This is a genomic window from Sphingomonas endophytica, from assembly GCF_014199415.1.
GTDB lineage: Bacteria > Pseudomonadota > Alphaproteobacteria > Sphingomonadales > Sphingomonadaceae > Sphingomonas > Sphingomonas endophytica.
Genome location: NZ_JACIJN010000005.1, coordinates 114982 through 225488, shown reverse-complemented (window position 1 = coordinate 225488; position 110507 = coordinate 114982). Strand labels below are relative to the sequence as shown.

Genomic DNA, 110507 nt, shown 5'->3' with positions numbered 1-110507 from the left:
GCCATCTCGTCGGTGTCGACGCGCTCGCCGACGAACAGCGGCGCGGCGCCTTGCGTCTGCGTATTGGTCAGGCGGATGCTGCGCGCATCCTCGAAGCTGCGCATCTGCTCAGCCAGCGCCACGCCGTCGCGGCCGCCGAGATCGAACAACAGCCGCTCGAAATTGCTCGATACCTGAATGTCCATCGACGGCGTCGGGGTCGGGACGACGGTGCGGCTGGAGTAGTCGCCGCTGGACAGCGCGCGGGCGAGGATGTCGTTGACGTTGGTGGCGACCACCAGCTTCGCGACCGGCAGCCCCATCTTCGCCGCGACATAGCCCGCGAAGACGTCGCCGAAATTGCCGGTCGGGACGCTGAACGCGACCGGCTTCGCCGGCGCGCCGAGCCGGACCGCGGCGTAGAAATAATAGACCACCTGCGCCATCAACCGCGCCCAGTTGATCGAATTGACTGCCGACAGCCGGAAGCGGCCGGCGAAGGACGTGTCGTTGAACATCGCCTTCACCAAAGCCTGCGCGGTGTCGAAGTCGCCGCGGATCGCGATATTGTGGACGTTGGGCGCGCCGACGGTGGTCATCTGGCGGCGCTGCACCTCGCTCACCCGGCCTTCGGGGTGGAGCATGAAGATGTCGACGCCGCTGCGCCCCGCCACCGCGTCGATCGCCGCCGAGCCGGTATCGCCGCTGGTCGCGCCGACGATCGTCAGATGCTGGTCGGTGCCCTTCAGGAACCGCTCGAACAAATGCCCGAGCAATTGCAGCGCGACGTCCTTGAACGCCAGCGTCGGGCCGTGAAACAGCTCGAGCAGCCATTGGTCGTGGTCGAGTTGCACCAGCGGGGTCACGGCGTCGTGGCTGAACGCGCCATAGGCCGCTTCGCACAGCCCGCGCAGTTCCGCGCGGGTCAGCGTGCCCTCGACGAACGGCGCCATCACCGCCACCGCAGTGTCGACATAGGACAGCCCCTTGAGCGCGCCGATTTCGTCGGGCGACAGGGTCGGCCAGCTTTCAGGCACGTACAGCCCGCCATCGGAGGCGAGGCCGGCGAGCGTGACGCCCGCGAAGTCGAGCGCGGGCGCGTTCCCGCGGGTGCTGACGTAGCGCATGGGAGGCTGCCTAGATGCCGCGCTACCCGCACGCAATGCCTCGCCGGTTGCGTCGCGCCCAACGACAGGTTTAGCAGGCGGTCATGGCATTGATCGACGTTTTCCTCCGCCGCGCCATCCAGCGCGGCCGCCTCACCCTCACCAAGCCCGACGGATCGGTCTCGACCTTCGGGCAGGACGATCCCGCGCTGAAGCCGGTGTCGTTCCGCATCACCGACACCAAGGTCTATCGCGAGATCGCCGCCGACCCGGCGCTGGGCGTCGCCGAGGCGTTCATGGACGGGCGGTTGATCGTCGAGGAGGGCGATATCCTCGACCTGCTGATGCTCGCTACCAGCAACAGCCGTTGGGAGAACGGCAGCAACAAGCTCGCCGCCAGCCCGCTGCGGCGACTCGGCGGGCAGATTCGCCATCGCTTCCTGACCGCGAACAAGGCGCTGCAATCCAAGCGCAACGTCGCGCACCATTACGACCTGTCGGACCGGCTCTACGACCTCTTCCTCGACGTCGATAAGCAGTACAGCTGCGCCTATTACACCGATCCGGCCAACCCGCTGGAGCAGGCACAGGCCGACAAGAAGGCGCATATCGTCGCCAAGCTGGCGATCAAGCCGGGGATGCGCGTGCTCGATATCGGCTGCGGCTGGGGCGGGATGGCGCTGTATATTCACGCCAAGACCGGCGCCGAGGTGCTGGGGATCACCTTGTCGGAGGAGCAGCTCAAGGTCGCGAAGCGCCGTGCCGAGGAAGCCGGGGTCGCCGACAAGGTGCGCTTCGAGCTGATCGATTATCGCGCGCTGGAGGGGCCGTTCGACCGGATCGTCTCGGTCGGCATGTTCGAGCATGTCGGGGTGCGCAACTTCCGCACCTATCTCAACAAGTGTCGCGACCTGCTGACGCCCGAGGGCGTGATGCTGCTCCACACGATCGGCCGCGGCGACGGACCGAACTTCACCGACAAGTTCACCGACAAGTATATCTTCCCGGGCGGCTATATCCCGGCGCTGTCGGAGGTGCTCAAGGCCAACGAATATATCCGCTGGTTCGTCACCGACATCGAAGTGCTGCGGATGCATTATGCGATGACGCTGCGCGACTGGTACGTTCGGACGGTGGCGGCGCACGACCAGATCGTCGCGCTGTACGACGAGCGCTTCTTCCGGATGTGGACCTATTATCTGGCCGGCGCGATCGTGTCGTTTACCAACGGGCCGCTGGTCAATTACCAGATCCAGTTCAGCCGCGACCGCCTCGCGCTGCCGCTGACGCGCGATTACATGTTCGAGGAAGAGCGGCGGCTGCGGGAGGGGTGAGTCCGGCCGTCATTGCGAGCGTAGCGAAGCGATGACGAAAGGGGCGGGCTTACCGCTTCGGTGCGGCCTTGCCCTGTGCTGCACCCTTGGCGGCCGCGCGGGCGCGGGCGGCTTCGGTGGCGTCGACCTTGCCGTCGCGGTTGGTGTCATAGGCGCTGAACACCGCGCCCATCAGCGCTGCCGACTCGGCCTTGCTGACCTTGCCGTCCTTGTTGGTGTCGGCGCGCGCCAGGAACAGCGCCGCGACGCGCTTCGCGTGGGTGGGGTCGAGCGTCTTGCCCGCGCCGACCTTCATCTTGCGCATCCGCGCCTCGATCTCGGCGGGCGATAGGAAGCCGTCCTTGTTCGCATCCGAGGCGCCGAATTCCTTGTCGAGCTTGGCGGTGGCGGAGGCGCGCGTTTCCTGCCCCAGCGCGGTGACGGTCAGCGCCGGGAGCGACAGCAGGGCGACGAGCGCGGCGGCAAGGGTGACATGGTGCTTCATCCCGCCGCCGTGCGGCACGCCGCTTTTACGCCGGCTGAACGGGTCGCCGGAGGGCGGCAAGACGGTTGCCCTCGCGCGCACGAGCGCGTAGCGGCGCGCGCAAGAAGGAGCCTTGCCCATGACCGATCAGATCAAGCGCGTCGTACTAGCTTACTCGGGGGGGCTGGATACCAGCGTGATCCTGAAATGGCTCCAGACCGAATATGGCTGCGAGGTCGTCACCTTCACCGCCGATCTGGGGCAGGGCGAGGAGCTGGAGCCGGCGCGCGCCAAGGCCGAGCTGATGGGGATCAAGCCCGAGCACATCTTCATCGACGACCTGCGCGAGGAGTTCGTCAGGGATTACGTCTTTCCGATGATGCGCGCCAACGCATTGTACGAGGGGCTGTATCTGCTCGGCACCTCGATCGCGCGCCCGCTGATCGCCAAGCGCCAGATCGAGATCGCCAAATTGGTCAACGCCGATGCGGTCAGCCACGGCGCGACCGGCAAGGGCAACGATCAGGTGCGCTTCGAGCTGGGCTATTATGCGCTCAACCCCGACATCAAGGTGATCGCGCCGTGGCGCGAATGGGATTTGACCAGCCGCACCCGGCTGATCGAATTCGCCGAATCGCACCAGATTCCGGTCAGCAAGGACAAGCGCGGCGAGGCGCCGTTCTCGACCGACGCAAACCTGCTCCACACCTCTTCGGAGGGCAAGGTGCTCGAGGACCCGTGGGACGAGGTGCCCGAATATGTCTTCTCGCGCACCGTCAGCCCGGAGGATGCCCCCGATCAGGCGGAGACGATCACGATCGATTTCGAGCGCGGCGACGGCGTCGCGGTCAACGGCGAGGCGCTCTCGCCGGCCGCGCTGCTCGCCAAGCTCAATGAGCTGGGGCGCAAGCACGGCATCGGCCGGCTCGATCTGGTCGAGAACCGCTTCGTCGGCATGAAGAGCCGCGGCATGTACGAAACGCCGGGCGGGACGATCTACGCGCTTGCGCACCGCGCGATCGAGCAGCTGACGCTCGACCGCGGTGCCGCGCACCTCAAGGACGAACTCGCGCCGCGTTATGCCGAGCTGGTCTATAACGGCTTCTGGTTCTCGCCCGAGCGCGAGATGCTGCAGGCAGCGGTCGATCATTCGCAGGAGAAGGTGGCGGGGACCGTCCGGCTCAAGCTCTACAAGGGTGCGGCGCATGTTACGGGGCGCAAGTCGCCGAACTCGCTCTATTCGGAAAAGGTCGTGACGTTCGAGGACGATCAGGGCGCCTACGACCAGCGCGACGCGGCGGGCTTCATCAAGCTCAACGCGCTGCGGCTGCGATTGTTGGGGCGGCGGGACAGGTAAGGTGCTCTAATCCCACGACTGTACTTCCTGTTTATTATCGGGGCTGGCTCGTAAACATAAAGGGCCGGCCCTTATTATTGAATTTTTCCACCATGTTCCATATATGTTCTCACACAAGCGTGGGGGCGAAGCATGATGAACCTCGTCACTAGCGTCGACCATCGACGCGACTTCTCGGTGTGGCTCCGGACGGGGCGACGTCCGACACGAACCGCGGACGGCATCGAGCTCAAGTTCAATCCGTATCACGATCCGCGAAATGGGCAGTTCACCTCAGGGCCGGGCGGGGCTGCTTTACCGGATCGAGGTTCAACAGCGAGTCGCGTTGCAGCGCCGGCTTCGCGGCAACTCTCTAAGAGCGAGTGGCATGACGCTTCGGTCGAGCAATCGGCTGATGCCAAGAACCAAGAAGCGGTCATCGATGCGATCTATCGCCAGATCGTGACGCCGGTGCTTTCCGGAACGTACAATACGTACCTCCGAGAGGGCCAGTCCGCAGCAACAGTCGCGCTTTTGAAGACCCGATGACGCTGGAACAGACGTTTCCCGGTCTGCGCGACGCACCCGGCGGCGCGGTCATCTCGCTGCTGGATAATGCGTTTGGTATCACCGCGCCCGCAAACGAGGACATGGCTAAGACGACGCAGGAGCGAAGCGCGTATCTCATTTCGCAGATCAAGGCGCTCGATCCCCATTGGACGTTTCAGTCGCTTGGTTTCCCAACGACATGGGAAGGGCAGAAAAATCAACTGAATGATTTGCGCATGCAGCGCGCTGCAGCTTTTTCTAGGATTGAAGGCGATCTGCGGCCCATGCAAGTCGAGACAATGCGTGCAATGCAAGGTTTGGCGGACAAAGCGTACAGCAAGGCGGTCCGCCTCTACGACGCTGGCGCACTGAGAGGGCATTTATCAAAGGAACAGGCGATTGGCCGCTTCGTCGACAATGAGGTTCGAAGGGGATTAAGATCTATATATGAGGATTACAAGATAAAAGAGGTGAGTAAGCAGGTGCGGGTAAACCGCCGAGAGTATGGTACATCAGCGCCCGAATCCTCATATAGGATCCCCGATGCCAGAGTTGGCGATGTCGCCTACGATGTGACCCTTTCTCCTAAGTCGCTAAAAAGCCCTCAAATACGCGGCTTCTTCAATGCGGACTTCCGTCCACAGCTTGTTGTCGTTGTCAGGCCTCGGCAGTTGGGGCGAGGAAGCAGTTACATCATTAATAGGCCGGAGGCAGGAAAATGAATAGCTATAAGCCGTACGTCCCCGAAACCCTGAGCGAGCTTATGGATCAGGTCGTGCCGATGATGGGAGATGCGCCAAACTTCAAAGATGACACAGGATACTTTCCTCGAAAAAGTATTGATTCTGAATTCTACGCGCTGATCGAGGGATTTGGGAAGGTCCGGGACAAGATCGGGGAAGATCGGTACGCCAGGGCACTCGATATCGCGGCCCGCATGAAAGCGATCTTTCTCGAGGCCGAGGACGAGAACGACCCCAAGACGATGCAAGGCATTTATCTGATCCACGAACTCATGGACATCATCGACGAGGTGCGGGCACGGCGTGTGGCGTCGAAGCTCAAGGATGACGAGGGGCGCGTGACGGGGGACTGATCTCGCCACCCCCCGTGACGGTAGGCCGAGATACTTCCGCCAGCACGGCATGGCGAGGCGCGCACCGCTTCGCTCATGGCTGATGAAGGCTCCCTGTTCGCTCCGGTCAAGATCGATGCACATGCAGGCTCATCCGTCACCGGTCGATCGAACGTACCGGCAAGTCGGAACTTGCGTCGCGTGGCACGAAGGACGGCGACCTATGAAACCTGCCCTGCCGCGCCGCGGCGGGAAGGATGTTACTCCTTGCGCGCCGATGCGACGGCGATCTTCACCCAATCGTCCGGCGCATCGTGTAGCTTGAGGTACAAGGCATCGCCAGCGGGTCGTGGCGCCGTCAGCGACGTGCCGACAAACCCGACCGGCACCACCACCGCGCCGACGCCCTCGGCGCTGCCCGCTACCGCAGAGATCAGGAACAGATCGTCGCCCTCAATCGCGCACTCCTTGTCGCCGCACGTCACCTTCGTCAGCACCGGCAGGCGGACGACGCGCGCCAGCGGCTGCCACTCGCCGAGCGTCTCGCCCTGCACCAGCCGCATCCTGAGCGCGCCGACCGCCGCCGCGCCGAGCGCCTGTCGCGGCGCGAACGTGCCGACCGCGACGTCGCCGCCCAAAGATTGCAGCTTGCCCGAGGCGACCGTCAGCTTGGTCGTCGCCTCGTCGTCGGTGGTCGCGACCTCGATCGCATCGTCGTTGGTCAGCCGCGTGCCGACCGCGCGCACCGAGAAGGTCAGCGTCGCGTCGGGCGCGAGCAGTCCCGTGGGAAGCACTAGCGGCACCTTCGCCGCGGCGGCGGGCGCGTCGACATGGGCACCGACCAGCTCAAGGCGCGGGCGCGGCGGGGTGATCGTCGCGCGCACCGTCGTGGTACGCCCGTCCTTGAGCGTTACCTTCGCGTCGCTCGCACCCTGCGCCAACGTCTCGGTGTTCGCCTCGGTGGTCAGCGCCAGCCGGTCGCCGCCGCCCGGATCGCGGGTCAGCGCGCCGGCGACGAAGGTCACGCCGGCGACCTCCAGCTTCGCGACCTGATCGAGCCGCGCGCCGACCAGCCGGCCTTCCCTGTCGCCGGTATAGAGCGTGAAGCCCTCCAGCCGGCTCGCCTCGGTCTGTCCCTTGAGCGTCAGCTGCGCGGGCTGCGCGCCGCCATATTGCGCGACCAGCAGCGTCAGCTCGCCGGGGCGGGTGCGCGCGAGCGGCAGCGTGGCGGTGATCTCGTCGGGCGCGCTCGCCTTCCACTCGACCGGCCGGGTCGCGCCAGCGCGGTCGCGTAGCGCGACCTGCTCGACGCACGACGACGCGCCGCCCTGCAACGTCAGCGGCGCGTCGCGGCCGATCACCACCGCGTCGTCGGGCTTGGGCTGCCATGCGGTCGGCGCGCCGTTCTGGACCGCGAAGCGCGGGCCGGTGAAGGTGTCGAAGCCCCAGCGCCCGACCAGCGCCGCGTCGCTGATCCCAGTCTTTCCCAGCTTCTGCGCGTCGGCGACGACCAGCCCGCCGCGCTCGGCATCGGCGGTCAGCGGCAATTCGACGCTGCGGCCGTCCTGCAAGCCCAGCTTCAGCCGCAGGTCGCGCGCATAATCGGTCGCGAACAGCAGCGGCGCGTCGTCGAGCCGCAGCACCAGACCCGGCTGCGCGAGGCACACCGCGTCCTTGGCGGCAGCGCGCAACGGCGGCGGCGCGGCATTGCCGATCGGCGGCAGCGGCGCGACCAGCACGGTCTGCGGATTCTGGAATGACGGCGGATTGTTGAGCTGCAGGCGCAGCCGCTCGCCCGATCCGACCGCCAGCGCGGGGGCATATTGGTAGCTGGCGCTGCGGAACACACCGAACAGCCGCGCGAAGTCGCGCGCCAGCGAGATATAGGGGCTGTAGATGCCCGCGCCGCCCTCCTTGGTGGCGGCAAGGCTGTAGGCGAATTGCGTCGTCGTGCCGCCCAAGACCTCGGCCAGGGTCGTGCCGCCGCCGGTCTGGAGCACCATGCCGTCGCGATTCTGCGTCAGGCACGACGCCTGCAACGAACGCGCGCGCGACAGGCAATCGGCGTTGAGCTTGATCGCCAGCGTGCCGGCGAGCGCGGTCGACACCGGCACCAGCCGTTCGGGCGCGCTTTCCTCGACGCGCGCGACGCCGTTGACGAACGTCTCCAGCCGCGCGCGATCGAGCGACGCCTGGAACAGATCCTGCGCGGCGCGCACGAACACGCCCGGCCGCCCGCGCACCGCCTTGACCAAGGCGTTGTAGCCGCCGCCGGTATCGGGGGCCATGAAGGCGATCGCCTGTCCGGCGCCCTCGGGCACGGTCATGTTCAGCCCCGATTTCTTGGGGTTCTTGTCCCAGGTCTCGGCCTTGAAGAACCAGTCCTTGGGCGGCGGATTGGTCGCGCCGCGCAGGAAGGCGACGACCAGCACGTAACGCGCCGACTGATCCTCGGGCAGATCGGCGCGCACTTCCAGCCTGTCGCCGGCGCGGATGCCCGGCACCTGCCCGGCGGGGAGCGTCACGCCGCCGCGCGTCACCCGCATCGTCAGCGTCGGGCCGGCCAGATCGAAGGTGGTGCTCTGCGCCGCCGCCGCAACGGGCAGCGTCAGCGAAACCGCGGCCGCCAGGGCCAGCACGGGAGGGAGAAGGGCGCGCATCCGGCGGGCTATAGAACAGGAGCGCGGGGGTGTGCCACCTTCCGGCGTTAACCAGGCCTCAACCAGTTTCTTTCATAGCCTTCTCATTCACTTGAGCGGAACGGGCACGATGGCGAAGTCAGGCATGACGGTTGACGTAGCGATCATCGGCGCGGGCCCGGCGGGGCTGACCGCCGGCTATCTGCTCACCAAGGCCGGCTATTCGGTTGCGATCCTCGAAAAGGACGCCGTGTACGTCGGCGGTATCAGCCGCACCGTCGAGCATGAGGGATTCCGCTTCGACATCGGCGGGCACCGCTTCTTTTCGCGCTCGAAGGAGGTCGTCGGCCTCTGGAACGAGCTGCTGCCGGACGATTTCATCGAACGCCCGCGCATGAGCCGCATCTATTACGAGGGCAAGTTCTACAGCTATCCGCTGCGCGCGTTCGAGGCGCTCGGCAACCTCGGCGTGGTGCGCTCGGCCTTGTGCATGGCGAGCTTCGCCAAGGCGAAGCTGTTCCCAAAGCGCGACGTGAAGAGCTTCGAGGACTGGACCGTCAACGCCTTCGGGCGGAAGCTCTATTCGATCTTCTTCAAGACCTATACCGAGAAGGTTTGGGGGATGCCCTGCGACCGGATGAGCGCGGACTGGGCTGCGCAGCGGATCAAGGGGCTGTCGCTGTGGGGCGCAGTGGTCGACGGGGTCAAGCGCTCGCTGGGGCTCAACCGGCGGCCGAACGACGGCGTCGGTCAGGCCAAGACGCTGCTGGAAAACTTCCGCTATCCGCGGCTCGGGCCGGGGATGATGTGGGATGCGGCGCGCGACCGGATCGTCGAGCGTGGCGGACAGGTGTTGATGGGCCATGCGCTCCACCAATTGCGGTTGAGCGAGGCGACCGGGCGCTGGACGGTCACCGCGAACGGTGCCGACGGTCTGGTCGCGCTGAACGCCGCGCAGGTCATTTCCTCGGCGCCGATGCGTGAGCTGGCGAGCCGCATCCACCCGCTGCCGGCGTCGCTGCCCGAGGCGTCGAACCTGAAATATCGCGACTTCCTGACCGTCGCGCTGATGATCCGTTCGCCCGAGCTGTTCCCGGACAATTGGATCTACATCCACGATCCCAAGGTGAAGGTCGGCCGCATCCAGAACTTCCGCTCGTGGTCGCCCGAGATGGTGCCCGATCCCGCGATCGCCTGCGTCGGGCTCGAATATTTCTGCTTCGAGGGCGACGGGCTGTGGACCTCGAGTGACCAGCAGCTGATCGCGCTGGCGACCGCCGAGATGGCGACGCTGGGACTGTGCGATCCGGCGCAGGTCACCGGCGGCGTCGTGGTGCGGCAGGAAAAGGCCTATCCCGTCTATGACGAGGATTATGCGCAGAACGTCGACATGCTCCGCCGCGAGATCGAGGGCCGCTATGCGACGCTGCACTGCGTCGGGCGCAACGGGATGCATCGCTACAACAATCAGGATCATGCGATGATGACCGCGATGCTGACGGTCCGCAACATCCAGGCCGGCGCGCGCGTCTACGACGTCTGGGCGGTCAACGAGGACGCCGAATATCACGAGAGCGGCAACGAGGGCGACCGGGCGGGCGAGGCCGCCGCGCTCGCCAGCCTGCGGCAGGTGCCGACCGCGCTGAAGGCGGCGTAAGCTGTCGCCCGATCGTCGTCATGCCGCGGTCGTGCTCGGCGGCTGGGCGCTGGCGGCACTGGTGCTGCTGGTCGCGGGCTGGAGCGCGATCGTCGCGCGCGTGCTGCCCGACGCCGATGATTCGATGCGGCTGCTCGAGGTCCGCGACTGGCTGGCGGGGCAGGGCTGGTTCGATGTCGCGCAGCATCGACTGAACGCCGGCGACTTTCCGATGCACTGGTCGCGGCTGGTCGACCTGCCGCTCGCGGCGGCGATCGTGCTGCTGCGGCCGCTGCTGGGCGGGGCGTCCGCGGAGCATGTCGCCGTGGTGGTCGTGCCGTTGCTGACGCTGCTGGCGGCGCTGGCCCTGATCGCGTCGATCGCGCGGCGGCTGGGAGGCGAACCATTGGTGGTGCCGGCGCTGCTGATGGCGGCGCTCTCGGTGCCGCTCACCTTTCAGCTGTCACCGCTGCGCATCGATCATCATGGCTGGCAGATCGTGCTGGCGCTGGCCGCGACACGCGGGTTGCTCGCGCCGGCTAGCGCGCGCAGCGGCGTGCTTACCGGCGGATCGCTCGCGACCTTGCTGACGATCTCGCTGGAGGGACTGCCGATCGCCGCGGCAATCACCGGGGTGGCGGCACTCGCGTGGGTCGTCGCGCCGGTGCGGGGAACGATGCTGCGCTGCACGATGCTGACGCTGACGGGGGGAGCGCTTCTGCTCCACGCCGCGACGCGCGGACCGGGCTTCTGGTTGCCCGCCTGCGACTCGGTCGCGCCGGCGTGGCTGGCGGTGCTCGGCGTCGCAACCCTCGGCCTCGTCGCGGCGGGCGCGATCGCGCGCTTCGGCCCGGTCGCGCGGCTGGCCGCGCTCGGCGTCGTAGCGGCGGCGGCGGGCGCGACGCTCGTGCTGCTCGCGCCGGTTTGCCTCGCGGGGCCGTTCGGCACGCTGCCGCCGCTCGTCTATCAGGTCTGGTATCTGCCGGTGCTGGAGGGGCGCCCGCTCTGGGAGCAGCAACCGGTCTGGGTGGCGGCGGCGATGGCGCTGCCGGTCGCCGGGCTGATCGGGGCAGCACGCGCGTGGCGCGCGTCGGCGGGGGAGGCGCGCGCGTGCTGGGCGATGCTCGGCCTGCTGCTGCTCGCCGCCACCCTGACCGCGGCGGCGGTCAGCCGCGCCGGTGCGACCGCCAATGCGCTAGCCGCGCCGGCCGCAGCGGTGTGGCTCGCGCAATTGCTCGCTCGCGCCCGTGCGATAAACCGGCCGGTGCCGCGCGTCGCGGCGACGCTCGCCACGCTGGCGCTGGCCGCGCCGGGGACGCTCGCCGCCGCGGCGCTGAACGCCGTACCGCGCCGTGCCGCACCGGCGGTCCAGCTCAGCCACCGCCCGCCGTGCCACGACACCAGCGACATGCGGGTGCTCGGCACGCTGCCGCCCGGCATCGTCTTCGCGCCGATCGACCTCACCCCCGCGGTGCTGCTCGACACACCGCATCGCGCGGTCGCCGGCGGTTATCATCGCGGCGCGGGGGCGATCGCGCGCGTCATCACCGGCTTCACCGCCGATCCCGCGACCGCGCGCGCCGCGATCCGCGCCGCGCACGCCGATTATCTCGCGGTCTGTCCGGGCATGCAGGAGATGGTCGCCTATCGCGACCGCGCGCCGGATGGCCTCTGGGCGCGGCTGGAACGGGGTGAGCGGTTCGACTGGCTCCGTCCGGTCCCCGTCCGTGGCCCGGCAATGGTCTGGCAGGTCATCCAGCCCTTGCGGGAAGGCGGGTCGGCCCGCTAACGCGCGGCGATGCAGGATGACCGGCTTCACTGGTGGCAGACGCGATGGTTCGTGATCGCGGCGGTGCTGGCGGCGGCGATCCCGCTGTTATGGCCCGATATTCCGCCGATCGTCGACCTGCCCGGGCATATGGGGCGCTACCGCGTCCAGCTCGATCGCGGCGCGCATCCATGGCTGGCCGATTGGTATTCCTTCAAATGGGCGCTGATCGGCAATCTCGGGGTCGATTTGCTGATCGAACCGCTCGCGCCGCTGGTCGGGCTGGAGACGGCGGTCAAGCTGATCGTCATTGCGATCCCGGTGCTGACCGTCGCGGGGCTCCTGTGGATCGCGCGCGAGGTGCATGGCCGCATCCCCGCGACCGCGCTGTTCGCGCTGCCGCTCGCCTATGGCTATCCGGTCCAGTTCGGCTTCGTGAACTTCGCGCTGTCGATGGGGCTGGCCTTGTGCCTGTTCGCCTTGTGGCTGCGGATGGCGCGGCTCGGCCGGATCTGGCTGCGGGTCGCGGTCTTCGTGCCGCTGTCGTGCCTCCTGTGGGTGGTGCACACCTTTGGCTGGGGCGTGCTGGGCGTGCTGGCTTTCTCCAGCGAGCTGATCCGCCAGCATGACCGGCGCAAGGACGCGGGTAGCGGGCATTGGTTCGAAAGCCTGATCCGCGCCGGGCTGGGCTGCGCGCCGCTCGCGCTGCCGATGTTGTTGATGATCGCGTGGCGATCGGGCGCGGACGTCACCGGGCAGACCGCCGACTTCTTCTACTGGCGCACCAAGATCGCGTGGATCGTAATGGCGCTGCGCGACCGCTGGCTGTGGTTCGACATCGGCAGCATGGCGGTGATCTACCTCGTGCTGTTCAAGGCGCTGCGCGATCCGCGGATCGGCTATTCGCGGCACCTGGGACTGTCGGCACTGTTCATGCTGGCGGTCTATATCGTGCTGCCGCGGATCGTGTTCGGCTCCGCCTATGCCGATATGCGGATGGCGCCGTACATGATCGCGGTGGCGGTGATCGCGATCCGGCCGAAGCCGGGGACGACCTTCCGCCACGCCGCGGTGCTGGCGGCGCTGGGGCTCGCCTTTTTCGTCGTGCGGCTGGCGGGGACGACGATCAGCTATCTCGAATTCGATCGCGATTACGACCAGGAACTGGCGGCGCTGCCGCACGTCCCGGTCGGCGCGCGGCTGATCAGCTTCGTCGGGCACAATTGCCACAATGCTTGGCGGATGTCGCGGCTGGAGCATCTGCCCGCGATCGCGCTGGTGCGGCGGCTGGCGTACACCGACGACCAATGGTCGATGGCGGGCGCGCAATTGCTGACCTCGCGCTACACCGCCGCCGGCCCGTATGCGCACGACCCGACGCAGATCGTGACGTCGGTGAAATGCCCGGCGGAATGGTGGCGGCCCGCGAATTACGCGCTCGCCCGCTTCCCGCGCGAGGCGTTCGATTATGTCTGGCTGATTCGGCCGCCGGTCTACAATCCGCGCTTCACGGTCGGGCTGGTGCCGATCTGGCGCTCGCCGACCAGCAATTCGGTGCTGTTCCGCATCGACCATGACGTCGTCGTCCCTGAGGCGAGCGACGAGGAACTGGGCGTGCCGCGCTGGCTGATCGAGCGGATCAAGCGGCGGCGCGAACGACTGGAGGCGTTGCGCGAGCGGCGTGAACGCGAGGAAGAGCGGCTGGAGCGGTTGCGGGTCGAGCAGGCGCGCTAGCCGCGCCTGAACGGCGTCAGCTCACCCAGAAACGCCTGTTCGCCCTCGACCGCGACCCGCTCCTGTTCGAGGAAGTCGGCGACGGCGCGACGGAAGTTCGGGTCTGGGATGTAATGCGCCGACCAGGTCGATACCGGGACGTAGCCGCGCGCCAGTTTATGCTCGCCCTGCGCTCCGGCCTCGACCCGCGCCAAGCCGCGTTCGATCGCGGCGTCGATCGCCTGATAATAGCATAGCTCGAAATGGAGGAACGGCACCTCCTCGGTCGCGCCCCAGTAACGACCGTAGAGGGCATCGTCGCCGATCAGGTTGAGCGCCCCCGCGATCGGCACGCCGTCGCGCTCGGCGAGGATCAGCAGCACGCGCTCGCCCAGCGCCTCACCCAGCAGCGGAAAGAAGCTGCGCGTCAGATACGGCTGCCCCCATTTGCGGCTGCCGGTGTCCTGATAAAATTGCCAGAAGGCGTCCCACTCGCGCTCGCCGATCGAGGCGCCGGTCAGGTGGCGGATCGTCAGCCCCGCGACCGCGGCGGCGCGTTCCTTGCGGATCGCCTTGCGCTTGCGGCTGGCGAGCGCGGCGAGGAAGTCGTCGAACGTCGCATAGCCGTCATTCTGCCAGTGGAATTGCGTCCCCTCGCGCACCAGCCAGCCCGCCGCCGCGAACAGCGGCAGTTGCTCGGGGGTGACGAAGGTCGCGTGCGCCGAGGACAATTCGTGCTGCGCCACCACCGCCTGGATCGCGCCGATCAGCGCCGCGGCGGCGTCCGGGTCGCGCAGCAGCAGCCGCGGGCCGGGAACGGGAGTGAAGGGCGCGGCGACCTGCAGCTTGGGGTAATAGCGGCCACCGGCACGCTCCCACGCATCGGCCCAGCCGTGATCGAACACATATTCGCCCTGGCTATGCCCCTTGGCATAAGCGGGCGCGATCGCAACCGGGGCGCCGTCCGCGCCGTCGACGACGATCGGCACCGGTTGCCAGCCGCTGCGCCCGCCGACGCTGCCCGATTCCTCGAGCGCCGTCAGGAAGGCGTAGCCGACGAACGGGTTGGCAGAGCCGGCGCACGCATCCCATTGTTCGGCGGGGATGGCGGAAACGCCGGGCACCAGGCGCGCGGTAAGCGAGGTCATCGCGCGCGAGATAGGATCGCGGGGGTTGCGATCAAAGGGCCGAGGCGACTTCCACGATCGCATCGACCTCGACCGCCGCGCCGAGCGGCAGCGCCGCGACGCCCACCGCCGAGCGCGCATGCTTGCCCGAGTCGCCGAACAGCTTGGCCATCAGTTCCGACGCGCCGTTCGCGACCTTGGGCTGGTCGGTGAAATCGGGAGTCGAATTGACGAACACGCCCAGCTTCACGATCCGCGTCACGCGCTGGAGGTTGCCGCAATGCGCCTTGATCTGCGCGACGAGCATCAGCGCGCAGCGCTGCGCCGCGTCCTGCCCGTCCTCCAGCGACACGCCATCGCCGAGCCGCCCGGTCACCACCGCGCCGTCCCTGAACGGCAACTGGCCCGAGATGTGGAGCAGCCCGCCCGCCTCGACGACGGGGACATAGGCGGCGACGGGGGCGGCCGCCTGCGGCAGCGTGAGGCCCAGCTCTGCGAGAGCGCGATCGATGCGGTCGGTCATGCGCGCTGCTTGCCGCCTGCGCCCCGCCGCGGTCAAGCCTCCGCCGGCCTGCCCTCGTCGAAGCGCGCCGCGATCCAGGCCTGCGCGGTCGCCCAGTCGTCGATCCGCGCATGGGCGTGCGGGGAGGGCGGGACGCCGGGGGCGAGCTGCGGCTCCGACACCATATGCAGCCGCCACACGCCCGGCGCATGCTCCGCGACCGATTCGTGGTGATGCGGCAGATCGTCGACGAACACCGTGACCGGGTTGCCATATTCCGCGACCAGCCGCGCGACCGGCGCGCCCTTGCCGCCCTGGTTGCACTCGACACGGTGCGCGATCCCGTGCCCGGCGAGCTGGTCGATGCGGTGCGGGCGGCAATGATCCTCGAGATTGGTGAGGATTACGATATCGGCGCGCTCGGCGAGCATCGCCAGCGCCGCGCCGGCGCCGGGCACCAGCGTCTGGCGGTGCATTTCGTCGGGGAAGAAGCCGCCGAGATAGCCGAACATCTCCTCGCGCGTCATCGGCGTGTCGCTGCCGCGCCGCTTCATGCTCTTGGCGAGCTCCCAAGTGCCGATCGTGAAGTCGACCTCGTGCACCGTCCCGAGCCAGTCGGCGAAATGCCGGACCATGTGCAGCAGCACCTCGTCGCAGTCGGAGATCAGCAGCGGTCGGGTCATCGCGTCTGCTCCAGCACCCGCCGTGCTGCTACCAGCGATTCGGGGCTGTGCCCGGTCGATTCGGCGCAGGCGATCAGATCGGGTTCATGGGCTTCGAGGAAAGTGAGCGTTGCGGCGAGCGTCGATGGATCTGTAAGGTATTTCCGCAGGTTGTCTGCCGTAAGCCCCGTTGTGTCGAGAAAACGCCCGGCGCGTAACGGATCGTTAAGGATGAAGGTCAAGGCATCGAGTGCGCGTGCCACGGCATCATCCGGATTTGTGTCGTTGCGCACCATTATCTTTCGTCGCCCTGTGGGAGTGGTCGTCGCGTGGCAAAAAGGGTGCTCGTTGTCGAGGACAACGAACTCAATCTGAAGCTGTTCAGCGACCTCTTGCGGGCGCACGGCTTCCTCGTGGAGCCGGTGCGCGACGGGCGCGAGGCGGTGGAGCGCGCGCGCGCCTTTGCGCCCGATCTGGTCGTCATGGACATCCAGATGCCGCACGTCACCGGCTATGAGCTGATCCTGCAACTGAAGGCCGATGCGGCCCTGCGCCACATCCCGGTGATGGCGGTGACGGCCTATGCCGGGCGCGAGGACGAGGAACGGCTGCGCGCTGCGGGCGCGGACGCTTATGTGTCGAAGCCGATCACGCTGGCGCGGTTCATGGCCGCTGTCACCGAGTTGACCTGACCGGCCGCGTCACGCAGAAAAGCCGCCGGCGTCGGGCGCAGGCGGCTTTCGGGAAGCAAGCAACAGACGAATCGCGTGCGGCTCGGGATCCCGGCCGCGGCCGGGATGATCGAACGACCGCTACGCGACTCGCTCGATCACTTGATCTTGGCTTCCTTGAACTCGACGTGCTTGCGCACGACGGGGTCGTACTTGTTGAAGCTGAGCTTCTCGGTCTTGGTGCGCGGGTTCTTCTTGGTGACGTAGAAGAAGCCGGTGTCGGCCGAGCTGACGAGCTTGATCTTGACGGTGGTCGGCTTTGCCATGACCAGTTCCTAGCGAATGAAAACGAAAAAATGCGGCGAAGGCTTCTCCGCCGCGTCAGGCTGGGGCGCTTGGCGTATGTGGCGCGTGAAGTCAAGCCGCGGCGCGATTAAGCATCCGGTAACAGCCCGCCCGCTACAAGGAGAACAAGAGGAGATAGCCGTCATGAACAACGACGATGTCATCACCGCCCGCGCCGAACTGACGCGCCGGATCGCCGCCATCGAATGGCGCGCCGGCCCTTCGCGACTCGCGCCGGATATCGACCGAATCCACGAACTGGCCCGCCACCATCATCTGCCCGCCGCGATGGATGTCGCGAATCAGCTCCGGCTCGCGCTGGCCCGCGGCGAGCGGGGCGTGCCGGTGCATCGCTGGCTCCAGCTGCTCGGTCAGGCGGTTACGGTCGATCAGGCGGAGGCGACGCGCCGCGCCGCCTGAGCGGGGGCGATTGGCCGGGAGCCAAACCCATCCGTGATCGTTTCGCTGCCGACACCTGATCCGTACGGAGCGAAACGTGACCGACACCAATCCTGCCCTCGAAACGCCGACCGATCTGGCGCGTAACGACACGCGCACGGTGGCCGATGCGCTGAACGCGGCGCTGGCGGACAGCTATGCGCTGTACCTGAAGACCAAGAACTTCCACTGGCACGTCAGCGGGCCGCATTTCCGCGACTATCACCTGCTGCTCGACGACCAGGCCGCGCAGATCCTCGGCGTGACCGACGCGATCGCTGAGCGCGTCCGCAAGACCGGCAACACCACGCTGCGCTCGATCGGCGACATCTCGCGCCGGCAGTCGATCAAGGACAATGACCGCGACTTCGTCGCCGCCGACGAGATGCTCGCCGAGCTGCGCGACGACAATCTCACCCTGGTCGAGCGTTTCCGCGACGTGAAGCAGGCGTCCGAAGAAGCCGGCGACAATGCCACCAGCGGGATCGTCGACGACTGGACCGATCAGGCCGAGGAGCGCGCCTGGTTCCTGTTCGAAGCCAGCCGCAAGGGCTGAGTCCTTTCTCGATCGACACGGAGACCCGTCATGCTGAAACTCGCCGTCATCTTCCTTATCGCCGGGCTCGTGCTCGGAGCGCTCGGATTCGGCGGGATCGGCGGCGCGTTCGTCGGCATCGCCAAGATCCTGTTCTTCATCGCGCTCGCATTGTTCCTGATCTTCCTCGTGCTCGGAGTGGTCGCGGGGAAGAAGGTGAAAGACTCGGTCTGATATCCCGGGAAACAGGGCAGCCATCTTGCCCCAACCTGCGCGCGGGTGCATCACCGCGCGCAGGTTACGTTCCCGAGGAGTTCCGATGCGTCTGCCCTTCGCCGCCGTCCTGTTGACCGCGATGACGACCTCTGCTGCCGTGCCGATCGCCGCGGCGGCGCAAACCGCTGCGCCCCTGCCGGCCAGCAACCCCTTCGCCAAGCCGAGCACGCTGCCGTTCGAGGCACCGCCGTTCGACCGCATCAAGGATGCTGATTATCAGCCGGCGCTCGAGGCCGGGATGGCCGAGCAGCTCGCCGAGGTGAACAACATCGTCCGCGTGCGTTCGATGCCGACGTTCGACAATACGATCGCCGCGCTGGAGCGTTCGGGCCGGTTGCTGGAGCGCGCCGCGCTCGCCTTCTACGGCGTCAACGGCGCGAACACCAACGACGTGCTCCAGAAGACGCAGGAAGTGCTCGCGCCCAAGTTCGCGGCGCATCAGGACGCGATCCAGCTCAACCCGCAGCTCTTCGCGCGCGTCCGCACGCTGTACGACGCGCGCCAGACGCTGAAGCTGACGCCCGAGCAATTGCAGGTGCTGACGCTGACCTATGAGAATATGGTCCGTGCCGGCGCCAAGCTGTCGCCCGCCGACAAGACCAAGCTGAGTGCGCTGAACGCGCAGCTTTCGACGCTGGAGACCGCGTTCCAGCAAAAGCTGCTCGCCGCCGCCAAGGCCGGCGCGCTGGTCGTCGACGACCGCGCCAAGCTGGCCGGTCTGTCGGAGGCGGAGATCGCCGCCGCCGCCGATGCCGCCAAGGAGCGCGGGCTGACCGGCAAATATGTCCTCAAGCTCCAGAACACGACCGAGCAGCCGGCGCTGGCCGCGCTGACCGACCGGTCCACGCGCGAGGCGCTGTTCAACGCGAGCTGGACGCGCGCCGAAAAGGGTGACGCCAACGACACGCGCGCGACGATCAGCCAGCTCGCCGAGCTGCGCGCGCAAAAGGCCAAGCTGCTCGGCTTCGCGACCTGGGCCGATTACGTGCTGTCCGACCAGATGGCGACGAACCCGACCACCGCGCTCGGCTTCATGCAGCAGCTCGGCAAGCCGGTCGGCGCCGAGCAGCGCCGTGAGGCGGCCGAGTTGCAGCAGCAGATCAAGGCAGAGGGCGGCGATTTCCAGCTCAAGCCATGGGACTGGGATCTCTATTCGGAGAAGCTGCGCAAGGCGAAATACGACCTGAACCAGGACGAGCTGAAGCCGTATTTCGAGATCAACAAGGTGCTGACCGACGGCGTCTTCTACGCCGCCAACCAGCTGTACGGCATCACCTTCAAGCGCCGCACCGACATCCCCGTCTATCAGCCTGACGTGATGGTCTATGAGGTGTCGGAGGAGAATGGCACGCCGATCGGGCTGATGTATTTCGATTACTGGAAGCGCGACAACAAGAACGGTGGCGCGTGGATGTCGAACTTCGTCAACCAGTCGAAGCTGCTCGGCACCAAGCCGGTGATCTACAACGTCGGCAATTTCACCAAGCCGGCGGCGGGCCAGCCCGCGCTCATCACCTTCGATGACGTCACGACGATGTTCCACGAGTTCGGCCACGCGCTGCACGGTCTGTTCGCGAACCAGACCTATCCGTCGGTGTCGGGCACCAACACCGCGCGCGACTTCGTCGAATTCCCGTCGCAGTTCAACGAGCATTGGGCGCTCGATCCCAAGGTGCTGCCGCATTATGCGGTCAACCGTCAGGGTCAGGTGATCCCGCCCGCGTTGGTCGCCAAGATCAAGCGCGCCGCGACCTTCAACACCGGCAGCAGCTTCGGGCAGGCGCTGGCGGCGGCGGAGCTCGACATGAGCTGGCACTCGCTGCCCGCGAGCGCGGGGCGGCAGGACGTCAACGTATTCGAGCCGAAGGCGCTCGCCGCGACCGGGCTCGACACCGACGACGTGCCGCCGCGCTATCGGTCGAGCTATTTCCTCCACATTTGGGGGAATGGTTATTCGGCGGGCTATTACGCGTATCAGTGGACCAAGATGCTCGACGCCAATGCCTATGCGTGGTTCGAGAATCATGGCGGGCTGACGCGCGCCAACGGTCAGCGTTTCCGCGACATGATCCTGTCGAAGGGCCACACCGAGGATTACGCGCCGATGTTCCGCGCCTTCAACGGCAAGGACCCGGAAGTCGGGCCGCTGCTCCACGACCTCGGGCTGAACGCCGACGGGAGCCGTGTGGCGGTGAAGTAGATTCCGTGTCCGTCGCCCCGGACTTGATCCGGGGCGCCGCTTCTTTCTGGTGAGCGAGGAAGAAGCGGGATCCCGGATCAAGTCCGGGATGACGGAAGGTCAAGCCAGCAAGTCGCGCGTCTCGGGATGTTTCTCGATATAGGCCCGCACGAACGGGCATTGCGGCACCACCTTCAGCCCGCGATCGCGCACGATGTCGAGCGCGCCGCGGATCAGCTTGGTGCCGACCCCGCGTCCCTCGATCTCGGGTGGCACGACGGTGTGCGTGAAGACGATCGTCGTGCCCTCCAACTGATAGGCGGCGACCGCGCGGTGGCCGTCCACCTCTAGTGCGAACTCCTGTTCGGAGCGCTGGTCCGTAACGCGGTCCACGCTCATCGAGCGGCGGCCGGTAGTTCGGGCGGCGCGTCGACCCCCTTGGCGGCGGGCGCGATCGGGCGCGGCTTGTCGGCCTGACTCTCGGTCTGCGGCGCGCGCCGCTCGCACGCCGACAGCGCGGTCGCCGCCGCGAAGGTGAACAGGGCAAGATTGGGGCGCACGCGCATCGCGGTCTTTCGCAGGTCAGTGACCCGCGCACTACGCGTCAGCGCCGCCCGCCGTTCCCGCCGCGGTTGCGGAAGCCGCCCCGCGCGCCTAGGTGCGCCCCTGCACATGGCGCGCGATCCGCTTCCCGACCTTCACCGCATCTTCGGCTTCCCGGCATTCCGCGGCGTGCAGGAGCAGGTGGTGACGCGCGTGCTCGCCGGCGAGCGGACGCTCGCGGTGATGCCGACCGGCGCGGGCAAGTCGCTCTGCTATCAATTGCCCTCGGCGATGCTGGAGGGGACGTGTATCGTCGTCAGCCCGCTGATCGCGCTGATGCACGACCAGTTGCGCGCCGCGACCGCAGTGGGCCTGCGCGCCGCGACGCTGACCAGTGTCGACGAGAACAAGGCCGAGACGCGCGGGCGCTATCTCGATGGCGAGCTGGACCTGCTGTACGTCGCGCCCGAGCGCGCCTCGACCGCCGACTTCCGCGATCTGCTGACGCGCGGCCGCCCGGCGCTGTTCGCGATCGACGAGGCGCATTGCGTCAGTGAATGGGGGCACGACTTCCGCCCCGACTACCGGCTGCTGCGCCCGCTGCTCGACACGTTCGCGGATGTGCCGCGGCTCGCGCTGACCGCCACCGCCGACGCGCATACCCGCGCCGACATCCTCGAACAGCTCGGCATCCCGCACGAGGGGATGATCGTCGCCGGATTCGACCGGCCGAACATCCGCTATACGATCCGCCCCAAGGACAACAGCACGCGGCAGATCGCCGACGTGGTGCGCGACACGCCCGGCCCCGGGATCGTCTATGTCCAGACCCGCGCCGCGACCGAGAAGATGGCCGCGCAGCTGACCCAGATCACCGGCCGCCCGGTGCGCGCGTACCACGCCGGGCTCGATCCGGCGGTGCGCGCGCGGAACCAGGCCGATTTCGTCGCGTCCGAGGATATGGTGATGTGCGCGACGGTCGCGTTCGGGATGGGGATCGACAAGCCCGACGTCCGCTTCGTCGCGCATGCCGGACTGCCCAAGTCGATCGAGGCCTATTATCAGGAGACCGGCCGCGCCGGGCGCGACGGCGATCCGGCGGTCGCGCACCTGTTCTGGGGCGCGGAGGATTTCGCGCGCGCCCGCCAGCGGATCGGCGAGGTCGAGGAACATCGCCAGCCCGGCGAGCGGCAGCGGCTCGCGGCGCTCGGCGCGTTGGTCGAGACCGCCGGCTGCCGCCGCGCGATCCTGCTGCGGCACTTCGGCGAACATCCGCCCGAGACCTGCGGCAATTGCGACAATTGCCTGTCGCCGCCCGCGGCGATCGACGCGACCGAGACGGCGCGCAAATATCTGTCGGCGGTGTTCCGCACCGGGCAGATGTTCGGCGCGACCTATATCGAGGAAGTGCTGACCGGAAAGTCGAGCGAACGCAGCCTGATGAACAAGCATGAGGCGCTGTCGGTGTGGAACATCGTCGATGGCACCGAGATCGCGCTGCTCAAGCCGGTCGGGCGCGCCTTGCTGCTCAAGGACGCGCTGCGCACCAACCTGCATGGCGGGCTGGAGTTCGGCCCGGCGGCGCGCGCGCTGCTGAAGGGCGAGGCGACGCTGGCGCTGGTCGAACCGCCCAAGCGCGAGCGGCGCCGGCGCGGGGCCGGGGCGACGGACAATCCGGTCGACGATCCGGTGTTCGAGGCGCTGCGCGCCACCCGCCGCGAACTGGCGAAGGAGGCCGGCGTGCCGCCCTATGTCATCTTCCACGATTCGGCGCTGCGCGAGATGGCGGCGCTGCGCCCGACCTCGCTCGCGGCGCTCGGGCGGATCGCCGGGGTCGGGCAGCGCAAGCTCGACGCCTACGGGCAGGCGTTCCTCGGTACGTTGCGTGCGCACGGCTGACGTTTCGGGCTGACGACGCGCGCGCGTTTCGCTACGGAGGCGCGATGCTTCGCCCTCTCGATCCGACGATCGCGGTCGCCCCGCAGATCACCCCCGACGATGTTCCAGCGATCGCCGCCGCCGGCTATGTCGCGATCGTCAACAACCGTCCCGACGGCGAGGAGCCCGGCCAGCCCGAGGGCGACGCGATCCGCGTCGCCGCCGAGGCCGCGGGGCTTGCCTATACCGCGATCCCGATCACGCATGCCGGCTTCTCGCGCCCGCAGGTCGATGCGATGCGCGACGCGTTGGCGGCGGCGAACGGGCCGGTGCTGGCGTATTGCCGCTCGGGCACGCGCTCGTGCAATCTCTGGGCGCTCGCCCGCGCGGCGCAGGGAGACGATGCCGACGCCTTGACCGCCAAGGCGGCGGGGGCCGGTTACGACCTGCGTGGTCTGCGCCCCGCGCTGGACGCGGTGGCGCACGCGGGCTGACGTCGGTGCGACTGGGGGGGCTGCTCGGCTTCGGTCGGGGCGAGCGGCTGATTCATACCGTCGACGAAGCGATCGAGGCGGTGGCGGAGGCGCTGCCCGGGTTCGCGGCCTTCGACGCCGCGATCGGTGACGACGGTCGCGCGGCGCTGACGATCGACGGGGAAGGGCGGCTCGCGCTGGTCGTGGCGCGCGGGTCGCGGGTGCGCGCGCGGCGCGTGCAATGGCCGATGCTGCGGCTGATCGACGGCGGCGTGCTGATCGAGACGCGCGACCGGCGCCTCGGCGCGGTGGTGCTCAACCGGTTGACCGCGGTGGACATGCGCCGCCTGGGCATGCCCCCGCTACCACAACGCGAAACCGCCGAGATCGTGTACGAGCCCAAGGCGGCGTAGCGGCAATCCTGTCGTCATTCCCGCGCAGGCGGGAATCCAGAACCTCTAACGTCGCGGCTCTTGCGAGCACCTGCGCGTCTGGATCCCCGCCTGCGCGGGGATGACGGTGGTGGCCAGGGCCGACGGCAAAACCTACTTCGCCGCCGCCACCTCGCGCGCGGCCTGGCGGTCGCGGTAGAATTGCTGGACCACCGCCCAGCCTTCCGCCGCGCTCTCGACGTAGCGGAAGATGCCGAGGTCGCGCTCCGACACCACGCCTTCCTCGACCAGCGCCTCGAAATTGATGACGCGCTCCCAGAATTCGCGCCCGAACAGCAGCACCGGGATCGGCTCGACCTTGCCGGTCTGGATCAGCGTCAGCAGCTCGAACAATTCGTCGAAGGTCCCGAACCCGCCCGGGAACGCCGCCAGCGCACGCGCATGGAGCAGGAAGTGCATCTTGCGCAGCGCGAAATAGTGGAATTGCGTCGACAGCGTCGGGGTGACGTAGGGGTTGGGCGCCTGTTCGTGCGGCAGGACGATGTTCAGCCCGATCGACTCGGCATGGACGTCCGCCGCGCCACGGTTGGCCGCCTCCATGATCGACGGACCGCCGCCCGAACAGACCACGAAGTGTCGCTTCCCCGCCTCGTCGCGGGGGAAGTTCGAGCAGAGCTGCGCCAGCTCGCGCGCCATGTCGTAATATTTGCTCTTGTCGACCAGCCGCTGCGCGATCTTGCGACTCTTCTCGTCGGTGGCGAGGTCGAGCAGCGCCTGCGCCTTGGCGGGCTCGGGAATCCGCGCCGAGCCGTAGAAGACGAAGGTCGAGCCGATATGCGCTTCCTCGAAGATCAGCTGCGTCTTGAGCAGCTCGAGCTGGAAGCGGACCGGACGGAGATCCTCGCGCAGCAGGAAGTCCATGTCCTGAAAGGCGAGGCGGTAGGCCGGGCTCTCGGTCTGCGGGGTGGAGACGTTGGTCTTGGCGACCTCGGCATCCTGCTTGGCACGCGGGAAGACGCGGCTCGGTACTCGGGTATCACTCATCCATCGCGGGATAGAACGGCAATGTTACGCCCGCAAGCTCGGGGGCCGTACCCGGTCGCGTACCGACCATTAGCGGCAGAAGCGCGCATGGTCGTCCTCCAGATGCAGGTGATCGCGGTGCACCGCATTATAGTCCGGGGAAAGTACCGTCCCGAACCGCCGGCACGCCGAGGTATGGACGACCCGCAGGAACTGTCGCACCGCCGGATCGGTGGAATTCCAGTCGCGGAGGATCGAGATGCGTCGCCCGTCCTTCAGCTCGAACGCGCCGATATCGATCGCGTTGGCGGTCGCATGGCCCGAGCGGCGCGCCGGCCCCCGGGTGCCGACGGTGTTGCGGCAGGCGTAGCTGCCCATGCTGACGACCCGCGACAGCTCCGAGCCGAGGATCTGGTACGCCGCGGGCGCGACCCCGTTGCGCGCCCAGGCGGCATAGGCGCGCGCCTCGCCGCAGCGCACCGCGCCGAGGTTGGCGGTCGGCACGCCGATGTCGAGCAGCTTCACCGTTCCGACCAGCGCGCAGCCGCCACCATTGTCCTTGTCGGGCAGCGGCTGGAAATCGACGCCGAGCGCGCGCAGGTCGGCGAAACACTGCCGCGTCTCGCGCGCCGACGGCAACTCGACCCGCGCGCGCTGCGTCGGCGGTGCCGGACGCTCGGTGCGGCCGCACGCGGCGAGCGCGAGGAGAAGAAGCAGCGCCGGAAGCCGGTCACGCGGTGAAATCATTACTTGGGAATACAGCGTCGGATCGCGCGGCCAAGGCTTCGCGTTGGCGGGCGGACAGCCGTGCGATGACGCGGGTCGCCAGCAGGCTGAATAGAGCGCCGGTCACAATCGCGAGCACGTTGATCTCGAAAAATGCGCCGATCACGAACGGCGGCACCCAGCCGCCGCGATGCATGTGCAGCGCGATCGTCTCGCAACACCGATAGCCAAGCCACAAGCCCCAGAGCCAGCGCAACTGCCGCGGAGCCGCGACGCCGGCCGGCGCTTCGGGCAGCATCGTGATTCTCCAGACGTCGGCCAGCCCCTGATAGGGCTTGAACCAGGACGCGACCGGGACGAAAAACCATGCGACCGATCCAGCCGGAGTAAGTCGCAGACCCGACCCCAGCGCGTGTGCGTTGCGGTTGGTGACGTAGATCCAGCGGAGCAGCGCCAGCGCCGCCGCGGCATGGACGAACCCGGACAGCGGCGAGCGCGGCCCGGCGAGCTGGAGCGCATGGTCGAGCCGCGCGGCCGAAGCCGCGCTGCCGTCAAGCGCCAGCGCGATCAACGCGGCCCCGCCGCAGCGGAAAAACAGCGCGAGCCAGACCATGGCGATCGCGCATCGTCCCCACCAGACGGGATTATCCGCCGGGCGGTTCAAGCTCTCGCGCGGGCGATCGGCGCGTGCCATGCGTCAGCCCGTCGTCGCGCCGTGCGCCAGCGCGCGTTGCAGCGCCGACAGCCGGTGGATCAGCCAGCAGAAGGTCAGCGCCGTCGCGGCCTCTGCCGGGAAGACGCAAACGTCGAACCAGTGCGCCAGCAACTGTTGATCGGGGCGCACCGCCACCCGCGCCAAATTGCCCTCGACGCACAGAAGCGCGTTGCAGAGCAGCCACGACGCCCACCACCACCGCATCGGCGAGGGGGTCGGGACGTCCTGCGGCGCCGACGGCGACACGCTGATCCGCCAAATCTGCGCAACCGCCTGGAACGGCTTGAACAGATTGGCGGCAGGCACCACGAACCACAGGATCGTCATGGGTGGCGACACCGCGGCGTCCGGGCGAAGGCAATGCGCGTTGCGGCTCGTCAGATAGAACCAGCACGCGCCGACAAGGACCGCGAAGATCGACACGGGATCCAGTATCGGGAAGAAGACCGCGCGGTCGAGCTCGTCGAGGTGCTGAAGAACCGCCCCGGGCGGGGTGGCGCCCGCCCTTGCCAGGGGACCGGCGGCGCGCAGGAAGATGAACAGTTGCGCGGCCCGGCACACCGTCCACGCCACGACCGTTCCGATCGCGACCCGGCCCAGGCGGGTCGGATCCCGCAGCGGGCCGTCGGTCGTCATCGCGGCCGCCACCACTTACGCCTCGCTCAGTGCCGCGCGTTGTACCGCCGAGAGCCGGAGGATCATGATCGTCAGCACGATCGTAAGCGGCAGGTCGATCAGCACCTTCGCGAACAGCACGTAATCGGCGCCGATCAGGTCGCCGGGCACCTGGCCGCTGTCATGGAGCGTCGACGCGATCCTGCCGACCAAGATGTTGGCCAGCCACAGCCCCCACCACCAGCGGAGCAGCGCGGGCACCTTGACCGTCTCGTACGCCTCCGGTGCGGCGGAAACCCGCCATGTCGCGCTGAACACGCTGAACGGGCGGATCAGGGTCGCGACCGGCACGAAGAACCACGCCACCGACCAGAATGGAGTGGTATGCGGCCCCCAGTTCACCGCATCGCTCAGCGCATGGGCGTTGCGGTTGGTCACATAGATCCAGCGCAGCACCGTGACCCCCGCGATCGCCAGACCGATGTTGCTGAGCACCACCAACGCCGCGGTCGCATTGTCGGTGCGGACCAGCGCGGCATGGTCCGCGATCACCCCGCCGAATCCGCCCAGCACGCTGATCTCGCCGAGCCGCCCCAGCCCCTCGGCCGCTGCCGCGGCAAACCAGATCCATATGCCCGCGATCGCAAGCCGCCCTGCGCGCGTCGGGTCGCGCAGCCGGTCGTCGTCTTTCGTCATGTCGCCCTCGTTCGAGTTCCCCTTGATCCATTTTAGACGATCTGGCGGGTTGCCAGCGCGGCGGCGCGTCTGTAGCGCGGTCGACGGGCCACGCGGTCCCAACGCCGCGCGTGCTCTCTGTAAGGAGAGACAGACATGACTGATTCGACTGCCGCCGACGCCACCCTCGCGCCGACGAAGCCCGCCACCAAGCCGGCGCGTCCGCATTTCTCGTCCGGCCCGTGCGCCAAGCCCCCCGGCTATGATCCCGCCAAGCTCGCGACCGAGGTCCTCGGACGTTCGCACCGCTCGAAGCTCGGCAAGCAGCGGCTGCAATATTGCATCGACCTGATGCGCGAGCTTCTGAACCTGCCCGACACGCACCGCATCGGCATCGTCCCCGGTTCCGACACCGGCGCGTTCGAGATGGCGATGTGGACGATGCTGGGCGCGCGCCCGGTCACCGCGCTGGCGTGGGAAAGCTTCGGCGAGGGCTGGGTGACCGACGCGGTCAAGCAGTTGAAGATCGACCCGACCGTGATCCGCGCCGATTACGGCCAGCTTCCCGACCTGCAGCAGATCGACTGGTCGAACGACGTGCTGTTCACCTGGAACGGCACCACCAGCGGCGTGCGCGTGCCCAACGGCGACTGGATCCCCGACGATCGCGCCGGGCTGAGCTTCGCCGACGCGACCAGCGGCGTGTTCGCCTACGATCTGCCGTGGGACAAGATCGACGTCGCGACGTTCAGCTGGCAGAAGGTGCTGGGCGGCGAGGGCGCGCATGGCGTGCTGATCCTCGGGCCGCGCGCGGTCGAGCGGCTGGAGACCTACACGCCGGCGTGGCCGCTGCCGAAGGTGTTCCGCCTCGTCTCCAAAGGCAAGCTCGCCGAGGGCGTGTTCAAGGGCGAGACGATCAACACACCGTCGATGCTGGCGGTCGAGGACGCGATCTGGGCGCTCGAATGGGCCAAGGGGCTCGGCAAGGGCGGACTGATCGCGCGCTCCGACGCCAATGCCGCCGCGCTCGACCGGATCGTCGCCGAGCGCGACTGGCTGGGGCATCTCGCCGAGGACGAAGCCTCGCGGTCGAAGACCAGCGTGTGCCTGACCGTCGAGGGCGCCGACGCAGACTTCATCAAGAAGTTAGCCGCGCTGCTCGAAAAGGAAGACGCCGCCTATGACGTCGCGGGTTACCGCGACGCGCCGGCGGGGCTGCGCATCTGGTGCGGCGCGACGGTCGACACCGCCGACATCGAGGCGCTCGGCCCGTGGCTCGACTGGGCCTACGCGACCGCGAAGGCATAAGCGTCGCCCCTGCGAAGGCAGGGGCCCATGTCTGTCCATTCGTTTGTTGCGGCTGACACACGCCGGACCGCGCCTGTGTCAGCCTCGATCCCCCAATCCACAGAGATAGGCCCCTGCCTGCGCAGGGGCGACGGAGTGTAGATCATGCCCAAGGTACTGATTTCCGACAAAATGGACCCGCGCGCTGCCGAGATCTTCCGCGAACGCGGGGTCGAGGTCGACGTGATCACCGGCAAGACCCCCGACGAGCTGAAGGCGATCATCGGCGACTATGACGGGCTCGCGATCCGCAGCTCGACCAAGGTCACCAAGGAGATCCTCGAACACGCCACCAACCTGAAGGTGGTCGGCCGCGCCGGGATCGGCGTCGACAATGTCGACATCCCCGCCGCCTCCGCCAAGGGCGTGGTCGTGATGAACACGCCGTTCGGCAATTCAATCACCACCGCCGAACACGCGATCGCGCTGATGTTCGCGCTCGCACGCCAGCTGCCCGAGGCCGATGCCTCGACGCAGGCCGGCAAGTGGGAGAAGAACCGCTTCATGGGTGTCGAGGTCACCGGCAAGACGCTGGGGCTGATCGGCGCGGGCAACATTGGCTCGATCGTTGCCGATCGCGCGCTGGGGCTGAAGATGAAGGTCGTCGCCTTCGACCCGTTCCTGACCGAGGAGCGTGCGGTCGAATTGGGCGTGACCAAGGTGACGCTCGACGAACTGCTGGCGCGCGCCGACTTCATCACGCTCCACACGCCGCTGACCGACCAGACCCGCAACATCCTGTCGGCCGAGAACCTCGCCAAGACCAAGAAGGGCGTGCGGATCGTCAATTGCGCGCGCGGCGGGCTGATCGACGAGGCGGCGCTCAAGGAAGGGCTCGATTCGGGGCATATCGCGGGCGCGGCGCTCGACGTGTTCGTCACCGAGCCGGCCAAGGAAAGCCCGCTGTTCGGCACCCCGAACTTCGTCTCGACCCCGCACTTGGGCGCGTCGACCACCGAGGCGCAGGTCAACGTCGCGATCCAGGTCGCCGAGCAGATGGCCGACTATCTCGTCTCGGGCGGCGTCACCAACGCGCTCAACGTCCCCAGCCTGTCGGCCGAGGAAGCGCCGAAGCTGCGCCCGTATATGGGGCTGGCCGAGAAGCTCGGCTCGCTCGTCGGGCAGCTCGCGACCGGCGCGATCGACCGTGTCTCGATCCACCGCGAGGGTGCGGCGGCGGACCTCAATCCCAAGCCGCTGACCAGCGCGGTGCTGACCGGCTTCCTGCGCCAGCAGACCGACACGGTGAACATGGTCAATGCGCCGGTGCTGGCGCGCGACCGCGGCATGGAAGTGCGCGAGATCCGCACCGAGCGTGAGGGCGATTACCACACGCTGCTGCGCGTCGCGGTGCGCACCGCCGATGGCGAGCGCTCGGTCGCGGGGACATTGTTCGGCGACAGCGCGCCGCGGCTGGTCGAGCTGTTCGGGATCAAGGTCGAGGCCGATCTGACCGGCGCGATGCTGTACGTCGTCAACGAGGACGCGCCGGGCTTCATCGGCCGAATCGGGACGCTGCTGGGTGAGGCGGGGGTGAACATCGGTACGTTCCATCTCGGTCGTCGTGAGGCGGGCGGCGAGGCGGTGCTGCTGCTGTCGGTCGACCAGCGGGTCGACGCGGCGCTGCTCGCGCAGGTCAAGGCGTTGCCGGGTGTGAAGACCGCGATGGGGTTGTCGTTCTGATTGTTGGGGGGGGCGTTGGTCTCGGTGAGACACCGCCCCTCCCCCAACCCCCTCCCCCACGGGGAGGGGGCTTAGACAACAATAGCCCTCTCCCCTGTGGGGAGAGGGTTGGGTGAGGGGTTGCCGCGCGCGCCACCGTCAATGATGGTGCGCGCCGATTCAAACCGACCCCATCCTCCTCGATCGCGCGCGCAAGATGCGCCGCCAAATGACCGAGCCGGAAACACGCCTCTGGTTCGCTCTCCGTGGCAAGCGCCTGAACGGCGTCAAGTTCAGCCGCCAGGTCTCACTCGGCCCGTATATCGCCGATTTTCTGCGCCCGCAGTGCGCACCTCATCATCGAGGTTGACGGCGACACCCACACCGACCAATCCCGCGACGACCGGCGCGCGGCGTGGCTCATCGCGCAAGGCAATCGGGTTCTTCGCTTTACCAACGCGGATGTGATGATGAATTTGGACGGGGTGCTTCAGATGGTTGCCGTCGCGTTGACGACCGCCCCTCACCCAAGCCTCTCCCCAGAGGGGAGAGGGCGATAATGACCGCGCTTCTGCCCGAAGGTCTTCGTGACCGCCTGCCGCCCTTCGCCGATGCCGCCGCCGCGATCGAGGCGCGGGTGCTCGCCGCGATCGGCGCGCATGGCTATGAGCGCGTCGATCCGCCGCTCGCCGAATTCGCCGACGGGCTCGGCACGCGGCTCAAGGCGGGCGCGCTCCACGATGCGGTGCGCTTCGTCGATCCGGTGTCGCAGCGGACGCTGGCGATCCGCCCCGACCTGACCGCGCAGGTCGCGCGGATCGCGGCGACGCGGATGGGGCACCACCCGCGCCCGGTGCGGCTGAGTTATGCCGGCGCGGTGCTCAAGCTGCGCGCCAGCCAATTGTCCCCCGCACGGGAAACGCGGCAGATCGGCGCGGAATTGTTCGGGCTCGATTCGCTCGCCGCCGCGCAGGAAGTGGTTACCGTCGCGATCGACGCGCTCGATGCGGCGGGTGTCACGCGCGCCTCGATCGACTTCACGCTCCCCGATCTCGTCGACACGCTCGCCGCCGGGCCGCTGCCGGTCGCGCCCGACGCGCTCGACACGCTGCGCCAGCGGCTCGACGCCAAGGATGCCGGCGGGGTTGCGGCGGTCGCGCCCGATTACCTTCCGCTCATCGAGGCCGCCGGGCCGTTCGAGCAGGCGCTGGCGCGGCTGCGCGCGTTCGATCGCACCGGCGTGCTGGCGACGCGGCTCGACGGGCTGGCGGCGATCGCGGCGATGCTCGGCGAGCGGGTGACGATGACGCTCGATCCGACCGAGCGGCACGGCTTCGAATATCAGACGTGGCTCGGCTTCTCGCTGTTCGGTGGCGGGTCAGGGACCGAGATCGGACGCGGCGGCACCTATGCGGTCGTCCATGAAGGCGGCGCCGAGGAAGCGGCGACCGGCTTCTCGCTTTATGCCGACCGGTTGCTCGGCGACCCGCCGGCGCACGACCGCCGCCGCCTGTTCCTGCCGCTCGGCACGCCGACGGGCGAGGCGGCGCGGCTGCGCGCGGCGGGCTGGGTGACGGTCGCGGCACTGACGGCGGGCGACACGCCCGAGGCGCAGGTCTGCACGCACGTCTTCGCCGAAGGCGAGGCCCGCCAGCTTTAAAGCGGTTCGATCATGGCTCCTTGAGCAGCGGGACGATCTCGCGGTTGAGGCCGTCCAGATCGAGCGCGCCCGCCTGCGCGTAGCGGACGACCCCGGCACGATCGATGATGTAATTGGTCGGCACTGCCGGCATTTCGACCGGCATACCCTTGACGCGCCGTACCGAGGGGATCGCCATCGCCGCGAACAGCGCCTTCATCTGGTAAAGCGGCACCGATCCTTCGGTCGTGATCGCGAAGACCTGTAGCCCGTGCTGTTTCAGACGGCGGTAATAGCTGTCGAGCAGCGGCAGTTCCGCGCGGCACGGCACGCACCAGGTCGCCCAGAAATTGAGCAGGATCACCTCGCCCTTGTGGTCGGCGAGCGTGGTCTTCGTCCCGTCGACCAGCGTCAGCTCGACCGCCGGTGCCGGTTGCCCGACCTTGAAGGTCTTGGCCGCTGCCGGTGCCGCGACGATCGTGAGCGCCGCCGCCAGCGCGATGCGTGGTTTCATGATCCAGTCCCCCGACGCCGGATGTGCCGCGCGCGCCACTGGATCGTCAACCGACCGGTTGACCCCGTCCCGCCCGCCCGCTACCCGCGCCCCCGACATTCCTGAACCGCCCGCGTGCCGAGTCCTGTCGAAGGGCGCGCGGGTTCGCAGCGGCAGGCGGGGAATCGCATCCATGGCAAATGTGGCAGTCATCGGCGCGCAATGGGGCGACGAGGGCAAGGGCAAGATCGTCGACTGGCTGGCGGAGCGCGCCGACATGGTCGTCCGCTTCCAGGGCGGGCACAATGCCGGGCATACTTTGGTGGTCGGCGAGAACGTCTACAAGCTCTCGCTGCTGCCCTCGGGGATCGTGCGCGGCACGCCGTCGGTGATCGGCAACGGCGTGGTGCTCGATCCCTGGGCGCTCAAGGCGGAGATCGAGCGGCTGGCGGCGCAGGGCGTCACCGCCACGCCCGAGACGCTGCGCATCGCTGACAATTGCGCGCTGATCCTGCCGTTCCACCGCGACCTCGACGGCTTGCGCGAGGATGCGAGCGGTGCGGGCAAGATCGGCACCACGCGCCGCGGGATCGGCCCGGCCTATGAGGACAAGGTCGGCCGCCGCGCGATCCGCGTCTGCGATCTGGCGCACCTCGACCATCTCGGGCCGCAGCTCGACCGGCTGACCGCGCATCACGACGCGCTGCGCGTCGGCTTCGGCGAGCCGCCGATCGACCGTGACGCTTTGGTCGCCGAACTGCGCGCGATCGCCGACTTCGTGCTGCAATTCGCGCGTCCGGTGTGGCGCGACCTCAACCTCGCCAAGGAAGCCGGCAAGCGCATCCTGTTCGAGGGCGCGCAGGGCGTGCTGCTCGACATCGACCACGGCACCTATCCGTTCGTCACCTCGTCGAACACGATCGCGGGCAGCGCGGCGGGCGGCTCGGGGCTGGGGCCGGCGGCGGTCGGCTTCGTGCTGGGGATCGCCAAGGCGTACACCACGCGCGTCGGCTCGGGGCCGTTCCCGACCGAACTGGACGACGCGACAGGCGAGCGGCTGGGGACGCGCGGGCATGAGTTCGGCACCGTCACCGGGCGCAAGCGCCGTTGCGGCTGGTTCGACGCGGTGCTGGTGCGGCAATCGGCGGCGGTCGGCGGGATCACCGGGATCGCGCTGACCAAGATCGACGTGCTCGACGGGTTCGACGAGGTGAAGATCTGCACCGGCTATCGCCTGCGCGATGAGACGATCGATTATTATCCCGCCCATGCTGCCGATCAGGCTTTGGTCGAGCCCGTCTATGAGACGATGCCGGGCTGGCAGGAGTCGACCGCCGGCGCGCGGAGCTGGGCGGATCTGCCGGCGCAGGCGATCAAGTACATTCGCCGCGTCGAGGAACTGATCCGCTGTCCGGTCGCGCTGGTGTCGACCAGCCCGGAGCGCGCCGACACGATCCTCGTCCGCGATCCGTTCGCGGATTGAGCTTTCAGACGCCCCCTTAAACACGTCGCCCCGGACTTGATCCGGGGCCTCGCTAGGTTCGTCGAGAAGCAGCGAAGCCCCGGGTCGAGCCCGGGGCGATGGTTAGATAGTGGGCGTCAGACGCTTAGTTGCGCGGCCCCGGCTGGGTCGCAGTACCCGCCGCGCCGCCCTGCGGCAGCTGATCCGGCGGCGTGTTCGTCGCCTCGGTCGGCTGGCCCTGCTGCGGCTGGCCCAGCGTGGTGCGCGAGTTGGTCACCGCGTCCGGACCGGTCGTCGTCGTGCTGTTGTTGCGTGCGCGACGCGACGAGCGGGTCGTGGTGGAGCTGCGATCGGTCGAGGTGCTCGGCGTCGTGGTCTGCGGCGAGGTGGTCATCGGATCCATCGTCGAGCCGCCCATCGTGCCGCCCGGCTGCTGACCCATGGTCCCGCCCATCGTGCCACCGGGCTGCATCGTGCCACCCATCGTGCCGCCGGTCTGGCCCATCGTGCCTCCGGCGCCGGTCGTCTGCGCCACCGCGGCGGCGGGGAGCAACAGTGCGGCGGCGGTCATCGCGATATAGGTACGCATCGAACCTCTCCTTATATGGAATGGCTCGTCAACGACGCGCGAAAGCCGATCGTTCCTGACAATCGGCGCGGATCGCCTAACTTATGCCGCATTGTGCGCGGTGGAGCAAGGCCTGATCGGCGAGCACCAGCGCGACCATCGCCTCGACCACCGGCACGCCGCGGATGCCGACGCACGGATCGTGGCGGCCCCTGGTCATCACCTCGGTCGGGGTGCCGTCGCGGGTGATGCTGGGCACGGGCGTCAGGATCGAGCTGGTCGGCTTGAACGCGACGCGCACGCGCACCGGCTGCCCGGTCGCGATCCCGCCCGCGATCCCGCCGGCATGGTTGGCGAGGAAGGCGGGCGTGCCGTCCGCGCCGGGGCGCATCGGATCGGCATTCTGCTCGCCCGACAGGGCGGCGGCCGCGAAGCCGTCGCCGATTTCGACGCCCTTGACCGCGTTGATCGACATGCACGCGGCGGCGAGTTCGCTGTCGAGCTTGGCATAGAGCGGCGCGCCCCAGCCCGCCGGCACCCCGGTTGCCTCGCACGCGATCACCGCGCCCAGCGATGAGCCGGCCTTGCGTGCGGCGTCCATCTTCTCCTCCCAACGCGCGGCGGCACCGGCGTCGGGACAGAAGAACGGATTGGCGTCGATCTGTGCATCGTCGAACGCGGCATCATCGATCGCGTCGCCGCCGATCGCCTCGACCCAGGCACGGACGCGGACCTGCGGGATCACCGCGCGCGCGACCGCCCCCGCCGCAACCCGCGCCGCGGTCTCGCGCGCCGACGATCGCCCGCCGCCGCGATAGTCGCGCAAGCCGTATTTGGCGTCATAGGCATAATCGGCATGGCCGGGGCGATAGGCCTGCGCGATCGCGGAATAATCCTTCGAGCGCTGGTCGACATTCTCGATCATCAGGCTGATCGGCGTCCCGGTGGTGCGCCCCTCGAACACGCCCGACAGGATGCGGACCTGATCGGGTTCCTGCCGCTGCGTCGTGAAGCGCGACTGGCCGGGGCGGCGGCGGTCGAGCCACGGCTGGATGTCAGCCTCACCCAGCGCGATCCCCGGCGGGCAACCGTCGACCACCGCGCCCAACGCCGGGCCATGGCTCTCGCCCCAAGTGGTAAAACGGAAGACGCGGCCGAAGGTGTTGAAGCTCATGGCCGCGTGCTTTGCCAGAAGCGCGCGGCGGGGAACAGTCCCGCCACCCGCCACTCAGTCGACGCGCACTGCCGTCACGAAATAATCCAGCGCGGTCGAGCCACCCAGCACGAACCCCGACGCGCCGACCGACAGCCCGGTGACATCGGCGACCGTGAAGCCGGCGTCCGCGATCATCGCCGACAATTCGTCCGGTGTCAGGAACTTGTCCCAGTCGTGCGTTCCGCGCGGGATCTGCCCGAGCCGTTCCGCGCCCTCGACCAGCGCGAGGCGCGACCACCACGTCCGGTTGGGCGTGCTCATCACCAGCAACCCGCCCGGCGCGACCGCCGCCGCCAGCCCGGCGACGAACGCGCGTGCATCGGCGACATGCTCGACCACCTCGAGCGAGCAGACCAGATCGAACGTCTCACCCGCCACCGCCTCGACCCCGCCGGCGCGATAGTCGATCGTCAGCCCGCGGCGTTCGGCATGGACGCGCGCAACCGCGATGCTCTCCGCCGCGGCATCGACCGCGGTCACGGTGCCGCCCATCCGCGCCAGCGGCTCGGCGAGCAGCCCCGCGCCGCAGCCCATATCGAGCGCGCTTTTGCCCGCCAGCGGCGCGAAGGTGCGGTCGTCGAGGTCCCAATGCCGGTCGATCGCGGCGCGCAGGTAGCGCAGCCGGATCGGATTGAGCCGGTGGAGCATCGCCGACGAGCCGTTCGGGTCCCACCATTCGGCGGCCAGCTTGCCGAAGTGCGCCGCCTCGCGCCCGACCACCGAGGCGTGCGGGGCGGGGGGGATGGTTGCGGTTGTTACGCTTGCGTCGGTCATGCCCGCTTCCTATCAGGACGCCCCTCTCATCCCAAGGCGTTTGGATACGGCAGTGGCGCGCATCGTCATGAAATTCGGCGGCACCTCGATGGCGGGGATCGAGCGCATCCGCTCGGTCGCCGCGCGGGTGAAACGCGAGGCGGCCGCCGGCAACCAGGTGGCGGTGGTCGTGTCGGCGATGGCGGGCGAGACCGACCGGCTGGTCGGCTTCTGCCGCGAAGCCTCGCCGCTCTACGATCCGCGCGAATATGACGTCGTCGTCGCCGCGGGCGAGCAGATCACCAGCGGGCTGCTCGCGATCGCGCTGCAGGCGATCGGCGTGCCGGCGCGTTCGTGGCTGGGGTGGCAATTGCCGATCAACACCGACGACGCCTTCGCCAAGGCACGGATCGGCACGATCGACACGCAGGCGCTCGACGCCAGCCTGTCGGCGGGTGAGGTCGCGGTGATCCCCGGTTTTCAGGGCGTCTCGGCCGAGGGACGGATCACGACGCTGGGGCGCGGCGGGTCGGACACGTCGGCGGTCGCGGTGGCGGCGGCGATGAAGGCCGATCGCTGCGACATCTACACCGACGTCGACGGCGTCTACACCACCGACCCGCGGATCGTGCCGCGCGCGCGCAAGCTCGCCAAGGTGACCTATGAAGAGATGCTGGAACTTGCCAGCGTCGGCGCCAAGGTGCTCCAGACCCGCTCGGTCGGGCTGGCGATGAAGGAGAAGGTCCGCGTTCAGGTGCTGTCGTCGTTCACCGGCGAGGACGCACCGATGGCGGATACATTGCCCGGTACGATGATCGTGGGCGAAGAGGAGGCAGCCTCCCAGGAGAATGGCGACGTGGAACGACAGCTCATCACCGGCATCGCGCACGACAAGAACGAGGCGAAGATCACGCTGACCAGCGTGCCCGACACGCCCGGCTCGGTCGCGAGCATCTTCGAACCGCTGGCGGCGGCGAACATCAACGTCGACATGATCATCCAGAATATCGCGCACCGCAGCAGCGCCAGCAGCAGCGCGACCGACGTGACGTTCACCGTCCCCGCCGCCGACCTGCCGCGCTCGATCGAGGCGCTCAACCAGGCGCGCGAGGCGATCGGCTTCGGCGAGCTGATCCACGACATGCGCGTCGCGAAGATCAGCGTCGTCGGGGTCGGGATGCGCAGCCATGCCGGCGTGGCGAGCACGATGTTCACGACGCTCGGCGCGCGCGGGATCAACATCCAGGCGATCTCGACCAGCGAGATCAAGGTTTCCGTGCTGATCCACGAGGACGAGACCGAGCTGGCCGTGCGCGTGCTGCATACGGCGTACGGGCTGGACGCCGAAGAGGCGGCGTGATCGCGGCTGGTTGACGCGACGCGCTACACCCAACACCGTCGTCCCGGACTTGATCCGGGGCTCCGCTTCTTGTCCGGTAGCTCGGAAAGAAGCGGGATCCAGGGTCAAGTCCGGGATAACGGCAGGTCCGGGGTGGTCCAGCCGCACACCTCCCCCGTCATCCCCGCGAAGGCGGGGATCCAGAACCTCGGACGTTGCGGCTCGAACGACGACCCGCGCGTCTGGATTCCCGCCTTCGCGGGAATGACGAGGCGCGTGACGATGCCGCCCCTGCTCCCTCAATCCTGCGCGACGACCTCGCCCGCGACCTGCGCGTCGGGGATGCGCGTCCGCTCCGCCTGAAAGCCGAGCGTCGCACGGCCGTGCGCCGTCCCGGCGACATCGGCGATCAGGTACAGCGGGCGGCGCTTCGCCTCGATGTACAAGCGGCCGAGATACTCGCCGATCATCCCCAGCACGAACATCTGGATCGACGACAGCACCACCACGACCAGCATCGTCGAGGTCCAGCCCTGCACATGGTCGCCGACGAAATAGCCCCAGCCGATATAGACCAGCAGCAGCATCGAACATGCCGCCAGCACCACCGACAAATGGCTCGCCCAGCGCAGCGGCGCGGTCGAGAAGCCGGTCACCGCGTCCAGCGCGAGCCGCACCATCTTGCCGAGCGGGTAATTGGTTTCGCCCGCATGACGCTCGGCGCGGTCGTAAGGGAACGGCACCTGCCGGAAGCCGACCCACGCCACCATTCCGCGGATGAAGCGCGCCTGCTCGGGCAGCGCGAGAAAGGCGTCGAGCGCACGGCGCGTCATCAGCCGGAAGTCGCCGGTGTCGAGCGGGATCGCGGTATCGGTGACGCGGTCGAGCACGCGATAGAAAGCGGCCGCAGTCGCCTTCTTGAACAAGGTCTCGCCCTCGCGCTTGCGCCGCACCGCATAGACGACATCGGCCTGTTCGCGCGCCATCATCAGCCGCATGTCGGACAGCAGTTCGGGCGGATCCTGCAGATCGGCGTCGATAATGAGGATCTGCTCGCCCGCGCACATGTCGAGCCCGGCGGTCAGCGCCAGTTGGTGTCCGTGGTTGCGCGACAGGTTGATCGCCACGACGCGCGGGTCCTCGGCCGACAGCCGCTGCATCGCCGTCCAGCTGTTGTCGCGCGACCCGTCGTTGACCAGCACGATCTCGTGATCGTCACCGACCGCCGCGCGCGCCGCCGCCGACACGCGTGCGTGAAGCAGCGGCAACGTTGCCTCTTCGTTATAACAGGGGATGACGACTGAAAGTGCGGGACGATGCATGGCACCCGCATCTAACCGAAGCTTATCCGCGCGTCACGATCTTTACCAAATGTCCCGGCGTCAATTGTGCCTCATCTTCGATCGCATTGAGGGTCATGAAGCGGTCGCGCTGGAGCGTGTCATAGGCCATCTGCCGCGCGAGCGAATCGATCGTGTCGCCGCGCTTCACGGTGACGATGCGGATGCGCTTGCCCGACCCCTTTTCGTCATAGGCCAGCCCGTCGAGCTGGCGGAGGAAGGTCACGTCCTGCGGCGGCTCGGTCAGCGGGCGGCCGGTCGCCTTGGCGAGCGCCGCGGCGCGGCGCACGCGATCGGCGCTGTTGGGGTGGGTCGAGGCCCAGCTCGGCACCTGTCCGCTTTTGCCGCCGACCTCGGCCTGCAGCTGGCTCTGCGCGTCGAGCTGCGCGAGCATGTCGGCGGCGGCATAAGGGTCGTAGCCGGCGGCGGTGATGTACTTCACGCCCAAGCCGTCAGCGGCATATTCCTGATCGCGGCCGTATTTGAGCACATAGAGCTGCGCGCCGCTGCGGGCCGCCGTTCCGACCAGCTGCCCGGCCGCGCTGTTCCCTGCCGCCGCGCCGACCACCGCCGCCAGCACGCCGCCGATCGTCGCCCGCTGGTTGCGCGCAGCCGAGTGGCGCGCGGCGACATGGCCGACCTCATGCCCCATCACCGACGCCAGCTCCGCCTCGCTGTTCATCAGCGCGAGCAACTGCCGGGTGACATAGATATAGCCGCCGGGGATCGCGAAGGCATTCTCGACCGGCGAGTCGAGCAGGGTGACGACGAAGTCGCCCTGGGCGTTCGACAGCCCCGACTGCACCGCCACGCGCTTGCCGACCCGCTCGACATAGGCCGCCTGCGGGCCCGAATATTTCCCGCCGAATTGCGCGAGCAATTCCGGGTTGGCGCGCGCCCCCAGCGTCTTGTCGTTCGCGGAAATCGACTGTGCCGCGACCGGCGTCGCCGCGGTCGCCAGCGCCGCGGCCAGCAGCATGGATCGTAACATGGATCGTTCCTCCCGTGGTTCGATAATGCGGGAAGGCGCGGGTGGTTTCCACCGCCGCTGCCGTTCGCCTGACCCGAATTGCCCGGCCATCGCGCGGGTGCCGATCGCCGCGCCGACGCGGGAAGATGATCTAAGCCGCTGATTAACGCGATCTTGACCCTCCTCCGGCAGGGACTTTCCTGAAAAGGGAATCGGGGACAGCATCGATGTTCAACAGCTTGCCGATCGGTAAGAAGATCGCGGCCGCCTTTTGCGCGGTGATCCTCGCGGTGCTGGTCATGATGACCGTGCTGTGGATGCTCCTGTCGCGGATCGAGGCAACCAGCGGCGTCAGCGCGCGCGGGCAGGAAGTGCTGGCGCAATCGCTCCAGATCGAGATCGGCATGCTGCGCCAGAACAGCCAGATGCGCGGCTTTCTGGTCACCGGTGACGAGGGCTATCTCAAGCAATATCGCGAAGGCCAGGCGCAGGTCGCCGAGGCGACGACCACGTTGCACGCGCTCTTCGCCGATCTGCCCGAGCAGCGCGCCAAGGTCGACGAATCGCTGAGCCGCGCCGCCGAGTGGCGGCACGAGGTCGCCGACCCGATGATCGCGCTGGCGCGGCTCGATCGCATGGCGGCGCAGGAACGGCTGCGCGCGGTCAGCAAGAAGGTGACGCTGGTGCCGGTCCTCGCCCCGCTGCGCGCCTTGCGCGACGAGGAAAGCGCGCGCGGCGCGGTGGCGAGCGCGGCCCGCACCGACGCGCTGCTGACCGGCAAGATCGCGCTGGTGATCGGCGGGCTGGCGATGATCGGCACCGCGGTGCTGGTCTCGCTGATGCTCGCGCGGGCGCTGGCGCGGCCGGTGGTGCGGCTGACCGGGGTGATGGACACGCTCGCCCGCGGCGATCACGGGCTGAGCGTGCCCGATACCGAGCGCGCCGACGAATTGGGCAGCATGTCGCGCGCGGTGCTCGTCTTCCGCGACGCCGCCGCGGCCAAGGCGCAGGCCGATGCCGAGCAGCAGCAGGTGATGGCCGAGGTGGGCAGCGCGCTCGCCCGGCTCGCCGAATCGGACCTGTGCGTGGCGTTGCGCGGCTTCCCGCCGTCTTATGCGGCGCTCGAGCGCGACTTCAACACCGCGGTCGCGCGGCTCGCAGCGGCGCTGGGGACGGTACGCGGCAGCGCCGGCGGGATCGCGACCAGCACCGCCGAAATGCACGCGGCCACCGACGACCTCGCCCAGCGCGCCGAGCAACAGGCCGCGAGCCTCGCCGAAAGCGCTGCCGCGGTGACGGAGATCGCGACCTCGGTGCGCGCCACCGCGAACGAGGCCAAGACCGCGATCGGCGTCGTCGATCGCGCCACCGCCGACGTCCGACACAGCGAGGAAATCGTCCGCCGCACGTTGAGCGCGATCAACGATATCGAGCGTTCGTCGAACGAGATCGCCGAGATCATCGCGTTGATCGACGGGCTGTCGTTCCAGACCAACCTGCTGGCGCTCAACGCCGGGGTCGAGGCGGCGCGCGCGGGCGAGGCCGGCAAGGGCTTTGCGGTCGTCGCGAGCGAGGTGCGCGCGCTCGCCGAACGCTCCGCCGATGCCGCGCGCGACATCAATGCGCGGATCACCAACACCGTCCAGCGCGTCCGCAGCGGGGTCGAGCTGGCGCAGGAGACCGACGACTCGCTGCGCGCGATCACCAGCGGGATCGACGAGATCGCGACCTTCGTCACCAAGATCGCCGACAGCGCCGCCTCGCAGGCGGCGAGCATTGGACAGGTAAACGTCGCGATCGGCGAGATGGACAGCGCGACGCAGGCCAATGCCGCGATGGTCGAGGAAGTCACCGCGGCCTGCCGGCTGCTCACCACCGAGACGGTGACGCTGGAAGGTCAGGTCAACCGCTTCCGCGTCGGCGCGCTCCCCGATACCGCGTCCGCGCCCGCGCCGGCCGCCCCGTCGCGTCGGGCGGTACGCGCCGCATCCGTTCCGGTCGTGCGCGGCAACGTTGCGCTGAAGGCGGTGGAGGAGGATTGGAGCGCCTTCTGATCCAGCTATCCTGAATTATTACTGTGGATCAGGAGCCATCACGTTTCTGGCTTGTTTGATCGCGCAGCAATGGGAGATGGATGATGGGCAGGACGCGTGGAGCCGGTGCCGGCCTTGTGATGATGACGCTGGCGCTGGCGGGTTGTGTTGACCCGTCCGCACGGATCGCTTCCTCGCTGGAGCGCTATGGCTTCGCACCGGGCCAGTCGCAGTGCGTCGGCGAGCGGCTGGAGAAGAATCTGTCGCTCGGCCAGCTCCAGCAGCTCGGGCGCGCCGCGCGGGCGACTCGCGAGGGCGACACCACGCCGGGGCGGCTGACGATCGGCGATTTCGTCCGCGTCGCCGGACAGGTCAAGGACCCGAAGGTGCCGTTCGAAGTCACCAAGGCGGCGGCGGGCTGCGGGATCGTCACCAGCGCGCCGGCGGTGCTGTAGGAATCGTCGCCACGTTCCGGGGCGACGCGGCCAAGGTCAGACCCGCTCCGCCGCGTTGACCGCATCCGCCGCGCGCAAGGCCGACAGCAGCCGCATCAACTGATGCGCGTCGTGCACCTCCACATCGATGACATTGGTGTGGAATTGCGTGTCGCGATTGTCGAGCCGCAGGTTGATGATGTTCGCCTTGTGCTGCCCGATGATCGTCGCCAGCATCCCGAGCGCGCCCGGCTGATTGCGAACCTCGACCGAGATGCGCGCGGTCGCGCCCTCGGTGGCGTGGCCCCATTGCACGTCGATCCAGTCGGTCTCGTCCTCGCTGCGCTCCGCCAGATCGGCGAGCACGCGGCAGTCGATCGCATGGACCTCGATCGATGCGTCGGGGCGGCGCAGGCCGACGATCCGGTCGCCCGGCACCGGATGGCAGCAATCGGCCAGCTCATAGGCGACGCCGGGCGCGAGCCCCGCGATCGAAATCGCGCTCGACTGCGGCGGCGCATGCGCGAGATCGGCGCCCGCCGATCCCGGCATCAGCGCCTCCATTACCTGTCCGTCGGTCAGCGTGCGGCGCGCGATCGCCTGCATCAGCGCCGCCTCGTCGGCGAGCTTCAGCCGTTTTAGCGCTTCGTCGATCGCATGGTCGGCGAGCGTCGCGGGCAGGCGCTGGACGATGTCGTCGTACAGCTTGCGCCCCAAGGCGATCGTCTGCTCGCGCTCCTCGTTGCGCAGGTGGCGGCGGATCGCGGCGAGTGCCTTGGCGGTGATCGCGACCTTCAGCCACGCCGGCTGCGGCACCTGCGCCTTCGATCGCAGCACCTGCACCTGATCGCCATTCTCCAGCACGGTCGACAGCGGCACGACGCGCCCGTTGACCTTCGCGCCGACCGCCTGATCGCCGAGATCGGTGTGAACGGCATAAGCGAAGTCGATCGGCGTCGCGCCCTTCGGCAGCTGGATCAGCTCGCCCTTCGGGGTGAAGGCGAAGATGCGATCCTGGTACATCGCGATCCGGGTATGTTCGAGCAGCTCCTCGGGGGTCGCGGCGGTGTCGAGGATCTCGACCAGATCCTTGATCCAGTCCTGCTGCTGATCGGTGCGCACCGGATGCGCGCCGACCGACTGCTTGTACGCCCAGTGCGCCGCCAGCCCGAACTCGGCCTCGGCATGCATGTCGGGGGTGCGGATCTGGATTTCGATGCGGCGGTTCTCGGCGTGGATCACGCTGGTATGCAGCGAGCGATAGCCGTTGCGCTTCGGCGTCGAGATATAATCCTTGAACCGCCCCGGCACTGCCGGCCAGCGGCGGTGGATCAGACCCAGCGCGCGGTAGCAGTCCTCGATCGTCGGGACGATCGCGCGGAACGCCATGATGTCCGACAGCTGCTCGAAGCTGATGTGGCGCTCCTGCATCTTGCGCCAGATCGAATAGGGATGCTTCTCGCGCCCCGACACCTGCGCCTCGACCCCGCCGCGGCCGAGCAGCAGCTTGAGCCCCGAGCCGATCTTGGCGATCCGGTCGCCGCCCGATCCTTCCTTGAGCTGCTCGAGCCGCTTGGTGATCGACTCATACGCCTCGGGCTCGAGCTGCGCGAAGGCGAGCGTCTGCATCTCCTTCATGAACTCGTACATCCCGATCCGCTCGGCGAGCGGGGCGTAGATGTCCATCGTCTCCCTGGCGATGCGGCGGCGCTTCTCCGGCTTGGGGATGAAGTGCAAGGTGCGCATGTTGTGGAGCCGGTCGGCCAGCTTCACCAGCAGCACGCGGATGTCGCCCGACATCGCCATCAGGAACTTGCGGAGGTTTTCCGCCGCGCGCTCGTTCTCGGTCTGCGCCTCGATCTTGCTCAGCTTGGTCACGCCGTCGACCAGCCGCGCGATGTTCGCGCCGAAGATCCGCTCGATCTCCTCGGAGGTGGCGACCGTATCCTCGACCGTATCGTGAAGGATCGCGGTGGCGATCGTCTCGTCGTCGAGATGCAGCTCGGTCAGGATCCCCGCCACCTCGATCGGATGGCTGAAATAGGGATCGCCGTTGGCGCGTTTTTGTGTCCCGTGCGCGTTGACCGAAAAGACATAGGCGCGGTTGAGCATCGCCTCATTGGCGTCGGGGTCGTAATCGAGGACCCGGTCGATCAGTTCATATTGTCTCAACACGGGAAGAGGATGGGGCCGGTTACGGCCGCATTGCAACATAGCCGTGCAGAAAAAAGCCGCCACGCCGCGCCGCGTGGCGTTTGGGCATCGCTTTTGTCCCCGCTGCGGGTCAGCGCGCCGCCCAGCGGACCGCGTTGGTCAGCATCCGGCGCACGTTGACGTCGTCATAGACCGCCGGCTCGTGCCCCAGCGCCGAATAGAAGACCCGGCCCTTGGTGCGCGGGTTGACCCATGCCACCGGATGCGACGCGCCCATCGCCAGCTTGCCGCCGACGCGGTAGCTCTTCTCGTCGACGCGCGCGAGCACGGTCATGCCGCGCGTCGCGGGATCGTTCGAGAAGGAATACCATTCGTCGGCGAGCGGGAAGGTCTGCGCGACCCCGGCCATCACCGGATGCTGCGGCTTGTCGACGATCACCTGCGCGGTCTGGATATGGTCGTCGCCATTGGGGTGGCCGATGAAGGTCGTGCCGATGATCGTGCGGTCGTACCATGGCTCCTTGTGGCTGTCGTCGCCCGCGGCGTGGAGCGCGACGACGCCGCCGCCGCGCGCGACGAAGCGCTCGAAGGCCGCGAGCTGATCGGGGCTCATGAAATTGCCGCTCGCGCTGTTGAGGATGACGACCGAAAAATGGCCGAGGTCGCGATCGTTGAAGACCGCGGCATTTTCGGTCGCGAAGCTCTTGCGGCCGAGCTGTTTGGCGATGTCGCCCAGCACCTCGTTGGAGTGCGGGATATGCTCGAAATGCCGCCAGCCGTTGGTCTTGGAGACGATCAGCACCGCGCCCTTCAGCCCGGCGGGCAAGGTCGGCGCGACGGTGTCGACGACCGGCGCGGGCAGATGCGGATTGTCGGGCGCCTGCGCCGCTGCCAGCATCGCGATCATCATCAAAGATTTCAGCATCATCCGTCTCCTGCGCCGAGCCTAGCCGGTGGCAGGGCGGAGGTGAAGCGGACTTTGGTCGCGGGTTGTTGCGCCCACGTTCAAGCCGGAGGTTCGCTCACCCAGCGTCCGTCATTGCGAACGTAGCGAAGCAATCCAGTGCCGGACCAGGACGCCCTGGATTGCTTCGCTACGCTCGCAATGACGATCAGGGTCGAGCGCCAGACGACGAAGCCACGTCACTTCACCAGCGTGACACTCATGGTGATCCGCTGCTCGCCATGCGCGGGCACCTCGAACACGCCGGGCTTGTCGCGATATTCGCCGTCATAGCCTTCGGGATCGGCGATGCCGTGCCACGGCTCGACGCAGACATAGGCCGCGCCGGGCTTGGTCCAGATCCCCAGCTTCGGCGTGTCGGGGAAAGCGATGTCGAGCTGCGGGGCGCCCTCGGCACCGTAGCGCACCGCCTGCGATTCGACCGGCGCCCACACCAGCGCATCGTCGGCGAAGAGATCGTCGGCAAGGTGCAGCACGCGTCCGTCGAGCGGCGAGGGACGCTCGGTCGCGGCGATCGTGCCGTCGGCGGCGATTACCTTGAGCGCGCCGGGCTCGTCCTTCTCGAACGCAATGCGGTGCGCGGCGCGGTCCTGTCCGTAGGGCAGCGGCCAGGCGAAGGCGGGGTGGAAGCCGAAGCTGGCGGGCAGCGGCTCGTCCGCCGGATTGCAGACCGTCACCTCGATCGCCAGCGTCACGTCACGCAATTCGAACGCCACCTCCAGCCGGAACGCGAAGGGATAGGCGGCGCGCGTCGCCTGATCGTCGGCGAGCGCGAACACCGCGCGCGTCGCGCTGGTCTCGATCACCGAAAACACGCTGCGCCGCGCGAAGCCGTGCTTGGCGATCGGGTAGGCCACGCCATCGACCTTGATCGCACCGTTCGCGGTCATCCCGACCACCGGAAACAGGAGCGGCGCGCGCCCGGTCCAGAAGCGCGGGTCGGCATCGGTCATCAGCTCGCGCCCGTCGGCGTCGGTCAGCGACGACAGCTCCGCGCCGAGCGGGTTGATCGCGGCGGTCAGCGTGCCGTTCGAGATACGGATCCAGTCGTCAGCCACGTAATTGCGCTCCCTGCTTGGCGGCGGCGGCCACCACCTTGTCGGCGATCGCCTTCAGATCGGCGTCGGTGAAGCTCTTTTCGGCGGGTTGCAGCACCAATTCGACCGCCACCGACTTGTGCCCCTCAGCAACGCCGGTGCCGGTGAACACGTCGAAGACGCGCGCGCGGGTGATGGTCGCCTTGTCCGCACCCTTGACCGCGCGCACCAGCGCCTCGGCCGAGACGTCGGCGGGGACGAGGAACGCGAAGTCGCGGCGCACCGGCTGGAGCGCGGGCGGCGCATAGGCCGGCCGCATGAACCCCGATCCGCGCTTCGCCGGGATCGCGTCGAGGTAAAGCTCGACCGCCGCGACTTGGCCCGACAGGTCGAACGCCTTCATCACCGCCGGATGCACCGCGCCGAACGCCGCCAGCACCGTCTTCGGCCCGAGTCGCAGCGTGCCCGAGCGACCGGGGTGGAAGGCCGCGCCCGCCTCGCCCATCACCTGAAGGTTGTCGACCGGCGCGCCGGCCGCCGCCAGCAGCGCGAGCGCCTCGGCCTTGGCGTCATAGGCGTCGAACCCGGCGGCCTTCCCCTCACGCCAGCCGCGCGCACGGCGGTCTCCCGCCAGCACGACGCCGACCGTCGCGCGCTCGCCCTCGGGCAGATAGCGCCGCCCGATCTCGAACAGCCGCACCGTCTCGACACCCTGCCGCAGGTTGCGCTCGGCCGCCGAGAGCAGGCCGGGCAGCAGCGACGGGCGCATCACCTTCAGCTCCTCGCTGATCGGATTCGCCAGCCTCCACACCGCCTCACCGAACGGCGCGACCTGTTTCTCGCTGAGGAAGCTCCACGTCACCGCCTCGTCGAGCCCGCGCGCCGCGGCGGCGCGGCGGGTGCGGCGCTCGATCCGCTGCTCGGGGGTGGCGGTCGGACGCGCGACGCCGGGCGTGCGCGGCAGCGGGACGGGGGCGACCCTGTCGATCCCCTCGATGCGGATCACTTCCTCGACCAGATCGGCGGTGCCGTCCACATCGCGCCGCCACGTCGGCGGGGTGACGTTCCACGCGTCGTCGACGGTGAAGCCGAGCGATTCGAGGATCGCGCGCTGCCGCTCGGGCGCGACCGCGAGTCCGCCGAGCGTTTCCGCGCGCGCCGGATCATAGGCATAGCTGCGCGTGCCGAGCGGCGGCTCGCCCGCGCGGGTCACGCCGCTGGCGGTGCCGCCGCAATATTCGAGCACGAGGAAGGTCGCGATCGCCAGCCCGTCGTCTAGGAACGCCGGGTCGACGCCACGCTCGAACCGCTGGCGTGCGTCACTGGTCAGCGCCAGCTTCTGCCCGGTGCGCGCGATCGCCTCGGGGGTGAAATAGGCGCATTCGATGATGACGTCGGTGGTCGCGTCCGACACGCCGGAGTGCGCGCCACCCATGATCCCGCCGATGTCGTGCACCGCGACATCGTCGGCGATGACCGTCATGCCGGCCGAAAGCGTATAGGTCTTGCCGTTGAGTGCCTCAACCGTCTCGCCGTCGCGCGCCTGCCGCGCGACCAGCCCGCCCGACAGCTTCGCCTTGTCATAGACGTGCAGCGGGCGGCCGAGATCGACAGTCAGGTAATTGGTGATGTCGACCAAGGCCGAGATCGGCTTCTGCCCGATCGCGCGCAGCCGCTTCGTCATCCACTCGGGGGCGGCGCCGTTGGTGATCCCGCGTACCTCCTGCGCGAAGAACGCCGGGCAGCCTGCGGCATCCTCGATCCGCACGTCGGGGCCGGCGCCTTCGCCCGCGACCTCGGGCACCGTCGGCGGCACCAACGTACCGAGCCCCGCCGCCGCGAGATCGCGCGCGATGCCGTGGACGCCCATGCAATCCTGCTTGTTCGGCGTCACCGACACTTCGATCACCGGATCGCCGAGCCCGGCATAATCGGCGAAGGCGGTGCCGACCGGCGCATCGTCGGGCAGTTCGATGATCCCGTCGTGATCCTCGCCCAGCTCCAGCTCGCGCGTCGAGCACATCATGCCGTTCGATTCGACGCCGCGGATCGCGGCGACCTTGAGCACCATGCCGTTGGCGGGGACCGCCGCCCCCGGCTTGCCGAACACCCCGACCAGCCCGGCGCGCGCATTGGGCGCGCCGCACACCACCTGCAACGGCCCGTCTCCGGCATCGACCGACAGCACCTGCAACTTGTCCGCCTGCGGGTGGCGCTCGGCGCTGAGCACGCGCGCGACGGTGAAGCCTTCCAGTCTGGCGGCGGGGTCGGTGACGCCCTCCACCTCCAGCCCGATATTGGTGAGCGCGACCAGGATCTCGTCGAGCGACGCGGTCGTGTCGAGATGGTCCTTGAGCCAGGAGAGGGTGAATTTCATCTTGTATCCCGTCGCTCCTGCGCAGGCAGGAGCCTATGTCTCTACGTGGTGGCACACCCACCAGCCATGGGTTCCTGCCTTGGGTCCCATCAAAGTACTACTTTGATGGGTGCCCTGCCGCAGGAACGACGACACTATGCCGGCGTGCCGACGCCGCCCGACAGGGTCGGCACGTCGAGCGCGCTGAACCCGTAATGCTTCAACCAGCGGATATCGCCGTCAAAGAACGGGCGCAGATCGTCCATGCCGTATTTCAGCATCGCCAGCCGGTCGATCCCGCAGCCGAACGCGAAGCCCTGCCATTCTTCCGGATCGAGCCCGCAGGCTTCGATCACCTTCGGATGGACCATGCCGCTGCCCAGCACTTCCATCCAGCCTTCCGACCCGCCGATCACGCGCTTGCCCTTGACGACCGAATAGCCGACGTCGACCTCCGCCGACGGCTCGGTGAACGGGAAATAGCTCGGGCGCAGGCGGAGCACGATGTCGTCGCGCTCGAAGAACGCCTTGAGGAACGTCTCCAGCGTCCACTTCAGGTGGCCGAGCGTGATTCCCTTGTCGATCACCAGCCCCTCGACCTGATGGAACATCGGCGTGTGCGTCGCATCGCTGTCCGAGCGATAGGTGCGCCCCGGCGCGATGATGCGGATCGGCGGCTTGTTGGCCAGCATCGTGCGGATCTGCACCGGCGAGGTGTGCGTCCGCAGCACGCGCGGCGTTTCTCGGTCGCTGGGATCGCTGTCCTCGCGCCCAGCGAGGTAGAACGTGTCGTGCATCGCGCGCGCCGGATGCGTCTCCGGGATGTTGAGCGCACCGAAATTGTGCCAGTCGGTTTCCATCTCCGGCCCGCTCGCCACCGCGAAGCCGAGGTCGGCGAAGATTTCCGCGAGCTCGTCCATCACCTGACTGACCGGATGCACCGTGCCCGCGAGCGGCGCGTCGGCGGGCAGCGTCATGTCGAGCGCCTCGCTGGCGAGCTGCGCGTCGAGCGCGACCTGCTCCAGATGGCTTTTGCGCGCCGCGATCGCGTTGGTCACCGCCTCGCGCAGCCCGTGGATCGCGGGGCCGCGCGCCTGGCGCTCCTCGGGGGAGAGCGTGCCCATCGTCTTGAGCAGCTGCGTGACGCGCCCCTGCTTGCCCAGCGCATCGACCCGCACCGCCTCCAGCGCGTCGAGCGAGGCCGAGGCGTCGATCGCGACGAGCAGATGGGTCTTGAGGTCGTCGGTGTCGGTCATCGTGTTATCCGTCATGCGTGCCGTCCAAGCCGAGACTTGGCGCCAAGTCCAGCCATTGCGGGTTCGTTTCCTCGATCAGCCGCAGCTTCCAGTCGCGATTTCATTTCTTGAGTAGCTTCTCGCGATGGATCGCGGCGTCCATCGTGTCGGCTGTTTCGTACCAGACGAGTCGGGTGACGTGATAGCGGGCGGTGAAGCCTTTGAACGTGCCGTCGCGATGCTGGATCAGCCGGGCGAGCAGGTTCGAGGTGACGCCGATGTATAGCGTCCCGTGCGGGCGGCTGGCGAGGATGTAGACGCATGGTTGCCGCTCCATCCCCCGCCCCCTTTTCGTCATTCCCACGAACGCGCGAATCCAGAACCCCCGACGCCAGCGCGTCTATCGACAGACCCGCGTGTCTGGATCCCCGCCTGCGCGGGGATGACGTTAGAGGCGGGGCGAGGACAGTTAAAGACGCCGCGCTGTTATCGGCGTGGGGCGCTTACCCACATCCGTCATTCCCGCGAAGGCGGGAATCCAGAACCTCCGACGTCTGCGCGTCTATCGACAGACCTGCGCGTCTGGATCCCCGCCTGCGCGGGGATGACGAGAGTGGGCCACGACACGTCCAGACCGAAAAAGGGCGCCGGTGTTGCCACCGACGCCCTTTCTGCATCTCATCCGTCACATCGTCAGACGGATCGGCGTTGCCGACCCGCTGCCCGCCGTGACGAGTCCCGCGTCTGCTCTCGCAGTCGCGGGCCGTCCGCACTCAGGCGGCCTGCGGGAGTGCCGCCTTCGCCTGCGCGATGATGGCGGCGAATGCCTCACCCTCGTGCATCGCGATGTCGGCCAGGACCTTCCGGTCGAGTTCGACGCCCGCCAGCTTCAGGCCGTGCATGAACTGCGAATAGGTCAGACCCTCGGCGCGGACGCCGGCGTTGATGCGCTGGATCCACAGGCCACGGAACGTGCGCTTCTTAACCTTGCGGTCGCGATAGGCGTACTGGCCGGCCTTTTCGACCGCCTGACGGGCGACGCGGATCGTATTCTTGCGACGACCGCGATAGCCCTTGGCCTGTTCCAGGATGTTCTTGTGCTTGGCGCGAGTGGTTACGCCCCGCTTGACGCGTGCCATATTCTATTCCTTCTCGCTCAGCTGAGACCGTAGGGCGCCCAGGCCTTCACCGCGGCGGTGTCGGCCTTCGACAGCACCTTGGTGCGGCGATTCTGGCGGATGTACTTGGCGTTGTGGCTCATCAGGCGGTGGCGCTTGCCAGCGACGCCGTGCTTCAGAAGGCCGGTGGCCGTCAGCTTGAAGCGCTTTTTCACGCCACTCTTGGTCTTGAGCTTGGGCATTTTCGTCCTTTCTGCTGCGCGAATCGACTGAGACGGCCGCGGCAGCCCTCGTTGGCCGGGCCGTCCGTATCCGCCGATCGCTCGGGAAGCGGGCCGCATAGCGAGACATCGCCCGAAAAGCAACCGCCGAGGGGGAGCGGGCGCAGGGAACCCGCGCGGCGATTTCGCGATTGTACCGCGATGGCAACGACCGCACCCGCGCCGCAGACGAAACCGCGCTGGCGGCGCATTGCGCGCGACGTCGCGATGGTGCTGGTCGCGATCCTCGCCGCGATCTGGCTGGTGCTGTTCATTACCAAGGGCCGGTTTCTGAAAGGAACGTTCGAGCGCGTCGTCGGCGGGCTGACCAACCGGCCAGTGACGGTCGGCGGCGACTTCCAGCTCTATTTCGCGCCGCTCAAGATCAAATTCTATGCCGAGAAGCTCGCGATCGCCAATCCGGCGTGGGCGACGCGGCCGTATCTGTTCACCGCCGACCGGATCGATACGCGCATCTCGCCGCTGTCGCTGCTGTTCGGCAAGCGGCGGCTCTACTGGCTCGACCTGACCAACGGCGCGGTCGATCTCGAATGGACGAAGGCGCACGACCACAATAGCTGGACGTTCAGCGAGAAGAAGGGTGGCAAGCCGCTCGACCTGCCGCGCATCGACCGTGCCACTGTCACCGGCACACAGGTCCGCTATCTCGATCCGCGTCTGCAATTGCTCACCGACGTCAAGCTCGACACGATTCGCTCGACCGATGCGCGGATCGGCGAGGCGGTCGGGCTGGACGGCGGCGGGCGGTTGCGGGGCACGCCGTTCACCGTCGTCGCGCGGCTGCTGTCGCCCGACGCCACCGTGGCGCGCGGCAAGAACGAGCTGGTGATGCGCGCGCGCGCTGCCGGCAACACGCTCGACGTCGCGGGCACGTTGCCGAGCATCGCGGCGTTCGAGAACGTGCCGCTGGCGGTGCAGGCGCGCGGGCGCAATCTCGCGAACTTGCTCGACATCATCGGCGTCGCGATCCCGAATACGCGCACCTATCGACTGCGTGCGCAACTGGTGCAGAGCGGACCGGAATATCGCTTCACGCATTTGCGCGGAACGTTCGGCGACAGCGACGTGCGCGGGCGGCTGACGATCGCCAACCGCGCGCGGCTCCACCTCGACTCGCAGCTGATCACGCGCCAGCTCGACATCATCGACGCCGCGCCATTCATCGGCTTCAACCCGGATATCGTCGCGACCAAGGGCGCGATCGCCGCCGCCGCCGCGACCGGCGCCGCGCCGGCGCGGATCCTGCCCGACGCCGCCTTGCCGATCGCGACGATGCAGCGGTTCGACGCCGATCTGAAATGGCATATCGACCGCGTGCGATCGAAGCGGTTGCCGATCGAGAACATCGACATGGTGCTCGATCTCGAGCGCGGGCGGCTGGCGCTGTCGCCGCTGACGATGGCGATGGCGCGCGGCGATCTCGCCAACGACATCGTCTTCGACACGCGCCAGCGGCCGAGTGCGGTCAGCTATGACGTGCGGCTCGCGCCTACCCCGCTGGGACGGCTGCTCGCCGGTTACGGCGTCGCCGAATCGGGCACCAGCGGCACGATCCGCGGCCGTATCCAATTGAAGGGGCGCGGCGACACGATCCACGATTCGCTCGCCTCCTCGAACGGGCGCATCGCCTTCGTCATCCCGAACGGCAGCCTGTGGACGCGCAACGTCCAGCTCGCCGAGATCGACCTTGGCGTGTTCATCCAGAAGATGTTCGAGCAGGAGTTGAAGGAGCCGGTGCAGATCAATTGCGGGCTGGTCGCCTTCACCGTCCGCAACGGCGTTGCCGCGACCGATCCGATCCTGATCGACACCAAGAAGAACGTGATCCTCGGCAACGGCGGCTTCAGCTTCAGGAGCGAGGCGCTCGATCTCGCGATCCGCGCCGACGCGAAGAAGTTCAGCCTGTTCTCTGGCCAGTCGCCGGTCGGGGTCAGCGGCTATTTCGCGTCGCCGTCGCTCAACGTGATCTCTCCGCAACTGCTGGCGCGCGCCGGAGCCGGGCTGGGGCTGGCGATTGTCGGCACGCCGGTCGCCGCGCTGCTGGCGTTCGTCGATCCGGGTGACGCCAAGGCCGCGCAATGCGGGCCGGTGCTCGCCGCCAAGCCCGCCGCCGCGCAGCGCGACAAGGACGGCAAGCCGCGCAAGGACAAGGTCGAAGGGCAGAAGCGCAAGAAATTCCTGGGTATCTTCTGACGTGCACGCCTTCGCCGCCCTGCTCGACGCGCTGATCTACACCCGGTCGCGCAACGCCAAGCTCAAGCTGATCGGCGATTACCTGCGCGACACGCCCGATCCCGACCGCGGCTGGGCGATGGCGGCGTTGACCGGCGAGCTCGACCTGCCCGGCGTCAAGCCGGCGGTGATCCGCGCGTTGGTCGAGTCGCGCGTCGATCCGGTGCTGTTCCGGATGAGCCGCGACTATGTCGGCGATACCGCCGAGACGGTCGCGCTGCTGTGGCCGGAACCCGATCACCCGCCGGAAACCGCCGAGCCGCTGACCGTCGCGACCGTCGTCGATCGGCTCGGACACCTGTCGCGTTCGGATGCGCCTGCCGCGCTCGCCACGATGCTCGACCGGCTCGACGCCGAGGAGCGGTTCGCCTTGCTCAAGATGGCCACCGGCGGGTTGCGGGTCGGCGTGTCGTCGCGGCTCGCGAAACAGGCGCTGGCGGACGCGTTCGGGCTCGATGTCGAGGCGGTCGAGGAAGTGTGGCACGGGCTGGAGCCGCCGTACCCGACGCTGTTCGCCTGGGCAGAGGGCACCGGCGCACAGCCGACCGCCGCCGACGTGCCGGTGTTCCGCCCGTTCATGCTCGCGCACCCGCTCGATGATCTGCGCGTCGACCTCGCTGATTATGCCGCGGAGTGGAAATGGGACGGTATCCGCGTCCAGCTCGTCCATGTCGCTGGCGAGACGCGGCTCTACAGCCGTACCGGCGACGACGTGACGCGCGCCTTTCCCGATGTCGCCGCCGCCTTCGCGACGCATGGCGTCGTCGACGGCGAGTTGATGGTGCGCGGCGACTTCCAGGGCGGCGAGGCGGGCAGCTTCAACGCGCTGCAACAGCGGCTCGGGCGCAAGGTCGTGTCGGCGAAGATGCTCGCCGAGGCACCGGCGTTCGTGCGGCTCTACGACATATTGTTCGACGGCACCGAGGATCTGCGCGCACTGCCATGGACCGAGCGCCGCGTCCGCCTGGAGGCGTTCGCCGCGCGGCTCGACCCGGACCGCTTTGATCTCAGCCGCGTGATCGAGGCGGAGGATTTCACCGCGCTGGAGGGCATCCGCGCCGGTGCGCGCGATGCGGCGATCGAGGGCATGATGCTCAAGCGCCGCGACTCCCCCTATGTTGCGGGGCGGCGCACCGGGCTGTGGTACAAATGGAAGCGCGATCCGCTGACCGCCGATTGCGTGATGATGTACGCGCAGCGCGGCAACGGGCGGCGGTCGAGCTGGTACAGCGACTATACGTTCGGCTGCTGGACCGAGGATGGCGAGCTGCTGCCGGTCGGCAAGGCCTATCAGGGGATCACCGATCAGGAGATCGCGCAGCTCGACCGCTTTGTCCGCCAGCATACGCTCAACCGCTTCGGCCCGGTGCGCGAGGTTGAGAAGTCGCTGGTGCTGGAGATTGCGTTCGACTCGATCCACGAGTCGAAGCGGCACAAATCGGGGCTGGCGATGCGCTTCCCGCGGATCGCGCGCATCCGCACCGACAAGCCGGCCGCCGAGGCGGACACGTTGATCGGATTGAAGAAGTTGGTGACGTGAAGCGCCCGCCGGGGCGGGCGGGCAGGGGCGTCAGCCCCGCGCCTTGCCCGACGCGCGCTCGACCATCTGCACGCCGTTGCGCTGGCAGGCGGCGCTGACGACCGGAAAATCGAGGTCGTTGTTCCGCGCGAGCGCGGCGGGCATCGCCGCCTGGCATTGCTGGACCGTCGCATAATGCGCCGGCTCGACACGGGTGGTGGCGCAGGTCGCGGCGGCGTCGCCGCACCCCATGATCGCCATGACGAAGAACGCAGCTTCCATCTCGTCTTCCCTTCGCGGATAAAACGATCGCCCTTCCGGCGTGTTCCGATCGGCGACCGGTCCCACCGCGGGACGGTTGACGCGCGTGCTGTCGCGCACGACATCCCCGTCACCCATGCCACCCGACAGATCGACCTCCTCCGCCGCCGAGCGCCCGCTTCTGCCGACGCTCCGCCGCTTCCTGCCCGATCTCTGGCCCGCCGACGCGCCGGGGATGAAGGCGCGCGTAGTCGGCGCGATGCTGCTGGTCGTGCTGTCGAAGCTGGTGCAGGTCTATGGCGCGCCCTTCGCGCTGCAGGGCGCGGTCGACGGCATGGCGGTGCCGACCACGCCGCTGTCGCTCGTCGTGCTGCTGGTGGTCGGCTATGCCGCCGCGCGCTTCGGCACGACGTTGTTCGACAATCTGCGCAACACCGTGTTCGAGCGGGTGGGGCAGGAGGCGACCCGCCGGCTGGCGGCGCGCGTCTTCCGCCACCTTCACCAGCTCTCGCTGCGCTTCCACCTCGAACGCCGCACCGGCGCGGTGACGAAGGTGGTCGAGCGCGGCACCAAGAGCATCGACACGATGCTCTATTTCCTGCTGTTCAACATCGCGCCGACGGTGCTCGAACTGACGCTGGTGCTCGGCATCTTCTGGGTGAAGTTCGGCTGGCAACTGGTCGCGGGCACCGTCGCGATGGTCGCGCTCTACATCTGGTTCACGCGGCTGGTGACCGACTGGCGTTCGGCATTGCGTGAGCGGATGAACGATCTCGACACCGGCGCGGTCGCGCACGCGGTCGACTCGCTGCTCAACTTCGAGACTGTCAAATATTTCGGTGCCGAGGAACGCGAGGCGCAGCGCTACGACCGCGCGATGCGCGCCTATGCCGATGCCGCGGTGGTCAGCGAGAACAGCCTCGCGTGGCTCAACATCGGGCAGGCGGCGATCACCAATGCGATGCTCGGCGGCGGGATGGCGTGGGTCGCCTATGGCTGGAGCCAGGGCCGCTTCACCGCGGGCGAGGTGGTGCTTGTCTCGACGTTGCTCTCGCAGCTGTTCCGGCCGCTCGACCTGCTCGGGATGGTCTATCGCACGATCCGACAGGGCGCGATCGACATGGGCGCGATGTTCGATCTGATCGACACGCCGTCCGAAGTGGTCGACGCGCCCGGCGCGCCGGCGCTGCTGGTGTCGCGCGGCGCGGTGCGGTTCGAGAATGTCATGTTCGGCTATGACGCCGGGATGCCGATCCTCAAGGGGATCGACCTCGACGTGCCGGCGGGTACCACCTGCGCGGTGGTCGGGCCGTCGGGCGCGGGCAAGTCGACGCTCGCGCGGCTGATGTACCGTTTCTACGACGTCAGCGGCGGGCGGATCACGATCGACGGACAGGACATCGCGAAGGTCACGCAGCCGTCGTTGCGCGCCGCGATCGGGATCGTCCCGCAGGACACGGTGCTGTTCAACGACACTATCGGCTATAACATCGCCTATGGTCGCGCCGACGCCGATCAGCGCGCGATCGAGCAGGCGGCGCGCGGCGCGGCGATCGCCGGCTTCATCGAGCGCCAGCCCGACGGCTATGCCACGCGCGTCGGGGAGCGCGGTTTGAAGCTGTCGGGCGGCGAGAAGCAGCGCGTCGCGATCGCGCGCACCTTGCTGAAAGACCCGCCGATCCTGATCCTCGACGAAGCGACCAGCGCGCTCGACAGCCGCACCGAGGCCGAGATCATGGAGACGCTGGAGGCGATCGAGCGCGGCCGCACCACGATCGTGATCGCGCACCGGCTGTCGACGATCGTCAACGCCGACCAGATCGTCGTGCTGGAGGCGGGGCAGGTCGTCGAGCGCGGCACGCATGCGGCGCTGCTGGCGCAGGGCGGGCTTTACGCGGAGATGTGGGCGCGACAGGCGCAGGAAGAGGAAGCGTTGGCCGTGGCGGTTGAGTGATCCGTCACTCGTCGCCCCGGACTTGATCCGGGCCCCCGCTTCTTCTTGTTCACACGTCGCCAGAAAGCGGGACCCCGGATCAGGTCCGGGGCGACGCAAGGAAGGGTTAGCCGTCATTGCGAGCGGACCGAAGCAATCCAGGGCGTCCTGGTCCGGCTCTGGACGGCTTCGCTCTGCTCGCAGTGACGAAGGAAGCTACTCGTCGATTCCGAAATTGAGCCCGCGCGAGATCGCCGGATCGGCGACCGCGGTCAGCAGATACGCCACGAACTGCTTGCCTCGCTGCCACCACCCGGTCGCCGCGCGATAAGCGTCGACCGTCACCTCGTTCGACTGTGCGATCTCGCCATCGACATAGCCCCGAACGTGCGCGGCGAACGCCGCATCCTCGATCCGCAGCATCAGCTCGAGATTGATGAACAGGCTGCGCATGTCGAAGTTCGCGCTGCCGATCCAGGTCGCGTCGTCGACCACGTACAGCTTGGTGTGCAGCTTGGTCGCGGCATATTCCCAGATCCGCACGCCTTTCCGCAGCAGCCCGGCATAGGTGAACCGCGACGCCGCGATCGTGACATTGTTGTCAGAGCGCGACGCGGTGACGACCCGCACCGTCGCCGCGCGCTTTCCCGCGCGGTCGAGCCGCCGCAGCACGGTCGGGCTCGGGGTGAAATAGCCGGCGATGATGTCGATCCGTTTGGCGTGGCGCATGTCGGCGCGGATCGCGCGCGCCCAGGGCGACAGGTGCCGCGTCGGCCCGCCGATCAGCCAGCGCAGCTTTCCTTCGCGCTCGCTCCATTGCGCGAGCGCCTTGTTGAGCCGCCGGACCTTCCCGCCGCCGTGAATGCCCTCCTCCAGCGCGTCGAAATAGCCCGCCATCCGCGCCGCCGCCGGTCCCTCGACCAGCAAGCCGAGGTCGCGCCACGCCTGCTCCTTGGGCGTGCCGAAATAATCGTCCTCGATGTTGAAGCCGCCGATGATGATCTTCGCGGCGTCCTCGGCGTCGGCGAGCGCCAGCTTCTGGTGGTTGCGCAGCAGATAGCGCCGTCCGACGCGCGGCGAGAAGCGGCACACCGACACCCCCGCATCGCGCAGCGGATCGAAGAAGTCGTCGCCCTCGCTCCCGAAGCCGTCGACGATCAGCTTGACCGCGACTCCGCGCTGCGCCGCTGCGATCAACGCGGCGTTGACGCGCCGCCCGGTCGTGTCGTCGGCGTAGATGTAGTAAAGGACGCGCAGCGACCGGCGCGCGCCGTCGATCAGCGCCAGCACCGCCTCGAGTCGCCGGGGGCCGGTGTCGAGCAGGGTCAGCCGGTTGCCGTCGACGGTGAACACGGGTTGCGGGGCGGTGTCCTCCATGGTCCCGCAGATGGCGTCTGCGCCGCCGCCGGGCAAGCGCAGCCTTTCCTTGACGGATGGCGCGCCGGCGCGTACCTGCTCCAGCTTCCCTGAGTTTACCGATTAGAGGATACGCGGATGGCGCGCGTCACTGTCGAGGATTGCGTCGACAAGATCCCGAACCGTTTCGATCTGGTCCTGCTCGCCGCCCAGCGCGCGCGGCAGGTGTCGGGCGGAGCCGAACTGACGATCGATCGCGATCGCGACAAGAACCCGGTGGTCGCGCTGCGCGAGATCGCCGAGGAGACGGTCCGTCCGAAGGATCTGCACGAGTCGGTGGTGCAGAGCCTCCAGCGCGTCCAGATCGACGACGAGGAAGAGGCCGATGCGATCGGCAGCCTCGCCGCCTCGGCCGAGGCGCTGCGCCTCACCGCCGTCGCGCCGCCGCGCAACCAGAATCTCGGTGCCGATTACGACGGCTGATCCCGTCGCTCCGGTGTGGATGAAAAAGGCCGGTCGCTCGAAGGAGCGGCCGGCCTTTTTCGTGTTCGGTCGCCAACTGTCATTGCGAGCGTAGCGAAGCAATCCAGAGTCGGACCAGGAGGCCCTGGATTGCTTCGCTACGCTCGCAATGACGGATAGCCTTGCCCCTAAACCCCCTCGTCATCCCGGGCTCGACCCGGGATCCCGCTTCTTCTCGCCAGCGGCGAACCACCGCGCCCGTTCGTGCTGAGCCTGTCGAAGCACGGGTCGGGACACGCCCGTCGACAAGCTCAGGGCGAACGGGGGTGGGTAGGTACTACAAGCCGAAAAAGAAGCGGGGCCCCGGATCAAGTCCGGGGCGACGGCAAGGGGGAGCAGGTCGCCCCTTATCTCACCCCGCGACCTTGCCCGGCGTGTTGACCCCCATGCTCTGCAGGTAACGCTTCACGTTACGCGCCGCCTGCCGCAGCCGTTGCTCGTTCTCGACCATCGCGATCCGCACGAACCCCTCGCCATTCTCGCCGTAACCGACCCCCGGCGCGACCGCGACCTTGGCGTGGGTCAGCAACTGCTTGGAGAACTCCAGCGATCCCAGATGCTTCAACGCCGGCGGCAGCGGTGCCCAGGCGAACATGCTCGCGGGCGGGGCAGGGATGTCCCACCCGGCGCGGCCGAAGCTCTCGACCAGCACGTCGCGGCGCTTGTGATAGAGCTGGCGGTTCTTCTCGACGATGTCCTGCGGTCCGTTGAGCGCCGCGCACGCCGCCGCCTGCACCGGCGTGAACGCGCCATAATCGAGGTACGACTTCACGCGCGTCATCGCCGCGATCAGCTTCTTGTTGCCGACCGCGAAGCCGATCCGCCACCCGGCCATCGAATAGGTCTTTGACAGGCTGGTGAACTCGATCGCGACATCCTTGGCGCCCGGCACCTGGAGGATCGAGACGGTCGGCTTGCCGTCGAAATACAGCTCCGAATAGGCAAGGTCGGACAGGATCCACACCTCGTTCTCGCGCGCCCACGCCACCAGCCGCTCGTAGAAGGCGAGGTCGACGGTCTCGGCGGTGGGGTTCGAGGGATAGTTGACGACCAGCACGCTCGGGCGCGGGATCGTGAACTCCATCGCGCGTTGCAGGCTCTCGAAATAATGTTCGTCGGGCGTCGTCGGCACCGCGCGGATCGTCGCGCCGGCGATGATGAAGCCAAAGGTATGGATCGGGTAGCTCGGGTTGGGCGCGAGCACCACGTCGCCGGGCGCGGTGATCGCGGTGGCGAGGCTCGCCAGCCCCTCCTTCGACCCCATCGTCACCACCACCTCGGTCTCGGGGTCGATATCGACCCCGAAGCGGCGACCGTAATAATTGGCCTGCGCCCGCCGGAGGCCGGGGATGCCGCGCGACTGCGAATAGCCATGCGCCGATGGCTTCTGCGCGACCTCGATCAGCTTGGCGATCACATGGTCGGGCGGCGGCAGGTCGGGGTTGCCCATGCCGAGGTCGATGATGTCCTCGCCACCCGCACGCGCCTGTGCCCGCATCGCATTGACCTCGGCGATGACATAGGGCGGCAGGCGCTTCATGCGGTAGAATTCGTCGGACACGGGGCTGATACTCCTTTGCGCCGCCGGCTATACAGCCATTCGCGCGCGCCGGGCACCCCGCGCAACAAAAAGCCGTGGACCTGACTTCGCGCTGCAACGTCGTTACGTTACGGCAGCCGAGAGAGAGGATTTCGCGTGACCGAGCCAAATGCCCCGCCGCCGACCACGCTGTCCGACCTCGCCGATCTCCAGCATTGGACATGGCTGATGGGCCGCGCGCAGCAATTGATGCTGGAGGCGGGCGTCCCGCTCGCGCCGCCGGAGAGCGTGGCCGAGCAGGCGCGCGATTTCTGGAGCGATTACCTCGCGCTGTGGCAGCGCTTCACGACGCCTGCCGCGCCGGAAGCGGAGCGGCCGAAGGAAAAGGACCGCCGCTTCGCCAACCCCGCGTGGCGCAGCAACCCGGCGTTCGACTGGATGCGGCAGAGCTATGCGCTGATCGCCGACCACATGCTGCGCGGGGTCGATGCGCTGGAGGGCGTCGACGAGCGGACGCGCGCCCAGCTCAAATTCGCGACGTCCGGCTTCGTCGATGCGATGAGCCCGTCGAACTTCGCAGTGACCAACCCCGAGGTGATCGAGAAGACGATCGAGACGCGCGGGCAAAATCTGCTCACCGGGCTCAACAACATGCTCGCCGACATCGGGCGCGGGCAGCTGACGCATACCGACGGCACCGCGTTCGAGGTCGGGCGCAATCTCGCCGCGACGCCGGGCAAGGTCGTCAAACGCACCGATCTCTACGAACTGATCCAGTACGCGCCCGCCACCGAGACGGTGCTGGCGACCCCGCTGCTGATCTTCCCGCCGTGGATCAACCGCTTCTACATCCTCGACCTGACCCCGGAGAAGAGCTTCATCCGCTGGGCGGTGGCGCAGGGGATCACCGTGTTCATGGTGTCGTGGAAGTCGGCGGATGCGTCGATGGCCGAGGTAATGTGGGACGATTACGTCGCCGCGCAGGTCGAGGCGATCGACACCGTCCGCGATCTCCTCGACGTGCCCGCGTTGCATACGGTCGGCTATTGCGTCGCGGGGACGACGCTCGCCGCGACGCTGGCGTGGCTCGCCGCGAAGGAGCAGGCCGGCAAGGTGGCGAGCGCGACCTTTCTGACCGCGCAGGTCGATTTCACCCGTGCGGGCGAGTTGCTCCACTTCGTCGACGACGAGCAGCTCAAGATGATCGCGACGCTCAGCCCGCAGGGGTTCCTCGACGGCCGCTATCTCGCCGCGACCTTCAACCTGCTGCGCGGGCGCGACCTGATCTGGAATTACGTCACCAACAACTATCTGCTCGGCAAGGATTACGTGCCGTTCGACCTGCTGCACTGGAACGGCGACGTCACCAACCTGCCCGCCAGATGGCATCTCGCCTATCTTACCGACCTGTACCGCGACAATCTGCTCGTCCAGCCTGGTGCGATGACGGTCGGCGGCGTGCCGCTCGATCTGCGCACGGTCGAGACGCCGGCCTATGTGCAGGCCGGGCGCGAGGATCATATCGCGCCGGCCGAAAGCGTCTGGAAGCTGACCGAGCATCTGCGCGGCCCGCTGCGCTTCGTGCTGGCCGGATCGGGGCATATCGCCGGCGTGGTGAACCCGCCGGCCGCGGGCAAATACCAGCATTGGATCAACGACCAGCCCGCCGAGTCGCTCGATGCGTTTGTTGCGGGCGCGCGCGAGGTGAAGGGAAGCTGGTGGAACGACTGGGCGGACTGGCTCCGCGCGCACGCACCCGCGACCGTCGCTGCGGACGGCGCACGCGTGCCGGGCGCAGGCGCGCTGCCCGCGATCGAGGATGCGCCGGGCAGCTACGTCAGGACCCGATGAAAGCGTCTGCCGCGCCGCACAAGCCGCTTGCAACGTACCCGCCGAATCATTATTGTGCAGTGCAGCAAATAACGGAGCGGACACGATGGTGGACCAGACCGGCAAGGTTGAGGGCAGGAAGACGGGCGCATCGGTGAAGGGGCGCGCGCGTGCCGCGGCAAAGCCGGTGTCGTCGACCATGCCCGTGTTGCCGCCGCTTCCCGCCGAGCCGGCGGTGCCCGCGATCCTCGCCAACCCGGCGGTCGACGAGGCGCCGGCGCCGGTGGTGCTTTCCGCCGACGACGCGGTCGCACCGGCGGCCGAGCCGGCGCCCGCTCCCGTGATCGACGAACCCGAAACCGCAATCCAACCCGAACCGGCTGCCCCGGCAGCGCCATTGGAAGTGAAGGACACGAACATGACCGACACCGTCACGACGTTCGCCGACAAGGCGCAGGACCAGGCCAAGGCCTTCTCGGACAAGGCGCAGGAGCAGGGGCGCGCGGCCTTTGCCAACGCCGGCGAGCAGGCGCGCGTCGCGCTCGACAAGAGCCGGAAGGTGGCCGAGGATATGGCCGAATTTGGCAAGGGCAATGTCGAAGCGCTGGTCGAATCGAGCCGTATCGCCGCGCAGGCGTTCGAGACGTTCGGTCAGGACGCCGCCGCGTTCGCGCGTGCGCGTTACGAGAGCACCGCGCAGCTCGTGCAGACGCTGGCATCGGTGAAGTCGCCGACCGAGGCGCTCCAGCTCCACGCCGATTACGTCCGCGCCTCATTCGACGCGCTGGTCAAGGAAGCGTCGCGCTCGACCGAAGCGACGCTGAAGCTGGCCGGCGACGTCGCCAAGCCGCTCCAGAACCGCGTCGCGGTCGCCGCCGACAAGTTCCGCACCGCCGCCTGAGCGCGGTCGCGCACGCAAAACAGGGCGGTCGCAGCGATGCGGCCGCCTTTTTTGCGCGTATGCGGTCTTGCCTGCGCGCGCCCGCGTGCCATATTCGCGCAGTGTCCATGCAGCAGCAGATTGTCCCGATGGCCGCGGGCCAGAGCGACGATGCCGACGGTGACGGCACCGGGATCGGCATCGCCACGCGTACCCGTGCCCGCACCAAGAAACCGACGCCGTATCGCGTCCTCATGCTCAACGACGATTACACGCCGATGGAATTCGTCGTTCTGTGCCTCCAGCGCTTCTTCCGCATGAACATGGAAGAAGCGACGCGCGTGATGCTCCACGTCCACCAGAAGGGGGTCGGGGTGTGCGGCGTGTTCAGCTACGAGGTCGCCGAGACCAAGGTGAGCCAGGTGATGGACTTCGCGCGCCAGAACCAGCACCCGCTGCAATGCACGCTCGAGAAGGCGTGACGTTGTTTTCAAAGCGAGACGCGACTTAAGCGTTGCCCCGGACTTGATCCGGGGCGCCGCTGCTTGTTTTCTTGCGCCGGTCAAAAACGGGATCCCGGATCAAGTCCGGGATGACGATGAAACAAATGCCGTCGCCCCTGCGCAGGCAGGGGCCCATGTCTGTGGCGGGGGCCGGAACGCTTGACACACGGACTGCCCGCGCGACGGGCCACCGACCATCAAGACGCCAGCAGCCATGGGCCCCTGCCTTCGCAGGGGCGACCGAGAAGTTGCGCCGCGAACAAGCCCCCGACACCACCTTCCGCCCTCCACCGCTTCCCGCTACCCTCCCACGCTAACCACACCGAATCGTGAGAGGAACCGTCATGGACCCCAGCCTGCGCGACCGGGCGATCGGCCTGTACGACGCCTTCACCCACGAGCATCGCGACCGCCGCACGCTGCTGCGCCAGATGACCGCGCTCGTCGGATCGGTCGCCGCCGCCGAGGCGCTGATCGGCGGGATCGCCGCGTCGCCCGCTGCCGCCGCGCTGACCGACCCCACCGACGCCCGGCTCGTCACCCGCAAGGGCAGCTACGGCATCGGCGGCGGCGCGCAGATGACCGGCTATTTCGCCGCGCCGCGCAACCCCGGCCGCGCGATCGGCGCGGTGATGGTGATCCACGAAAACCGCGGGCTGCAACCGCATATCGAGGATGTCGCGCGCCGCGTCGCGCTCGCCGGCTTTTTCGCGGTCGCCCCCGACTTCCTGTCCGCGCAGGGCGGCACCCCCGCCGACGAGAACGCCGCGCGTGACCTGATCGGCAAGGCCGACATGGACGCGGTGCTCGCCTCGGCCGTGGCGACGGTCGGCCGGCTCGCGAAACTGTCGCATGGCACCGGCAAGGTCGGCACGGTCGGTTTCTGCTGGGGCGGCGCGCTGGTCGACCGCGTTGCGCTCGCCGCCGGCCCGGGGCTCGCCGCGGCGGTCAGCTATTACGGCCCAGCGCCCGACCCCGCCGAGGCACCTAAGCTGCAAGTGCCGCTGATGCTCCATTATGCCGGCAAGGATGCGCGCGTCGCGCAGACCGGCGCCCCATGGGTCGCCGCGCTCAAGGCCGCGGGCAAGCCGGTCGCGGCGTTCGACTATCCCGGCGTCGACCACGCCTTCAACAACGACACCTCTGCCGAGCGCTACGACAAGGCCGCCGCCGATCTCGCCTGGGGGCGCACGATCGACTTCTTCCACCGCCATCTGGATACCCGCGCATGACGTTGACCTTCTACACCAACCCGATGTCACGGGGCCGGATCGCGCGCTGGATGCTCGAGGAGATCGGCGAGCCATATGACACAATGCTGGTCGACTGGACGCAGAAGCCCGCCGCGCTGCTCGACGCCAATCCGCTCGGCAAGGTGCCGACGATCGTTCACGACGGCGCGGTGGTCAGCGAAGCGGCGGCGATCTGCGCCTATCTGGCGGAGGCGTTCCCCGCCGCCGCGCTCGCGCCGCGTGCCGAGGAACGCGCGCCCTATCTGCGCTGGATGTTCTTCACCGCCGGCCCGCTCGAGGCGGCGATGATCGACAAGGTGCTGGGGGTCGAGGTGCCCGAGGCCAAGCGCGGGATGGTCGGCTATGGCGGCTTCGGGCAGGCGGTCGACACGCTCGAATATGCGGTGTCGGCGCACAGCTACATCACCGGCGACCGCTTCACCGCCGCCGACGTCTATGTCGGCAGCGCGGTCGGCTGGTTCACGCAATTCGGACTGCTGGAGAAGCGCGAAACGTTCATGCGCTATCTCGACCGGCTCCAGCAGCGCCCGGCCTATCAGCGCGCCGCCGCGATCGACGACGCGCTGATCGCGGAGGCCGCTCAGCGGTAACGGCGGATCGCCATCGAGGGTCTACGCGGTAGCCGTGGGCGTTTCGCCTCGAACGCTCCCCATCGTCGCCCCGGACCTGATCCGGGGCCCCGCTTCTTCGCGGCGGTCGCGGAAGGAAGCGGGATCCCGGATCAAGGCTCTCCTGAGCTTCGTCGAAGGGTCCGGGATGACGGAGGAAGGCCGTCAATCGGCATTAGCGCCGGTCGTGCTTGTCCCAGCGGACGCGCGCGCTCAGCGCGTCGAAACGGCGGTTGAGGTCCTGGCGCTCCCGGTTCGAGAGCCCGCCGCTGCGGCGATAGCGTGTTTCAAGCTGGGCGAGCTGGCGCGAGTCGCGGCGTAGCCGGGTCGCCTCGCGGCGATCGAGCTTGCCGTTGCGGATGCCCTGATCGATCCGCTGGTCGAGCCGCTCCTGTCGCGCGTTGATCGACTGCCACGGCGCGGCGCTCGCCGCGACCGGAACGGTGACGCCGGCGAGGCCGATCCCGGCGATCAGCAGGTGAAAACGGTTCATGGTGACGCTCCTTTGCACTGGCACCGCAATCTGCGGCGGTACAAGGACGAAGATAGGCAGCGGCTGTCGCAGCCCCGTCCCGGCAACCCCGCAAAAGTGTGTCACTTTGTCGCGAACGCGACGGGTTCGTTCAGCTTTGGGGATTACTGGCGAGCGCGCTGCGCAACGCCGCGACCTGCCGGTTGAGGCTGGCAAGCTGATCGAGCGACAGCCCGCTGCGCGCGACCAGCTCCTCGGCCAGACACCCGCAACGCTGGCGCAACGCGCGTCCGCTGTCGGTCAGCAGCACGCGCACCTTTCGCTCGTCATCCGGGTTGCGCTGGCGCGTGACATGCCCGGCCGCCTCCAGCCGCTTGACCAGCGGCGTCACCGTGCTCGATTCGAGCGCCAGTCGTTCGGCGATCGCGCCGATCGTGCGCGCGTCCTGCTCCCACAAGGCATGGAGTACGAGATATTGCGGATAGGTGATCCCGATGGCGTCGAGCAGCGGCTTGTACGCGCGCCCGACCGCCATGCTCGCGGAATAGAGCGAGAAGCAGAGCTGCTCATCGAGCGGACGTGCGTCAGCCATGGCAGGGGCTTAGCAGCTTTATCCTTATCGCGATAATCTTTTCGCTGGACTTAGCATCATGTGCGTATATATATCGCGATATCGATTATCGAAATAAGGATCATGCCCATGTCCGTCGACGTCAAATATGCCACGACCGCTTCCGCCACCGGTGGCCGCGACGGCCGCGCCCGCAGCGAGGACGGCCGCTTCGAGGTCGCGCTGTCGACCCCGAAGGAACTGGGCGGCGCGGGCGGCGAGGGGAGCAACCCCGAGCAATTGTTCGCCGCCGGCTATTCGGCATGCTTCCTCGGCGCGCTCAAGGTCGCCGGTCAGCAGCTCAAGGTGAAGGTACCTGCCGAGACCAAGGTCACCGCAACCGTCGGGATCGGTCCGCGTTCGGCGGGTGGGTTCGGCATCACCGCCGACCTCGTCGTCGACCTGCCCGGCGTGGACAGGGATCAGGCGCAGCAGCTGGTCGACACCGCGCACCAGATCTGCCCCTATTCCAACGCCACGCGCGGCAATGTCGACGTCGGCCTGACGCTCGCCTGATCCGGAGAAGACCATGTGCCGCACGCCCGGCACCGAAGGGTTCGCGCTCAACCAGACGATGCTCCGCATCCGCGACCCCGGGCCGTCGCTGGCCTTCTACCGCGACGTGCTGGGCATGACGCTGCTCCAGCAGCTCGACTTCGCCGACATGCGCTTCTCGCTCTATTTCCTCGCCTATCTAGGCGAGGCCGAGACGGTGCCCGCCGACCCGGCCGAACGCGCGCGCTTCATCTTCACGCGCGAGACGACGCTGGAGCTGACGCACAATTGGGGCACCGAAAGCGACCCGGCGTTCGGCGGCTATCACAGCGGCAACGACGACCCGCGCGGCTTCGGCCATATCGGCATCTCGGTGCCCGACGTCGCGGCGGCCTGCGCGCGGTTCGAGGAGCTGGGCGTGCCGTTCAGGAAGCGCCCGCAGGACGGGACGATGAAGGACATCGCCTTCATTACCGACCCCGACGGTTACTGGATCGAAATCCTGTCGCCATCGGGGATGACCGCCGCGGTCGCCGCGGCGGATTGACGCTGGGAAAGGTGGCGGGGCGCGTCTAGCCTGCCGCGATGACGACCACGGATCGCCGCCCGCTGGCGGCGCTGACCTTGCTGTGGGTCGCTGGCCTGATCCTCTCCGGCTGGCACCCGTCCGACCGCGCGACATGGTGGATGGAAGTCGCGCCGGTATGGATCGCGCTGCCGGTATTGTGGTGGACGCACCCGCGCTTTCCGCTGACGCCGCTCGCCCTCGGGCTGATCGCCGCACATGGTATCGTCCTGATGATCGGCGGCGCCTATAGTTATGCACGCGTGCCCGCCGGCTTCGTCGTGCAGGACTGGCTGCACCTGGCGCGCAACCCGTACGACCGCGTCGGGCATTTCGCGCAGGGCTTCGTCCCCGCGATCGTCGTGCGCGAGCTGCTGGTGCGCGGCGGCGGGATCGCGCGCGGTCGCCTGCTGGCCGTGCTCGTGCTCGCCTGCTGCCTCGCGATCAGCGCCGCCTATGAGTTGATCGAGTTCGGTGCGGCGATGGGGCTGGGGCAGGGGGCTGACGCGTTCCTCGGCACCCAGGGCGACCCATGGGATACGCAATGGGACATGCTGACGTGCCTGATCGGCGCGGCCGCCGCGCTGCTGTTGCTGACGCGCGTCCACGATGCGCAGATCGCGCGCCGCGGCTCGCGGGCGGCAGTCTACGACCAAAGTCGCGCGGCGCGCCGACAAAGGTCGTAATGGCCAGAAGGTGGCCGCGGAGCCGATAGCGGTCGGCGCGGCGGGAGGGAACGATGGTGGTACGGGCAGGCGAGACGGAGAGCGCGCCGCTGGCATTGGTGGTGATGGGCGTCAGCGGGACGGGCAAGTCGACGCTGGGCGCTTTGCTCGCCGAGCATTGGCAGGCGCCGTTCCTCGAAGGCGACACCTACCATTCGGCGGCGAACGTCGCGAAGATGGAAGCCGGCGCGCCGCTGACCGACGAGGATCGCTGGCCGTGGCTCGGCCGGCTCGGCGCGGCGCTGGGCGAGGCGGCGCGCACCGGGGGCGTGGCGGTGGCGGCCTGTTCCGCGCTGCGTCACGCCTATCGCGCGCGGCTGGAGGCCGCGGCCGGGCTGCCGTTGCGTTTCGCCTTCCTCGATACCGGCCGCGCCGAGATCGCGCGGCGGATGCGCGCGCGCACCGGCCATTACATGCCGCCGACGCTGCTCGACAGCCAGCTCGCGACGCTCGAGCCGCCGGGCGCCGCCGAACGCGCCCTCCGCCTCGACGCCGGCCATGCGCCGGAGGCGCTCTGCCGCGCGGTGCTGGCGTGGGTTGAGAAGGAGCAGGTTTGACCCATAGCGTCATCGCGGGTTCGACCCGGAAGCGCACTTCTCCCATCTTCCAGCCGCGGTGGCGTCACACCCCACCGTCGTTGCGAGCGTAGCGAAGCACTCCAGCGCCGGACCAGGACGCCCTGGATTGCTTCGCTACGCTCGCAATGACGGATTACCTCACGGCATCAACCGCTTACGCCCCTGCGACAGATGCCAGCGCATCGCCAGCGCCGCGCCATCGGCGTCGCGGACGCGGATCGCGTCGACGATCGCGTCATGCTCCTCCATCATCGCCCCGATCACCTGCGGCGGGCGCGAGCGCGAGATGTCGACCCCGGCGCGCAAGATGTGCATCACGCTGTCGCGCAGATGGTCGAACACCGGCGCGAAGGCGGCATTGCCGGTCGCCGCGACGATCGCGAGGTGCAGCGCCCAATCCTCGTCATGCGCCGGCGCGTTCGAGAACAAGGCCCCGCGCAGCGCCTCCAGCGCCGCCTCGATCGCGTCGAGCTGCGCCTGCGAGCGGCGCAGCGCCGCCAGCCGCGCCGCCTCCGCCTCCAGCACGAACCGCACCTCATAGGTGCCGAGCGTCGCCGCCAGCGCGTCGAGCGGCAGGTGCGTTCCCAGCCGCTCGGACGGCCGCCGCTTGACGTAGCTGCCCGCGCCGCGCCGCGCCTCGGTGATCCCGTCGGAGGCGAGCCGCGCCAGCGCCTCGCGGACGATCGTGCGCGACATGCCGAAGGTCTCGGCGAGCCGCGCCTCGGAGGGCAGGCGGTCGCCGGTCGCCAGCCCTTCGTCGTTGATGATCCGCACGATCGCGGCATAGGCGCGGTCGGCCAGTCGTCCCTCGCTCACCGGTCCCCTCCCGTGCGATGTCCGCCCGAGCCTAGCCGAGCCGCACCGGAGTGGCGAGAGCCGCGCCGCCTGTCCGACAACTTTGACGATCTGGCTATCGCATGTTACTTGAACAGCGCTAACATTTCACGGCATAACGCGCAAAGCTGTCCAACCGAATCCGCTCGAAAGCGCGACGGTGCGGCGGCGGTACGGGAGGAAGGAATGGAAGCGACCGCTCAGGACATGCCGCCACCGATCAGCGGTGCGATGCTGGCGCAATTGACCCCGACGCAGCTCAAGGTGATGCGCGGCGTCCATTCCGGGCTGCTCAACAAACAGATCGCCTATGACCTCGGCATCGCCGAGGCGACGGTGAAGGCGCACATGACCGCGCTGATGCGCAAGCTCAACGTGCGCAACCGCACGCAGGTCGCGATCGCGGCGCAGGCGCTGGCCGGCGACACGGGCTACGCTTGATAGAAGCGAAGCCCCTCCCCTTCAGGGGAGGGGTTGGGGTGGGGTGGTTGGGGAGCGGACCTGAGCCTCATCCCCCACCCCAACCCCTCCCCCAAGGGGGAGGGGCAGAGAAGCTCACCTACGACCATCGTCGCGCATGAAGCATCTCTCTGGTACCGCTAGCAAAAGTGCGAAAAGCGGACGGGAGACGGGTGATGCGGGCAGGATGGCGGATCGGAGCGGCACTGGCGGTGGTGCTCGCCACTCCGGCGCTGGCGGCGCCCGGGATCAAGCCCGGCGCGTCGGTCTACCAGACCATGCCCGACGATCCGCGCGCGATCGTCCTCAAGGCGGTCGGCGACGGCCGCGCCGACGACAGCGCCGCCTTGCAACAGGCGATCGATGCCGCCGCGGCGGGCGGGCATGGCGGATTGGTGTTCGTCCCCTCGGGCACCTACCGTATCTCGCGCACGATCTTCGTCCGCTCGGCGGTGCGGCTGTTCGGCATCGGCAAGACCCGCCCGCAGATCGTGCTCGGCGACAACACCGCCGGCTTCGGCAGCGGCGTCGCGGCGATGGTCGCCTTCACCGGCGAGGATCAATATCGCGTCGGCAAGGCGCCGGTCCCGCCGCGCACCAGCGTGCCGTTCGACCCCGCGATCTTCGACGCCACGTCCAGCACCTTCTATTCCGCGCTGTCGAACATCGACTTCCGGATCGGCGACGGCAATGCCGGCGCGGTCGCGGTGCGCTTCCGCGTCGCGCAGCACGGCTATCTGCGCCACGTCGATTTCCACATCGGCTCCGGGCTGGCCGGCGTCTATCAGGCCGGCAACGAGTTCGAGGACCTGCGCTTCTTCGGGGGCCGCTATGGCATCATGTCCGAGAAGACCTCGCCGGCATGGCAGTTCACGCTGATCGACAGCGAGTTTTCCGGGCAGCGCGATGCCGCGATTCGCGAGCATGAGGTTGACCTCACCCTCGTCAATGTCGTGATCCGCGATACGCCGGTCGGGATCGACATCGACCGCGGCTATTCGGATTCGCTGTGGGGCAAGCAGGTCCGCTTCGAGAACGTCTCGCAGGCGGCGGTGGTGATCTCGGAAGAGAACAGCGTCTTCACCCAGATCGGCTTCGACGATGCGATCGCGATCGACACGCCGACCTTCGCGCGCTTCCGTGATTCCGGCAAGACGATCGCGGGCAAGGGCGCGCGCTACCGCGTCGCCGATTTCTCGCATGGGCTGAAGCTCGCGGGCCCCGGTACGATCGGCGAAACCGCGACCGACGTGTCGATGACCCCGCTGACGCGTGTCCCGAAGCGCCCCGCCACCGCGATCCGAGCGCTCCCGCCGGTCCGCGACTGGGCGAACGCGCACGATCTCGGCGTGAAGGGTGACGACACCACCGACGATACCGCGGCGTTGCAGCGCGCGATCGACACGCACCGCGTCGTCTACCTGCCGCTGGGGCGCTACCGCGTCACCGATACGATCCGGTTGCGGCCCGACAGCGTCCTGATCGCGCTCCATCCCAGCCTGACGCACGTCTATCTGCCCGACGAGACCCCCGCCTTTACCGGCATCGGTGGCGCGAAAGCGATGATCGAGAGCGCCAAGGGTGGCAATGCGATCGTCCACGGCCTCGGATTATGGACCGGCGCAATCAATCGTCGCGCCACCGCCTTGCTCTGGAAGGCCGGTGCGACATCCGAGGTCAACGACGTCAAGATCCAGGGCGGCGGCGGCACGGTGCTGACCAAGGGCAGCCCGATCAACCAGAACGACCCGCGCGCGCGCCCCGACGGCCAGTACCCCAGCATCATGGTCACCGACGGCGGCGGCGGGACCTTCTCGGCGATCTGGTCACCCAACACGCTCGCCTCGGCGGGATTCCACGTTTCCGACACCAGCACGCCCGGACACGTCTATCAGCTCTCGGCAGAGCATCATTATCGCGCCGAGATCGTTTTGGACGGGGTTAAAAATTGGGAGTTTCTGGCACCGCAGACCGAACAGGAGGTCCGCGACGGCGTCAATGCGGTCTCGACCGAGTTCCATAATTCGAGCGACATCCTGTTCGCCAATTACCACGGCTATCGCGTGACGCGGACGATCAAGCCGATGGATGCCGCGGTCAAGTTGTTCAATTCGGGCGGTATCCGCTTCCGTAACGTCCATGTGAACGCCGAGAGCGGCTTCGCGAGCTGCGACGCCAAGGGCTGCGGCACCTATTTGCGCGCCAGCAAATTCCCCTTTGAAAACAGCATCAAGGACATGACCCGCCGTCAGGAAGTCCGCGAACGCGAGTTCGCCAGCCTCGACATTCCCGCCGCACCCGCCACTGCGACCGCTGAGCTAGCGATTCCAGTCACTTCCGGCGTAACGAAGCTGGCGGACGGCTTCTATTCGATCTCCGGCGGCACAGTGGACGCCAAGGGCAAGCTGTATTTCGTCGATCGTTTCTTCCAGCGTATCCATCGCTTTACGCCCGCCGAGGGGCTGACCACCGTGTCGGATGCCCCGCTCGATCCGGTCAACCTCGCGGTCGACCGCTCCGGCCGCCTGCTGGTGCAATCCTCCGCTGGCCGCGACGGCAGCGTCTATAGCCTCGACCCCGCCAACCCCGACGATATCCGCGCGATCGCCCCGACCGCCGCACGCGCGAGCGACAAGGCGACGACGCTCCTGCCGGTAAACGTCTGGGCGAACGGCGAATTCGCGGACCGGATCGACCCGGCGACCTACGACTATCCGCCAATCGCGTCCTTCTTCACCACCAAGCTCGGCGAGGCGAAGCCGCAGGAATATCGCTCGCCCGACGGGTCGCTGGCGCTGCCGGCATTCCGCGTCTGGAACCAGGGGCCGGACGATCATCTCGGCTGGCGCTGGTCGGACACGCTTGATTCCTATGGCTTCGTCGGCGCAGCGCCGGGAAGCCGGGTGACGCTGACCAACGCCTCGGAGAACCTCACCTACAGCGGCTTGGTCGGCGCAGGCGGACAGGTGACCGACCTGAAAGTTGTCGCTCCCCGCGGCGGCGAGAGCGTTACGCGGGACGAGACCGGCAACCTGTACGTCGCGAATGGACAGGTGTTCGTCTACGCGCCGGACGGTTCAATGACCCGCCGAATCGACGTCCCCGAACGCCCACTGCAATTGCTGCTCGGCGGCACGGACCAGCGGACACTCTACATCCTTTCACACCACGCGTTGTACGCAGTGGGCCTGTAACGTCCTGTCGTCCCGGACTTGATCCGGGACCCCGCTTCTTCTGCCTTAATCGTTGAAAAGGCGGGCGACGAGGAAATCAGCTCGGATGCGCCTCGACTTCGGCCTCCGCCTTCACCTCGCGCCGCGTCTCGGCGAAGCGCTCGCCTGCGTCGATCGCCCAGCCTGCGACGCGCTCCGCGAGCCAGCCGATCACCGCGCCTGCCACCACGTCGCTGCCGTAATGCGCGCCACGCGCGACCTGCGCCACGCCGGCGGTGCCCGCCGCCAGCCTCGCGACACCGCCGATGCCGGGCGCTTCGTGAGCGACCGACTGTGCCACCGCCACCGCACCGGCGGTGTGCCCCGAGGGAAAAGCGTTGAAATTGGTGTCGTCGGTGCCATGCCCCTTACGCGGCACTGCGTCGGTGCCCGCGACATTCGGCCGCGCGCGATCGACGCTGGCCTTCAGCACCGTCTTGAGCCCGGTCGCGAGCAGGTGGCTCGCCACCATCCGCGCGCCGTTGCGCGCCAGCGCCGGCCGGCGCAGCACCGCGCCGATCGCCAGCGTACCCAGCCCGAGTGCGAGAAGCGGCGGCTCGTCAGTGGCCTTGGCGATCGGCGTCAGCGCGCGCATCGCCCCCGCCGCCGCCAGCGCGCGCAGCGGCGCGGTGGCGTCATGCTCGCGTTCGGCGGCGGCGCGCAGCGCCTTTTTCTTCTTCTTGCCCATATCCGCTCCGCTTGCGTGTCCGCCTGCCAACGAGCCGGATGCGCTTTCGGTCCCGACTAAGAGGCTGCGGTATAGGCGACGAACGGTTCGGCGAGCACCATCCGCCCGTCGTGCCAGACCTGCACTCCGCCGCCGCCCTTCGCCGGATCGACCGACGCGAGCACGCGATAGACATAGCCGCCGTTCGCGAATTGATAGATGCGCCGCCCGCCGCGCTCCTCGACCAATCGCCCGCCGGTGATCGTCAGCGAGGCACGCGTGTCGCGCCCGCCCCATGGCTGGTCGATCGCGGGCAGGTCGGTGTCGTGATTGTAGCTGCGATAGACGAACCCGTCGCGCTCGCTGCGGGTCAGCTGGATCGAGCGTTTCGCGGTCACCCCCAGCACGCGCGTCTGCGGCGCGAAGCGGCAGCTGGTGGTGTCGCGGCCATAGGTGACCGACGTGACGGTCGGTGTCGTCGCGCCAGGCTCGACCATTCCGGGGTTGATCGCGTGGACGTTGCCGACCGCACGCCCCGCGGCGTTGGTGAGCGGATAATAGACCTGCCCCATCCCCGGATCGCCCACGCCGACGCGCACCGCGACCTGATGGCGCACCAGCCCCGGCTTCGACAGGCTGGTCAGCGTCGCGCCGCGCCGCGCATCGGGTGCGGACAGCACCAGCACGCGGTCGCGATCGGTCGAATCGCAGACGAACACCGCCTGCGTCCAGCCGCCCTCGCCGTTCAGCATCGAAATCGACGTCTGGCTCGACAGTTGCGACCACGCCGGCACCGCCGCCGCCGCCGCGATCACCGCCACTCCGCTCCACCACGCACGCATCGCTTCCTCCGTTTCGTTTCGCGCGCCCGTGCGGTAGGCGCGCCTGCATGAACGATCCCACAACGATCCGCCGCCTTTACGGCCGGCGTCAGGGCCATGCGTTGCGCGCCGGACAGGCGGCACTGGTCGAGGAACTGCTGCCGCGCATCGCGGTCCCCGCCGACGGACCGCTAGACGCCCTGCGGCTGTTCGGCGACGAGCGCGCGTTGCAGGTCGAGATCGGCTTTGGCGCCGGCGAGCATCTCGCGGGGCAGGCGACGGCGGCGCCGGACACCGGCTTCATCGGCTGCGAGCCGTTTCTCAACGGCGTGGTCGGCGCGCTCGGCCACGTTCGTGATGGCGCGCTCGACAACGTCCGCATCCACATGGGCGACGCGCTGGAGGTGATCGAGCGCCTGCCCGACGAGTCGCTGACGCGCGTTTATCTGCTCCACCCCGACCCGTGGCCCAAGGCGCGCCATGCCAAGCGTCGCATGATGAACCACGGCCCGCTCGACCTGATCGCGGCCAAGCTCAGGCCGGGCGCGGAGTTCCGGCTCGGCACCGACGACCCGACCTATTGCCGCTGGTCGATGATGGTGATGAACCAGCGCCGCGACTTCGTGTGGCAGGCCGGGACGGCGCGCGACTTTCTCGAACGCCCCGCCGACTGGCCGGAAACCCGTTACGAGCGCAAGGCGCGGCGACAGGGACACGAGGTCTGGTATTTCAGGTACATCCGCATATGATCCTCCTCCGGCATCGTTAACGTTCCGTTAACTAATTGCTGTAACACGCCTTTAGGGGTTGGCCGCTGCCGCCCGAACAGGGGAGTGACATGAAGAAGCACTTTTTGGCTGGTCTGGCGCTCATCGGCGCCGTCTTTTCCGCTCCCGCCTCGGCGACGGTATCGCTCGGCGATACCGTGACGTGCGGCGGATTTAGTTTCGAATGTTCGACCGAGCGCGCGACCGTGGGGGCGGGTAGCGAATTCGGAATCGACTTCGGTCGATTCGGCACGCTGCTGCTCGCCGATTTCACCACCGGGCTGCTGACGATCAGCTATGCCAATAACCCCGAACTGCCCGATGGTGCGCCGTTCGGCGAGACCTTCGCGCTGTTCTTCAGCAACGAGACCAATCCGTTCACCTTTGCCGAGCTGGGCAATGTCGACGGTGTCGAAGGCCTCGACGACAGCTCCGTCAGCGTCGACGGCGGCTTCGTGACCGTCAACCTCTCGAACGTGACGTTCGGGCGCGACAGCTCGCTGCAGGTGAAGTTCGACCGCACGGTCACGCCGCCGCCGGCCGGTGCGGTGCCGGAACCGGCGACCTGGGCGATGATGATCCTCGGCTTCGCGCTGGTCGGCTTTGCGATGCGCCGCCGCACCACGGCGACGGTGCAGCCGCTGCTCGCCTGATGTCTCGGGGCGGCACCGGCTGTTGCCAGCCGGGCCGCCTTGTCGGCGCCTGTCCGGCGCCTGTCCTCTTTGTAACGGGACAAAGCGCCGCGCGCGCCTATCTTCGCTCCATCGACCAAGGAGAGAAGAGATGCGTTCCGTTCTCATTGCCGCCATTGCCGCCACGGTCCTCGCCGCCTCGCCGGCCTCCGCGAAGGGGTGCCTGCGCGGCGCCGCTGCGGGTGGCCTCGCCGGGCATATGGTCGGCAAGGGTCATGGCGTGATGGGCGCCGCCGCGGGCTGTGCGGTTGCGCACCACCATTATGCCAAGAAGGCTGCTGCAGCGCGCAAGCACTGAACCGGATCGTGCGGGCGGGGTCAGCCCCGCCCGGCGATCAGCGCCAGCGCCAGCGTCAGCGCGCCGAGCCCACCCGAGAGCGTCAGCCGTAACTGCCGCCACGCCGGCACCTCGCGCAGCAACGGCCCGATCGCGCGATCGCCGAGCGGGCTGGCGAGCAGCGCGAGCGCCAGCACCGTCAACGCCGCGGCGGGCGGGGCGACGCCGCCGACCACCGCGAGCAGCGCCGCCCAGCCCGTGAGGCTCGGCGCGACCGCCAGCAGATACGGCCACCAGCGCGCGTCGCTTCGCAGCAGCGCCTGCATCCACCACATTCCGCCCAGAAATGACAGGATCAGCGCGGCATAGGCACCGCCGACGATCGCTGCCACGCTGCGCGTCGCCGGCTCGACCAGCGCCAGCACGACGCCGGCGAGCGACGGCAACAGCCCGGCGACCCCCAGCGCTACCGGCGGGGTTCGCACCTGCGGCAGCGGGGTCATGGGTCAGGCGACCTGCGGTGCCGGTGCTGCCGGTCCGACCGGCGCTTCCTCGCCGCGCGAATAGGTGCCGACCAGCATCCCCGCCGCGACCACATGCCCGCGGATCGCATCGAGCAAATCGCTCCGCCTCGGATTGATGTCGAGCGCCGCCGCGCGATCGAGCGCGAAGAGCTGGAAGACATAATCGTGGCTGCCATGTCCGGTGGGCGGATCGGGCGGCAGCCAGCCCTCCTGACTGTAGCTGTTGCGCCCGACGTCCGACCCGTCGTTCGCGCCATGCCCATCCGGCGCGATCGCGCCTTCGGCGAGCGACCCGTCTTCGGGCGGCAGGTTCCACACCACCGCATGGACCAACGGGTTGGTGGCGGGGGCATCGGGGTCCTCGACCAGCAACGCCAGCGCCGCGGTGCCGGCCGGCACGCCGCGCCACGTCAGCGGTGGCGACACGCCCTCGCCATCGGCGGTGAAGCGTTCCGGCAAGCGCGCGCCATCGGCGAAGGCGAGGCTGGACAATTCGAGTCGCGCGTCGCCGGTGACGATGCCGTCCTGCACGATCGCCAGCTTGGCATGACCGGCACGGACATTGTGCATCAGGCTGCCCAGCCAATGCGGGACGTGTTCGAGCATGATCCGAGCTCCCTCAGGCCAGCGTTCGGACGTTGGGCTCGCGGTCCCAGTAACGCTGCTTGGCGGCGTCGACGAACGCCTCGAGGTCGGTGATGCCGGCATCGGGCTCGACCCCGGCCTTGTCGAGCAACGGCTTGGCCGCATCGTTATGCCCGATCGCCTTCAGGTGCCCGAACGCGTCCATCACCCATTGCACCGCCGCGCCTTCCTTGACGAGCTTGGCGCACGCTTCGGCAGACAGGATCACCGCGCAGGCGTCGACCGTCACCGACGGCTGCCCGAACAATTGCGCATCGGCGGCGACGGTCGTGCCGTCCGACAGCGGCACCGCGCCGACCTTGGGCGCGATCGTCAGCGGATGCCCACCCGCGGCCTTGACCGCCGCGACCGTCGACTCGAACTCCTCGCGATCGGTGCCGTCGGCGAACAGGATGCCGACCGTCCGCCCCTCCAGCGTGTGCTTCTCCAGCGGCCCGCGCACGATGCGCAGCGCCGGGGAAGGGGCCATGTCGAGCACCGGCGCGCTGGTCGGCGACGCCGCGGGCACGTCGATCGCAAGGCCTTCGGCGACGCGCTGCGCCAGTTCCTCATCGACATTGCGCAGGTTCGCAAGCTGCGCGACGCGGATGTGCGGGATCGAGACCTTGCTCAGCTCGAACACGAACGCCGAGGCGATATGCGCCTGTTCGGCCTTGTCCATCGATCGCCAGAACAGCCGCGCCTGCGAATAATGATCGGCGAAGCTCTCCGCGCGGATGCGCAGTTTCTGTCCGCTTTCCTCGGCGGGGAAGCTCTTGAAGCCGTTCGGGTCTTCGCGCGGGCCACCGGGTTCGCCGGCGAGATGCAGGCTGTTCGGCTCGTAATTGGCGCGGCCCTTGGGCACCTGCATCTGCATATGCCCGTCGCGCTGCATGTTCAGGAACGGACAGCCTGCCGCATCGGCGCGGCCCTTCGCCTGGTTGATCGGCAGCTGGTGCCAGTTGGTCGACCCCAGCCGCTTGATCTGCGTGTCCTGATAGCTGAACAGCCGGCCCTGCAGCAGCGGATCGTTCGAATGGTCGATCCCCGGCACCATATGGCTCGGGCAGAAAGCGACCTGCTCGGTTTCTGCGAAGAAATTGTCGGGATAGCGGTCTAGCACCATCTTGCCAACGATGCGGACCGGCAACACCTCCTCGGGGATGATCTTGGTCGCGTCCAGCACGTCATACGGCTGGCTGTTCGCGAACTCCTCGTCGAACAATTGCACGCCCAGATCCCATTCGGGATAGTCGCCGCGGTTGATCCGCTCGAACAGGTCGCGGCGCTGGAAGTCGGGGTCGGCGCCGGCGATCTTGACCGTCTCGTCCCAGATCGTCGACGCGAGCCCCGCGCGCGGCTTCCAGTGGAATTTGACGAAGGTGCTCTTCCCCTCGGCGTTGACGAAGCGGAAGGTGTGGATGCCGAACCCCTCCATCGTCGCGAAGCTGCGCGGCAAGGTGCGGTCCGACATCGCCCACATGATCATATGGGTCGCCTCGGGCATCAGCGAGATGAAGTCCCAGAAGGTGTCGTGCGCAGTCGCCGCCTGCGGATAGCCGCGGTCGGCCTCCATCTTCGCGGCGTGGATCAGGTCGGGGAATTTCATCGCATCCTGGATGAAGAACACCGGGATGTTGTTGCCGACGAGGTCCCAATTGCCCTCGCGCGTGTAGAATTTCACCGCGAAGCCGCGCACGTCGCGCGGGGTATCGACCGATCCGGCGCCGCCAGCGACGGTCGAGAAGCGCGCGAACACCTCGGTGCGCTGGCCCTTCTTCTGGAACAAATCGGCGCGGGTGATGTCGGCTAGCGAGTCGGTGCATTCGAAATAGCCGTGCGCCGCCGAACCGCGCGCATGGACGATCCGCTCCGGGATGCGCTCATGGTCGAAATGGTTCATCTTCTCGCGATAGACTTCGTCCTCCAGCAGCACCGGGCCGCGCGGCCCGACCTTCAACTGGTTCTGATTGTCCGACACCGGCGTCCCGTGGTTGGTGGTCAGCACCGGATGATCGGCGTCGGTCACCTGATGCGTCTCGCCGCCGTTGCCGGCCGGGCGGGTTTTGATGTCGGTCATGTACGATCCTCACTGACGCCGCGCGCGACGACGCGCGGGTATCTTGGATCAAAGGAACGGGGGTGCCTCGCGGTTCCTTCCCGCGGGAGGTTTCATCAAACGGTCATTTGCGGGAAAGGGGTCGTTTACTAACCCCGATTACGCCCGTCGCATGATGACGGCCTTCAGCATTCCGTCGCCGATGACGTCGGCCTCCCAAGCTGCCGCGGACGTGGTCGACGTGCGCTGGGTGACCGATGCCAGCAGGCTCCCGCACGACGCGGCGCTGCTGGATGCGGTCGAGCTGCTGCGCGCCGCGCCGCATCTCCAGATGATTGCGATCGTCGCGGCGCACGACCGGCCGTGCGGCGTGCTGCTGGAGCGTGACCTCCGCCAGTTGCTGTTCGGCCCGTTCGGTCATGCGCTGCTCAGCAATCGCGGCTTGCCGATGGGCGTGGCGGCGCGGATGCGTGCGTGCCCCGCGATCGAGATCGGGGCGCCCGCGGTTGAGGCGCTGGTGGCGTGGCGCGGGGCCGAGGGGGCCGAGGGGCTGATCCTGACGCGCCACGGCCGCTTCGTCGGCACCGTCGATCAACCCAGCCTGTTGCGCATCGCGGCGGAGCGCGCCAGCCGCCTCCACTTCGCCGAGCGCCAGCGGGCGTTGCGGATCGAGGATGCCGCGCAACGCTTCCGCGCCGACAAGCGCGATCTGGTGCGCGGGCTCGGCGAAGTGTCGCAGGCGGTCGATGCCGCGTCGCGCCGCGTGGCGCAGCGCGCGGTGGCGATCCGCACGCGTACCGACGATGTCGCGAACGCGGCGGCGGGCTCGGTCGACAACCTGCAGCGAATCGCGGTCAATGCGGAGATCTTCGCCGGCGCGCTTGATTCGGTCGAGCAGCGGATGCATGCCGCGACCGTCGCGACCCAGCATGCGGTGGCGCGCGCGCGGTCGAGTGCCGAGCAGGTCGGCGCATTGGGCGAGGCGGCGGAGGCGATCGCCTCGGTCAGTGCGCTGATCGACACGATCGCGCAGCAGACGCGGATGTTGGCGCTCAACGCCGCGATCGAATGCGCCCGCGCCGGCGATGCGGGCCGGGGCTTCACCGCGGTGGCCGGCGAGGTGCGGACGCTGGCCACGCAGACGCGCGCCGCGGCCGCCGGGATCGCCGAGCAGGTCGCGCGGATCAGGACCGCGATCGGCGAGGTGTGCGATGAACAGGAAGAGCTGGCACGGGCGGTCGAGGCGATCGAGCAATTGTCGGCCAGCGTGATGGCTGCGGTGTACGAGCAGGGGATCGCCGGACGCGCGATCGGCGAACATGTCGGCAAGGCGGGCGCCGCAACGCTGCGGATCGAGGCCGGGGTCGCCGACGTGCTCGGCAGCGCGCGCGAGGCGGGCGAGGATGCGCAGGTCATGCAGACGCTCGTCGAGCGCCTTGCCATGATCGTCGGCTCGGTGAAGTCGGGCGTCAGCAGCTTTTTCACCGAACTGAGCCAATAGGCTCAGCTCTCGGCGAGCAGCGCCCGAACCTTGGCGGCCAGTCCCTCCATCGTGAACGGCTTGGTCAGCAGCGCGACATGCGGATCGAGCTGCCCGTTGCCGATCACCGCATTCTCGGCATAGCCGGTGATGAACAGCACGCGCAGCGTCGGGAAGCGCGCCAGCGCGGCATCCGCGACCTGCCGTCCGTTCATCTGGCCCGGCAGGCCGACGTCGGTCACCAGCAGGTCGGGGCGGATCCCGCTGTCGAGCATCCGCAGCGCGCCGGCGCCGTCGCCCGCCTCCAGCACGGTATAGCCCAGCCCGTCGAGCACCTCGATCACCAGCATCCGCACGGTCGGCTCGTCGTCGACGACCAGCACCGTTGGCATCCCCTCGACCTGCTGCGCCTGATCGAGCGGCAGTGTCGCCTCGTTCTCGTCGTCGACGCTGCCGTGGTGCCGCGGCAGATAGATGCACACCGTCGTGCCGTCGCCCGGCTCGCTGTAGATCCGCACCTGCCCGCCCGATTGCCGCGCGAACCCGTAGATCATCGACAGGCCGAGCCCGGTGCCCTCCCCCATCGGCTTAGTGGTGTAGAAGGGATCGAAAGCGCGCGCCTGCACCTCCGGGGTCATGCCGGTGCCGGTGTCGCTGACGCACAGCGACAGATACTGGCCAGGCGGCAGGTCGCGCGGGCGCGCGGCGCGCTCGTCGAGCCATTTGTTTGCGGTCTCGATCGTCACGCGCCCGCCATCGGGCATCGCGTCGCGCGCGTTGATGCACAGGTTCAGCAGCGCATTCTCGAGCTGGTTGGGATCGACCAATGTGTTCCACAGCCCGGCCGCGCCGACCACCTCCAGCGTGATCGCGGGGCCGAGCGTGCGGTGGATCAGCTCCTGCATCCCCGCGACCAGCCGGTTGACGTCGGTCGGACGCGGGTCGAGCGTCTGGCGGCGCGAGAAGGCGAGCAGCCGGTGCGTCAGCGCCGCCGCGCGCCGCGCCGCGCCCTGCGCCGCGGCGACATAGCGGTCCAGTTCGCCGATCCGCCCCTGCGCGACACGGACCTGCATCATTTCCAGCGCGCCGGAGATGCCGGTCAGCAGATTGTTGAAATCGTGTGCCAGTCCGCCGGTCAGCTGCCCAACCGCCTCCATCTTGTGCGCCTGACGCAGCTGTTCCTCGGCGGCCATCAGCGCGGCGGTGCGCGCCTCGACCTCCTGCTCCAGCCGTTCGTTGAGCGTCGCCAGCTCGTGTTCGGCGCGCCGCCGTTCGACCGCGTCGCGGGTACGCTCCGCCACCTCGCGGACCAGCGCCAGTTCGTCGTCGAGCCATTCGCGCGGCTCGGCATGGTTGAGGTACAACAGCGCGACGAACCCGCCCTGTTCGGTAACGGGCATGTTGATGAACGACATCGCCGCCAGTTCGCGCAAGCCCTCGGCGGTATCGCGTGTGCGGTCGTCCTCGCGCACATCGGCGATCGCGACGGTCACGCCGTTCTTCAGATCCTCGATGTAGCTGCCATAATCCCGGAAGTGCAGCACCGCGGGCAGCGCGGAAATTCCCGCCGCGCAAAAGGCGCGCTCGGTGGTGATCGTTTCCGCGACCGGATCGACGGTGCCATAGCCGGCGCGGCTGACGTCGAGCGCATTGCCCAGCACCCGCGCTGCCGCCAGCGCCAGATCCCCGGCGTCGCCCGGATCGCGCAGCCGATCACCCAGTTCGACCAGCGCCGTCAGCCGCAGCTCGGCGCGTTTGCGCGCGTCGATGTCGAAGCTGATTCCCGGCAGGTGCGTGACGCGTCCGCTGTCGTCGCGGTCGACCCGCCCTTGCGCGGCCACCCAGCGCCACCGGCCGCCGGGGCCGGCGACGCGATATTCCTCCTCGAACGGCACAGCCTCGGCGATGCTGCGCGCGATCGCGGCGCGAACGCGCGGCAGGTCCTGTGGCGAAATGCCGTGGAAGAATTCGGCGATCGGCGCGCCCGCGGCCGCCTTGTCCGGCGCCACCCCGTACAGGCGCGCGAACCCGGCGTCGGAGGTGACCCGGTCGGCGAGAATGTCCCAATCCCAGCGGCCTAGCGGCGGTGAGTCGGGCGCATGACGCAAGGTGGCGGAGGGTTGTTCGGTCATGGCGGCGTTGCGAACGCGATACTTTCGCAACGGTTGCGCGCAACCCCGCAAAGGTCTCGCCTTGACTTCGATGAGCGAATTTGCCATCTGGCCCAGCATCGAGGCGTTGGCAGCGTGATCGGACCGTTTGGTCCCGGCTCCGCCTCGGTCGTTTTCACGGGCTTCCCAAGTCACGCGGGGTGTCAATCTTCCCCGCCATCCGTGCGTCCGATCGACGTGCGGGTAGCGCCTGTATTTAGGACTGTTATTCCATGTCTTTCGCTCATCTCGGCCTCGCCGAGCCGCTCGTCCGCGCGCTCGAAGCCAAGGGCTATACCGAACCCACCCCGATCCAGCGCGACTCGATCCCGCAGCTGCTCGAAGGCCGCGACCTGCTCGGCATCGCGCAGACCGGCACCGGCAAGACTGCCGCCTTCGTGCTGCCGTCGATCCAGCGGCTGACTGAGGGCAAGAAGGTGCTGCCGACGCACTGCCGGATGCTCGTGCTCGCCCCGACGCGTGAGCTGGCCAGCCAGATCGCCGAGTCGGCGCGCGCCTACGGCCAGTTCTCGAAGATGTCGGTCGCGACCGTGTTCGGCGGCACCAGCATCAACAAGAACCGCAACGACGTCGCGCGTGGCGTCGACATCCTCGTCGCCACGCCGGGCCGGCTGATCGACTGTGTCGAGCAGGGTTATATCAACCTGTCGATGATCGAGATCCTCGTGCTCGACGAGGCCGACCAGATGCTCGACCTCGGCTTCATCCATGCGCTCAAGAAGATCGTGCGGATGGTCCCGCGCAAGCGTCAGACGCTGTTCTTCTCGGCGACGATGCCGGCCGCGATCCGCGATCTGGCGTCGCAGTTCCTAAACGATCCGGCGACGGTGTCGATCAAGCCGGCGTCGACCACCGCCGAGCGCGTCGACCAGTCGGTGATCTTCTGCAACCAGACCGAGAAGCAGGCGCTGCTGACGATCCTGCTGCGCGAAATGCCGATCGACCGCGCGCTCGTCTTCACCCGCACCAAGCACGGCGCCGATCGTGTCGTGAAGCTGCTGGCGGGCAACGGCATCGCCGCGAACGCGATCCACGGCAACAAGAGCCAGCCGCAGCGTGAGCGCGCGCTGGCGCTGTTCAAGTCGGGCGAGGTGCCGATCCTCGTCGCCACCGACATCGCCGCGCGCGGCATCGACGTCTCGGGGGTCAGCCACGTCTTCAACTTCGAGCTGCCGAACGTCGCCGAACAATATGTCCACCGCATCGGCCGTACCGCGCGCGCCGGGCGCAGCGGCGAGGCGATCGCCTTCTGTGCGGACGACGAGCGTCCGTATCTGAAGGACATCGAGAAGGTCACGCGGCAGAAGATCCCGGTCAGCGAACTGCCGGAGGATTTCCTCAAGCAGGCCGAGCAGTTGAAGGCGCAGCGCGTCAAGACGATCGGTGCCGATCCCGCCCCGCGCGAGGATCGTCCGCGCGGCCAGCGCGGTCCGGCGCGGCCGAAGGCCAGCCACGCCCCGCGCGCGACGCCGGGCTCGGCGCAGGGCGGGCGCAACTATGCGAACGCCAGCGCCGGTGGCGGCGGGGCGCGCCGCAGTCGCGGCGGACGCGGCCGTGGTCGCGGCGGCAGCGGGGCGTCGGCCGGCGCGTAAGCGTCGTCGGGGTCGTGACCTCGGGCCGACGGTCGAAACCTCACAGCGGTGCGAGGCACGAAGGCGCCCTGTCGTCCCGGGCTTGACCCGGGACCCCGCTTCTTCTTCTCTCAATACGCGGTAGCAGCGGGGCCCCGGATCAAGTCTGGGGCGACGGTCGAAACGTCGTCGCGCGCCCGCACGCGGCAATCCGGAACCCCTGACATAACGGCGCTTGCAACGACCCGCGCGTCTCGGCCCGGATGACGGCAAACCCCCGCTATTTCGCCGCCTTGCGCAGCGCGAGCCGCACCAGCGCGTCCAGCGACGCACCGTCGCCCAGATCCTCCTCGGCCGCGGCGACCGCGCTCGCCGCCTCCGCCGGCCGGAACCCAAGGTTCAGCAGCGCGGACACCGCGTCCGACCCGGCACCGGCCGGCACCACCTGCGCCGCCGCCGACGGCCCCAGCGCCACCCCGCCGACCTTGTCCTTCAACTCGCGGACGATCCGCTCGGCCAGCTTCGGCCCGACGCCATTGGCGCGCGCCACTGTCGCCTTGTCCTGCGCCATCACCGCGCGGCTGATGTCGGCGGGCTCCAGCGCCGACAGGATCGCCAGCGCCACGCGCGCACCGACGCCCTGCACCCCGGTCAGCAACCGGAACCAGTCGCGCTCCGCCGCGCTCGCAAAGCCGACCAGCCGGATGAAGTCCTCGGCGACCAGCATTTCGGTGAACAGGGTGGTGGCCTCGCCGACTGGGCCGATCGCCGCCAGCGTCCGCGCCGATGCGCCGACCAGATAGCCGACCCCATGGACGTCGATCACCGCATGGTCGGTGCCGGTCGAGGTCAGGATGCCCTTGAGATGCGCGATCATGGGCAGGGGCGGTAGAACAAAGCGGGGGCTGCGTCATCAGCCTCCGTCACTGCGAGCGGAGCGACGCCATCAAGGACGGATCGCCGTTCGCCGGCCGCTTGCCCAATCCGTCATCCCGGACTTGATCCGGGGTCCGTCCTCGCGCTTCTCCAGCGGCCTCTTGCCGTGTGCAGCGATGGATGTCGGAACAAGAGCGCATGACGTTCGAGAAGAACTGAAGCGCTTGCGTCGAATTCATCGTCACTGCGAGCGGAGCGAAGCAATCCAGGGCTTCGTGATCCGACCCTGGACTGCTTCGCTCCGCTCGCAGTGACGATTGGGAGGCTTCCAAGAAGCCCCCAATCACATCAGGCGACAGCCTTCTTCAGCGCGTCGACCAGATCGGTCTTTTCCCAGGTGAACAGGTCGCCCTCGGCGTCGCGGCCGAAATGCCCGTAGGCGGCGGTCTTGGAATAGATCGGCTTGTTGAGCGACAGATGCTCGCGAATGCCCTTCGGGGTCAGGCGCACCAGCTGCGGCAGCGCCGCCTCCAGCTTCGCTTCCTCGACCGTGCCGGTGCCGTGCAGGTCGACATAGACCGACAGCGGCTCGGCGATGCCGATCGCATAGGACAGCTGGATCGTGCAGCGCTTGGCGAGCCCGGCCGCAACGACGTTCTTCGCCAGATAGCGCGCGACATAGGCTGCCGAACGGTCGACCTTGGTCGGGTCCTTGCCGCTGAACGCGCCGCCGCCGTGCGGTGCCGCGCCGCCATAGGTGTCGACGATAATCTTGCGCCCGGTCAAGCCGGCGTCGCCGTCCGGTCCGCCGATCTCGAATTGGCCGGTCGGGTTGATGTAGATCTTGGTCGCGTCGTCGATGAAGCCCTGCGGCAGCACGTCCTTGAACACGCCCATCACGTAATCGCGCAGGACCGCGTACTTGGACGCATCGGCATTGTCGCCCTTCTCGCAATAGCCCGGCGCATGCTGGGTCGAGACGACCAGCGCGACCGCCTTGACCGGCACGCCATTCTCATACTGCAACGTCACCTGGCTCTTGGCGTCGGGCTCGAGGAACGGCGCGGCGCCCGAGTGACGGTCGGCGGCCATCCGCTCGAGGATCTTGTGGCTGTAATAGAGCGTCGCCGGCATCAGGCCCGGCGTCTCGTCGGTCGCGTAACCGAACATGATGCCCTGGTCGCCCGCGCCCTCGTCCTTGTTGCCGCTCTCGTCGACGCCCATCGCGATATGCGCCGACTGGCCGTGCAGCTCGTTGAGGAAGCGGAATTCGTTCCAGTGGAAGCCCGACTGCTCATAGCCGATGCGCTTCACGGTCGCGCGAACGGTCGCCTCGATCTCTTCCTCGATCCCCGGCGCCCATTGGTCGTTCTCGTACACGCCCTTGCCGCGGATCTCGCCCGCCAGCACGACGAGCTGGGTCGTGGTCAGCGTTTCGCAGGCGACGCGCGCCTGCGGGTCCTTGGAGAGGAACAGGTCGACGATCGAATCCGAAATCTGGTCCGCGACCTTGTCGGGATGGCCTTCGGACACCGACTCGGACGTGAAGATGAACGACTGACGCATGGAGGCTCCGGGAGATAACGATATAAAGATAGCTTTATGTCGTTACCGCGATCGACGCCGCAACGCAAATGCGACGAGCGTCAGCACCGCCCCGACCAGCAGCGCCGCCCAATTCCCGAGCCGTGAGAACAGGGTAGCGGCGTGCGCCGGCGGGATCGGCACGACGATCGAGCCGCTGACATCGCGCGCGACGGTCGCCATCACCGCCCCGTCGGCCGCGATCACCGCCGAGATGCCGGTCGGCGTGTCGCGAATCACGGGCAGCCCTTCCTCGATCGCGCGTAGCCGCGCCTGCGCGAGGAATTGCGGCGACCCCCAATTGCCGAACCATGCGTCGTTCGACGGATTGAAGATCAAGCGCGGCCGCTGCGCCGGGTCGACGACCTGCCCCGAGAAGATGATCTCGTAACAGACCTGCATCCCGACCGCGCCAAACCCCGGCACCGTCATCGTCCGCGCGCCCGGCCCCGGCGCGAAGTCCATGTCGCCCGGCACCAGCCGCGACAGCCCAAGCGGCTTGAGCAGCCACGGCATCGGCAGATATTCGCCATAGGGCACCAGATGCGCCTTGTCGTAGCGTCCACGGATGCGCCCGCGCGCATCGAGCGCGAACACCGAATTGCTCGCGGTCGTCACATCGCCCTTGTCGTCGAATTGGAGCGCGGTGCCGCCGGTCAACAGCATGTCGCGCGGCCCGAGCACCGACGCCATCCGCGTCCGCGTCAGCCACGGGCTGGTGTTGCCATAAACCCAATAAGGATAATCATCCTCGATGAAGTCGCGGATCACGCCTTCGGGCCACATCACCAGCCGTGGTGCGGTGCCGGGCTTGCCCGACAGCCGCAATAGCCGCGCGAGCATCATTGCCTGATCGCTCTCGCCGCGCTGGTCCTGCGGCACGTTCGGCTGCACGACCACTAGTCGCGGTGCGTCAGCCGCTTCGGCGGGCTTAGCCGTCCACGGAACGTAACTGCACGCTTGCCCGACTATCAGTATCCCGAAGGCAAGAATCCCGACGTTAATCTGTTTGCGCCCCGCCGGCAGCAGCAGCAGCGCCCCCGCGGCAACGACGGTAAGCCCCGACAGCGCATAGGTGCCGACCAATGTCGCCAGCCACGCCACCGGCTGCACCGGCACCCACATCACCGCCAGCGGGTCCCATGCGTAACCGGTGAACAGCCAGCTCCGCATCCACTCGGTCAGGATCCAGCAGGCGCCGAACAGCAGCACGAACCCCGCGTCGATCCGCGCCCGGCGCGCGCGCCACGCCAGCCCCGCGCACAGCGCCGGAAACACCGCGAGGTACAGCGCCAGCGCGAGCGGCGCGGCATAGCCCAGCCAGTGCGGCATCTGGTCCTGAAAGGTGAAGGCGTGCTGGAACCAATTGTCGTTGATCGTGAAATGCCCGACCCCGAACGCCCAGCCGCGCCACAATGCCTGCCGCCGGGTCGGCGCGGCATGGATCAGCGCGATCCACCCCGCGAAGGCGGCGATTGCCAGCCACCACAGCTCCAGCGGCGCGAACCCGCACGCCGCGGCGACGCCCAGCAACAGCGCGGTCAGCGCCGGATAGCGCCGCGGGAATGCTTCGATCGAGGAACGGTAGGACAGGGCAGGGCTTCCTTGACGCGCGGGCGGAACGATCGTCTCCTGCGACGCCGCGCGCGGCATCGCAAGCCATCCGCGCGAGGTAGGGCGTGACGATGACGGTTGCGAGGCGTATCAGTGTAGCATGACACGTCTTGGATGGATCGCATGAGCACCCCGATCGAAGTGGACCTGCCGCACCAGCTTGGCGTCAGCGGCGCACGCACGCGGATCGACGGCGGGTTCGACAAGCTCGCCGGCTATCTGCCCGGCGGGCGCGTGACCGAGCATCGCTGGGACGGCGATACGCTGCACTTCACGGTCGAGGGCATGGGGCAGCGGGTCGCGGTGCGGCTCGACGTCACCGAGCGCAATGTCCATGCGCTGTTCGAGCTGCCCGGGCTGCTCGGCATGTTCGGCGAGCAATTGCGCGCGAAGTTGCAGAAGGACGGGCCGAAGCTGCTGGCCTGAACTTGGCCAAGCCAGCCGTCGCCCCTGCGCAGGCAGGGGCCCATGTCTGCGTCGTACTACGGAACATCTGACACGTAGCGGTCGCTCCATGTGTCAACCTGGTCGACACACGAGACAGACGTAGGCCCCTGCCTGCGCAGGGGCGACGGGTTATGCGATGGCGGTGGCTACTTCGCCGCAGCCGCCTCCTTCGGCACCACCGCCATCGTCCAGTCCTTCTCCGGCTTCAGATACTTCGCCGCGGTCGCCTGCAACAGCGCCGGGGTGATCGTCGTGAAGTCGCTCACCAGACTCTGGCTCGCCTCGATCCGCTTGGGGTCGAACGTCCCGCCGCTGGTCTGGAGCAGCCAGAACTGGTTCCCCGACGAGGCGCGCGCCATATATTGCAGCATCGGCACGATCGTACGGCGCAGCTCGTCCTCGCTGACCGGCGTCGACACCAGCTCGCTGGCGATCTGGCGCGAGAGCTGGAAGAACAGCGGCACCTTGTCGGGCGCGACCTTGCCGATCGCGATCAGCCGCCCGCCGCCGGGTTGCCCGACCGGCCACTGGCTCTGCGCGCTCGGCGAATAGCTCGCCCCCGCCACCGAGCGCAGCCGGTCGAACAGCCGGTCGGCGAACACCGCCGCCAGCACGTCGAGCCGACGCTGCTCGGCATGGTCCGCCGAGCCGCCGCCGGTCGGCCACGCGATCACCGCCGCCGCCTGATTGTCGTCGCCGTCATGCGTCCGCAGCACCGGCTGCGCGACATGCGCCGGGAAGCGTACCGTCGGCGAGCGCGGATCGTCCGCCCGCCGCGCCTTGAGCGCGCCGAAGCTCTTCGCCACCGCCGCGGTCGCCTCGTCGCCCTTCACATCGCCGAAGATATCGACCTCGATCGGCCCGGTCGCGAGCAACGGCTGCCACAATTTCTTGAACGACGCCGCATCGAGCTTGTCGATCTGCTCCAGCGTCGGCACGCCCCAGCGCGGATCGCCGTCGCGCAACAGGCCTTCCAGATCGCGCGCCAGCACGCCATCCGGCGACGACGACAGCCCGGCATAGCCCGCCAGCATCGCCGCGCGCGCACGCGCCACCGGCGCCTTGTCCCAGCGCGGCGCGGCCAGCTTGGCAGCCATCAGCGTCAGATTGTCGGCATAATCGCCCGGCGTCGTCTGCGCGCCGAACAGGAAGGCATCGTCACCGATATCGAAGTCCAGCCCCATGCGTCGCCCGGTGGTCAGCTGGTCGAGATCGCTCTGGTCGAGCGTGCCGATCCCGCTGGCGATCAGCGCGGTGTCGCCCGCCCAGGCCGGAGTCGGCCGGTCGGCCGGCAGCGCCTGATAGCCGCGCCCGAATCGCACGCGAATATAGACGCGCCCGGTTTCCGATGCGTTCGGGTAGATCAGCGCGCGCACGCCGTTGGCGAACGTCACCTGCTCCATCGGCGGATCCCCGACGCGCGCCTGCGCGACGGTCTTGCCCGGCTGCCCGAGCTTCGGCACGCGCGAGAAATCGACCGCCGCCTGCTGGGTGCGCTTGCCCGCCAGCTTCGACACGTCGGCCTTCATCGCCGCCGCCAGCTTCGCCGCCGCGCCCTCGTCGGGGGTGCGGGTGTTGACCAGCGCGCGGTTGGCGTCACCCTTGAACAGCCGGTTGGTCGATTCGACCATCGCGGCGGGGGTGAACATGCCTTTCGCGCGGGCCTGCTTGAGGATGTCGTAGCTGGTCTGCGGCCCGGCGACCGTCTCGCGGATGTCGAGCGCGCTGACCATGTCGTCGGCCTGTTTCGCGCCTGCCTCGACGCGCGCGGTGTCGACGTCGTTCTTCATCGCGGCATCGAACTCGGCCAGCTCGCGGTCGATCTCGCTTTGCGTCGGCGGGGTCGCCATCGCATCGGCGATCACCGCGCGCACGTCCTTCAGCGCCGCTTCCCAGTCATCGCCGATCGGAATGACGTTGGTGAAGGTGCCGTTGGCGGAGCGCGACACGTCGTCGAGATTGACCGACGCCTGCAGGAAGCTGCCCCCCGCGCGCGCGCGCGTTTCCAGCCGGCGATTGATGAGCCGCATCGCGAGCTGATCGACCATCCGCTTCTGGTTGAAGATCATCGTGTCGCTTTGATATTTCCACGGGCGCAGCACCGCGGTGGCGACGATCGGCGGCAGCGACGGCTCGGCGACCGTCTTGGCGATCGGCTCGCCGGTCTTGGGCGTGCCGAAATCGGGATCGGCCGGATTGGCGCCCTTGCCCTGCCAGCCGCCGAAATTCTTGACGATCAGTCTCGCGGCGACATCGGGGTCGATATCGCCCGAGATGATGACCACCGCGCGCGACGGGCGATACCATTTGTCGTGGAACGCCTGCACCGTCGCCGGGACCGCCGCGCCGAGCGTCTTGATCGTCCCGATCGGCGAGCGGTTGGCGAGCGGCTGCCCGGCGAAGAAGGTCTGGCGCAGCGCGTCGCCGTAGCGGACCTGCGGTCCCGGCGCCTCGCGCTGCTCGGCGAGCACCGCCGGGCGCTCGGCGGCGAGCCCGGCGTCGGTGATCGCGGGCGCGGCCATCATGCCCGAGAAGATCTTGAGGCTCTCGTCGAGCTTCACGTCGGTCGCGCCGGGCAGGTCGAGCTTGTAGACCGTCTGCGTCGGGGTGGTGGAGGCGTTCGAGTCGCTCCCGAAGGTCGCGCCGAACCGCTGCCACACGCGCTTGGCCTCGCCGTCGGGCACGTATTTCGAGCCGCGGAACGACAGATGCTCGATCAGATGCGCGAAGCCCTGCTCGGCATCGGTCTCGTACAGCGACCCCGCGTCGATCCGCACGCGCACCGCCACCTGCCCCGGCGGCACCGAGTTGCGCCGCACCGCATAGCGCAACCCGCTGGGCAGCGCGCCGAAATGCCAGTTGGGATCGGGCGGGATGTCTGAATCGGCGAAGAGCCACGGGCGGGTGTCGACCGTGATCGGCGCCGCCGCCTGCGTGGGGACGGTGTTGGTCGCGACCGGCGCGCGCCGCGCACGCTGCTGCGCGGGGAGCGGCAGCGCGACGGAGACGAGCAGGAGGGCGACGAGCGGCTTCGCGAGCACGCGCGAATAAGGATGCATCAGGCGATTGTAGGGATGAGCGAGGCGCGCGGCAACGGCTGCCCGCCTTTCCTTTGCCGTTGTGCGCCACGTTCTGGCCGTGATGCGGGGGTATCCGCCGCCGCTTTCCAGCTGTTCGGGGGCGGGCAACGGATTGATCGACAAGCGAATGATAGAGCCCGATCTCAGCATCACCCCGGCCGGAGCGCTGGCGGTGCGATCACCGTCGGCGCTGGTCGCCGAACCCGGCAGGCCGTGGCCGGTCCGCGTCGGCAAGCGGCTGCGCGGGACGGTCGACCGGCTGATCGCGGGGTCGTCGCTGGTCGCCAATGCCCCGGTGCTCGACGTGCGTGATTTCGCCTGGACCGCGCTGCTTCGCGACCAGTGGCAGGCGATCCTCGCCGAGGCGCGCGCGGTCGCGCTGGTCGGCAATGCCGCGCCCAGCCTCGCCACCATCTCCCCCGATCATCGTGCGATCGCCGAGGTCGGCAAGTGGCGCTCCTATTTCCTGTGGGGCTATGGCTACCGGATCGACGACAATCTGAACCGCTGCCCGCGCACCCGCGACGTGCTGGCGCGCGTGCCGGGGCTGACCACCGCCTTTTTCTCGATCCTTGCGCCGGGGACGCACATCCCGCCGCACCGCGGCGTGTCGAAGGGGCTCATCACCTGCCATCTCGCGTTGATCGTGCCGCGCGACGGCGACGTGCGGATGCGCGTCCGCGACCGGATCGTCCGCTGGTCGGAGGGAGAAACCCTCGTCTTCGACGATACCTACGACCATGAGGTGTGGAACGAGACCGACGGCACGCGCGTGGTGCTGCTGATCCAGTTCGAGCGCCCGCTGCGTCGTCCGGGCAAATGGGTCGCGGACCTGTTCTTGGGCGCGGTTCGTCGCTCCGCCTTCGTGCAGGAGGCGCGCGCGAACGTCGCCAAATGGAATGCGGCGGTGGGGCAGATGGACGGGTGACGCGGGGTTTTGCCGGTTCTTCCGTCACCCCGGCCCCTCTCCGTCATCCCCGAGAAGGCGGCGATCCAGACGCGCAGGTCCCTCGATGGGGGCGAAATGTCAGAGTGTCTGGACACCTGCCTGCGCGGGAATGACGAAGGAAGGCGGGGATGAAGGAAGAAGTCACTCCGAACACCCGCTCCACCTATCCCGTCCGAAACGATCGCTTTCGCGCTGCGCGCTTGATCCGGCGCGCCGCACGCGCCACATCGCCGTCATGCTGATCGAAACCGAAGCCACGCCGAACCCGGCGACGCTCAAGTTCCTGCCCGGCCGCACCGTCATGGATGCCGGCACGCGCGACTTCGCCACTCCCGAGGAGGCGGAGGCCAGCCCGCTCGCCGATACGCTCTTCGGGCTCGGCGACGTGACCGGCGTGTTCTTCGGTCGCGACTTCGTCTCGGTGACCGCGGCACCCGGCGTCGACTGGCGCGATCTCAAGCCCGACGTGCTCGCGATCCTGATGGACCATTTCACCGCGCAGATGCCGCTGTTCCGCACCGGCGGCGCGGGCTTCAGCGTCCCGGCCGAGGAAGAGACGTTCGCCGACAATCCCGAAGACGCCGACATCGTCGCGCAGATCAAGGAGCTGATCGACACCCGCGTCCGCCCGGCGGTCGCCAACGACGGCGGCGACATCGTCTATCGCGGCTTCGACAAGGGCAAGGTGTTCCTGCGGATGCAGGGCGCGTGCGCCGGCTGCCCGTCGTCGAGCGCGACGCTCAAGAACGGCATCGAGCAGCTGCTGCGCCATTACGTTCCCGAGGTGACCGAGGTCCGCGCGGTCTGATCCCGCGCCGACCTTCCCGATAACTGGAGTTTCCGATGGCCACCCCGCTCGACGATCAGGCGCTCGACCAGCTGTTCCGCACCGCGCGGACGTTCAACCATTATCGCGACGAACCGGTCGGCGAGGACACGCTCCGCGCGATCTGGGAATTGATGAAGATGGGGCCGACCTCGGCCAACCAGCTGCCCGCGCGGCTGGTGTGGTGCGTGACCGATGAGGCCAAGGCGACGCTCGCCGCCGCCTGTTCGGACAGCAATCGCGACAAGGTGCTGAAGGCGCCGGTCAGCGTGATCCTCGGCATGGATGTCGAATTCCACGAACATCTGCCCGAGCTGTTCCCGCACGTCGATGCCAAGAGCTGGTTCGACGGCAATCGCGAGCTGCGCGAGGCGTCGGCGTTCCGCAATTCGTCGTTGCAGGGCGGCTATCTGATCCTCGCCGCGCGCGCTTTGGGGCTCGACATGGGGCCGATGTCGGGCTTCGACGCCGGCGCGGTCGACAAGGCGTTCTTCGCCGACACGCCGGCGGTCCGCACCAACTTCATCGCCACGCTCGGTTATGGCGACCCGGCGACGCTCCACCCGCGCAGCCCGCGCCCGGCGTTCGAGACCTTCAACCGCCTCGCCTGATGCGCACCTTGGTGATCGACACCGCGACCGCCGCCTGTTCGGTCGCGCTGTTCGAAGACGAGCAACTGGTCGCCCACACGCATGACGTGGTCGGACGCGGCCATGCCGAGCGGCTGGTGCCGATGATCGCCGCGCTGCCCGACGGCGGGCGCGCCGATCGCGTGCTGGTCGATGTCGGGCCGGGCAGCTTCACCGGCATCCGCGTCGGGATCGCCGCCGCGCGCGCGCTCGCGTTCGGCTGGGGGGGGGCAGTCGCGGGTTATGGCGCGCCGTCGCTGGTCGCGGTCGCCGCGCTCGCTGACGATCCGCGCCCGCTTGCGGTCGTCATGGAAGGCGGGCACGGTGAGGTCTTCATGCAGGGCTTCGCCGCTCCCTTCGCCGCGCTCGACGCACCCCGCTCGCTGACCCCGGCGGCGGCGCTGGCGGCACTGGATGGTCGCCGCGCGATCGGCAGCGGCACGCGCTGGCTCGCCGCGCTTGATGCCGACGTGCCGCCTGACGAAACCTTGCCCGACGCGCGGCACGCGTTGCTGCTCCCGCCCGCGGCGCGCGCGCTGGCGCCGGTGCCCTTCTACGGCCGCGCGCCCGACGCCAAGCTGCCCGCCGCGGCGACGCCGACTGCCGTATGAGCACGCGGGTGCGGCTGATCGAGCTGGCACCGGGCGGCGCGGGCGACGCCGAGGCGGTCGACCGCATCATGCTCGCCGCCTTCGACCCGCGCTATGGCGAAGCGTGGACGCGCAGCCAATGTATCGGCATCCTCGCCATGCCCGGCGTCTGGCTGACGCTGGCGCGCGTCGACGAGGCGGTGGTCGGCTTCGCATTGGTCCGCGCGATCATGGACGAGGCCGAACTGCTGCTGATCGCGGTCGACCCGCCCGCGCGCCGCAGCGGCGTCGGCGCGGCGTTGCTGCGCGGGGTGATCGCCGAATGCGAGGGGCGCGGGGTGGCGAAGCTGCATCTGGAGGTGCGCGCCAACAACCCGGCGGTCGCGCTCTACGCCGCGCATGGTTTCCGCCACGCCGGGGTGCGTCGCAATTACTATCGCGGGCCGGGCGGGCAGGCGTTCGACGCGCATACCTATGCGCGGGAGCTCGAAATTCATCGATAATCGCTTTTTTGCGAGTCGGTAGCGCTTTTCGCAACAAGCGCGATCCATTACATGGCGACCATGGCTCGCAAGATCGATCTCGAAGCGCTGTGTCACGAAAAGGGCCTGCGTATCACCGAACAGCGCCGCGTCATCGCGCGCGTCCTGTCGGAGGCGGAAGACCATCCCGACGTGGAGAAGGTCTATGCGCGCGCCTCCGCGATCGACCCCGGCATCTCGATCGCCACCGTCTATCGCACCGTGCGCCTGTTCGAGGAGGCGGGCATCCTCGACCGGCATGACTTCGGCGACGGCCGCGCGCGCTACGAACCCTCGCCCGAGGCGCATCACGACCATCTGATCGACGTCGAGACCGGCAAGGTGATCGAGTTCGTCGATCCCGAGCTGGAACTGCTGCAAAAGGCGATCGCCGAGCGGCTCGGTTTCCGGCTGGTCGACCACCGCATGGAATTGTACGGCGTCGCGCTCCGCAAGGACTGACATGCGGTTGAACGCGCGCGGCTGGGCACGGCTCGTCGCGCTGGCGGCGGCGCTGCTCGTCGCGCTCCTCCTGCACGGCACGTGGCGGCTCTTCCGCTTGCGTTCGCCGTGGCCGCGAAGGTTTCTCGGCTGGGTGGCGCGGATCGTCGGGGCGCGGGTGCGCGTCGTCGGCACGCCGTTGCGCCGCGACGCGGTGCTGCTCGCCAATCACGTGACCTGGATCGACATCCTCGCGCTGGCCGGCGCGAGCGGCGCGGCGTTCGTCGCCAAGGCCGAGTTGCGCGACGCGCCGCTGGTCGGCTGGCTGTGCACGCTCAACAACACGTTGTTCGTGCGTCGCGGCGACCGGATGGGGATCGACGCGCAGGTCGCGGCGCTCCGCGACCAGCTCGCCGGTCCGCAGCCGGTGGCGATCTTTCCCGAGGGGACGACCGGCGACGGCGTCACGCTGGGGCCGTTCAAGGCCGGGCTGCTCGCCGCGCTCGCCCCGCCGCCGCCGGGCGTGCGCGTCCAGCCGGTGCGGATCGATTACGGCGCGGCGACCCACGACGTGGCGTGGGTCGGTGCCGAGGATGGCGCGCGTCACGCGAAACGCGTCCTCAACCGCCGCGGGACGTTCGTGGCGACGCTGCACTTCCTCACGCCGTTCGTACCCGAGGGCGACCGCAAGGCGATCGCCGCCGCGGCGCGCGCGCAGATCGAAGCGGCGTGGTGACCTTTCGCCCTACGCTCGTCGCGGTACTCGCGCTCGCCGCCTGCTCGCGCGACGACACTGCCGAGCGGCGCGCGCGGCTCGGCCCGAACCCGACCTTCGCGCAAGTTATGCAGATCGCGGACGCACAGGCCGGCGCACGTGGCTTCGGGCAATGCGCCGCCTGTCATTCGATCGCGGCCGGCGGCGCGGATCGCAACGGCCCGAACCTGCACGGCGTCTATGGCGCGCCGATCGCGCAGAACCGCCCGCGCTTCGGCTATACCGACGCCTTGCAGGCGCAACGCGGCGTTTGGGACGACCGGCGACTCGACCGCTGGCTCGCCGACCCGCGCGCCGATGTGCCGGGCACCACGATGACCTTCGCCGGGGTCCGCGATCCGCTCGCGCGCGCCGACCTGATCGCCTATCTCAAGACCCAGCGATGACCGACACCCGCGTCCGCGCATATGACGCCGCCGACCGCGCCGCCTGTCTCGCGCTGTTCGACGGCAACACACCGACCTTCTTCGCCGCGGGTGAGCGCAGCGACTTCGCCGGCTTCCTCGATACGCATGCCGCCAGCTGGGCCTTCCAGGTGGTCGAGCGCAGTGGCGCGATCGTCGCGTGCGGCGGACACCGTGCCGCTGCCGATGGGGAAACCGCCGGCTTCTGCTGGGGGATGGTCGACCGCGCGCAGCATCGCACCGGGCTCGGCCGTATCCTGACGCAAGCGCGGCTCGATGCCGCCCGCGCCACCCCGGGCGTGCGGCAGGTGCGGCTCGACACCAGCCAGCATACGCAGGGCTTCTACGCGCGGTTCGGCTTCGTCGTGGAGCGGGTGGTGCCGGACGGCTATTCCCCGGGGCTGGACCGCGTCGACATGCTGCTGCGCTGGCCAGCCTGACGCCTTTCCGCTAAGGCGCGCCGCATGTCCGTGCTCCAGAAGACCCCGCCGAAGACCTTCCACGTCAAGTCGTTCGGCTGCCAGATGAACGTCTATGACGGCGAGCGGATGGCCGAATTGATGGCGGCCGAGGGGATGGTCGCCACCGACGACGCCAACGCCGCCGACCTCGTGGTGCTCAACACCTGCCACATCCGCGAGAAGGCGACCGAGAAGGTCTATTCGGACATCGGCCGCGTTCGCAAGGTTGCGGGCGCGGAAGGCCGCTCGCCGATGATCGCGGTCGCGGGGTGCGTCGCGCAGGCCGAGGGCGAGGAGATCGTCCGCCGCGCCAAGGTCGACGTCGTGGTCGGCCCGCAGGCCTATCACAATCTTCCGAAGCTGGTCGCCGCCGCGACGAAGGGCGAGGCCGCGCTCGACACCGACATGCCGCTCGCTTCGAAGTTCGCGGCTCTTCCGGCGCGGCGAAAGGTCGCGCCCGGCGCATTCCTGACCGTGCAGGAAGGCTGCGACAAATTCTGCACCTATTGCGTCGTCCCCTATACGCGCGGCGCGGAGATCAGCCGGCCGTTCGCGGCGATCGTCGACGAGGCGAGGGCGCTGGTCGATGCCGGCGCGCGCGAGATCACGTTGCTCGGCCAGAACGTCAATGCGTGGACCGATGGCGAGGGGCGGGGGCTCCACGACCTGATCCGCGCGCTCGATCGCATCGCGGGGCTGGCGCGGATCCGCTACACCACCAGCCATCCCAACGACATGGCGCAGGGGCTGATCGACGCGCACCGCGATGTCGAGAGCCTCATGCCGTTCCTCCACCTGCCGGTGCAGGCGGGCAGCGACCGCGTGCTGCGCGCGATGAACCGCCAGCACACGCGCGACGGCTACCTGCGCCTGCTCGACCGCATCCGCGCTGCGCGCCCCGACATCGCGCTGTCGGGCGACTTCATCGTCGGCTTCCCCGGCGAGACCGAGGCCGAGTTCGCCGAGACGCTCAGCCTCGTCGACGCGGTCGGCTATGCGCAGGCGTACAGCTTCAAATATTCACCGCGCCCCGGCACCCCGGCCGCGACGCTTGGTGAGCAGATCCCCGCCGAGGTCATGGACGAGCGGCTCCAGCGCTTGCAGGCCGCGCTCAACCGCGATCAGGCCGCATTCAACGCCGCCTCGGTCGGCCGCGCGTGCAGCGTGCTGATCGAGCGTCGCGGCAAGCGCGACGGCCAATGGCTCGGCAAGTCGCCGTGGCTGCAATCGGTCCACGTCGTCGGCCCGCACGCGATCGGTGACGTGCTCGACGTGACGCTGACGCAGGCCGGCCCGCTGTCGCTTACCGGCGAGGTGCGCGCGCTCGCGGCGGCGTGACCCTACGTCGCCCCGGACCTGATCCGGGGTGACGAACATCATGACGATTCCGCCTTCCCCCTGCGCGAATCGCCTGCCACATTCGCCGGCGATGCCATTGTGCCGTCACGCGCTGCACCTATCTCGCCTCTTGCGGCGATCTGCCGCGTGTCGCCCATCGCCACAGGAGCCGCATGAGCCGTAAACCCGTCCCCGCCCAGGCGGGCGAGCGTTCGCGTGTCGAGGTCGTCTTCGACCGCCCGCAATTGCTGAGCCGGCTGTTCGGCCAGTACGACCAGCATCTGGTGGCGCTGGAGAACCGGCTGGGGGTCTATATCACCGCGCGCGGCAACCGCGTCGGGCTTGAGGGCACCGCCGAGCAGGTGGCGCTCGCGCGCGACGTGCTCCACGATCTCTATGCCCGCCTCCAGCGCGGCGAGGAGGTCGATACCGGCCTGGTCGACGCGTCGATTGCGATGGCCTCGGAACCGGTGCTCGACGGGATCATCTCCGCCGAGCGCAGCCCGGCACCGTCGGTGATGATCCGCACGCGCAAGAAGACGATCGTCCCGCGCACGCCCGCGCAGGCGCATTACATGCGCGAGCTGACCACCCACGACATGATCTTCGCGCTCGGCCCGGCGGGCACCGGCAAGACCTATATCGCGGTCGCGCAGGCGGTCGCGCAGTTGATTTCGGGCAGCGTCCAGCGGCTGATCCTGTCGCGTCCCGCGGTTGAGGCGGGCGAGCGGCTCGGCTTCCTGCCCGGCGACATGAAGGAGAAGGTCGATCCCTACCTCCGCCCGCTCTACGACGCGCTCTACGACTGCCTGCCCGCCGAGCAGGTCGAACGGCGGATCGCGAGCGGCGAGATCGAGATTGCGCCGATCGCCTTCATGCGCGGCCGGACGCTCGGCGACGCGTTCGTCATCCTCGACGAGGCGCAGAACACCACGCCCGCGCAGATGAAGATGTTCCTGACCCGCTTCGGGCAGAACAGCCGGATGGTGATCTGCGGCGATCCCAACCAGACGGATCTTCCCGGCGGCGTCGGGGCCAGCGGACTCGCCGATGCGACGACTCGGCTGGAGGGGGTGGAGGGCATCTCGCTGTGCCGCTTCACCGCCGCCGACGTGGTGCGCCATCCGATCGTCGGGCGGATCGTGGAGGCGTATGAGGGGGTGTCCGGTTGACGCGGTGGTATATCCTTAATAGCTTACCGGGATATTCTGGAGCTCGAGATGGCATCGCTGTACATCAAGGATGAGGAGGCGAATGCGCTGGCCGCCCGGTTGGCCAATCGCCGCGGCATTTCCAAGACGATGGCCGTGAAGCTGGCGCTCCAGCATGAACTGGCGCGCGACGAGGTGCATATCCCGCTCCGCGAGCGGCTGGCGGCGTGGCGCAAGACCCAGCCGATCGGCGAACCGACCGGACTGGTAGCAGATAAGGCTTTTTACGACTCGCTCAGCGACGAGGACGGCGATTGACCATCTTCGTCGATGCGTCGGCGATCGTTGCGATCATCGCGGGCGAACCGGAGGCGGACGATTTCGCCGACGCGATCGAAGGGCACGACGATCGATGCTATTGTGCCGTCGGGGCGTGGGAGGCGGCGCACGCAGTGGCACGCGTCCGGAAGATCGACCTGATGACCGCTGCCGCGATCATCGCCGACTTCGCGCATCAGACTGGGCTGCGGCTAGTGCCGATCGACGACGCCGAGCGCAGCGTCGCGATCGACGCTGCTGCGCGTTATGGCAAGCTGTCGAAACATCCCGCCAGGCTCAACATGGGCGATTGCTTCGCCTACGCCTGCGCGAAGACCAACGATGCCATATTGCTCTACAAGGGCAACGACTTCTCCCAGACGGACCTCGGCTGACATGATCCACATCGAACTCACCCGCGAAGACCCGTGGTCCGACACCGACTGGGAGGCGCGCGCGCTCGCCGCCGCGCGCGCCGCGATCGCGCGGACGCCCTATGGCGACCTCATCACCACCCCCGCGCATGTCGAGATCAGCGTCCGCCTCGCCACCGACGACGAGGTGCAGGGGCTCAACCGCCAGTATCGGCAGAAGGACAAGCCCACCAACGTCCTGTCCTTCCCGATGGTCCAGCCCGACCTGATCGACACCGTCAGCCAGAACAGCGACGACGGCGAAGTGCTGCTCGGCGACATCGTCCTCGCGCACGGGGTCTGCGAGCGCGAGGCGGCGGAGCGGAACATCGGCGTCGCCGATCATTTCACGCATCTGGTGGTGCATGGCTGCCTGCATCTGCTAGGCTATGACCATATGACCGACGACGAGGGCGACGCGATGGAGCAGATCGAGCGCGACGCCTTGGCCGATCTGGGCATCGCCGACCCCTATCTGATTCGCGAGGATTGAACACCACGGCCATGGCCGACGACCGAAGTAGCGCCGCGAACGGCGGCGAGCACCATGAAGGCGGGCTGTGGACCGGCCTGCGCAACATGATCTTCGGCGAGCCGCGCGAGGCGACCTTGCGCGAATTGCTGGAGAAGGCGATCGACCGCTACGAGGAAGATCCCGCGCCCGAGATCAAGGGCGACCTGACCGCGCTGGAGCGGCAGATGGTCCGCAACCTGCTGCATTTCAGCGAGCGCGACGCCGGCGATGTCGGCGTGCCGCGCGCCGATGTGATCGCGGTCGAGGAAGCGACGACCTTCGACCATCTCATCCAGATCTTCGCCGAGGCCGGCGTCAGCCGCCTGCCGGTCTATCGCGGCAGTCTCGATCATGTCGTCGGCATGGTCCACCTCAAGGACGTGTTCGCGATCCTCGCGGCGGGCGGCGAACGCCCGACCGACATCCAGGCGCTGATCCGCCAGCCGCTCTACGTCCCGATGAGCCGCGGCACGCTCGACCTGCTCGCCGACATGCGCCAGTCGCGGATCCACCTCGCGATCGTGCTCGACGAATATTCAGGGACCGAGGGGCTGGTGACGATCGAGGACCTGATCGAGGAGATCGTGGGCGAGATCGAGGACGAGCATGACGACGCGCCCGAGGTGCTGCTCGTCCCGCTCGACGGCGGCGCGTGGGATGTCGATGCGCGCGTCGAGCTGGAGGATGTCGGCACCACCGTCGACGCGCGGCTCGCCGAGGCGGAAAGCGACGTCGACACGATCGGTGGGCTGACGGCGGTGCTCGCCGGTCATGTGCCCGAGGCCGGGACATGCATCGACCACCCCAGCGGCTGGCGGATCGAGGTGACCGACGCGGACGAACGCCGCATCAACCGCCTGCGCCTCCACCCGCCCGTGCCGGTGCCCGAGGGGGTCGAGGACTGACCATTCATTCCGTCATTGCGAGCGCAGCGAAGCAATCCAGGGCCGGACCAGGACGCCCTGGAGCGCTTCGCCACGCTCGCAATGACGAACCGCACAGACGAACCCGGTAGCGTCCCCCGGCCCGCGCGCCTACATTCGCGTCATGCGCAAACACGTCCTCGCCGTCATCGGCCTGCTGATCGCCCTCGGGGTCGCGATCTTCCTCTATCTGTCGTGGCCCGACGCCGCACGGCGCGACATGGCGGCGGTGACCGGGGCGCGCCCCGACATCACCCCGCCGCGCGAACAGGTGCTGCCGACCGTCAAGACCGCCGACCCGATCGGCTGGAAGGCCGGCGAGACGCCGACCGCCGCCGCCGGGCTGAAGACCGCGGCGTTCGCGACGGGGCTCGATCATCCGCGCTGGCTGTACCGCCTGCCCAACGGCGATGTGCTGGTCGCCGAAACCAATTCGCCGCTGCGCTCGGGCGGGGGCGTCAAGGGCTGGGTGATGCGCCATTTGCTCGGCAAGGTCGGCGCGGGCGTGCCCTCCGCCAACCGCATCACATTGCTCCGCGACGCAAACGGCGATGGCGTCGCGGAAGTGAAGACGCCGTTCCTGACCGGGCTCAACTCGCCCTCGGGCATGGCGCTGCTGGGCGGCCAGCTCTACGTCGCCAACACCGATGCGCTGGTGCGCGTGCCGTATCGTAACGGTGAGACGAAGATCACCGCGCGTCCCGAGACGGTCGTCCGCTATCCCGGCGGCGGCAACCACTGGTCGCGCAACGTGATCGTCGCCGAGGACGGCAAGACGCTTTACCTCTCGGTCGGCTCGGCGACCAACATCGCCGACGACGGGCTCGACGCCGAGCACGACCGCGCCGCGATCCTGCAGGTCTATCCCGACAGCAAGAAGTATCGCGTCTTCGCGGCCGGCATCCGCAACGCCAACGGCATGGCTTTGGTCCCCGGCACCAACCGGCTTTGGACCGTGGTCAACGAGCGCGACATGCTCGGCTCCGACCTCGTCCCCGATTACCTGACCGCAGTCGAGCTGGGCGATCACTTCGGCTGGCCATGGTATTACTGGGGCGGCTATATCGACACGCGCGTCGAGCCCAAGAACCCGCAATTGCAGCAATATGCCAAGCGCCCCGATTATGCGCTGGGGCCGCACGTCGCCGCGCTCGGGCTGACGTTCGCGGCGGACGCGAAGCTCGGCGACCGCTTCGCGCGCGGCGCTTTCATCAGCGAGCACGGCTCGTGGAACCGCAAGCCGCTGTCGGGCTACAAGGTCGTCTTCGTCCCCTTCGACGCGAGCGGCTGGCCGGTGCAGGGCGCCAAGCCCGTCGACGTGCTGACCGGCTTCCTCAACAAGGACGACGAGGCGCACGGCCGCCCGGTCGGCGTCATCACCGACAAGAGCGGCGCGCTGCTGGTCGCGGATGATGTCGGCAACACGATCTGGCGGGTCAGCGCGGGCGGTTGAGCCAATGGGCTGGGGCTGGGTATACATCATGACTGATGAACCCAGCGGCACGCTTTACATCGGGGTGACCGGCAATTTAGCGGCGCGCATCCAGCAGCACCGCGAGGGCAGGGGCTCGGACTTCTGCCGCGAACACGGCCTGACGCGGCTGGTCTACGTCGAGCAGCACGACACGATGGTGGAAGCGATCACCCGCGAGAAGGCGCTAAAAAAGTGGAAGCGTGCGTGGAAGCTCAACCTGATCGGGAAGATGAACCCCGACTGGGAAGACCTGTGGGAAAAGATCAACATGTAACCCACCCCGTCGCCCCTGCGGAGGCAGGGGCCCATGTCTGTAGAGTTTCGCGAGACGGTGCGGACACATGGGCTGGTCGTGTGTCGAAACTGTCCGCGTGACGCGACAGACATAGGCCCCTGCCTTCGCAGGGACGACGGCGTTAGATCGCGGGCGGACTGCTCAAAAAGAGCGCCGTTCACCCCGCCCCGTACAGCCCATCCAACCGCTCCCCATAGACCTGCCGCAACACATGCCGGCGGATCTTCAAACTCGGCGTCAGCTGCTCGTTCTCGATCGAGAACGGCGCGTCCGCCAAAATCCACCGCCGCACCCGCTCGGTCACCGACAGCATCGCATTGGTGCGATCCACCGCCGCCTGCACCGCAGACCGAAACGCCGGATCCTCCGCCAGCACCGCGTCGCGCTTGCCGTGCGCCGCCGCCCATTCCGCGCTCCACTCGGCGTCGGGCACCAGCACCGCCACCATATGCGGCTTGCGGTCGCCCGCGATCATCGCCTGCCCGATCTCGGGCTGGAGCGTCAGCAGCCCCTCGACCTTCTGCGGGGCGACATTCTCGCCCTTGTCGTTGATGATGAGGTCTTTCTTGCGATCGGTGATGCGGATGCGCCCGGCCGGGTCGATCTCGCCGATGTCGCCGGTGTGCAGCCAGCCATGCTTCAGCACCCGCGCGGTCTCGGCCTCGTTGCGCCAATAGCCGTGCATCACCAGCTCGCCCCGCACCAGGATCTCGCCGTCCTCGGCGATCCGCACCTCGGTCGCCTGGAGCGGCGGGCCGACCGAGTCCATCGTCACACCGGCGCTGGGGCGGTTGCACGAGATCACCGGCGCCGCCTCGGTCTGGCCATAGCCCTGCAGGAAAGTGACGCCCAGCGACTGGAAGAACACCCCCACTTCCGGGGTCAGCGGCGCGCCGCCCGAGATCATCGCCTTCATCCGCCCGCCGAACTTGCGCGCGATCTTGGGCTTGAACAGCGTGTCGACCAGCAACGCCTTGGGCCGGTCGGCCAATCGCAGCCGCCCGGCATCGCGCTTCGCCCCGATATCGAGCGCGGCGGCGAGCAATTTGGCAGGCAGGCCACCCTGCCGCTCGATCGCCTTGCTGATCCGCGTGCGCAGCACCTCGAACAGCCGCGGCACGACGAACATGATCGTCGGGCGCACCTCCTCGATATTGGCGGCGAGCTTGTCGATCCCCTCGGCGTAGTAGATCTGCCCGCCCATCCCGATCGGGAAATGCTGCCCGCCGGTATGTTCATAAGCGTGGCTGAGCGGCAGGAACGACAGGAACACCTCGTCGCCCCAGCCGAAATCCTCCGCGACCACCGCCGAGCAGCCCGCGACATTGTGCAGGATCGCGCCGTGATGCTGCATCACCCCGCGCGGCGCGCCGCCGGTGCCGCTGGTGTAGATGATGCACGCCAGATCGCTACGCGCGAAATCGGCCTGCGCCGCGACGGTCGCCACGTCCGCGGGATGCCGCTCGACCAGCGTCCGCCAGTCGTGGACGTCGATCGCGGTCTGCCCCAGCCGCATCGGCTCGATCCCGATCAGCATCTGCGGCCGGATCGAGCGCAGGATCGCGGGCATCAGCCCCTTGGCCAGCTTCGCGGTCGAGACGATCACCGCCTTCGCACCCGAATTCTCGATGATGTGCGCGTGGTCGCGCTCGGTGTTGGTGGTATAGGTCGGCACGGTGACGCAGCCTGCGGCCATGATCGCCAGATCGGACAGGCACCATTCGGGACGGTTTTCGCTCACCAACATCACGCGATCGCCGCGCTCCAGCCCGACCGCGCGCAGCCCGGTCGCCAGCCGCGCAACCGTTTCGGCCGCCTCGCGCCAGCTGATCGACACCCATTGGCCGTCTCGCTTTTGCCAGAGGAACGGCGCGTCGCCCTTCTCGGCGGCGCGGGTGAAGAACATCGTCACCAGATTGGGGAATGGTTCCAGCCGACGGGTAATGATGCTGCTCCTCTCCTTGCGGGCGTGTCGCCCTTTCCCTTGCGTCATGCCAAGGATTTCAACGCCGCGCCAGCATGGACGCTGTCCCGCGCCACCGCTATCGGACCCCGATGATCGGTACGGGACACGGCACCATGCGCATCCGCTCTTTCCTGTTCGGCGCGGCGTTGCTGCTGGGGGCGTGCGCCGCCCCGCAGCGCGCGGTCGCGCCGCCGGCCCCGTCCGCCGCGACCGCGCCGGCCCCGTCCGCCGCGACCGCGCCGGCGCAGATCTTCGTCGTCTCGGCCAACCCGCTCGCCACCGACGCCGGGATGGCGGTGCTGCGCCGCGGCGGCTCGGCGGCGGATGCGGCGGTGGCGGTGCAGGCGATGCTGTCGCTGGTCGAGCCGCAAAGCTCCGGCGTCGGCGGCGGCGCGTTCCTGACGTACTACGACGCCGCCGCGCGGCAGGTGCGCATCTACGACGGGCGCGAAACCGCCCCGGCGGGCGCGACGACCGACATGTTCCTCGACGACAATGGCCGGTCGCTGCCGTTCGCGCAGGCGGTGCTCAGCGGGCGCGCGACCGGCGTGCCCGGCGCGGTGAAGATGCTGGCGATGGTGCAGGCCGAACATGGCCGGTTGCCGTGGAACACCCTGTTCGGCGACGCGCGCCGCACCGCCAAGGACGGCTTCACCGTCTCGCCGCGGCTCGCGCGCTTCCTCGGCGGCAATTATGCCGAGCTGGGCGCGCCCGACGTCCGCGCCTATTTCGCGCGCCCCGGCGGTGGACTGCTCCACGCGGGCGAGCGGCTCCGCAACCCCGCTTATGCCGCGTTCCTGACCCGGCTCGCCGAGCAAGGCCCGGACGCGCTCTACACCGGCGAAACCGCGCGGCGGATCGTCGCGCGCACCACGCAGGGGCCGCTCGCCGGGACGATGACGCTCGCCGACCTCGCCGGCTATCGCCCGGTGGTGCGCGAGCCGGTCTGCGCGCCGTATCGCGTGCTTTTGGTCTGCGCGCCGCCGCCGCCCGCCAGCGGGGTCGGGCTGCTCGAACTGCTCGGCTTGCTCGAACGCACCGACATCGCGACGCGCGGGCCGAACGATCCGCAGGCCTGGTTCCTGTTCGCCGAGGCGAGCCGGCTGATGTACGCCGACCGCGACCGCTACGTCGGCGATCCCGCGTTCGTCGACGTGCCGGTCGCCGGGCTGCTCGCGCCCGATTATCTGGCGAAGCGCGCGCAATTGATCGGCACGCGCGCCGGCCCCGCGCCCGCGCCGGGCACCCCCGCGGGCGCGCCGGCGGCGGCCGCCGACCGCACGCTCGAGCCGACCGGCACCTCGCACTTCGTCGTCGGCGATGCGCGCGGCAATGTCGTGTCGATCACCACCACGGTCGAATCGATCTTCGGGTCGGGGCGGATGGTCGACGGCTTCTTCCTCAACAACCAAATGACCGATTTCTCGTTCAGCCCGCGCGACGCCGCCGGCCGTCCGGCGGCCAATGCGGTCGCGGCGGGCAAGCGCCCACGCTCGTCGATGACGCCGCTGGTGCTGCTCGACGGCGCGCGCGGCTTCGTCGGCGCGCTCGGCTCGGCGGGCGGCAACGCGATCCTCGCCTATGTCGGCAAGGCAGCGGTGGCGGCGATCGACTGGAAGCTGCCGATGCAGGAGGCGCTGGGATTGCCCAACCTGATCGCCAAGGGCGACAATTATCAGGGCGAGGCGTCGCGCTTCACGCCCGTGGTGCGTGACGGGCTGGCGGCGCGGGGGATCGTCGTGCGGCCGGGGCAGGGCGAGGATTCCGGGCTGCACGGCATCATCCTGCGCGACGGTCGCCTCGATGGCGGCTTCGATCCGCGCCGCGAGGGCAAGGTCGCGATCGAGCCGGCGCCGGCTCAGCGATAGGGCGAGCGGTTTGCCAATGTCGTCGCCCCGGACTTGATCCGGGGCCGCTTCTTCCGCGCGTCCGAAGTAGAAGCGGGATCCCGGATCAAGTCCGGGATGACGGAGGAGGGGGCGCGATGTACCTCCCCTCAAAGCGCGGGTTCGCTACGCTCCCACCGCCTCCGCCACGCTCGCAAAGCCATCGCGCGCCAGACACGCCGCCAGCTCGGTCACCACCCGCCGCGGCAGCCCCGGTCCTTCATAGACCAGCGCCGAATAGAGCTGCACCAGGCTCGCCCCGGCCCGGATCCGCGCATAGGCTTCCGCGCCGCTGTCGATTCCGCCCGCCGCGACCAAGGCAATCTGCCCGCCGGTCGCGGCGCGCACCTCCGCCAGCTTCGCCGCCGCCAGCGCGCGCAGCGGCGCGCCCGACAGTCCGCCGGTCTCGCCGGCATGGGCACTGCGCAGCGCCGGGCGCGAGATCGTCGTGTTGCCGATCACCAGCGCATCGACCCCACGCGCGATCGCCGCTTTCGCCACGCCGTCGATCCCGGCCGCGTCGAGATCGGGCGCGATCTTGAGGAACAAGGGCGTCGTCCCGCGCTCCACGACGCACGCTGCGAGCAACTCGTCGAGCGCCGCGCCCTGTTGCAGGTCGCGCAGCCCCGGCGTGTTGGGCGAGCTGATGTTGATCGTCACATAATCCGCCACCGCCGCCGCCGCGCGCACGCCGGCGACATAATCGGCGATGCGGTCGGTCGCGTCCTTGTTGGCGCCGACGTTGATCCCGAGCACACCGCCGCGCCGGGTCGCCGCCGCGGCGCGCGCGACACCGGCCGCCAGCCCGCCGTTGTTGAACCCCATCCGGTTGATGACCGCGCGATCCTCGGCCAGCCGGAACAGCCGCGGCTTGGGGTTGCCCGGCTGCGCGCGCGGCGTCAGCGTCCCGACCTCGACCGATCCGAACCCCAACGCCATCAACCCCGGGATCGCGCGCGCATCCTTGTCGAGCCCCGCCGCCAGCCCGACCGGATTGGGGAAGGTCACGCCGGCGACGACCGTCGCCAGCCGCGGCATCGCGCCCGCCAGCGGCGCCCCGCTCCGCCCCCAGCCGCCGAGCGCGCGAATCGCCCAGACATGGGCGGCTTCGGGATCGAGCATGTGCGCGAGACGGGAAAGCAGATCGGCCATGCCCGCCGTTTCGCCTCCCCGCACCGGGAGATCAAGCGTGACGAAATTGTAAGTTTTGCCGGGTGA

General features: G+C 68.4%; 109 protein-coding genes and 2 pseudogenes (1 of these 111 running past the window's edge). 64 read left to right on the top strand and 47 right to left on the bottom strand.

Translation table 11 applies throughout. From position 1 onward, the window contains the following. Positions 1–1106 carry the 5' portion of a threonine synthase gene (gene thrC / locus FHS97_RS09465; RefSeq protein ID WP_184036305.1) on the bottom strand. Its footprint begins 292 nt before the window's first position, so 1106 of the gene's 1398 nt are visible here — the first part of the coding sequence; it begins with the start codon at positions 1104–1106; the stop codon falls past the left edge of the window. Positions 1107–1189: 83 nt separating this feature from the next. Between thrC and FHS97_RS09460 the strand changes: the two genes are divergently transcribed. Next, entirely contained in the window at positions 1190–2419 is a 1230-nt protein-coding gene (locus FHS97_RS09460; RefSeq protein WP_184036302.1) for an SAM-dependent methyltransferase, read from the top strand. Between the two features lie 49 nt (positions 2420–2468). Here the strand turns inward: FHS97_RS09460 and FHS97_RS09455 are convergent, their stop codons facing one another. Beyond that, positions 2469–2963 carry an EF-hand domain-containing protein gene (locus FHS97_RS09455; RefSeq protein ID WP_184036299.1) on the bottom strand — a complete coding sequence of 165 codons (495 nt, stop codon included), beginning with the start codon at positions 2961–2963 and terminating at the stop codon, positions 2469–2471. 58 nt (positions 2964–3021) lie between these two features. Here FHS97_RS09455 and FHS97_RS09450 point away from each other — a divergent pair, with 58 nt between their 5' ends. The 4 genes from FHS97_RS09450 (at position 3022) to FHS97_RS09435 (ending at position 5863) form a co-directional block, all read left to right on the top strand. Further along, positions 3022–4239, top strand: a complete 1218-nt coding sequence (locus FHS97_RS09450; RefSeq protein ID WP_184036296.1) for an argininosuccinate synthase — start codon at positions 3022–3024, stop codon at positions 4237–4239. 132 nt (positions 4240–4371) lie between these two features. After that, positions 4372–4767 (top strand): hypothetical protein, encoded by a 396-nt coding sequence (locus FHS97_RS09445; RefSeq protein WP_184036293.1) that lies wholly within the window; start codon positions 4372–4374, stop codon positions 4765–4767. Then, positions 4764–5489 (top strand): hypothetical protein, encoded by a 726-nt coding sequence (locus tag FHS97_RS09440; RefSeq protein WP_184036290.1) that lies wholly within the window; start codon positions 4764–4766, stop codon positions 5487–5489. Before FHS97_RS09445 ends, FHS97_RS09440 begins: the two co-directional genes overlap by 4 nt. Further along, positions 5486–5863, top strand: a complete 378-nt coding sequence (locus FHS97_RS09435) for a hypothetical protein (RefSeq protein WP_184036287.1) — start codon at positions 5486–5488, stop codon at positions 5861–5863. Before FHS97_RS09440 ends, FHS97_RS09435 begins: the two co-directional genes overlap by 4 nt. Positions 5864–6102: 239 nt before the next feature. Here the strand turns inward: FHS97_RS09435 and FHS97_RS09430 are convergent, their stop codons facing one another. After that, positions 6103–8502: a hypothetical protein gene (locus tag FHS97_RS09430; protein WP_184036284.1), complete on the bottom strand. Its 2400-nt coding sequence runs from the start codon at positions 8500–8502 to the stop codon at positions 6103–6105. Positions 8503–8611: 109 nt separating this feature from the next. Between FHS97_RS09430 and FHS97_RS09425 the strand changes: the two genes are divergently transcribed. The 3 genes from FHS97_RS09425 to FHS97_RS09415 are packed head-to-tail and all read left to right on the top strand — an operon-like array spanning position 8612 to position 13619. Next, on the top strand, positions 8612–10138 hold the full coding sequence (locus FHS97_RS09425) for an NAD(P)/FAD-dependent oxidoreductase (protein WP_184036281.1): 1527 nt from the start codon (positions 8612–8614) through the stop codon (positions 10136–10138). A 31-nt stretch (positions 10139–10169) separates the two neighbouring features. Then, complete coding sequence (locus FHS97_RS09420; RefSeq protein ID WP_184036278.1) at positions 10170–11906, top strand: hypothetical protein; 1737 nt, start codon at positions 10170–10172, stop codon at positions 11904–11906. A 9-nt stretch (positions 11907–11915) separates the two neighbouring features. Then, entirely contained in the window at positions 11916–13619 is a 1704-nt protein-coding gene (locus FHS97_RS09415; RefSeq protein WP_184036275.1) for a hypothetical protein, read from the top strand. On the opposite strand, the gene FHS97_RS09410 is transcribed toward FHS97_RS09415, so the two are convergent. From FHS97_RS09410 to FHS97_RS09395, 4 genes are read right to left on the bottom strand one after another with little or no spacing between them, the layout of a single operon-like run. Then, positions 13616–14746 (bottom strand): GNAT family N-acetyltransferase, encoded by a 1131-nt coding sequence (locus FHS97_RS09410; RefSeq protein ID WP_184036273.1) that lies wholly within the window; start codon positions 14744–14746, stop codon positions 13616–13618. The genes FHS97_RS09415 and FHS97_RS09410 overlap by 4 nt on opposite strands. 31 nt (positions 14747–14777) lie before the next feature. Then, positions 14778–15248: a RidA family protein gene (locus FHS97_RS09405; protein ID WP_184036271.1), complete on the bottom strand. Its 471-nt coding sequence runs from the start codon at positions 15246–15248 to the stop codon at positions 14778–14780. A gap of 32 nt (positions 15249–15280) precedes the next feature. After that, entirely contained in the window at positions 15281–15910 is a 630-nt protein-coding gene (locus FHS97_RS09400; protein ID WP_184036269.1) for an HAD family hydrolase, read from the bottom strand. Next, a complete protein-coding gene (locus tag FHS97_RS09395; RefSeq protein ID WP_184036267.1) occupies positions 15907–16185 on the bottom strand; it encodes a DUF3572 domain-containing protein in 279 nt (92 codons plus the stop codon). The genes FHS97_RS09400 and FHS97_RS09395 overlap by 4 nt, the downstream gene beginning before the upstream one ends. Positions 16186–16218: 33 nt before the next feature. On the opposite strand from FHS97_RS09395, the gene FHS97_RS09390 reads away from it, so the two are divergent. Then, positions 16219–16581, top strand: a complete 363-nt coding sequence (locus tag FHS97_RS09390) for a response regulator (RefSeq protein ID WP_184036264.1) — start codon at positions 16219–16221, stop codon at positions 16579–16581. A gap of 137 nt (positions 16582–16718) precedes the next feature. On the opposite strand, the gene rpmG is transcribed toward FHS97_RS09390, so the two are convergent. After that, complete coding sequence (gene rpmG / locus FHS97_RS09385; protein WP_007407030.1) at positions 16719–16886, bottom strand: 50S ribosomal protein L33; 168 nt, start codon at positions 16884–16886, stop codon at positions 16719–16721. A gap of 163 nt (positions 16887–17049) precedes the next feature. Here rpmG and FHS97_RS09380 point away from each other — a divergent pair, with 163 nt between their 5' ends. The 4 genes from FHS97_RS09380 (at position 17050) to FHS97_RS09365 (ending at position 20354) form a co-directional block, all read left to right on the top strand. Beyond that, positions 17050–17325, top strand: a complete 276-nt coding sequence (locus FHS97_RS09380; protein ID WP_184036262.1) for a hypothetical protein — start codon at positions 17050–17052, stop codon at positions 17323–17325. Positions 17326–17401: 76 nt separating this feature from the next. Next, the gene (locus tag FHS97_RS09375) at positions 17402–17899 is read left to right on the top strand and encodes a Dps family protein (protein WP_184036260.1); all 498 of its coding nucleotides are present in this window, start codon (positions 17402–17404) and stop codon (positions 17897–17899) included. A 30-nt stretch (positions 17900–17929) separates the two neighbouring features. Next, complete coding sequence (locus FHS97_RS09370; RefSeq protein WP_159753689.1) at positions 17930–18112, top strand: DUF1328 family protein; 183 nt, start codon at positions 17930–17932, stop codon at positions 18110–18112. Between the two features lie 85 nt (positions 18113–18197). After that, positions 18198–20354, top strand: coding sequence for a M3 family metallopeptidase (locus FHS97_RS09365; RefSeq protein WP_246346566.1), 2157 nt, complete (start codon positions 18198–18200; stop codon positions 20352–20354). A gap of 99 nt (positions 20355–20453) precedes the next feature. Here the strand turns inward: FHS97_RS09365 and FHS97_RS09360 are convergent, their stop codons facing one another. Next, on the bottom strand, positions 20454–20732 hold the full coding sequence (locus FHS97_RS09360; protein ID WP_221233221.1) for a GNAT family N-acetyltransferase: 279 nt from the start codon (positions 20730–20732) through the stop codon (positions 20454–20456). Beyond that, entirely contained in the window at positions 20729–20899 is a 171-nt protein-coding gene (locus FHS97_RS09355) for a hypothetical protein (protein ID WP_184036258.1), read from the bottom strand. Before FHS97_RS09355 ends, FHS97_RS09360 begins: the two co-directional genes overlap by 4 nt. Before the next feature lie 106 nt (positions 20900–21005). On the opposite strand from FHS97_RS09355, the gene recQ reads away from it, so the two are divergent. From recQ to FHS97_RS09340, 3 genes are read left to right on the top strand one after another with little or no spacing between them, the layout of a single operon-like run. Further along, on the top strand, positions 21006–22775 hold the full coding sequence (gene recQ, locus FHS97_RS09350; protein ID WP_184036256.1) for a DNA helicase RecQ: 1770 nt from the start codon (positions 21006–21008) through the stop codon (positions 22773–22775). 44 nt (positions 22776–22819) lie between these two features. Further along, on the top strand, positions 22820–23248 hold the full coding sequence (locus FHS97_RS09345) for a protein tyrosine phosphatase family protein (RefSeq protein WP_184036254.1): 429 nt from the start codon (positions 22820–22822) through the stop codon (positions 23246–23248). A gap of 5 nt (positions 23249–23253) precedes the next feature. Next, on the top strand, positions 23254–23640 hold the full coding sequence (locus FHS97_RS09340; protein ID WP_184036252.1) for a hypothetical protein: 387 nt from the start codon (positions 23254–23256) through the stop codon (positions 23638–23640). Positions 23641–23772: 132 nt separating this feature from the next. Here the strand turns inward: FHS97_RS09340 and FHS97_RS09335 are convergent, their stop codons facing one another. The 5 genes from FHS97_RS09335 to FHS97_RS09315 form a co-directional block, all read right to left on the bottom strand. After that, a complete protein-coding gene (locus tag FHS97_RS09335) occupies positions 23773–24663 on the bottom strand; it encodes an LOG family protein (RefSeq protein WP_184036249.1) in 891 nt (296 codons plus the stop codon). A gap of 69 nt (positions 24664–24732) precedes the next feature. After that, a complete protein-coding gene (locus FHS97_RS09330) occupies positions 24733–25389 on the bottom strand; it encodes an extensin family protein (RefSeq protein ID WP_184036246.1) in 657 nt (218 codons plus the stop codon). Beyond that, positions 25373–26062, bottom strand: a complete 690-nt coding sequence (locus FHS97_RS09325; protein WP_184036243.1) for a DUF4328 domain-containing protein — start codon at positions 26060–26062, stop codon at positions 25373–25375. The genes FHS97_RS09330 and FHS97_RS09325 overlap by 17 nt, the downstream gene beginning before the upstream one ends. 3 nt (positions 26063–26065) lie before the next feature. Beyond that, positions 26066–26719, bottom strand: coding sequence for a DUF4328 domain-containing protein (locus FHS97_RS09320; protein ID WP_184036240.1), 654 nt, complete (start codon positions 26717–26719; stop codon positions 26066–26068). A gap of 15 nt (positions 26720–26734) precedes the next feature. Then, positions 26735–27394 carry a DUF4328 domain-containing protein gene (locus FHS97_RS09315; protein WP_184036236.1) on the bottom strand — a complete coding sequence of 220 codons (660 nt, stop codon included), beginning with the start codon at positions 27392–27394 and terminating at the stop codon, positions 26735–26737. Positions 27395–27529: 135 nt separating this feature from the next. On the opposite strand from FHS97_RS09315, the gene FHS97_RS09310 reads away from it, so the two are divergent. The 5 genes from FHS97_RS09310 to FHS97_RS09295 all read left to right on the top strand — a co-directional run bounded on the left by FHS97_RS09310 (position 27530) and on the right by FHS97_RS09295 (position 32042). Further along, complete coding sequence (locus FHS97_RS09310; RefSeq protein WP_184036233.1) at positions 27530–28681, top strand: phosphoserine transaminase; 1152 nt, start codon at positions 27530–27532, stop codon at positions 28679–28681. A gap of 144 nt (positions 28682–28825) precedes the next feature. After that, the gene (gene serA / locus FHS97_RS09305) at positions 28826–30403 is read left to right on the top strand and encodes a phosphoglycerate dehydrogenase (protein ID WP_184036229.1); all 1578 of its coding nucleotides are present in this window, start codon (positions 28826–28828) and stop codon (positions 30401–30403) included. Between the two features lie 196 nt (positions 30404–30599). Beyond that, the gene (locus FHS97_RS17710) at positions 30600–30752 is read left to right on the top strand and encodes an endonuclease domain-containing protein (RefSeq protein ID WP_343053413.1); all 153 of its coding nucleotides are present in this window, start codon (positions 30600–30602) and stop codon (positions 30750–30752) included. Continuing rightward, complete coding sequence (locus tag FHS97_RS09300) at positions 30703–30942, top strand: endonuclease domain-containing protein (RefSeq protein ID WP_343053420.1); 240 nt, start codon at positions 30703–30705, stop codon at positions 30940–30942. Before FHS97_RS17710 ends, FHS97_RS09300 begins: the two co-directional genes overlap by 50 nt. Beyond that, positions 30942–32042: an ATP phosphoribosyltransferase regulatory subunit gene (locus FHS97_RS09295; RefSeq protein WP_184036226.1), complete on the top strand. Its 1101-nt coding sequence runs from the start codon at positions 30942–30944 to the stop codon at positions 32040–32042. Before FHS97_RS09300 ends, FHS97_RS09295 begins: the two co-directional genes overlap by 1 nt. Before the next feature lie 10 nt (positions 32043–32052). Here the strand turns inward: FHS97_RS09295 and FHS97_RS09290 are convergent, their stop codons facing one another. Further along, positions 32053–32535 carry a TlpA family protein disulfide reductase gene (locus FHS97_RS09290; protein ID WP_184036223.1) on the bottom strand — a complete coding sequence of 161 codons (483 nt, stop codon included), beginning with the start codon at positions 32533–32535 and terminating at the stop codon, positions 32053–32055. Between the two features lie 172 nt (positions 32536–32707). On the opposite strand from FHS97_RS09290, the gene FHS97_RS09285 reads away from it, so the two are divergent. Further along, positions 32708–33997, top strand: coding sequence for an adenylosuccinate synthase (locus tag FHS97_RS09285; protein WP_184036220.1), 1290 nt, complete (start codon positions 32708–32710; stop codon positions 33995–33997). A 124-nt stretch (positions 33998–34121) separates the two neighbouring features. On the opposite strand, the gene FHS97_RS09280 is transcribed toward FHS97_RS09285, so the two are convergent. From FHS97_RS09280 to ubiG, 3 genes are all read right to left on the bottom strand, one after another. Continuing rightward, a complete protein-coding gene (locus FHS97_RS09280) occupies positions 34122–34565 on the bottom strand; it encodes a hypothetical protein (protein ID WP_184036217.1) in 444 nt (147 codons plus the stop codon). Positions 34566–34641: 76 nt separating this feature from the next. Continuing rightward, complete coding sequence (gene aroC, locus FHS97_RS09275) at positions 34642–35718, bottom strand: chorismate synthase (RefSeq protein WP_184036214.1); 1077 nt, start codon at positions 35716–35718, stop codon at positions 34642–34644. A 54-nt stretch (positions 35719–35772) separates the two neighbouring features. After that, entirely contained in the window at positions 35773–36534 is a 762-nt protein-coding gene (gene ubiG, locus FHS97_RS09270) for a bifunctional 2-polyprenyl-6-hydroxyphenol methylase/3-demethylubiquinol 3-O-methyltransferase UbiG (RefSeq protein ID WP_184036202.1), read from the bottom strand. Positions 36535–36586: 52 nt separating this feature from the next. Here ubiG and FHS97_RS09265 point away from each other — a divergent pair, with 52 nt between their 5' ends. Continuing rightward, the gene (locus tag FHS97_RS09265) at positions 36587–37873 is read left to right on the top strand and encodes an aspartate kinase (protein WP_184036199.1); all 1287 of its coding nucleotides are present in this window, start codon (positions 36587–36589) and stop codon (positions 37871–37873) included. A gap of 278 nt (positions 37874–38151) precedes the next feature. Here the strand turns inward: FHS97_RS09265 and FHS97_RS09260 are convergent, their stop codons facing one another. Next, positions 38152–39174 carry a glycosyltransferase family 2 protein gene (locus FHS97_RS09260; RefSeq protein ID WP_184036197.1) on the bottom strand — a complete coding sequence of 341 codons (1023 nt, stop codon included), beginning with the start codon at positions 39172–39174 and terminating at the stop codon, positions 38152–38154. A gap of 22 nt (positions 39175–39196) precedes the next feature. Further along, on the bottom strand, positions 39197–40183 hold the full coding sequence (locus tag FHS97_RS09255; protein WP_184036195.1) for a M48 family metalloprotease: 987 nt from the start codon (positions 40181–40183) through the stop codon (positions 39197–39199). Positions 40184–40389: 206 nt separating this feature from the next. Between FHS97_RS09255 and FHS97_RS09250 the strand changes: the two genes are divergently transcribed. Next, on the top strand, positions 40390–42216 hold the full coding sequence (locus FHS97_RS09250) for a methyl-accepting chemotaxis protein (RefSeq protein ID WP_184036193.1): 1827 nt from the start codon (positions 40390–40392) through the stop codon (positions 42214–42216). 83 nt (positions 42217–42299) lie between these two features. Next, positions 42300–42650 carry a hypothetical protein gene (locus FHS97_RS09245; protein WP_184036191.1) on the top strand — a complete coding sequence of 117 codons (351 nt, stop codon included), beginning with the start codon at positions 42300–42302 and terminating at the stop codon, positions 42648–42650. A gap of 36 nt (positions 42651–42686) precedes the next feature. Here the strand turns inward: FHS97_RS09245 and FHS97_RS09240 are convergent, their stop codons facing one another. The 8 genes and pseudogenes from FHS97_RS09240 to rpmI all read right to left on the bottom strand — a co-directional run bounded on the left by FHS97_RS09240 (position 42687) and on the right by rpmI (position 51735). After that, positions 42687–44804, bottom strand: a complete 2118-nt coding sequence (locus FHS97_RS09240) for a RelA/SpoT family protein (protein WP_184036189.1) — start codon at positions 44802–44804, stop codon at positions 42687–42689. 109 nt (positions 44805–44913) lie between these two features. Beyond that, entirely contained in the window at positions 44914–45708 is a 795-nt protein-coding gene (locus FHS97_RS09235; protein ID WP_246346565.1) for a ThuA domain-containing protein, read from the bottom strand. A gap of 218 nt (positions 45709–45926) precedes the next feature. Beyond that, entirely contained in the window at positions 45927–46805 is an 879-nt protein-coding gene (locus FHS97_RS09230; RefSeq protein ID WP_184036183.1) for an aldose epimerase family protein, read from the bottom strand. Then, positions 46798–49161: a phenylalanine--tRNA ligase subunit beta gene (pheT, locus tag FHS97_RS09225; RefSeq protein WP_184036181.1), complete on the bottom strand. Its 2364-nt coding sequence runs from the start codon at positions 49159–49161 to the stop codon at positions 46798–46800. The genes FHS97_RS09230 and pheT overlap by 8 nt, the downstream gene beginning before the upstream one ends. A gap of 134 nt (positions 49162–49295) precedes the next feature. Continuing rightward, positions 49296–50396 carry a phenylalanine--tRNA ligase subunit alpha gene (gene pheS, locus FHS97_RS09220; RefSeq protein ID WP_184036179.1) on the bottom strand — a complete coding sequence of 367 codons (1101 nt, stop codon included), beginning with the start codon at positions 50394–50396 and terminating at the stop codon, positions 49296–49298. A 4-nt stretch (positions 50397–50400) separates the two neighbouring features. Continuing rightward, positions 50401–50712, bottom strand: a pseudogene (locus FHS97_RS09215) (GIY-YIG nuclease family protein). A gap of 436 nt (positions 50713–51148) precedes the next feature. After that, the gene (rplT, locus tag FHS97_RS09210; RefSeq protein ID WP_159753934.1) at positions 51149–51514 is read right to left on the bottom strand and encodes a 50S ribosomal protein L20; all 366 of its coding nucleotides are present in this window, start codon (positions 51512–51514) and stop codon (positions 51149–51151) included. A 17-nt stretch (positions 51515–51531) separates the two neighbouring features. Beyond that, positions 51532–51735, bottom strand: a complete 204-nt coding sequence (rpmI, locus tag FHS97_RS09205; protein WP_028967242.1) for a 50S ribosomal protein L35 — start codon at positions 51733–51735, stop codon at positions 51532–51534. 180 nt (positions 51736–51915) lie between these two features. Between rpmI and FHS97_RS09200 the strand changes: the two genes are divergently transcribed. Then, the gene (locus FHS97_RS09200; protein WP_184036177.1) at positions 51916–53967 is read left to right on the top strand and encodes an AsmA family protein; all 2052 of its coding nucleotides are present in this window, start codon (positions 51916–51918) and stop codon (positions 53965–53967) included. A 1-nt stretch (position 53968) separates the two neighbouring features. Further along, complete coding sequence (locus tag FHS97_RS09195) at positions 53969–55546, top strand: cisplatin damage response ATP-dependent DNA ligase (RefSeq protein ID WP_184036174.1); 1578 nt, start codon at positions 53969–53971, stop codon at positions 55544–55546. Between the two features lie 30 nt (positions 55547–55576). Here FHS97_RS09195 and FHS97_RS09190 read toward each other — a convergent pair whose 3' ends face one another. Beyond that, a complete protein-coding gene (locus FHS97_RS09190) occupies positions 55577–55807 on the bottom strand; it encodes a hypothetical protein (RefSeq protein WP_184036171.1) in 231 nt (76 codons plus the stop codon). A 115-nt stretch (positions 55808–55922) separates the two neighbouring features. Between FHS97_RS09190 and FHS97_RS09185 the strand changes: the two genes are divergently transcribed. Beyond that, positions 55923–57740, top strand: a complete 1818-nt coding sequence (locus tag FHS97_RS09185; protein WP_184036168.1) for an ABCB family ABC transporter ATP-binding protein/permease — start codon at positions 55923–55925, stop codon at positions 57738–57740. A gap of 195 nt (positions 57741–57935) precedes the next feature. On the opposite strand, the gene FHS97_RS09180 is transcribed toward FHS97_RS09185, so the two are convergent. Beyond that, a complete protein-coding gene (locus tag FHS97_RS09180; protein ID WP_184036165.1) occupies positions 57936–59096 on the bottom strand; it encodes a phospholipase D-like domain-containing protein in 1161 nt (386 codons plus the stop codon). A 117-nt stretch (positions 59097–59213) separates the two neighbouring features. Between FHS97_RS09180 and rpoZ the strand changes: the two genes are divergently transcribed. Continuing rightward, positions 59214–59558, top strand: a complete 345-nt coding sequence (rpoZ, locus tag FHS97_RS09175; protein WP_022687961.1) for a DNA-directed RNA polymerase subunit omega — start codon at positions 59214–59216, stop codon at positions 59556–59558. A 391-nt stretch (positions 59559–59949) separates the two neighbouring features. On the opposite strand, the gene FHS97_RS09170 is transcribed toward rpoZ, so the two are convergent. Continuing rightward, positions 59950–61158 carry an LL-diaminopimelate aminotransferase gene (locus tag FHS97_RS09170; protein ID WP_028967225.1) on the bottom strand — a complete coding sequence of 403 codons (1209 nt, stop codon included), beginning with the start codon at positions 61156–61158 and terminating at the stop codon, positions 59950–59952. A gap of 135 nt (positions 61159–61293) precedes the next feature. Here FHS97_RS09170 and FHS97_RS09165 point away from each other — a divergent pair, with 135 nt between their 5' ends. From FHS97_RS09165 to FHS97_RS09145, 5 genes are all read left to right on the top strand, one after another. Then, a complete protein-coding gene (locus tag FHS97_RS09165; protein ID WP_343053412.1) occupies positions 61294–62988 on the top strand; it encodes a PHA/PHB synthase family protein in 1695 nt (564 codons plus the stop codon). A gap of 85 nt (positions 62989–63073) precedes the next feature. Further along, positions 63074–63868, top strand: a complete 795-nt coding sequence (locus FHS97_RS09160) for a phasin family protein (RefSeq protein ID WP_184036162.1) — start codon at positions 63074–63076, stop codon at positions 63866–63868. A gap of 107 nt (positions 63869–63975) precedes the next feature. Continuing rightward, entirely contained in the window at positions 63976–64329 is a 354-nt protein-coding gene (gene clpS, locus FHS97_RS09155) for an ATP-dependent Clp protease adapter ClpS (protein ID WP_376699699.1), read from the top strand. A 365-nt stretch (positions 64330–64694) separates the two neighbouring features. Then, entirely contained in the window at positions 64695–65582 is an 888-nt protein-coding gene (locus FHS97_RS09150; protein ID WP_184036159.1) for a dienelactone hydrolase family protein, read from the top strand. Further along, positions 65579–66193 (top strand): glutathione S-transferase family protein, encoded by a 615-nt coding sequence (locus FHS97_RS09145; protein WP_184036155.1) that lies wholly within the window; start codon positions 65579–65581, stop codon positions 66191–66193. Before FHS97_RS09150 ends, FHS97_RS09145 begins: the two co-directional genes overlap by 4 nt. Positions 66194–66386: 193 nt before the next feature. Here the strand turns inward: FHS97_RS09145 and FHS97_RS09140 are convergent, their stop codons facing one another. Beyond that, positions 66387–66704, bottom strand: a complete 318-nt coding sequence (locus FHS97_RS09140) for a hypothetical protein (protein ID WP_184036153.1) — start codon at positions 66702–66704, stop codon at positions 66387–66389. A 130-nt stretch (positions 66705–66834) separates the two neighbouring features. After that, the gene (locus FHS97_RS09135) at positions 66835–67275 is read right to left on the bottom strand and encodes a MarR family winged helix-turn-helix transcriptional regulator (protein ID WP_184036150.1); all 441 of its coding nucleotides are present in this window, start codon (positions 67273–67275) and stop codon (positions 66835–66837) included. Positions 67276–67383: 108 nt separating this feature from the next. Between FHS97_RS09135 and FHS97_RS09130 the strand changes: the two genes are divergently transcribed. From FHS97_RS09130 to FHS97_RS09115, 4 genes are read left to right on the top strand one after another with little or no spacing between them, the layout of a single operon-like run. Then, the gene (locus FHS97_RS09130; protein WP_184036148.1) at positions 67384–67809 is read left to right on the top strand and encodes an organic hydroperoxide resistance protein; all 426 of its coding nucleotides are present in this window, start codon (positions 67384–67386) and stop codon (positions 67807–67809) included. 13 nt (positions 67810–67822) lie between these two features. Continuing rightward, complete coding sequence (gloA, locus tag FHS97_RS09125) at positions 67823–68335, top strand: lactoylglutathione lyase (protein ID WP_184036146.1); 513 nt, start codon at positions 67823–67825, stop codon at positions 68333–68335. A gap of 38 nt (positions 68336–68373) precedes the next feature. Then, positions 68374–69039, top strand: coding sequence for a DUF2238 domain-containing protein (locus FHS97_RS09120; RefSeq protein ID WP_184036144.1), 666 nt, complete (start codon positions 68374–68376; stop codon positions 69037–69039). 53 nt (positions 69040–69092) lie between these two features. Continuing rightward, positions 69093–69635 carry a gluconokinase gene (locus tag FHS97_RS09115; protein ID WP_246346564.1) on the top strand — a complete coding sequence of 181 codons (543 nt, stop codon included), beginning with the start codon at positions 69093–69095 and terminating at the stop codon, positions 69633–69635. Positions 69636–69794: 159 nt separating this feature from the next. Here the strand turns inward: FHS97_RS09115 and FHS97_RS09110 are convergent, their stop codons facing one another. Continuing rightward, the gene (locus FHS97_RS09110; protein WP_184036141.1) at positions 69795–70472 is read right to left on the bottom strand and encodes a FadR/GntR family transcriptional regulator; all 678 of its coding nucleotides are present in this window, start codon (positions 70470–70472) and stop codon (positions 69795–69797) included. 204 nt (positions 70473–70676) lie between these two features. On the opposite strand from FHS97_RS09110, the gene FHS97_RS09105 reads away from it, so the two are divergent. Both FHS97_RS09105 and FHS97_RS09100 read left to right on the top strand, forming a co-directional pair. Continuing rightward, positions 70677–70931 (top strand): helix-turn-helix domain-containing protein, encoded by a 255-nt coding sequence (locus tag FHS97_RS09105; RefSeq protein WP_184036139.1) that lies wholly within the window; start codon positions 70677–70679, stop codon positions 70929–70931. A 194-nt stretch (positions 70932–71125) separates the two neighbouring features. Continuing rightward, complete coding sequence (locus FHS97_RS09100; protein ID WP_184036137.1) at positions 71126–74143, top strand: glycosyl hydrolase family 28-related protein; 3018 nt, start codon at positions 71126–71128, stop codon at positions 74141–74143. Positions 74144–74219: 76 nt separating this feature from the next. Here FHS97_RS09100 and FHS97_RS09095 read toward each other — a convergent pair whose 3' ends face one another. Together FHS97_RS09095 and FHS97_RS09090 are read right to left on the bottom strand one after the other, a co-directional pair. After that, positions 74220–74849: a phosphatase PAP2 family protein gene (locus tag FHS97_RS09095; RefSeq protein ID WP_184036135.1), complete on the bottom strand. Its 630-nt coding sequence runs from the start codon at positions 74847–74849 to the stop codon at positions 74220–74222. Positions 74850–74905: 56 nt separating this feature from the next. Next, entirely contained in the window at positions 74906–75670 is a 765-nt protein-coding gene (locus FHS97_RS09090) for a hypothetical protein (protein WP_184036133.1), read from the bottom strand. Positions 75671–75717: 47 nt separating this feature from the next. On the opposite strand from FHS97_RS09090, the gene trmB reads away from it, so the two are divergent. From trmB to FHS97_RS09075, 3 genes and pseudogenes are all read left to right on the top strand, one after another. After that, positions 75718–76398 carry a tRNA (guanine(46)-N(7))-methyltransferase TrmB gene (gene trmB, locus FHS97_RS09085; RefSeq protein ID WP_184036131.1) on the top strand — a complete coding sequence of 227 codons (681 nt, stop codon included), beginning with the start codon at positions 75718–75720 and terminating at the stop codon, positions 76396–76398. 560 nt (positions 76399–76958) lie between these two features. Further along, positions 76959–77069 (top strand): annotated as a pseudogene (locus tag FHS97_RS17770) (PEPxxWA-CTERM sorting domain-containing protein); the annotation flags it as partial. Between the two features lie 130 nt (positions 77070–77199). Further along, positions 77200–77406, top strand: a complete 207-nt coding sequence (locus FHS97_RS09075) for a hypothetical protein (protein WP_184036129.1) — start codon at positions 77200–77202, stop codon at positions 77404–77406. A gap of 20 nt (positions 77407–77426) precedes the next feature. On the opposite strand, the gene FHS97_RS09070 is transcribed toward FHS97_RS09075, so the two are convergent. From FHS97_RS09070 to FHS97_RS09060, 3 genes are read right to left on the bottom strand one after another with little or no spacing between them, the layout of a single operon-like run. After that, entirely contained in the window at positions 77427–77888 is a 462-nt protein-coding gene (locus tag FHS97_RS09070) for a DUF3429 domain-containing protein (RefSeq protein WP_184036127.1), read from the bottom strand. Between the two features lie 3 nt (positions 77889–77891). After that, the gene (locus FHS97_RS09065) at positions 77892–78515 is read right to left on the bottom strand and encodes a YbhB/YbcL family Raf kinase inhibitor-like protein (protein ID WP_184036124.1); all 624 of its coding nucleotides are present in this window, start codon (positions 78513–78515) and stop codon (positions 77892–77894) included. Positions 78516–78528: 13 nt separating this feature from the next. Continuing rightward, positions 78529–80613 carry a catalase gene (locus FHS97_RS09060; protein ID WP_184036121.1) on the bottom strand — a complete coding sequence of 695 codons (2085 nt, stop codon included), beginning with the start codon at positions 80611–80613 and terminating at the stop codon, positions 78529–78531. A gap of 151 nt (positions 80614–80764) precedes the next feature. Between FHS97_RS09060 and FHS97_RS09055 the strand changes: the two genes are divergently transcribed. Further along, positions 80765–82093 carry a methyl-accepting chemotaxis protein gene (locus FHS97_RS09055; protein ID WP_184036118.1) on the top strand — a complete coding sequence of 443 codons (1329 nt, stop codon included), beginning with the start codon at positions 80765–80767 and terminating at the stop codon, positions 82091–82093. 2 nt (positions 82094–82095) lie between these two features. Here FHS97_RS09055 and FHS97_RS09050 read toward each other — a convergent pair whose 3' ends face one another. After that, positions 82096–84204, bottom strand: coding sequence for an ATP-binding protein (locus tag FHS97_RS09050; RefSeq protein ID WP_246346562.1), 2109 nt, complete (start codon positions 84202–84204; stop codon positions 82096–82098). Between the two features lie 251 nt (positions 84205–84455). Here FHS97_RS09050 and FHS97_RS09045 point away from each other — a divergent pair, with 251 nt between their 5' ends. Beyond that, a complete protein-coding gene (locus tag FHS97_RS09045) occupies positions 84456–85835 on the top strand; it encodes a DEAD/DEAH box helicase (protein ID WP_184036113.1) in 1380 nt (459 codons plus the stop codon). Between the two features lie 259 nt (positions 85836–86094). On the opposite strand, the gene ruvA is transcribed toward FHS97_RS09045, so the two are convergent. The 3 genes from ruvA to lnt all read right to left on the bottom strand — a co-directional run bounded on the left by ruvA (position 86095) and on the right by lnt (position 89927). Beyond that, positions 86095–86691, bottom strand: coding sequence for a Holliday junction branch migration protein RuvA (ruvA, locus tag FHS97_RS09040; protein ID WP_184036110.1), 597 nt, complete (start codon positions 86689–86691; stop codon positions 86095–86097). 347 nt (positions 86692–87038) lie between these two features. Further along, positions 87039–88256, bottom strand: a complete 1218-nt coding sequence (metK, locus tag FHS97_RS09035) for a methionine adenosyltransferase (protein ID WP_184036108.1) — start codon at positions 88254–88256, stop codon at positions 87039–87041. A gap of 42 nt (positions 88257–88298) precedes the next feature. Continuing rightward, the gene (lnt, locus tag FHS97_RS09030; protein WP_184036106.1) at positions 88299–89927 is read right to left on the bottom strand and encodes an apolipoprotein N-acyltransferase; all 1629 of its coding nucleotides are present in this window, start codon (positions 89925–89927) and stop codon (positions 88299–88301) included. A gap of 84 nt (positions 89928–90011) precedes the next feature. Here lnt and FHS97_RS09025 point away from each other — a divergent pair, with 84 nt between their 5' ends. Beyond that, positions 90012–90314, top strand: coding sequence for a polyhydroxyalkanoic acid system family protein (locus FHS97_RS09025; RefSeq protein WP_184036104.1), 303 nt, complete (start codon positions 90012–90014; stop codon positions 90312–90314). A 167-nt stretch (positions 90315–90481) separates the two neighbouring features. Here FHS97_RS09025 and FHS97_RS09020 read toward each other — a convergent pair whose 3' ends face one another. Continuing rightward, the gene (locus FHS97_RS09020) at positions 90482–93394 is read right to left on the bottom strand and encodes a M16 family metallopeptidase (protein WP_184036102.1); all 2913 of its coding nucleotides are present in this window, start codon (positions 93392–93394) and stop codon (positions 90482–90484) included. 148 nt (positions 93395–93542) lie between these two features. Between FHS97_RS09020 and FHS97_RS09015 the strand changes: the two genes are divergently transcribed. From FHS97_RS09015 to FHS97_RS08935, 17 genes are all read left to right on the top strand, one after another. Beyond that, positions 93543–94343 carry an aspartyl/asparaginyl beta-hydroxylase domain-containing protein gene (locus tag FHS97_RS09015; RefSeq protein ID WP_184036099.1) on the top strand — a complete coding sequence of 267 codons (801 nt, stop codon included), beginning with the start codon at positions 93543–93545 and terminating at the stop codon, positions 94341–94343. 256 nt (positions 94344–94599) lie between these two features. Beyond that, the gene (locus FHS97_RS09010; protein ID WP_184036096.1) at positions 94600–95172 is read left to right on the top strand and encodes a NifU family protein; all 573 of its coding nucleotides are present in this window, start codon (positions 94600–94602) and stop codon (positions 95170–95172) included. Positions 95173–95207: 35 nt separating this feature from the next. Further along, positions 95208–95801: a malonic semialdehyde reductase gene (locus FHS97_RS09005; protein ID WP_184036093.1), complete on the top strand. Its 594-nt coding sequence runs from the start codon at positions 95208–95210 to the stop codon at positions 95799–95801. Further along, positions 95801–96430 carry a tRNA (adenosine(37)-N6)-threonylcarbamoyltransferase complex dimerization subunit type 1 TsaB gene (gene tsaB, locus FHS97_RS09000; protein ID WP_184036090.1) on the top strand — a complete coding sequence of 210 codons (630 nt, stop codon included), beginning with the start codon at positions 95801–95803 and terminating at the stop codon, positions 96428–96430. The genes FHS97_RS09005 and tsaB overlap by 1 nt, the downstream gene beginning before the upstream one ends. Then, the gene (rimI, locus tag FHS97_RS08995; RefSeq protein WP_184036088.1) at positions 96427–96912 is read left to right on the top strand and encodes a ribosomal protein S18-alanine N-acetyltransferase; all 486 of its coding nucleotides are present in this window, start codon (positions 96427–96429) and stop codon (positions 96910–96912) included. The genes tsaB and rimI overlap by 4 nt, the downstream gene beginning before the upstream one ends. Before the next feature lie 60 nt (positions 96913–96972). Further along, positions 96973–97392, top strand: coding sequence for a Fur family transcriptional regulator (locus tag FHS97_RS08990; protein WP_028967193.1), 420 nt, complete (start codon positions 96973–96975; stop codon positions 97390–97392). Between the two features lies 1 nt (position 97393). Next, positions 97394–98107 (top strand): lysophospholipid acyltransferase family protein, encoded by a 714-nt coding sequence (locus FHS97_RS08985; RefSeq protein ID WP_184036085.1) that lies wholly within the window; start codon positions 97394–97396, stop codon positions 98105–98107. Then, complete coding sequence (locus FHS97_RS08980; protein WP_343053411.1) at positions 98104–98532, top strand: c-type cytochrome; 429 nt, start codon at positions 98104–98106, stop codon at positions 98530–98532. Before FHS97_RS08985 ends, FHS97_RS08980 begins: the two co-directional genes overlap by 4 nt. Continuing rightward, positions 98529–98990 carry a GNAT family N-acetyltransferase gene (locus FHS97_RS08975; protein ID WP_184036079.1) on the top strand — a complete coding sequence of 154 codons (462 nt, stop codon included), beginning with the start codon at positions 98529–98531 and terminating at the stop codon, positions 98988–98990. Before FHS97_RS08980 ends, FHS97_RS08975 begins: the two co-directional genes overlap by 4 nt. A 24-nt stretch (positions 98991–99014) precedes the next feature. Next, positions 99015–100349 (top strand): tRNA (N6-isopentenyl adenosine(37)-C2)-methylthiotransferase MiaB, encoded by a 1335-nt coding sequence (gene miaB, locus FHS97_RS08970; protein WP_184036076.1) that lies wholly within the window; start codon positions 99015–99017, stop codon positions 100347–100349. Positions 100350–100522: 173 nt separating this feature from the next. Next, the gene (locus FHS97_RS08965) at positions 100523–101521 is read left to right on the top strand and encodes a PhoH family protein (RefSeq protein ID WP_184036057.1); all 999 of its coding nucleotides are present in this window, start codon (positions 100523–100525) and stop codon (positions 101519–101521) included. Positions 101522–101569: 48 nt separating this feature from the next. Next, positions 101570–101818: a type II toxin-antitoxin system VapB family antitoxin gene (locus FHS97_RS08960; protein WP_184036054.1), complete on the top strand. Its 249-nt coding sequence runs from the start codon at positions 101570–101572 to the stop codon at positions 101816–101818. Next, positions 101815–102213: a type II toxin-antitoxin system VapC family toxin gene (locus tag FHS97_RS08955; RefSeq protein WP_184036051.1), complete on the top strand. Its 399-nt coding sequence runs from the start codon at positions 101815–101817 to the stop codon at positions 102211–102213. Before FHS97_RS08960 ends, FHS97_RS08955 begins: the two co-directional genes overlap by 4 nt. A 1-nt stretch (position 102214) precedes the next feature. Continuing rightward, positions 102215–102724, top strand: a complete 510-nt coding sequence (gene ybeY / locus FHS97_RS08950) for an rRNA maturation RNase YbeY (protein ID WP_184036048.1) — start codon at positions 102215–102217, stop codon at positions 102722–102724. Between the two features lie 11 nt (positions 102725–102735). Then, positions 102736–103650 carry a hemolysin family protein gene (locus tag FHS97_RS08945; RefSeq protein WP_184036045.1) on the top strand — a complete coding sequence of 305 codons (915 nt, stop codon included), beginning with the start codon at positions 102736–102738 and terminating at the stop codon, positions 103648–103650. A 142-nt stretch (positions 103651–103792) separates the two neighbouring features. Further along, positions 103793–105121, top strand: a complete 1329-nt coding sequence (locus FHS97_RS08940; RefSeq protein ID WP_184036041.1) for a PQQ-dependent sugar dehydrogenase — start codon at positions 103793–103795, stop codon at positions 105119–105121. Further along, positions 105078–105416, top strand: coding sequence for a GIY-YIG nuclease family protein (locus FHS97_RS08935; protein ID WP_425506303.1), 339 nt, complete (start codon positions 105078–105080; stop codon positions 105414–105416). The genes FHS97_RS08940 and FHS97_RS08935 overlap by 44 nt, the downstream gene beginning before the upstream one ends. A gap of 178 nt (positions 105417–105594) precedes the next feature. Here FHS97_RS08935 and FHS97_RS08930 read toward each other — a convergent pair whose 3' ends face one another. After that, positions 105595–107430, bottom strand: a complete 1836-nt coding sequence (locus FHS97_RS08930; protein ID WP_184036035.1) for an AMP-dependent synthetase/ligase — start codon at positions 107428–107430, stop codon at positions 105595–105597. Between the two features lie 86 nt (positions 107431–107516). On the opposite strand from FHS97_RS08930, the gene FHS97_RS08925 reads away from it, so the two are divergent. Beyond that, positions 107517–109271 (top strand): gamma-glutamyltransferase family protein, encoded by a 1755-nt coding sequence (locus FHS97_RS08925; protein WP_184036032.1) that lies wholly within the window; start codon positions 107517–107519, stop codon positions 109269–109271. Between the two features lie 144 nt (positions 109272–109415). Here FHS97_RS08925 and FHS97_RS08920 read toward each other — a convergent pair whose 3' ends face one another. Next, positions 109416–110441 (bottom strand): quinone-dependent dihydroorotate dehydrogenase, encoded by a 1026-nt coding sequence (locus tag FHS97_RS08920; protein ID WP_184036029.1) that lies wholly within the window; start codon positions 110439–110441, stop codon positions 109416–109418. Between the last annotated feature and the right edge of the window lie 66 nt (positions 110442–110507).

Coding starts and splice junctions, on each gene's coding strand:
- FHS97_RS09370 (WP_159753689.1), top strand. CDS start 17,930: ATGCTGAAACTCGCCGTCATCTTCCTTATCGCCGGGCTCGTGCTCGGA.
- FHS97_RS09190 (WP_184036171.1), bottom strand. CDS start 55,807: ATGGAAGCTGCGTTCTTCGTCATGGCGATCATGGGGTGCGGCGACGCC.
- FHS97_RS09105 (WP_184036139.1), top strand. CDS start 70,677: ATGGAAGCGACCGCTCAGGACATGCCGCCACCGATCAGCGGTGCGATG.
- FHS97_RS08945 (WP_184036045.1), top strand. CDS start 102,736: ATGGCCGACGACCGAAGTAGCGCCGCGAACGGCGGCGAGCACCATGAA.
- pheS (WP_184036179.1), bottom strand. CDS start 50,396: ATGACCGACACCGACGACCTCAAGACCCATCTGCTCGTCGCGATCGAC.
- FHS97_RS09245 (WP_184036191.1), top strand. CDS start 42,300: ATGGGCAGGACGCGTGGAGCCGGTGCCGGCCTTGTGATGATGACGCTG.
- FHS97_RS09280 (WP_184036217.1), bottom strand. CDS start 34,565: ATGCGTACCTATATCGCGATGACCGCCGCCGCACTGTTGCTCCCCGCC.
- FHS97_RS09160 (WP_184036162.1), top strand. CDS start 63,074: ATGGTGGACCAGACCGGCAAGGTTGAGGGCAGGAAGACGGGCGCATCG.
- FHS97_RS09150 (WP_184036159.1), top strand. CDS start 64,695: ATGGACCCCAGCCTGCGCGACCGGGCGATCGGCCTGTACGACGCCTTC.
- FHS97_RS09400 (WP_184036269.1), bottom strand. CDS start 15,910: ATGACCCGACCGCTGCTGATCTCCGACTGCGACGAGGTGCTGCTGCAC.
- FHS97_RS09440 (WP_184036290.1), top strand. CDS start 4,764: ATGACGCTGGAACAGACGTTTCCCGGTCTGCGCGACGCACCCGGCGGC.
- rpmG (WP_007407030.1), bottom strand. CDS start 16,886: ATGGCAAAGCCGACCACCGTCAAGATCAAGCTCGTCAGCTCGGCCGAC.
- FHS97_RS08975 (WP_184036079.1), top strand. CDS start 98,529: ATGACCGACACCCGCGTCCGCGCATATGACGCCGCCGACCGCGCCGCC.
- FHS97_RS09315 (WP_184036236.1), bottom strand. CDS start 27,394: ATGACGAAAGACGACGACCGGCTGCGCGACCCGACGCGCGCAGGGCGG.
- ruvA (WP_184036110.1), bottom strand. CDS start 86,691: ATGATCGCGCATCTCAAGGGCATCCTGACCTCGACCGGCACCGACCAT.
- FHS97_RS09360 (WP_221233221.1), bottom strand. CDS start 20,732: ATGAGCGTGGACCGCGTTACGGACCAGCGCTCCGAACAGGAGTTCGCA.
- FHS97_RS08920 (WP_184036029.1), bottom strand. CDS start 110,441: ATGGCCGATCTGCTTTCCCGTCTCGCGCACATGCTCGATCCCGAAGCC.
- FHS97_RS08985 (WP_184036085.1), top strand. CDS start 97,394: ATGCGGTTGAACGCGCGCGGCTGGGCACGGCTCGTCGCGCTGGCGGCG.
- FHS97_RS09235 (WP_246346565.1), bottom strand. CDS start 45,708: ATGCTGAAATCTTTGATGATGATCGCGATGCTGGCAGCGGCGCAGGCG.
- ubiG (WP_184036202.1), bottom strand. CDS start 36,534: ATGACCGACGCAAGCGTAACAACCGCAACCATCCCCCCCGCCCCGCAC.
- rpmI (WP_028967242.1), bottom strand. CDS start 51,735: ATGCCCAAGCTCAAGACCAAGAGTGGCGTGAAAAAGCGCTTCAAGCTG.
- FHS97_RS09425 (WP_184036281.1), top strand. CDS start 8,612: ATGGCGAAGTCAGGCATGACGGTTGACGTAGCGATCATCGGCGCGGGC.
- FHS97_RS09010 (WP_184036096.1), top strand. CDS start 94,600: ATGCTGATCGAAACCGAAGCCACGCCGAACCCGGCGACGCTCAAGTTC.
- FHS97_RS09330 (WP_184036246.1), bottom strand. CDS start 25,389: ATGATTTCACCGCGTGACCGGCTTCCGGCGCTGCTTCTTCTCCTCGCG.
- FHS97_RS09380 (WP_184036262.1), top strand. CDS start 17,050: ATGAACAACGACGATGTCATCACCGCCCGCGCCGAACTGACGCGCCGG.
- FHS97_RS17710 (WP_343053413.1), top strand. CDS start 30,600: ATGCGCCGCCAAATGACCGAGCCGGAAACACGCCTCTGGTTCGCTCTC.
- clpS (WP_376699699.1), top strand. CDS start 63,976: ATGCAGCAGCAGATTGTCCCGATGGCCGCGGGCCAGAGCGACGATGCC.
- recQ (WP_184036256.1), top strand. CDS start 21,006: ATGGCGCGCGATCCGCTTCCCGACCTTCACCGCATCTTCGGCTTCCCG.
- FHS97_RS09320 (WP_184036240.1), bottom strand. CDS start 26,719: ATGACGACCGACGGCCCGCTGCGGGATCCGACCCGCCTGGGCCGGGTC.
- FHS97_RS09445 (WP_184036293.1), top strand. CDS start 4,372: ATGATGAACCTCGTCACTAGCGTCGACCATCGACGCGACTTCTCGGTG.
- FHS97_RS08925 (WP_184036032.1), top strand. CDS start 107,517: ATGCGCATCCGCTCTTTCCTGTTCGGCGCGGCGTTGCTGCTGGGGGCG.
- FHS97_RS09415 (WP_184036275.1), top strand. CDS start 11,916: ATGCAGGATGACCGGCTTCACTGGTGGCAGACGCGATGGTTCGTGATC.
- FHS97_RS09260 (WP_184036197.1), bottom strand. CDS start 39,174: ATGCATCGTCCCGCACTTTCAGTCGTCATCCCCTGTTATAACGAAGAG.
- FHS97_RS08965 (WP_184036057.1), top strand. CDS start 100,523: ATGAGCCGTAAACCCGTCCCCGCCCAGGCGGGCGAGCGTTCGCGTGTC.
- FHS97_RS08940 (WP_184036041.1), top strand. CDS start 103,793: ATGCGCAAACACGTCCTCGCCGTCATCGGCCTGCTGATCGCCCTCGGG.
- FHS97_RS09185 (WP_184036168.1), top strand. CDS start 55,923: ATGCCACCCGACAGATCGACCTCCTCCGCCGCCGAGCGCCCGCTTCTG.
- FHS97_RS09335 (WP_184036249.1), bottom strand. CDS start 24,663: ATGAGTGATACCCGAGTACCGAGCCGCGTCTTCCCGCGTGCCAAGCAG.
- rpoZ (WP_022687961.1), top strand. CDS start 59,214: ATGGCGCGCGTCACTGTCGAGGATTGCGTCGACAAGATCCCGAACCGT.
- gloA (WP_184036146.1), top strand. CDS start 67,823: ATGTGCCGCACGCCCGGCACCGAAGGGTTCGCGCTCAACCAGACGATG.
- FHS97_RS09365 (WP_246346566.1), top strand. CDS start 18,198: ATGCGTCTGCCCTTCGCCGCCGTCCTGTTGACCGCGATGACGACCTCT.
- FHS97_RS09070 (WP_184036127.1), bottom strand. CDS start 77,888: ATGACCCCGCTGCCGCAGGTGCGAACCCCGCCGGTAGCGCTGGGGGTC.
- FHS97_RS09130 (WP_184036148.1), top strand. CDS start 67,384: ATGTCCGTCGACGTCAAATATGCCACGACCGCTTCCGCCACCGGTGGC.
- rimI (WP_184036088.1), top strand. CDS start 96,427: ATGAGCACGCGGGTGCGGCTGATCGAGCTGGCACCGGGCGGCGCGGGC.
- FHS97_RS09180 (WP_184036165.1), bottom strand. CDS start 59,096: ATGGAGGACACCGCCCCGCAACCCGTGTTCACCGTCGACGGCAACCGG.
- FHS97_RS09020 (WP_184036102.1), bottom strand. CDS start 93,394: ATGCATCCTTATTCGCGCGTGCTCGCGAAGCCGCTCGTCGCCCTCCTG.
- FHS97_RS09140 (WP_184036153.1), bottom strand. CDS start 66,704: ATGAACCGTTTTCACCTGCTGATCGCCGGGATCGGCCTCGCCGGCGTC.
- FHS97_RS09395 (WP_184036267.1), bottom strand. CDS start 16,185: ATGGTGCGCAACGACACAAATCCGGATGATGCCGTGGCACGCGCACTC.
- FHS97_RS09345 (WP_184036254.1), top strand. CDS start 22,820: ATGCTTCGCCCTCTCGATCCGACGATCGCGGTCGCCCCGCAGATCACC.
- FHS97_RS09325 (WP_184036243.1), bottom strand. CDS start 26,062: ATGGCACGCGCCGATCGCCCGCGCGAGAGCTTGAACCGCCCGGCGGAT.
- serA (WP_184036229.1), top strand. CDS start 28,826: ATGCCCAAGGTACTGATTTCCGACAAAATGGACCCGCGCGCTGCCGAG.
- FHS97_RS08960 (WP_184036054.1), top strand. CDS start 101,570: ATGGCATCGCTGTACATCAAGGATGAGGAGGCGAATGCGCTGGCCGCC.
- FHS97_RS09435 (WP_184036287.1), top strand. CDS start 5,486: ATGAATAGCTATAAGCCGTACGTCCCCGAAACCCTGAGCGAGCTTATG.
- FHS97_RS09255 (WP_184036195.1), bottom strand. CDS start 40,183: ATGTTACGATCCATGCTGCTGGCCGCGGCGCTGGCGACCGCGGCGACG.
- FHS97_RS09015 (WP_184036099.1), top strand. CDS start 93,543: ATGATAGAGCCCGATCTCAGCATCACCCCGGCCGGAGCGCTGGCGGTG.
- FHS97_RS09005 (WP_184036093.1), top strand. CDS start 95,208: ATGGCCACCCCGCTCGACGATCAGGCGCTCGACCAGCTGTTCCGCACC.
- FHS97_RS09295 (WP_184036226.1), top strand. CDS start 30,942: ATGACCGCGCTTCTGCCCGAAGGTCTTCGTGACCGCCTGCCGCCCTTC.
- FHS97_RS09075 (WP_184036129.1), top strand. CDS start 77,200: ATGCGTTCCGTTCTCATTGCCGCCATTGCCGCCACGGTCCTCGCCGCC.
- FHS97_RS09250 (WP_184036193.1), top strand. CDS start 40,390: ATGTTCAACAGCTTGCCGATCGGTAAGAAGATCGCGGCCGCCTTTTGC.
- FHS97_RS09200 (WP_184036177.1), top strand. CDS start 51,916: ATGGCAACGACCGCACCCGCGCCGCAGACGAAACCGCGCTGGCGGCGC.
- FHS97_RS09450 (WP_184036296.1), top strand. CDS start 3,022: ATGACCGATCAGATCAAGCGCGTCGTACTAGCTTACTCGGGGGGGCTG.
- trmB (WP_184036131.1), top strand. CDS start 75,718: ATGAACGATCCCACAACGATCCGCCGCCTTTACGGCCGGCGTCAGGGC.
- FHS97_RS08930 (WP_184036035.1), bottom strand. CDS start 107,430: ATGACGCAAGGGAAAGGGCGACACGCCCGCAAGGAGAGGAGCAGCATC.
- aroC (WP_184036214.1), bottom strand. CDS start 35,718: ATGAGCTTCAACACCTTCGGCCGCGTCTTCCGTTTTACCACTTGGGGC.
- miaB (WP_184036076.1), top strand. CDS start 99,015: ATGTCCGTGCTCCAGAAGACCCCGCCGAAGACCTTCCACGTCAAGTCG.
- tsaB (WP_184036090.1), top strand. CDS start 95,801: ATGCGCACCTTGGTGATCGACACCGCGACCGCCGCCTGTTCGGTCGCG.
- FHS97_RS09460 (WP_184036302.1), top strand. CDS start 1,190: ATGGCATTGATCGACGTTTTCCTCCGCCGCGCCATCCAGCGCGGCCGC.
- FHS97_RS09090 (WP_184036133.1), bottom strand. CDS start 75,670: ATGCGTGCGTGGTGGAGCGGAGTGGCGGTGATCGCGGCGGCGGCGGCG.
- FHS97_RS09310 (WP_184036233.1), top strand. CDS start 27,530: ATGACTGATTCGACTGCCGCCGACGCCACCCTCGCGCCGACGAAGCCC.
- FHS97_RS09355 (WP_184036258.1), bottom strand. CDS start 20,899: ATGCGCGTGCGCCCCAATCTTGCCCTGTTCACCTTCGCGGCGGCGACC.
- FHS97_RS09290 (WP_184036223.1), bottom strand. CDS start 32,535: ATGAAACCACGCATCGCGCTGGCGGCGGCGCTCACGATCGTCGCGGCA.
- FHS97_RS09025 (WP_184036104.1), top strand. CDS start 90,012: ATGAGCACCCCGATCGAAGTGGACCTGCCGCACCAGCTTGGCGTCAGC.
- FHS97_RS09285 (WP_184036220.1), top strand. CDS start 32,708: ATGGCAAATGTGGCAGTCATCGGCGCGCAATGGGGCGACGAGGGCAAG.
- rplT (WP_159753934.1), bottom strand. CDS start 51,514: ATGGCACGCGTCAAGCGGGGCGTAACCACTCGCGCCAAGCACAAGAAC.
- FHS97_RS09045 (WP_184036113.1), top strand. CDS start 84,456: ATGTCTTTCGCTCATCTCGGCCTCGCCGAGCCGCTCGTCCGCGCGCTC.
- FHS97_RS09095 (WP_184036135.1), bottom strand. CDS start 74,849: ATGGGCAAGAAGAAGAAAAAGGCGCTGCGCGCCGCCGCCGAACGCGAG.
- ybeY (WP_184036048.1), top strand. CDS start 102,215: ATGATCCACATCGAACTCACCCGCGAAGACCCGTGGTCCGACACCGAC.
- FHS97_RS09135 (WP_184036150.1), bottom strand. CDS start 67,275: ATGGCTGACGCACGTCCGCTCGATGAGCAGCTCTGCTTCTCGCTCTAT.
- FHS97_RS09145 (WP_184036155.1), top strand. CDS start 65,579: ATGACGTTGACCTTCTACACCAACCCGATGTCACGGGGCCGGATCGCG.
- FHS97_RS09120 (WP_184036144.1), top strand. CDS start 68,374: ATGACGACCACGGATCGCCGCCCGCTGGCGGCGCTGACCTTGCTGTGG.
- pheT (WP_184036181.1), bottom strand. CDS start 49,161: ATGAAATTCACCCTCTCCTGGCTCAAGGACCATCTCGACACGACCGCG.
- FHS97_RS09065 (WP_184036124.1), bottom strand. CDS start 78,515: ATGCTCGAACACGTCCCGCATTGGCTGGGCAGCCTGATGCACAATGTC.
- FHS97_RS09405 (WP_184036271.1), bottom strand. CDS start 15,248: ATGACCGACCGCATCGATCGCGCTCTCGCAGAGCTGGGCCTCACGCTG.
- FHS97_RS09430 (WP_184036284.1), bottom strand. CDS start 8,502: ATGCGCGCCCTTCTCCCTCCCGTGCTGGCCCTGGCGGCCGCGGTTTCG.
- lnt (WP_184036106.1), bottom strand. CDS start 89,927: ATGCCGCGCGCGGCGTCGCAGGAGACGATCGTTCCGCCCGCGCGTCAA.
- FHS97_RS09055 (WP_184036118.1), top strand. CDS start 80,765: ATGATGACGGCCTTCAGCATTCCGTCGCCGATGACGTCGGCCTCCCAA.
- FHS97_RS09410 (WP_184036273.1), bottom strand. CDS start 14,746: ATGACCTCGCTTACCGCGCGCCTGGTGCCCGGCGTTTCCGCCATCCCC.
- FHS97_RS08935 (WP_425506303.1), top strand. CDS start 105,078: ATGATGTCGGCAACACGATCTGGCGGGTCAGCGCGGGCGGTTGAGCCA.
- FHS97_RS09115 (WP_246346564.1), top strand. CDS start 69,093: ATGGTGGTACGGGCAGGCGAGACGGAGAGCGCGCCGCTGGCATTGGTG.
- FHS97_RS08990 (WP_028967193.1), top strand. CDS start 96,973: ATGGCTCGCAAGATCGATCTCGAAGCGCTGTGTCACGAAAAGGGCCTG.
- FHS97_RS09060 (WP_184036121.1), bottom strand. CDS start 80,613: ATGACCGACATCAAAACCCGCCCGGCCGGCAACGGCGGCGAGACGCAT.
- FHS97_RS09100 (WP_184036137.1), top strand. CDS start 71,126: ATGCGGGCAGGATGGCGGATCGGAGCGGCACTGGCGGTGGTGCTCGCC.
- FHS97_RS09050 (WP_246346562.1), bottom strand. CDS start 84,204: ATGACCGAACAACCCTCCGCCACCTTGCGTCATGCGCCCGACTCACCG.
- metK (WP_184036108.1), bottom strand. CDS start 88,256: ATGCGTCAGTCGTTCATCTTCACGTCCGAGTCGGTGTCCGAAGGCCAT.